The following is an 84,312-nucleotide window of genomic DNA, read 5'->3' on the forward strand; positions in this document are numbered from 1 at the left end:
GGGTAATAGGCCATAATATAGACTTGTGTATTCGGCAGCTTGTTAGCAATTAGCGTCATTATCTGATCATAATTATGCATCATGGTTTCTTCTGGTAGGTTAAAGCTCATGTCATTGGCACCGATTTGTAGGAACAAGATACTAGGTTGGAGCTCAAAAATCAGGGTATCCATATGTGCAAGTTCGTCGGCAGTGGTCATTGCGCGAATGCCACGATTATAGATTTTATGTTTGAGCTGTAATTTTGTTTGTAGCGCTTCAATTGGAAAAATTTCAACGGTCGATGAGCCAGTGATGACAATCTGCCCTTTGAGTGCGGTTTGATTGGCGGTAGCATATTTGTTTAGAATGGTTTGTTGAAACTTAACGATGCGTGGATCGAGATTGGTTAACTGGATTGATTCATTAGTCATGATAAAACCTCATTTCTAAATAATGTTAGTTAAACTAACTGTTTGCAATACTAACTCTAAATAGTTAGTTAGTCAAACAGTTTTGATGACTAATTTTATTTGGTATACTTGAACCATGGAGTGTGAGAATATGGTAGATACTGAAGCAACAATGGCATTATTTCACCAAGTCGTCCGTGGTGAAGAGGTACTAGTACGCGAAAGAATGGCCAAACCTATCCCAACACAGCAATTGATGGTCTTAGCTTTCATTGTTGCCCATCCAGGCGTTATTCAACGAAACATTGTTGACCTGATTGGACGAAAAGCCGCAACCGTATCGGTGATGTTAAAAAATATGGAAAAGCAGGGGTTGATTACACGGCAAATACCGAGTGATAACTCGCGAAACAAGAAGATTTTCGTCACTGATGAAGGCCGTAAGCTAACTGAGAGGTTTAAAGAAACCCGCCAGCAAGTCCACGAAGAAATGTTAGCCAACTTATCGACGGATGAACGACAAGAATTGCGACAACTAGTGGCCAAAATCAAAATACCAGATTAGCGGGTTGGTGTACTAGTTGTCCTCGATGTGCGGGAACAGTCGGATTGATATCATTGGATAATAATGGTGAAAAGTATTGCGGATTCGCTCGATTGGATTGTATCAGGTCTAAGCGGGTGAATTTTTTTGTGTTGCCGGTACTCGCTGAAAAGTGGCTTTAGTGGGGCAAATAGTTGATGCAATGGCCGAAATGAATTTTTATATTATTTAACTTTAAATGAGGGGGTCTGTATAATAAAGCACAAACCTTTAAAAAATGGAGTAGGATCAATGGATAACACTTTATATAATATTTTATACAAGCTAAGTAATGAATTAGATACTAAAGACCCAGAAAGTACGAACTTTATATTATCAGCTTATTTATTGAAAAATTTTGCGACAATTTCGGAAGTTAGCATCTATGATATCGCAGCTGAATGCAATGTTTCACGGTCGACAATTCGCCGTTTTGCAAAGCAAATTGGATTTGAAAACTTTGCTGTCTTAAAAAAATTAATTAAGCAGTACCATCATCCTGTCGAGCAGGTCTCAGATAAGAAGTATCGTGAAATGCTTACGAATAGTTTAATTAATATTGCTAACGAATTAGATGAACGAATGGATACCCATGAGGTAGATGTAATTTGTGAACGGATTAGGCGAGCAGAAAATGTTTATATTTTCACTTCAGAACCTAGTATTTCTTCTGCTCGCGACTTTCAGGTTAATTTAGCAAGCAAAGGTTATATCTCATATGTCATTACAGATTTTTCAGAACAAAACACAATTCTTAATCAAATTAGTCATGAAGATTACGTACTCACGTTATCGGTATCTGGCATGTTTGCTCGAACGATTAATTCAGTAATAACGCGTCTTACTTGTATACTGGATTTAATTACGGCTAACCGTATATTTGATTATGAGAAGTGTTATTCACATGTTTACTATATGAGCCATCTGGACTATTCCAAAAATCCAGAAATATATCGATCGTATGGCTTGCATTATTTCTTAGATATTATTCAGAATCATCTATAGGGGGCAACAAATGAACCCTATAGGCCGATTGGGTGCAAAAGCTGTTGCGCTAAAATGTAAGCGCTTTGCTATCCTGTACTTGTAAGCAAATAAGTCATGGAAGGTAAGGTGCTAATAATGCATTACAATCATAATCCAAAATTTCCAGATAATTTCTTGTGGGGTGGTTCTAGTTCATCTTGGCAAGTTGAAGGAGCTGTTGAAGAAGATGGCAAAACACTCTCTTTGATGGATCTGAACACACGGACAAAGAAGCCATATGCGGATGACACATTTGCATCCGACCATTATCATCATTACAAGGAAGATGTGAAGCTGATGGCTGACGCAGGGCTAACATCCTATCGTTTTTCAATCGCATGGTCACGTATTTATCCGGATAACAGTGGCAAAGTGAACCAAAAAGGAATTGATTTCTACAACAATCTAATTAATGAGCTTATTCAGCATGGTATTACGCCCATTGTGACTGTCTATCATTATGACATGCCCGTCTGGATTGATAAACAATATGATGGATGGTACGGCCGAGGCATCATTGATGAATTTGACAAGTACGTTCGAACAATCTATAAAGCATTTGGTGATCGTGTTAAGTACTGGCTATCTATCAATGAACAAAACATGCAAATATGTTACGGCGATTGGTTAGGGATTGATAAACATCCAGACACTTGGTTCGAAGATAAGTGGAAGGTTAACCATATCATTAATCTTTGTCATGCAAAGGCTGTTATTGCTTGTCATGAATTGGTACCTGGTGGAAAAATTGGACCTGTTCCTGGCTATGTACCAATCTATCCTGATTCTAGTGATCCTAAAGATCAAATTGCGGCGATGAATGCAGAAGAAATGACTGAAAAAGTCTGGGATGATTTGTACGCCCATCGAGAATATAACGGCTTTATTAAGAGTTATTGGAAAGAAAATAACATTGATCCTGATATTCGACCTGGAGATATGGAATTAATTGCAAAAGCAAAAATCGACTTCTTCGGTTTGAATTGCTACCGTTCAAACACTGCCAAGTATTGTGCACCTGAAGAAGAGGAACAGGCGTATGAGCTAAATAAATCTGGTAAAAAAGGAAATTTAAAGTTTCCAAAAGTACCAGGTATGTATCAATTAGTTGCCAATCCACATGTAAAAACGACCGACTGGGATTGGGAAATTGATCCAGTGGCTATGAGATATATGCTGCGGTATGTGTGGGATCATTATCAACTCCCAATGGTTATTACCGAAAATGGATTTGGCGAACATGAACAAGTTAGTGAAGATGGAAAAGTTCATGACCCACAACGAATTGATTTTATGCGGGATCAAATTTACCAGATTGGCTTAGCAATTCAAGATGGTTGCCAAGTGTTTGGGTATAATCCTTGGTCATTCACGGATTTGTTGAGTACTGGTAATGGTATGTCAAAACGCTATGGTGTTGTTTACATCAATACAACGGATGATGAAAAGCTTGATTTTAAGCGTATTCCAAAAGATTCTTATTATTGGTACTCGCAGCTTGTTAAATCAAATGGGCAAAATTGGGGGTAAGTTCCAATGGCACAATATGAAGTGATTGCTGCCGACATACTCAAAAACATCGGTGGTAAAGAGAATGTTACAAATATTAACCATTGTGCGACCCGATTGAGGTTGCAAGTAGCGGATGATAATAAAATTAATGACGAAGCGATATCTAAGCTTAGTGGTGTGGCTGGAACTGTGATGCATGGAAATCAGTATCAAATTGTAATTGGAACTGATGTTGCTAATGTTTACAATGAATTTATTAAACTGTCTGGTGATGTCCAAACGGATAGTACGGCTACTACTCATAAAAAAGATGTATCTTTGAAGTCTGTGGGACAAACGATTGTAGACTTTATTAGTGGAACCTTTGTGCCGATTTTAGGTGTATTAGTTGCTGCTGGATTGGTCTCGGCTGTTTTGAATATTGGCGTTAGTTTCTTTGGGTTGAGCACTAAGAGTGGTACTTATACGGTCTTGTATGCAATTTATCAGGCTGGATATTACTTTTTACCTGTATATCTTGGCTACAGTGCAGCTAAAAAATTAAATGTTAGTGCGATGATGGGGGCTTTTCTAGGAGCAACCCTATTGTATAAAACGATTGATAGCGCAAAAGGCCTCGATTTTTTAGGACTAATGATTCCTCAAATTCAATACAATACTAGCGTTATTCCGATTTTGCTCGGTGTACTATTTATGAAGTTGATTGATACTGGATTGGATAGGGTCACACCTAAAAGTATTAAATTTTTCACGAAACCGTTATTGACAATGATTATTGTCGTTCCTGTAACTTTACTGTGGTTAGGACCATTAGGGTACGAAATAGGTACCGTAATCGCCACTGGGTTGAATTTTGTAAACTTAAAGTTAGGCTGGCTTTCCGTTGGTTTGATTGGGGCACTAACGCCACTGCTAGTTATGACTGGGACTAATCAAGCTTTATTCCCATTGTGTATTGCCGCAATTGCATCGGTTGGTTATGATGCTTTTATTCTACCGGGAATGTTAGCTGCCAATATTGCTGTAGGAGCTGCGACACTAGCAGTTGCATTCTATACAAAGAACGAGCACGAAAAGCAAGTTGCTTTATCAGCTGGTATTACAGGTGTAATGGGAATCACGGAACCATCAATCTTTGGTGTGTTGATTAAAAATCGAATTGCATTATTAAGCACAATGTTTGCAGCAGGTATTAGTGGCGCCTTAGCTGGATTAGTATCGTTGAAGCAATATGCGATTGTTTCACCAGGAATTGCGGCTTTACCAACCTTTGTCCATTCAAGTGGTGCTGGACTTGATAATAACTTTTATTGGTCATTAGTAGTTGTGATCTTGTCTGCTGGTTTGTCGTTTGGTCTCACGTATGTGTTTGGAAGAAAAGCACAATTACAGAAAAAAGATGAATTGGCCACTGATGATATGCATGTGTATCAACCGGTTAGTGGGCAAGTGATTCCATTGCAAGAAGTTAACGACGATGTCTTTTCAAAAGGATTGTTAGGGGATGGCTTTGCTGTAAAACCAGATAATCGTGGCGTGTATAGTCCTGTAACCGGGACCGTGACTATGGTGGCAGAGACAAAACATGCAATTGGTTTTCTTTCAGATTCTGGAATTGAAGTCCTAATTCATCTGGGTATTGATACGGTAGAGTTAAACGGGTTACCTTTCGATATTAAAATTAAGAATGGCAATCATGTCGTGAAGGGGCAATTAATTGGCGAAATGAATCTCGACATGATTCGCAAAGAACAGAAGGATACAACAGTAATTGTTGCTTTAACGCAGCCTAACAAGCAACTAGAAGATAAAAGATATACTGATACACAAATTGGCGATGTTATTGGAAATGTGTCAGTTGTACAGTAAGTAATTGACTTGATTGATAAGATACCGATAATAGTCATGAGTATTTGAACATACGTAGAAGAGGTAGTTGCATGGAATTTAGCAACTATCTTTTTTGTACTTAGATTGAAAAGGTATCAGCTTTTAAGTTCGAAAACAGTTCCCAAAATACTCAGATTAGATTAGTAGAGCTTGGATATCATGTGAATGGTAGTCCTATCATTAACTCTGAGACTGGCCTTCTATGAATATATCAATCATCTTCAAATCATCTCATCAATACATGAATGTTATAAATCATCAATGATACAGATTCAACAAGTTCACATGAAGATCCGTTCATGAAATATTCAGTGGCCAATTGTACCAAGATAGGTGGCCGTTCATCTGCCATTCGAATGGCTTCCCGACTGGAGGGGGTGGCTGACAATGCTCAAGGGCGATGTCCGCCCTGTTCCAGCGTTGTCAGCCGGCCCCGGAAGTCGGACTAGGACGATCATCGGCGGACGAACAGGAATCTAACCTTACCAACATTCAATCTCAGTAAATAATCCGAGTCGAATTTAGTTAGCATAACTTCCAATCAAATGTATAATTAAACTGAGAGTAATCGTTAAGACGAATGGAGTGGGAAGCTATGAGTGTGTCATTACGCATCGCAACAATGTCGGATTTACCAATTATTGTGGATATTTATAACCAAACGATTCCAAGTCATCAGGTGACTGCTGACCTTAAGCCAGTCACGGTGGAGCAGCGGCGGCCGTGGTTTTTGAGCCATACGCCAGAACACTATCCAATGTGGGTCGTGATCAACGATGACTTAGTGATTGGCTGGGTCAGTTTATCGCCATTCTATGGGCGCGCGGCCTACGCGAAGACTAGTGAAATTTCAGTCTATTTGGATCGTAGCGTTCAAGGTAAGGGCCTGGGTAGTCAAGTGCTGGCATTGATTCCAGAAAAGCTACCAGCACTGGGGTTAACGGCGATTGTCGCGTACATTTTTTCAAGTAATATGGCCAGCATTAAGCTCTTCAAAAAATTTGGTTATGAACAGTGGGGGTTCCTGCCAGCAGTGGCTGAGTTAGGTGGTCGTCCTAACGATTTGGTGATTTTGGGACAACATTTTAAGTGAAAAATAGTTAAGGAACCGCTTACATACGTTGAAAAACTTAACAAGGTGTAGGATTGCTATAAAAAACATGTTAAAATTAAGTTCGAGTGTCTAAGTAGTTTGACGCTCAACATTGTTGCTAGAATTCTTTACTGGTATGGTACTGGAGGCATTCTTGGTGAAAAAGAACGAGCCAAATTGGTTAGTGGTATTGCGGACTGTGATGCCACTTGGGCTTAGCTATATTCCCATCGGGTTAGCGTGTGGGGTGCTCTTGCATGCGGCCGGGTTCAACCATCTACTGACGGCGTTAATTTCGGTAATGGTCTTTTCCGGTGGCGCCCAATTTTTAATTGCATCGATGCTGACAATCAATGCACCGATGACAACCATTATTTTGATGATGTTTTTCTTGGAGTTACGGTACGCCTTGTTAGGTTCCAGCCTATCGCGTTACTTAAAAGGGCAATCGCTACCGTTTATTTTTACGTTTGCGTTTTCGATGAATGATGAAAACTATGCGGTCAACTACTTAAAGTTCGCAACCGATAAGCATTGGAAACCATCACAAGCACTGCTGGTTGAACACTATTCGTTGCTATTCTGGACCGTCAGTAACATTGTCGGGAGTCTGATTGGCAGTGCCCTGACGATTAATCTCCAAGTGGTCGATTTTGCGTTAACGGCGCTATTCATTTATATGGCAATTATGCAAACTAAGAGTCGTTTGATCATCTTAGTCGCAATTTTGTCTGGCGTTTTAACGATCGGGTTCCTAGTCTTGATGAAGAGTACGTTGGGCTTAGTCGTTTCAACGTTACTGGCATCATTGACCGGTTACTTTATTGAACGTTACTTGTTAGCACATAAGCCAGAAAGTCATTTACTCTATAAGGTTCACGATCCCACTGGCCCAGCAGCCATGGAAGAATCTGACAAGTAGGGCACAGAGGGGTTTTTCTTATGCAATCAGTCAGCTCAATGAGTAGTATGGACCACTTTTGGTTGGTCATTTTTTGTGCGTGTGTGGCCTTTATCCCACGCTTCTTTCCATTACTGTTCTTTACGAAGCGGAAGATTCCAGAATGGTTCAACGAGTGGATGCGGTTCGTACCCGTCTCACTGTTTACAGCGCTCGTTGTCAAAAGCGTCTTCATTGATAGTAAGTACGCGGTGATTACTTCGGGTAATCTGGGCATGATCATTTCAGCGATTCTCGTTGGATTTGTGGCCTACCGGACGCGTTCAATGACGTTGTCGGTGGTGATCGGCTTAGTATCAGTGATGATTTTCGTGTTGTTAATTCATATATGATGTTAGTTGGAACTGGATGATCCGGTTCTTTTTTATTATGGTTAAAATAATTGTGAGGAGGCCTGTAAATGACGTGGTTATTGGTATTCTTACCGGGACTGTTGGCAGGACTAGTCCAAGGCTTGACCGGCTTTGGGGCAGCAATCGTCATGATGATTTTTCTACCGCAACTTTTTTCAATTGCGCAAAGTGCTGCGGTTGCTGGGGTGATTATGGCGGCAAGCGTGCTGACTTTGGTTTGGCGGAATCGGCACCATATTCATTTACGCCAAATCGTGATTCCGTTTATCATCTACGCGAGTGTAGCGGCCTATTCAGTGCATCTCGGTCAAGAATTGGATGTGCAACTATTACGCCGGCTACTCGGGGCCTTGTTAGTAGCGTTGGCGATTTACTTTAGTTTGAGCAAACGCGCGGCCACCCAAGTTTACCCGTGGTGGCTAGCCGGGATTTTTATGATTATTTCAGGCTTTTTCAATGGCCTGTTTGGCATTGGCGGTCCCTTAATGGCGCTGTATTTCCTTTCGCTAGCGGATACAACGGCCGATTATTTGGGCAACTTACAAACCTTCTTTTTAATTGATGTCATCTATATCTCAACGGTGCGGGTGCTCAACGGCATTTTGACACCAGTTCTGATTCCAAATATTCTAATTGGGATGGTCGGGGCGGTCATTGGAACTGCGATTGCGGCACGCATCTTACCGCATTTACCGATGACAACGGTGCGCCACCTGATTTACCTGTTTATTGGATTGAGCGGGAGCTATTATCTTTTTATTTAAGCGCTTCGTCAAGTGAAGTTGATAGACTGTAAATCTTATTTAGCGGTATCCCGGCAGCGACATAAAAAACGACTGATTCAAAGCGACCTTCATAACAGACCGTGAATTGAATCAGTCGTTTTGTATTAATCAGTGAATTTGAGTGCCCGCCCCAGTCCGTGCTAATCAGCTGCGGTAATTGTCCCTAATCCGTATTGGTAGAGAAGCTCGTCAGTACGGTCTAAATCATAGCGCTGGCTGAGTGCAAAGATAATCAGTGCATCCCATTCATCTTTGGCATACAAGACGGCATAGCCGGTTCGTTTGAGCATCGTATTGAGCTCAGTCAGTGAAAGCTTGAACCCAAAGCCTAACGCAATCATGCGTGCCCGGTTGGGGCGGCGTTTGCCATCAAAATACTGGTAGCCAATCGATGGCGTCAGATTGGCTTGTCGGATGACCTGACTTTTAGTGACCTGCTTAACCTGAATCAGCTCGGCAAGGTATTCAGCTGGGTTGGTGCGGATAAAACTGCTGGCCATATTTGTCATAAATTGATCGGCCTCACTTGCTTGTTCGATTTCGTTGAAAAGTTCACTCGTTTTACGTTCTGTCACGACTGGCCCTCCCTAATACGTGTGGTTTGATTAGTATTAGTTTACCAGAGATTATTGTAATTTAAAGGTCAAATGACGGTCACTGAAGTAGCTTGGGTTATAAATCAATTCAACGGTCCCGTTCGCTTTGGATTGGCCAGTCATGGTTCCACTGACGGTTCCACCAGCGCTCAAATCACCACTATCCAGTTGATCGTTCGCATCAATGTTGATTTCATCCAGACTGGTTTGGTTGCCAGCGGCTTTGATTTCGAAGTCGTAAGGGTTGTAGGAGACCTTTTCCTTACCGATATTTTTGAGCTTGACCGTTACAGTGTAATACTGATTGCCAGTTTTCGGCTGATCATCATCCAGCGTCGTGGCCGTTTTGACATCGGTCACCGTGACCTGAACGTGATCGATGGTAGCCGTTTCGCCAACTTTGTAAACGCGCTTGGTTGTGGCCTTTTTTGAGCTAGATTTCTGACTCGTAGCCTGTTTGGCAGATGCGGCCTTAGAATTAGTCGCGTCATCGGGCGAGCTGACGATGCCGATGACGATAAAGGCGCCGAGGGCAATGAGCACCCAGACCCACCAACGTTGATACCATGATTTGCTTGTCTTCATATGCTTGACCTACTTTCTCAGTGCTAAGCCGCCTGCGATGACGATCAGTAGGCCACTTAAAATCCCAAAGGCGCTAACGAACACGAAATTCAGAATTCCGCATAAGATAATTAACCAGCCCATCAAGACGTGGTTGCGGTTAATAAAGGCGCTCAAAATGATAGCTAATGCGGAGACGACGATACAACCGACGCCGAGATTACTAACACCGGCGCTACCGCTGGCTTCAAGAGCACTACCGATACCGCCGATCGTCATGGCGAGTAGTCCGGCAATGATACCAAAGATACCGCCAATGATACCGAGAACTAATTCGGCCGTCCGAGAGCGGGGTGCGGATGTAGTGAGATCAGTTTGACTATTTTTTGACATTGTAATTCCTCCAAAAGTATGGTTATGATAAGTGTTGATAATTTAAGTAAAAAGGGGGCCGCCGGTTGTTACCAATTGTGCAGGCGATGCAATTATTGAGCGAAGCGGGCTACGAACCACTGGGGCCGCTGTTGCCAACACGCGAATTTCCATTATTAGTTAAAAAGCAACAAGTGGTGTCCGTCGCAAAAATCGTGCGTGATGACAATCTACCCGTCTTGCAACGGCTCAAGCAGCAACCGGTTCCCCGAATGCCCCAAATTGAGGCGTTATTAACGCGGCCGGATTGTGTCGTCAGTATCGAAACGCTGATCAACGGTCAGACTCTGGCCGACCAACTGCGAACCCAGGGGCCTTTTTCCCCTGAAATGACGGCCCGGGTCGCAACGGAACTGTTACAAACTTTACAAGCATTAGCTGACCGTGAAATCGTGCACCGCGACTTAAAACTCAGCAACGTGATGTGTTATCGCGACCACTATTACTTGATTGACGTGAATGCGGCCCGACAGCACCATGTCGCCCAAAACGCAGATACCCGCTTACTCGGAACGAGTGGTTTTGCGGCCCCCGAGAACTATGGGTTTGCTCAGACCGACCAACGAAGTGATATTTACTCGCTAGGGGTGGTCTTGAACTGCTTACTAACGGGGCAGGAACCCCGCGGCCCATTGGATACAGCGACCCGCACTGCGGATGAGGTCTGGGGTCCAATTATTGCCCAAGCCACGGCACTGGATCCAGACCAACGCTATCAAAGCGCCACGGCGATGCTCGCTGCCATCCCTGGCAAGTCGGCGCCGGTAAGCCCGCAACCCAAACCAGATACGCCTAAACGGCAAGCGTTTAAAGTCCAGTTAACTGCCAAGTGGCAACACCGGCTACAACGTGGACTCGTAATCACGTTGTGGGTTTTGTATGGGCTCTTAATTCTCGGCTTAATGGGTGCTGGTTGGGACCAGGCGACCGTTGCCGCCAAAATTAACTTTTGGTCGAGCGGATTTTTGATGTTCGTTGCCCCGGTAATCGCTCATTATTTCAATCGTTGGCTCAAGCAACAGTGGTCGTCCAAGCAATGGTCCCGTTACCGTTGGTGGCTGCGCATCGCCGAAACGGTCGTCATTTTGGCGGGAATCATTTACATTGGATAATGTACATTGGCTGGTTAACCATTCGCTAGTACGTTAATTATCATAATCGTTACGATGATAAAAGGCTTATGCAAAATGCATAACTGTTGGGTCATTTCAATTTGGGGTGTTGTGGGCCACACCAATATAAGTGCGAGCGGACCTGTAAGTTTAGACTATGACTAAGCGCTGCTATATGAGCCGCGACTGATAGGAAGTCGCTGGTTGATTCTCATCATCAATAATCCGTTTATATAGAAATAATCGGCCATTCTAGTGTTTTAGATTGCCGGTTAATCATGAAAAATTCAAAGTCCGACTAGTTATGCACAACTAGCCGGACTTTTTTTAACGTTTTGGTGATATTTTGAGATGGCAATAATGGTGAAAAAACTAATTTTCTGAAAATTTGAAGTTAATAACCACTTTATGTTACAATACCAATCGTTACGTTAATAATTAAAATATATGTAAATTGATATAAGAAAGGAATATTAAACGGATGGATTTAGAACATAAGACGAGTTGGCGTTACCTGTTAGGGTGGACATTTATCTTACTAATGGTGGCGAGCGCCACATATTTGCATGACGTGGAAGTTATTTTGCCGGAGATTGGCGCCCTGACGGCGGGGACTTGGATTTATCGCAAGGCGGACTGGACACGGCAACCCAGAAAATTATTTTTAGCGCCATCCGGAACGGCGGTCATCGGCTTCTTGGTCAACCGCCTGCCAACGGATTATCCAATCAAAGTTTTGATTGGCGTGCTATTGATGTTGCTACTATTGAAAGGGTTGAGATCCAACCTGGCGCCAGCCTTTGCAACTGGACTATTACCCATCATCATTAACGCCACCCACTGGTCATTCATTGTCGCAATTTTCTTTTGGACGCTGAGTCTGATGGTTGGGGTTCGATTGCAGCAGCGACAACCAGCAATTCATTCGGCACCGGCCACCGCTAATTGGTGGCAAATGCTGGGCTTTAGTTGTCTCGTGCTCCTCTGGGTCAGTATCGTGTGGTTCGTAGGCCAGCCGCAGATGGCTGCGATTCCGCCGGTCATTGTGGTTTTCTTCGAGGCAACCCAGCAACCAGATTATTCGGTGAAACTCGCCGTTAAACAATGGGCCGCATTGACTGCCGCAGCGACGATTGGCGTTGGCGTGCACTTGCTGGTCGCTTCGTGGCTACTGACGACGGTATTGACCATGCCGTTAGTGTACTTGTTATTGTTAGGCTTACGGCTTAAATTGCCAGCTGCCTACGCGTTTCCGCTGTTAGCGCTAGTGTTGCCAGCAGAGATGTTCGACAAGTTGCCGTTGTCGGCGGCACTGGCTGCGGCCTTCTTCTTAGGCGCGCTCCTAGCGTACCAGCGCGTGTTGGGCTGGGTACGCGCGGTAGTTACTGAAAATTAGTAGAGAAGTCTCTGAAAACGGGTTATCAGAAGCTTGGCGGTTTCATGAAAAATCGGGTCGCTGTGAACTTTATCGGTTGATTACGCGTACAACGGGTCAGGGGTTTAGGGTCGGCTTAGTCCTGCCTCAAACCGACTCTAGACGCGGTTAGTTCGTCTGATGAATGAATTAAGCGAGTAATCAAGTAAAACGAGTACAGTGATGGTGCGCCATGAACAACGAGCTTTCCGGCATAAAAAGATTAATTTGCCATTAAACCCCTGAATCATAAGTAATAACAAAAAAACAAGCGTTCAGAATCCATAAAATTCTGAACGCTTGTTTTAAGCTGCATTAAGCATTTTTATTGATACGATTGTCCGCATACATGTACTTCCGCGTCATTGGTAAGTTCCGTGATGAAGCACCCTTAGTAACGAGATACTGCATAACGTCGATGTTACCAGATTGGAAGGAAGCGGCGCAGGCTTGGAGATAGAGATCCCACATCCGCGTGAAGCGCACGCCCATCTTTTCTTCGATTGCGGCGCGTTTGGCATTAAAGTTTTCGTCCCAGATTTCAGTGGTCCGTTGGTAATGCCGCCGTAACGTTTCAACATCAGCGACTTGTAGGCCGGCTTCAACGATGTGTTGGAGGTTTTCAGTCATCCCGGGAACGTAGCCACCTGGGAAGATGTACTTGTCTAACCAACCGTTAGTCGCACCACCTTGTTGCCGGGTAATCCCGTGCAGTAAAGCGACACCGTTGTCTTTAAGGTAGTGGTTGACGCGTTCGAAGTACATTGCTAAGTTGTCCTTACCAACGTGTTCAAACATGCCGACACTAGTAATGTAATCAAAGGTCTCATCGCCTAGTTCACGGTAATCTTGTAATCGCACTTCGGCAACATCGCTCAAGCCTTCATCTTGGATGCGCTTGGCAACTAAGTTATATTGTTCTTGGGAAAGGGTGACACCAACGACTTTCAGGCCATATTCCTTCGCAGCCGTTAACATCAAGGTTCCCCAACCACAACCGATATCAAGTAGCGTCTTGCCAGGTTGTGGGTTGAGCTTTTGGATGATGTGGTGCACTTTATGAATCTGTGCTTCTTCCAACGTATCCGTATCGTGCTTGAAGTAAGCACAGGAATAGGTCATGGTTGGGTCAAGCCACATCTTATAGAAGTCGTTACCAACGTCATAATGGCTCTGAATATCTTGTTGGCTCTTCTTTTCAGAGTGCGATTGTTTAGGCATGAACCGCTTGAATTTGGAATTGTTGAAAAAGCTTTCTGCCGATTCGTAGGCGGATTCAATTAATTTCTGAATACTGCCGTCAATTTCAATTTTGCCATCCATGTAGGCTTCACCGAGTGCGATGGACGCATTCTTAGTGATGTCGCGCATTGGAATGGCTTCTTTAAATGTCACCGTTACTTCTGGTGTGCCTTCACCATAAGTTTCACTGCTACCATCCCAGTAGTTTACTGTGACGGGGATATTGAATGAGTGACTCAAAAGGGTGTGGTAAAAAGTTTTCTCTAGCATTGCAATAAGGATCCTTTCTTCGTAAAATACATTAATTATTATACGCCTATGAAAATGGTTTTGTAAGCACAACGAATCGCGAGGTTGTTTGCAAACATGGTATAATAAATTAATTGGAAAATCAGCTAATGGGGGTGTCGTGATGAAGAGATGGATGTGGATCGTGTTTGCGGTAATTATCGCCGTGGGGGTCGGTAGTTACTCTTACACACGTTATCGGTTGCAAGAAGAATCCTATGCTGATGAGATGCGGACGGGGGAACGGGCGCTGAAAGATCACGATTATTCGTTGGCTGAGACGAGTTTTACGCACGCTTCGCGGACACGGGCTAGCAATGCGACGGCTCAGCGCTATTTGACGCAGACCCAGACTTACGTGGATGGCACGCAAGCGATGAACAATCGGAAGTTTAGTGCGGCCAAACAAGACTTCACGACCGTTAAGACGACTAAGCACGGGTCAACGACGCTGATTCAGCAAGCTCGCGAACAGTTGACTTTATTGCAGAAGATTCAGGATAAACGCAAGACGTATCAACAACAGTATCAGCAGGCCTTAACGCTGAACAAGGCGAATGAGTTTACTGACTCGAACGTTGTAATTGCGACCTTATTAAAAGACAAAACTTTCAAGCAGCGGTATTATCAGGATATTCGCAAGAACGTGCTGACGCTCCGCAAACAAAACAACGCTTCACTTAAGACGTTGACGGGATCAGTGCCAGCTTTGCCAAACACAGCCCAATCGATTGCTGGGACGAGCGGCGCACAATCATCACCGTCTCAAAATGGGCAGACTAAGCAGAACTCGCAGGCTAGCTCCAGTTCGTCGTCAACCACGGCATCTGTGACTAATGGGGCTTCGGGTACGACTAGTCCGAGTGCCAGTTCTAGTAGCAATCAGATTCAAGCGACCCGGGCGGAATTGAATGAACAGGGTGTGGATGCTAGTCAGTATAGTGATGCTGAGATTCAGGCCATTATTCAACGAGCGGCGGCACAACACTTGTCCTTAGCTCAGGCGGTCAAAACGATGAATCAGTCGTCGGACCAGATCCAGGCAACGCGTGATGAATTATCACAAGCTGGTTTTGATGCCAGTCAGTACACGGATGCCCAGATTGAAGCGATTCTTCAACAGGCGAGTTCGCAGCATATGTCGATCGCACAAGCGGCAAAGTCGTTGCAGTGATATAAGCAAAATAATAGCGGTATGGAAGTTCAATTAACAATCATCGATAAAACACCTACTTTTAGGTGTGAATCGGTGATTTTTTTATAAAAACTGTTATAGAATGTAGGAGTAAGGACGGAGTGTTTCCGTTCATTACGGTTTGTTTTACGGGGGCGGTCATTTTATATCGGTATTGACCTTTTTTTAACGCATATATGTCAAAATAGGTATAAAAATGACTATTTTGTGTACTATTTTTGTTTGATGCTATAGAATATTAACAGATTAGGGGGTTAAGGTGCCCGTTGACCAGTGGATTAATGGCAGGCCCAATCAGCGTGATTTGGCAAAGTAATCCGGATGTCAACGGTGGACATCGAGATTCAGTATGATTATTAATAAACATGTGATGCGCAGTACGAATGAGAAGCAAGTTCTGCAGCAGGTTATTAACGAAGGACCAATCAGCCGGAGCCAAATTTCACGGAACCTGAGTTTGAATAAGGTAACGGTATCAGACATTTATAACCAATTACTTCGCACCCAGTTCATTAAGGAGATTGGTTGCGGGGTCAGCACGAAGAACGGTGGCCGTAAGCCGGTAATGGCCGAGTTGAACGTCAACTACGGCTTTGTGGCAAGTATTGATATGTCGGCCGACGCCATCAAATTGATGTATTCCCGTTTAAACGGGAAAATCCTGCACTTCCAAAGCTTCAAGACCAGCGATATGACGTTAACGGATGTCATCGACCTGATTGAAGATCAATTACGGAATGTTGACGACTATGGCACGATTCATGGCTTAATGGGGGTTGCAATCGCGCTGGATGTCATTATCTATGAAAATAAGATTTTAAAGACGCCAATCAAGGGCCTGACCCACTTTGATTTAGCGAAGTACTTGCGGGATAAATTACGGATCCCAGTGGTACTGGAAAAGAAAGCTAACTTAACGGCCGTATTTGAACGGGACTTCCACGATAATGAAATCTTTGACAACGTGGTCTCCGTCGTCGTTCGCGACCAAATTCATGCTGGTATCGTGGCTGACTCACGGCTTTACTCTGGACATGAGGGTGAAGCTGGTGAAGTTGGGACCGCGCTATTAGAGGACCGGCGTGTCGAGAATCATATGGCTTCCTACAATGACTATGCGTCCGAAAAAGCTTTATGGGCACGGCTCAAGGAAATCAAACAGGTGGACCGGCTCGATTTGACGACGGTCAAGCATGATTATATCAATCATAATAAAGAAGTGACGGCAGTCTTCGATGACTTCGTTTACTACCTGTCCAAGGTGATTGCCAACGTTTCCACTGCCTTTGCGCCGGACGTGGTCGTCCTAAACACGACGGTCTTGGAGATCTTGCCACAACTATTGACGGATATTCGTGATAACACGGCGAAGTTGACGTCACCAAGTCGGCAGGTGCCAATCATTGCGACGAAGAATGTGCAATCCGCAGCGCTATTGGGTGGCGCGTCGGTCATCATTCATCAAGCGTTAGGTTTGGAAAGCTTAAAAATGCAGTTCTCATGAGTAATCAAGTGTCCATTTAAACGAACGCGTGAAGTTTATCAAGTGATTAGTGATAAACTTTACGCGTTTTTTATCGGAACGTTACAGCCTTTTGATGTTTATTAGGGCCGCTTTCCGTTAAAATGGACGTATGGGATAGCAGAGGGGTGGATTTTGTGGAATTTTGGTCGCAACTAATTCGAAATGTGCGTTGGCGGCGCGCATTCGTATTAGCGCTGATTGTGTTAACACTGTACTTAGCTTCAAGTATGATGAGTATCATACTATTAACGTTTATCTTTACTTTTTTGGTGACGCGACTCGTTCGGGCCATTCGGCGATGGGTCAAACTACCGCCGACGCTGATCGTGATCGTCATCTATGCGCTCGTGATATTGGAAATTTATTTTGCGGTATCGATCTATTTGCCGCAATTGATCAAGCAGACTTTTTTGACCTTTGAATCGGTCTACCGCTTCTATCAGAATCCGTCACATGACACGAACCAATTGTTGACGTGGGTGACGTCGTATTTCCAAGAATCTGACTTACTTAAACAACTGAAGGGTGGGATCTCAGTTGTTTTCCAGTACATTACCAATATCGGTAACATGGGATTGACGTTCTTCCTGTCCTTTATTCTGAGCTTCTTCTTTACAATTGAAGATCACCAGATGCGGGTCTTTACAAAGCGTTTTTTGACGAGCACGTTTGGCTGGTTCTTCCAGGATGTTTATTTCTTCGCCAAAAAGTTCGTGAACAGCTTTGGCGTCGTCTTGGAAGCACAGTTCCTGATTGCCATCGTGAATACGGTGATTACCGTGGCGTTCATGGCAATCTTGAAAATGCCGCAACTGATTAGTTTAGGTTTGATGATTTTTATTCTCAGCCTGATTCCGGTCGCCGGTGTGATCATCTCAGTCGTCCCACTGAGCTTGATTGCCTATTCAGTCGGCGGTTTACGCTACGTTGTCTACATGTTACTGATGATTCTCGTGGTGCACGCGCTGGAAGCTTACGTGTTGAATCCAAAGTTCATGTCGAGTCGGACGGAATTACCGATTTTTTACACGTTCGTCGTTCTACTGGTGAGTGAACGCTTATTCGGGGTCTGGGGACTGATCGTCGGTGTGCCGATTTTTAACTTTATTTTAGATATTATTGGTGTGAAACCGGTTCACCGGCCGCGCCCCAATATTAATCTGAAAAAAACGATTACTTTCCACCCGGATTCTGAAAATAAGCACTGATATTGTTTTGATTTTTCGCTTTTTCAGTGTAAAATAGGGTGAGTAAATAACTTAAGAAAGAGGTCATTAACTGCTATGGCAAAATTAGTATTGATTCGTCACGGTCAAAGTGAATGGAACTTATCTAACCAATTTACTGGTTGGGTTGACGTTGATTTAAGCGAAAAGGGTGTTGAAGAAGCTAAGGCTGCTGGTCAAAAAGTTAAAGAAGCAGGCTTACAATTCGATTACGCCTTCACTTCAGTTTTGACTCGTGCCATCAAGACTTTGCACTATGTTCTTGAAGAATCCGACCAACTTTGGATTCCTGAAACCAAGACTTGGCGTTTAAACGAACGTCATTATGGTGCATTACAAGGATTGAACAAGAAGGAAACCGCTGAAAAATACGGTGATGACCAAGTTCATATCTGGCGTCGTTCATACGATGTTTTACCTCCATTATTGAGTGCCGATGATGAAGGTTCAGCTGTTAACGATCGTCGTTACGCTGACTTAGACCCTAACATCGTCCCTGGTGGTGAAAACTTGAAGGTTACCTTGGAACGCGTTATGCCTTTCTGGGAAGACCAAATCGCACCTAAGTTATTAGACGGCAAGAATGTAATCATTGCTGCCCACGGTAACTCATTACGTGCTTTGAGCAAGTATATCGAACAAATCAGTGATGATGATATCATGAACCTTGAAATGGCTACTGGTGAACCAGTTGTCTATGACTTTGATGAAAAGTTAAAGGTTCTTGGTAAGGAAAAGTTAGGCAAATAATTTAATAGTTATTTACTAGTTTTTTTGGAGCACTCCGCTGTCTCAGGGGAGTGCTTTTTTGGGCGCTGAGGTCGGATAACGTGTGATGGGGTTGGCAGTTGGTGGCAAATGGACGCTGAGTGCTGAATTGAAAACTAAACTTTTTGTTTCAGAAAGTAACCGGCCTTATATATTTAGATAAAATCAATTATGATCAATGATGGTGGCGTATTGCTTGAAGGTTTGGGGATTTAAAGGGGGACAAAGCTGGATGAATATTAAAAGGTACGGGGTCGATGCGCCGTTTGCACTACTGATCTATACCGTTTTTGGTGTGGGACTACTGTTGCATGCCTACGTAAATCGGTTGAACTATCCGATTGGCATTGAAATGACGCTAGGAATTATATTATTTTTGGGTGCGTTGATTTTTTTGCATACCACGGCACAGGGGAAGTACCAGTTGTTTGATGAGGCGATGCACCGCTTAAATTTAAAACCGGACAGTCAGGTCTTAGATTTAGGCTGTGGTCGGGGCGCACTGTTGACTCGGATTGCACAGCAGTTAGGCCTAGCCGGGAAAGTAACGGGCTTGGATTTGTGGTTGTCGCGGGACCAATCACATAATAAGATGGCCGTGACGCAAAAGAACGTGGAGGACCTTGGCCTAGCCAATCGAGTTGATTTGGTGACTGGGGACATGGCTAAACTAGATTTCCCAAACGCGAGCTTTGATGTGGTAACGTCCAGCTTTGCCATCCATAATATTAAGAATGAACAAGCTCGGATCAATGCTGTCAAGGAAGCCATTCGGGTTCTAAAACCGGGTGGTCATCTGATGATCATTGATACGGGTCGCAATATCAACGAGTACGGTCAGGTCTTTCAAGACGCTGGCTTGCAAATCACCCAGTCAATGAGTTTGGGATTTAACGGTTGGTGGGCTACCCCGCTAACTGATAGTTACGTGGTCGCTGGCAATAAGCCAACAAGTAACACGGCAAAATAGAGATTAAAAAGAGAATAAGAATAATTGTTAATAACACCGCCTATTTGTGGGTAAGTTAAGCATTATCTGGGGATAAGCGGTGAAAAAGATGAAAATTGTGGTTAATTAAATTATCCACAGTGCATAACTTTTACGGCATAGAAGTTATCAACAAGTTTGTTAGTAAAGAAGAGAAATTGATTGCGGGGTTAAGTGGAAAAATGAGTGAAGCAACAAGTGAAGTAACACAACGTGAAATGGTTCGGATTATCAGTCAGTTCCGGAAGCAAGGTTTCAAAGGAAACTATCTGAGTTTTCAACATGTCGCTGACGAAGGCGCATCGTACTTCGTTGTGATGGGCGATGAAAATAACGGTAATCAAGGATTGTTTAAAATCGACTTGTTGACTGGTGAAATTGCGTTTCAGTACATGCTGGATGAAGACCATGTCGTAAGTAAATAGTGATTCATTGAGGGACGGAGCAGCTCCACGGGAGACGCCGTCCCTTTTTTTGTACGCGGGTTTTGAGGATGAAAATTGTAAAGATTGAAATGGTACTAAATGTCATAAAACTAGCCATGTCTGGTGTCATTTCAAAAAGTTGATAGCTTAATTAAATAGGACGAGAACCAAAAACAGGGTTCTCGTCCTATTACTTATTCAATATAAAATTAATTTTGAGCGGCTTGTTGTCCAGCTAAACGCCCAAATGTTTGTGCGTGACTAGCAGCAAGACCAGGCACACGATCTGGATAACTACCAAAGAAGAAGCCACCACTATCGTTACCAGCAGCGTAGAGATGGGGGATAGCATGGTATTGATTATCCATGACTTCCATTTGTTTGTTGATTCTTAGACCGTCGAATGTGCAGAGAATTCGGCCTCCAAGAATACAGCCATAGTAAGGCTTCTTGTTAACGGAGGTTAAGCGATAAGCTTCTTTACCGAAGTCCTTGTCAATATTATCATTAACTAGTTCATTGTTACGTTTAACAGATGCTTCAACATTGGCAACGGGGAGTTGAAGATGTTGTGCAAGTTCTTCAATTGTATCGGCTTTAACAACGAGCCCTTTATCAACGTATTGTTGAGTATCTTCACGTAGCTTTTCGGCACTTGCCATGTATCCAGGAAAACCAACTCTTGCACACCCCACCATGTGGAATTGCTTAGCATATTCGTCGAAGTTGTCATCCCAAATCATGGCGTATAGGTAGCCTGGTTGTTTACTAGCAGCATTGACAATAAATTGATAAGGAACAGATTCGTTAGCAAAGCGTTGTCCCCGCATATTTAGTTTTAGCAAAGGATGGCTGCCTAACCATAACCAGTCTTTATAGGTCGCTGTTTGGACGTACATGTCATCCGTTTTAGTACCAATTGGAACTAAGCCCCGGTCAAAAATACATTCGGCAGGCTCCTCGTCTTTGATTGCCCCGATATTTAGTGCTGAGGTAATTCCGGCACCATTACTACGCGGGCTGTCGTTATAAACGTTTTTCTTTAGGGCGAGGGGATTCCATTCTTTTAGTAATTGTTTATTAGCAGAGTACCCTCCAGTACATAAAATGACCCCCTTCGAAGCATTAATCTGAATGTATTCTCCGTTAGATAAATCCTTGACGATTGCACCAGAGACTTGACCATTAATTGTTAACAGTTTAATCAATGCAGTTTTAAAACGTAAATTTACACCCATTGATTCAACTTTTTCTTGGAACCATTGTCCGTATGACGCAAACGTTTTATCGTCGATAGTTGGATCGTTTTCAGTTGGAAATCCAGTGTATGCGGAGCTGGTGACCATTGCATCGGGCTCTGAACGTAAATGAGCACCGTGTGGCTTTAAGATATTATCTTCGACCCAGTTAACGGCCTCAGCGCTATGATTGGCCCAGTGGTAAATTAATCCTTCATCAACATTGTGTTGTGCAAAGGATGCCAGGTATTCAACGAGGTCATATTTGTTGATTGTTAAACCCGCACGTTTTTGTGCGTTAGTTCCGACACCACCTAAGCCAAGACGTAGTAGGTTAATGCTGTCTTCTTTTTCAATAACGGTTACTTGGGCTTGCTTTTCGGCTGCAGCAGCTGCGGCCATCATACCAGCATTTCCCGCACCAATGACTAAAACTTCTGTATTTAAAGTTCGCTTAACATCAATGTCATTAACTTCATAATGATCAACATTTTGTAAATTAAGCATTTTAAAGCCTCCAAATTGTGAATGATTTATTTATTTTTATACATTAGAAAAACTTTTAATTTGAGGAACTTATAAGAGGTACCGCTTACATAGTTAAAAAATATCACAAAATTATTTAGTTGTGAAACACAAAAATGTTATCATTAATAAGTAAAACTGATTATTAAAGGGAGACAGAGAAAATGAATATTTCACATTTGAAGGTTTTCATTAACTTAGCAGAGACGTTGAATTTTTCATTGACTGCAAAGACAATGAATTTAACACAATCTGCGGTTTCACAGGCAATCAAATCAATTGAAATCGAACTTGGATTTTCCCTATTTAAGCGTACTAAACGTCAGGTGAGTTTAACAAAGAGCGGAGCACTGTTTTATCGTCGGGTTACAACCGTCTTGAGTAATTTTGATAAAGCTGTTATTGATAGTCGTGAAATGTACCAACGTGAGAAAAGTACATTAACGATTGGAACAACAGGCACGAGTTTTGAGTCTCATGCGCTACCTCTAATGATTAAAAATTATCGTAAGGCATATCCTGATGTGAAGATTTACCTGGAATATTTTAATCATAATCGGCTAAAACAACATTTATTAAATAAAGAGTGTGATTTGATTTTTACAACGCAAGATGATCTTTATGATACACCTAAAATTGCTTTTACTAAGCTTGTTGGTGGGTACTTTTGTGCTTTGGTTCCGGTTGGGAATGAATTGAGTCAGCGTTCCGAATTACCATTAGATTCGTTTGAACAACAAAATTTGATTCTTTTAAATGATAATTGGTGTCCGCCTGAACAGTTAAAATTACAACGATTATTGCAAAATAGTTATCCAGATCTTGAAACAACATTTGTGGATAACGTTGCAGTGGCGAACACCATGGTCGAAGCAGGGCTAGGAATCACGGTCATGCCAAATTTCATTAGTTGTACCGATCGGCAACTTTTCAAGATGATCCCGCTGGATTATTCGGTGGATTTAGCATATGGTACAGGAACACTAGTACAGCTACCTTCAGATGCAGCAAGTGATTTTACCAGATGGTTGGTCAAATATGATACTTTTGCGTAACATGGGAGATTAGAGGATGAACAGAGGTAGCTTATAGTGAAAAAATCAGGTCTACCGATTGTAGATATCTGTTGCTCTCATGAGACTGTTACAGTGAATGAATTGTGACACAGTTAAAATATGATTTTAAAGGAGTCGAAGAATAACCATGCTAAGAGGACTATCCCCTTTAACTTGCACTAATTTGATTAGATTGGTGCTCTTTTTGTTGACAAATCCTGTTATATCAGTGATTTGAGACAAAACGGACGAAGAAAAATACTTTAAAAAGTTGAGAAAAATCTTCTACCACAGAATGCAAAACGTTTCCGAGTGAAAAACTGGCGCTACGGGAAAAGCGTACTTAGAATTTCGATAAAATGTTTTATGGGATGTTGTAATATGTAAAAGTAACAATTATGATAACCGGTTGACATACTAGTCTAAATAATATATGATGTAATCGTTTTCAAAATAATGTCAACCGGTTGACACAAACGATTAGGGGTAGTTAATATGTCTAAAGGTAAACTCAGTATGTTCAAAAATACGTCGTATCTGCAGAGCTCCGTAACGATTCTTTTGTTTTTTACATCATGGGGCGTTTGGTGGTCATTCTTCCAGTTATGGCTGACATCTACTAAAAATGGTCTGGGATTGTCAGGTAGTGCGGTTGGTACGATTTATTCGGCAAATTCAGTAGTGACTTTAATTTTGATGTTTGTCTATGGTGCACTACAAGATAAATTACAATTAAAGCGGACGTTATTAGTCGGATGTGCGATACTTGAAACTTTGATTGGTCCTTTCTTTACTTGGATTTATGCGCCACTACTGAAGCACAGTTTTGTAATCGGTATCATTATTGGCGCTATCTTTTTATCTGCAGGGTTTTTAGCTGCATCTCCAGTTTTTGAAGCCTTTATTGAAAAAATTAGTCGGAAGTTTGATTTTGAATATGGTCAGGCACGGGCATGGGGATCATTTGGTTATGCACTCTCAGCGCTATTAGCAGGCTTTTTGTTTGTAATCAATCCCAAACTCAATTTTTGGTTTGGATCCCTATTTGGATTATTTTTATTATTAAATTTACTGTTTTGGAAACCAAAGCAATCTTCCAAGAAACATACAGCAAGTGTTGTGAATAACGAAAAATCGGCACCGACTTTGAAGGAAATGGCTGGTGTACTTAAGGTACCACAATTATGGCTGATAATTATTATCGTAATGTTTACTTGGACTTTTTATACTGTGTTTGATCAACAGATGTTTCCCGAATTTTATACACAACTATTCGCAACACCAGCACTGGGACAAAAGATGTATGGGACATTAAACTCGATTCAAGTTTTCTTTGAAGCAATCATGATGGGTGTTGTGCCAATTATTATGCGGAAGATAGGTGTTCGGAATACGCTGTTATTAGGAATGCTAGTAATGTGCATTCGAATTGGTGGTTGTGGTTTGGTTGTTGATCCGGTAGGTGTTTCATTGATTAAAATGTTACATTCGCTTGAGGTGCCATTATTCTGCTTGCCAATTTTTCGCTATTTTACATTACATTTCAATACGAAGCTTTCTGCAACGCTCTATATGGTTGGATTTCAAGTTGCAGCTCAAGTCGGTCAAGTTATTTTGTCCACGCCACTCGGTGCATTGCGTGACCAAATTGGTTATAGCGCGACTTTCCGAGTTATCGCAGGAATCGTTTTCTTAGCAGCCGTCTTTGCCTTTTTCGTTTTGAAAAAGGATGATCAAGACGTTGAAGGCCAACCATTGGAACGTGAAGAAGTTATTGGCTGAGTATATTACAAGTCAGGATAAATTGGAAATGAGGACAAAAATGGAAAATACAAAAGTAATGACTGTTAACAATAATCGTTATCGATTAGGTTATCATATTATGGGACCGGCCGGATGGATTAACGATCCCAATGGATTTTGTTATTTCAAAGGATATTATCATATTTTTTATCAATTCTATCCATATAGTGCTGAGTGGGGGCCAATGCATTGGGGACACGCACGAAGTAAAGATTTAGTTAATTGGGAAAGCCTTCCAATTGCATTAACTCCCGGCGACCCGGAAGACCGTAATGGGTGCTTTTCTGGTAGTGCCATTGTCAAGGATGATACGCTATATTTAATTTATACGGGCCATCATTATTATGATGGCGATGATAACCCTGACCATTTTTGGCAGAATCAAAATCTTGCATTCTCTACAGATGGTATCCACTTTGAAAAGTATGCGCACAATCCGATTATTGCGACAGCACCAGACGACAATACGCAGCATTTTAGAGATCCTAAGGTTTGGCAACGAAATGGACAATACTATTTGGTTCTTGGTAGTCAGGGCTCAGATAAGCTAGGCCGCACTTTATTATATCGGTCTAAAGACCTGAAAAAGTGGAATTACCTGGGTCCCATTGCTAGTGCTCGCCCGGAAGCTAACGAAGGCTATATGTGGGAATGCCCAGATTTATTCACATTGGCAGAGCAACAGGTGCTATTGACCTCACCACAAGGTATTAAAGCAGACGGGCATCGATTCCTAAACTTGCATGAAACGGGTTACTTTGTTGGTAGGCTTGATTATGGTCGACCAAGTTTGGCAGATCGAAGCAATTTTACAGAATTAGATCATGGGCATGACTTTTACGCGTCCCAAACCACACTTGCACCGGATGGCCGCCGAATCGTTATGGGTTGGATGGCAATGTGGGAATCCAACATGCCAGAACAGGCCGATGGTTGGGCTGGTGCCCTGACAGTCCCCAGAGAACTAACGTTAAAATCTGGACATTTGTGGATGCGGCCAGCCAGAGAATTAAAAGCACTGCGGACAGCAACCATGCTTGATCAAGTCATGCATCTAGAACAGCCAGTCACACTACGACCAAAGCATCGGCAGGCTGAAATCAATATGACTGCAGATTTGACAACGACAAGTGCAGCGGTAATTCAGTTACAACTAAAAACAAATCAGGAGCTAGTTACTTTAACGTATGATCAAGCCAATAACCAACTCGTTTTAAAACGTGGTGACCGACCTGACAAACGTTATGCGCACCTCACACAATCGTCAGCAGAATTACAGTTAAATGTTTTTATGGATACAAGCTCATTAGAGATCTTTGTAAATGATGGGGATGCTGTGTTTACTGAGCGTTTTTATTCAGAAACACAACCACATTTTGAAATTACTAGTAATCAGGTTATTCAAGGACACGTGACACTTTATGATTTGAAAAACCATACGGTAGCGTTTTAGGGGGATAAGAATTTATGTTAATTGGTAGTATTGAAGCTGGTGGAACGAAATTTGTCTGCGCTGTGGGTAATGAGGATTATCAAATTAAAGATCGCGCAGTTTTTCCCACGACTACACCAGCAGAAACATTAGCAAAGGTGATTGATTATTTTAAACAGTTTGATTTGAGTGCATTAGGAATTGCTTCTTTTGGTCCAATTGAGATTCGAAAAAACTCGTCAAAATATGGCTATATTACCAATACACCAAAGCCACATTGGAAGAATACGAACTTTGTTGGCCCACTTCAACAAGCTTTAAACGTACCAATGACGTGGACGACTGATGTGAATGGTTCAGCCTATGGTGAATACATTATGGCATCCTTGGCAAATGAGCACACTGACTCGCTAGTTTATTATACGATTGGAACGGGAGTTGGTGCTGGGACCGTTATTGCTGGTCAGTTATTGGGGAGCTTAGGACATCCAGAGATGGGACATGTATTTGTGAAGCGGCATCCTGATGATTTGAATTTTAGCGGTATTTGTCCCTTTCATAGTGATTGCTTGGAAGGACTCGTGTCAGGGCCGACCTTTGAAGCGCGGACAGGCCGACCTGGCAAGGATGTTTCTTTGAATGATCCTGTATGGGATATCATGGCTAACTATGTTGCTCAGGCCGCATTACAAACCACACTGACGATTCGTCCAGACAAAATTGTGTTTGGTGGTGGCGTCATTAGTGAACCATTCTTAATCAAAATTCGAACGGCTTTTGAACAATTATTGAACGGGTATCTGGAATTACCACCATTAGATCAGTACTTGGTCATGCCAGCAATTGTTAATAATGGTTCAGCAACGATTGGTAATTTAGCATTGGCACTAAAATCATTAAATGCGTAATGGCTAGTACATTTAACCTAGAAACCTATAGTATAATGAAAGTTATACTGGGGAGTGGGTTATAATGGCGAAACTAGAAGACGTTGCAAAATTGGCTAATGTTTCAAAAACAACGGTCTCGCGAGTGCTTAATCATCGCGGTTACTTGAGTGAGCAGACGATTAATAAGGTCCATCAGGCAATGGCGACCCTTAATTATCGACCTAACGTTATTGCCCGGCAATTGTATAAAAACCAAACGAATCTAATTGGTATTTTGTTGCCAACTGTAGCTAATCCGTTTTTTGGTGAACTTAGTGTTGCCTTAGAGCGTCGTTTGTATCAACAACATTATAAAGTGTTGATTGGTAATTCGATGAATGATTCCGATAAAGAACAGGATTATCTAGAGCAATTGTTGAATAAACAAATTGATGGCCTTATTGTTGGTACACATAATCGTGGTATTCGGGAATATCAGGAGATGAATCTGCCAGTGGTAGCCATTGATCGAATGGTGAATACGGATATTCCAATTGTTGCTGCCGATAATTATGCTGGCGGTAAATTGGCAACAGAGCTATTACTTAAGGGTGGTGCGACAAAGATCATTCATGTCAACGGTCCCAAAAAGTTGGCAGTAGCTGCACACCGGCGTCGTGAAGCGTATGAAGATGTCATGCGGCTACACGGATTGACACCGATAACGTATGAAATTGACTTTAATATTGCTGAAAGTGATAAGAAAGCGCAATTGCAGCAGATTTTTAGTGATTACCCAGATGTTGAGGGCATCTTTTCATCAAATGATACTGATGCGGCGTTATTGTTACAAATTGCAGCTGAAATGGGTCGGCGTGTTCCTGATGATTTTCGGCTAATTGGCTTTGATGGTACTCAAATCGTTCGCGAATTGTTGCCGCAATTAACGACCATTATTCAACCAATTGACGAGATTGCCACCCAAGCGGTTAGTACTTTACAACGTCGAATCAAAGGAGAACAGACTGATCATGAGATTATTTTACCGGTGAAGCTGTGGCCAGGAGCGACGATTTAAGGCTTGTGGAGAAACACTCTATTTACATTTGCTACGTCGCAAAAGCGTTGCTGAAGGTTTCGCCAGCGTTTGAAATTTTAGATGCCACCCAGCGTGCCTTTTTTATTGAAATGGGGAGCCACATCGGTGGCTTGATGATTACGAATGCAATTCAGCATAAATACGGGTTAGTCATGAATGAGGCTGCTTATAAGTTGCAAGCGGGATTCAATTATCAGTTAAGCCCGCAACCACCGATGACGGAGTCCGGCTTCCTAACAGTCTTACCGCAAAATGGGCGCTTGGTGAAGTTTAATGTTGCGCCATTACGCCCAGAAGTCCAGCATCTCGAGACTAACTTTGAGATTGGTCGGGAATACGACGAGATGGATGAATCCACTGATTACATCGCGATGGTTCAATTTGATGCACCGAATGATGATGCGATGCAACATAAAATCGAAAAGATAAATCGGATCATCAAGCACAATTTAGTTTGGGAGTAACCGAGCGTTAACTGGTGTCGTTCGGTTGGTAGCCCAAATAGAGTGAACTCACTAGTATCACCGAGTGACTGGAACAGACATGATATTTAGAAGCCTTACCGTGCCGTTCAGGTACAACTTGGTAAGGCTTTTAATATGCAGCAAGGGGTAAAATTTCTACTTTTGACGCATCGTAAACTTTTTGCTCTTGTGTTGATTTAATTAATAGTATCCTATTATTATGCAGAAATATGGCGTAATCAATAAAATGGAAGGAGACGGTCATGTGCAACGAACGCAGCAACTTTTAACTACTTTAGTAACTAGTTACACCCAGCTATTAGGCCCCAATTTAGTCGGAATCTATTTACACGGTTCATACGTACTTGGTTCCTATAATGAGGATGTCAGTGATTTAGATTACGTTGTCGTGGTGCGTCACGCGTTGACTGCCACGAACAAACGGGAGTTGATGAGCGTTACTTTGCACAAACTATGGCCATTAGCACCCAAAAAAGGGTTAGAATTTCACGTTATGGTCCAATCGGCGTTGCGGCCGTTTCAAACGCCAATTCCCTTCGATTTTCATTTTTCAAAATATCATTATCAAGATTACGTTCAATCACCAAATCAGTATATACAAACGATGCATGGGACTGATCCCGACCTAGCAGCCCACTTAACAATTATGAATCACTATGGTCAAGTCTTAACCGGGCCGGTCATTGCGGAAGTGTTTAGTCCAATTCCACCCGCTGTTTACTGGCAGGCTTTAGTTTTTGATATTGCGGATGCTCAGACCGAGATAACAGTTGATCCGGTGTACGTGACATTAAATTTATGTCGGGTTTTAGCTTACCAACGGTCGGGACTGATTCTGTCAAAAAGTGGGGGTGGTCAATGGGGATTAGCGCACCTAGATTTGCGGTGGCGACCATTAATCAACACTGCCCTTCAAACGTACAGTGGCAACCTGCCGACAATTCGATTTGATTCGAGTGACTTAACAGATTTTGCCACCATGGCTTTAACCGCGATTTTATAAAAAAACTGGTGAAACATGTTGTAAAGCGAACCCCCTTAGTTGGAGTAACTCCAAACTCAGGGGGTTCACTTCACTGTTTTTCTGGCTACGGTCTACGCTGCTTCGATTTGTATCTTGCTTAAGTAGTTTTCAGACGAATCCTAGTGTCACCTATCACCGAGTCACTGGAACAGACATGATATTTCAAAGCCTTACTGAGTCGTTTAAAGACAGACTCGGTAAGGCTTTTAATGTGGCTGAAAATCAGCAACAATCTCGTCGTCAGGTCTATCAACGATGATTCTAACTTTCTAGCATAGGAGTGTGCGGCCACTTTCATGATTGATAAGTAAAACTTATGAAAAGGCGACGTTTTTGGAATTGGTCGATTATCATTTTGCTTGTAAGATATCACTTGTAAATTAAATCAAAAACAAGTGAAGTTAGAAAAGGAGATTTAAAACGATGTATGAAGATTTAAAAGGTAAAACAGCTGTCATTACTGGTGGTTCTAAAGGAATTGGTCATGCCATCGCTGAAAGGTTTGGCCAAGAGGGCATGAACGTTGTGATTAACTATAACAGTGATCCAGCTGGTGCTGAATCAGCGGTAGCAAGCGTTGAAAATAAAGGCGGTCATGCTGTTGCAGTTCAAGCTGATATTAGTACTGAGCTAGGGGTGCAGTCTTTATTAGATGCTGCGGTTGAGAATTTTGGTGATTTGGATGTCTGGATCAATAATGCGGGGATGGAGATTAAATCACCGACCCATGAGTTAAGCTTAGATGCTTGGAATAAAGTGACAGCAATTGATCAAACCGGTGTGTTCTTGGGTTCACGAATTGCTTTGGCCTATTTTAAGAAGCACGGTAAGGCGGGCAATATTATTAATATGTCTTCTGTTCATGAACGGATTCCTTGGCCAACTTTTGCGAGCTATGCGGCAGCTAAGGGCAGCGTTAAACTTTTTACCCAAACTATCGCTATGGAATATGCAAAGGATAATATTCGGGTCAATGCGATTGGACCCGGTGCAATCAATACACCAATTAACGCGCAAAAATTTGCCGACAAGGCGCAATATGATCAGACCGTAAAAATGGTTCCGATGGATCGAATTGGTGATCCGGAAGAAGTTGCTGCTGGTGCTGCTTGGTTGGCCTCTAACGAATCGAGTTATGTTACGGGGATTACCCTCTTTATTGATGGTGGGATGACCCTATACCCCGCTTTCAAAGATGGTCAAGGTTAAATCTGATTTTTAGAAGTTGGCAGACATGGCTGTGTGCTTCAGCGTATCACGAGTGTCTTATGAGTGATTCAACGTTAACTGGAGATTGAGAAAATAATTTAGGTGTGAAGGGTGTGAAAAGTTATGGGAATTTTATTAGCGTTGGTCCCCGCAATTGGCTGGAGAATTCAACCTTTAATTGCACGGAAAGTTGGCGGTACGCCCGCTAACCAGATTGTTGGGACGGGATTGGGCGCCTTATTGATTGGTCTAATTATTTGGTTAATCAAAGGGAGCGTCTCTGGGACTGCTTTTTGGCTCAGTTTTGGCGCCGGCTTCTTATGGTCATTGGGTCAAGTTGGTCAGTATATTTCATTTACACATCTTGGTGTGACCCGGACAATGCCAATTTCGACTGGGCTACAAATTATCGGAACGTCATTGATTGGCGTTTTGGCTTTCGGCGAATGGCCAGGAAACACCGCCAAACTCATTGGCGCAGTTGCAATTTTGCTGGTGATTATTGGTGTGGCGCTTACCGCAATTACTGATCACAAAGGTCAAGGCGCGACGTCAATTGGATATGGGCTGTCGATCTTAGTTCCGACTACCATTGGCTATTGGGCCTATGGTGCACTACCGAAGATGATTCATGCAGCTGGAATTCAGTTGTTTTTCCCAGAAATGTTAGGAATCTTCGTCGGTTCACTAATATATGCGCTAGTTAGAACTAAGGGCGCCGCTTTAGGTCAAAAAGAGACCTGGCAAAATGGGTTCATCGGAATCGTCTTTGGTATTTCATCATTGGCTTATATTTTTGCTGCACAATCAGCAGGTGTCGCGACTGCTTTTGTGATTACGCAGTTAAACGTCGTCGTTTCGACGCTGGGTGCAATGTTGCTTTTACATGAAGGAAAAAGTCATCGCGAACTGAGATATACGCTGGTTGGCCTTGGGCTGATTGTGATTGGCAGCATGATGACAGCGACTTTATAAGCTGAGTAATTGGAGATTATAAACTATGAGTATTTTTGATGATTTAAGAGCTGGTCAAATGATTAATATTGGTAATTCGCAATACCAAAAAGAAGTTCATGGCGAAATTGACCGCTGTAATGATCTTTGTCATGAAATCAATGCGACGATGCCTAGTGATCGAGAGCGGCTTGTGGAATTAGAAAATAAATTATTACATGGCCAGATACACGACGGGACGTTTTTTACACCACCAATGTTTATTGACTGTGGCAATCAGGTCCATCTTGGGCAGAATGTTTACGCCAATCATAATTTGACGATGATGTCGTTGGGCACCATTACCATTGATGATGCTGTCATGATGGGGCCCGGAGTGGGTTTGTTTACGGTCAATCATGATCCGGCTGATATTCGGAACGTTATGACCAAAGAAATTCATATTAAAAAGAACGCGTGGCTTGGCGCTCGCGTCAACGTTGCCCCCGGTGTAACGATTGGTGAAAATGCCATCATCGGCACGGGCGCCGTTGTTACAAAGGATATTCCTGACAATGCGGTTGCAGTGGGTGTCCCAGCTAAGGTGATCAAGTATAACAAAGTACAACACTAACCAATCATTTTTAGGAGGTTGTGAGAGATGGATGAAACTGAATTTAATATCGCAAACATTTATGGTCGTGGAGAAGCCAACACTGCTTTTGCGCAATACTTTTCTGGGCGGTCCTTTTTAAACCCAATCACTGAGCCCGGAAAGTCGACGCTTTTCATTGCTAACGTCACTTTTGAACCGGGATGTCGCAATAATTGGCATATTCATCATGCCACTGAGGGTGGTGGACAGATTCTGCTGTGTGTTGCCGGTGAAGGCTGGTATCAGGAAGCAGGGCAACCCGCACAAAGTCTCAAAGCTGGGGACAAAGTGATTATCCCTGCTAATGTGAAGCATTGGCATGGCGCTAAGGCGAATAGCTGGTTTAGCCACATTGCAATTGAAGTCCCTGGTAAAAATACGAGTAATGAGTGGCTGGAAGCCGTCAGTGATGAAGCTTACAATCAACTCGCAAAGTAAGCCACAGCCATGCGGATGATTTTTAGGTGAAGGGGCAGGTTGGATTGAAAAATAAGAAAAGTGTCATTGCCGGTTTGATTGTTTTAGCAGCGTTAATTTTTATCGGGGTCCGCGTTTATCAACTTCAAAATGATCACAATCAAACGGATCGTGTGAACAAAGTAGCGCAGCATCCTCGGAAACAGACAAGTCAAGCAAACCGAACAATTGTTGTGTTCTTTTCCCGTGCGGGTCAAAATTATCCGAATCGCGATTTAAAGGTTGGCGATACGAACCAAATTGCCAATCTTATCACGCAGCAAACTGGTGCGAAACAATATCGGATTGTTCCAAAACAAGCCTATCCGTATAATTACCAAGCAACCGTGAAGCGGGCGACTAGGGAACAGAATGAAAATGCACGTCCGAAAATTAAAAATAAGTTACCTAATTTTAAAAAATATGACACCATTTTTCTAGGTTATCCAATTTGGGATGCCCATTTACCAATGATTTTGCATACCTTTATGGCCTCCGCACAATTGAACGGTAAAATAATCATCCCATTCTCAACTAACGCGGGTTCAGGCTGGTCGGATTCACTAACGATGCTGCGAAAACAGTATCCACAAGCGACGTTTAAAAAGGGTCTTTCAATTCAGGGTAGTGACGTTAAGTATTCCCATGCAAAAATTGAAAAATGGTTGAATCGTCTCGGATATTAAGCACATGGAAGGAAGGTCAAATAATGAAAAAAGTTTTAATTTTAGGCGCAAATGGGCAAATTGCCAAAATCGTAGAAAAGCGTGTTTTAAATGAATAGTCAGATGTTCAGCTGACTTTATTTTTACGAAATAGTCAGCGATTGAACGACTTAGCTACTAATCCCCGTGTGACGCTAGTTGATGGCGATATCACAGATTTTGATGCGGTTAAGCGCGCGATGGCAGGGCAAGACATCGTGTACATTGCCATGGTGGATCATACGGCAAATAACCGTATTACGAATAATGTCATTAAAGCCGCCAAAAATCAGGGTGTTAATCGTATTATTGAGTCAAGTTTACTCGGCTTATACAATGAAGTTCTTGGTGAATTTGGCCGTTGGAATTACCAAATGGTCAAGGATGGCCTTGCAGCTGCAATTAATGCGGATAAATTATTAGCACAGTCTGGCATCACGTATACAACGTTACGATTTCCATGGTTAAATGACCGTCATGAGATCAAATATCAGCTGACACACCGCAACGAGACCTACATTGGTGTATCTGGTTCACGGCAAAGCATGGCGGACGTCATTGTGAAAATCATTTCTGATCCAGCTTATCTCAGTAATGATAGTGTTGGTATCGCAGACGCTGACACTCAGGGAGAAACTCGACCAGTCTACTAGGCTGCGACAAGCTGGCCCTAAAGCAAGTAAAATACCGCGTACTGAATTGAAATCAAACTTATCGCCATTTTAATCATGTGAATTTGATTGACAGTATGCACACTCAGATCAAAGTTCGCTTGAACAATTAGATTAGGTGGTTAGAGTTATGTCAATGTTTATCGCGTTGTTTGTTGTGTTAGTCGCAGTTGCAGTTAGTGAATTGATTGCGCGACTATTACCACGAATTTCTAGTACGTATTTTAATTTACTGTTTGGTATCATACTGGCTGCTTGGCCCATGACTAGCCGGTATATCCCTGAATTTGATAATGAGTTTTTTATGATCGTTATCTTGGCACCACTACTTTTCTTTGAAGGACAACGCACCCAAATTCTTCAAGTACAGCAACGGTTGAAGCAAATTATCGGGACCGCGGGTATCCTGGCGATTATTTCAGCGGTCGTCATCACAATGATTTTACCAAACTTGTTCAACATGACATTCCCCTTAGCGTTGATCATGGTCGCAATCAGTACGCCTACCGACGCAACTGCACTAGAATCAGTTATTGGCGGACGAGCATTTCCACGAAGCAGCCATGAACAGTTAACACTAGAATCGCTGTTTAATGATGCGACTGGGTTAGTTTTATTACAGGCGGGCATCATCTGGTGGCAAACTGGACACTTTAATTTTCTGCAAAATGCGGGCACCCTATTATACGCTGCAGGTGGCGGGGCGTTAATTGGCTTTATGATTGCGTTACTGTTTATGGTGATTCGCCAATGGCTATTACGGACGAGCATCAACGCAATTTACGCACAAAATTTAGTCTATTTGCTCACCCCCATCATCATTTATATTTTGGCGGAAGCAATTGGTGTTTCAGGGATTATTGCGGTCGTCATTGCGGGATTAGTCAATAATAGTGAGGCTAATCGCAGTCGGTTCTCGTCACCGCGTCAAATGCACTTGGGATTGAATTTGGTCAACTTTTTGACCAGCATTTTAAATGGCATGGTCTTTGTCATTCTGGGCCTAAATCTTGAACTCATTTTTACGAGCCAATATTTTATTCATAACAATAATTGGCAGTGGTTGATGATTGGCGTAACCGTGTACCTTGGATTATTAGTTTGTCGACTGCTTTACGCAAAATACAAAGTTGGTGACCATTCTTGGCGATCAGCTGGCCTATTTTCTTTAGGTGGTGTTCACGCCACGGTGACTCTAGCCATGACTTTTTCATTACGTGGGACGCTAGCAACTAATCTGTATAATCAGGTTATTTTAGTTGAAGTCGTTGTCATTATTTTAAGCATGGTCACCGCCACAGTCGTGTTCAATCTGAAGTTACCGGTAGATTTTGACGCGCGCAACCGACCAAGTAGACAACGTGAGATTCGGGATGAAATGGTCAAGTCCGGAATTGAGCGCGTAAAGAAGATGGACTTGGATCCGGCTGTACGGGCGCTGGTGATGTACGACTTACAAGATCAGATTCGAAGTAACACGTTACGGTCGTTTTTTAAACAGTGGCACGGTGTGAGTCAGCATCAAGAAAAAATCAACGTTTTACAAAGTGTGGACCAACGACGAGCCCTCATGCATGCTTTCAATGAAGAGCGCCGTTATTTACACTCATTAGCATTGACGCACCAAATTCCGAGTGATGAAATTTATGATTTATACAGTGAAGTACTCTTGGCAGAGTCTTTGGTATTAGATCCAAAAAGTCGGCTAATCTAATAATCAGTCGCGCTAAATCTCTAGATTAGAATTGAATTTTTTCTAAAAGAAAGGATATTAAATATGACACAACCAGTTAAAGCATTACAAGCCAGAACAAAGGGAGACTTTTCGGCTTTTGAGCAGACTATCATTCAGCGACGTGATCTTCGTCAAGATGATGTCGCAATTGAGATTAAATATTGTGGCATCTGTCACAGTGATGTGAGCATGGTTCAATGGCAGGGCGCCCATTTTCCAATGGTACCTGGCCATGAGATTTCAGGTATCGTGACTGCTGTAGGTAGTGACGTTAAGGACTTCAAGCCAGGTGATCGCGTTGGCGTGGGTTGCTTTGTAAATTCCTGTGGTAAGTGTGCGGCATGTCGAGCCGGCCGTGAACAGTTCTGTGAAAAAGGGACGGTCATTGTATTTGATTCAGAAGACGATGATGGGACCATTACGCAAGGCGGTTATTCACAAGCAATCGTTGTAAAGGATCACTTTGTCTTGCATATTCCTGACGAACTGTCATTGGCCGACGCTGCGCCATTATTGTGTGCGGGTATCACGACTTATAATCCGATGAAACAGTACCAAATTGGGGCTGGTAGCAAAGTTGCCGTTATTGGCTTAGGCGGATTAGGACATATTGCCGTTCAATTTGCAGCCAAAATGGGTGCCGATGTTACCGTACTTGGGCATTCTGAAAGTAAAAGAGAAGAAGCACAACAATTCGGTGCGACAAGTTACGAAATTTTACGTGATCCGGCGGACTTTGCGCCGTTGGCAGGACAGTATGATTTTATTTTGAATACGGTCGCCGTTGATCTGAATATTGGTGACTATTTACCATTATTGAAATTTAATGGGACGCTTTGTTACGTCGGCATTCCAAGTGATGAGATCCATTTCAATTTGTTCTCGATGTTTGGTAACCAGGCCAATATTACGGCATCCAACGTTGGTGGAATTGCGTTAACCCAAGAAATGCTTGATTTTGCAGCTAAAAATCATATTAAACCCCAAATTGAAATGATTGGGATTGATGATGTCGCTGACGCGTATCAGAACATTCTTGATAGTAAGGTCCATTACCGGTATGTCATTGATATGGCAACTTTGAAATAAGGGTATTGTTCTGGTCGTACAGGAGCTTTTGCAGCAGAAATAGGACTGTTGGCACATTGCGCTAGTTAATTTTGCATGATTTAATCAGCTTTAATGCTAAAGAATAGCTAGCCTAGCACAACGCGTATCATTCACTAGTATCACCGAGTGACTGGAATAGACATGATAGGTAAAAGCCTTACTGAGCCGTTTAAAGACGACTCGGTAAGGCTTTTAATATGCCTGAAAATCAGCAACAATCGCGTCGCCAGGTCTACCAACGATGAGCTTAACCTGCTGGCCACACACATGCCATATGATTGATAAGTAAAACTTATCGATGAGATGTGTTATCGGAATTGGTCGATTGTCATTTTGTTTGTAAGATAGTACTTGTAAATGAGTTAGCAGCAACATGATAAAGGAAGGTATCCAGTAATGGCAATTAGTAAAACTGCGCAAGCAAATCACAAAGAATTGTTTCCAGATCTGAAGTCGACGTTAAAAGTCACGGACCCGGAATTCATTGAAGTTTTCGACAATTTTAACTTTGACGAAGTCCTGCAACATCAAAACTTGGACTTGAAGTTGCGGATGAAAATTACTTTGGCGGCGTTGATTGCGATGCAATCCGTTAATGAATATCAGGCGATGCTCAATGGTGCGCTGAACGTTGGTGTGGCACCGGTCGAAGTTAAAGAAATCGTTTATCAAGCCACCGCATATGTTGGCCTCGGAAAGGTCTTTGACTTCTTACATGCCACCAACGCTGTCTTTACAGAACGGCATATTTCACTCCCGATTGAAGGGCAATCAACGACCACACCAGCAACTCGGTATGAAAAGGGATTGGAAACCGTTCGGCAGCTCGCCGGTGACGCCGTTGATAAGATGCAGGAGAATTTACCGGAAAACGAAAAGCACTTTGCAACGTTCTTGGCTGACAATTGTTTCGGCGACTATTATACCCGCAAAGGTCTGGATGCCAAGACGCGGGAACTGATTACTTTTGCAATGCTGATTTCGCTGGGCGGTACGGACCCACAAGTTAAGGGACACATTCGCAATAACGTTACGGTGGGTAATGATAAGGACACACTATTGTCCACCATTACGGTATTATTGCCATTCATTGGCTACCCAAGAACGTTAACGGCGTTGAATTTATTAAACGAAATTATTCCAGAAAATAACTAAGGACAAGGAGAAATATAATTATGACGAAAAAAACATGGTTGATTACGGGTGTTAGCAGCGGTTTTGGTCGGGCAATGACGGCGCAGTTATTGGCAGCGGGCAATACCGTGATTGGGACGGTTCGAAATACGGCTAAAGTTCAAGATTTAATTGATCAGTATCCGGATACTTTTATTTGTGAAATCCTAGATGTCATGGATGTCCCGGCGATTCATGAATTGGTCAACCGAGTTGCGACTGAACATTCAATCGATGTTTTAGTTAATAACGCGGGTTACGGGCTCTTCGGTGCGGCTGAAGAGTTGAGTGACGCAGATATTGATAAAATTTTGGCGACCGACTTAACGGGTTCGATTCAAATGATTCGCTCAGTCTTGCCATTTATGCGCAAGCAACAACATGGCCAAATCATCCAGATTTCATCCTATGGTGGTCAGGTTGCCTTTGCGGGTAATTCGATGTATCACGCCGCAAAGTTTGGTATTGAAGGCTTCTGTGAATCCGTGGCGCAAGAGGTCGCACCATTTAACATTGGCATGACGATCGTTGAACCCGGTGGCGCTCGGACTGAATTCCGGTACGGTAGTGCGCATGTTGCCAATTTGATGAAGGAATATGATGAAAATCCAGCACACGCTTTCATGAAGATGCTTGACCCAGCAAATGGCTTGGCACCCGGCGATCCAGCTCGAATGGCTGCTCGCATTATCGAAAGTGTTGATCAGCCTGACACGCCGTTGCACATGGTCTTAGGATCACAAGCGTTGGCAAGCACGATTGACACTATTGAAAAGCGGTTGGCGGAATATCAAACTGAGAAGGAACTGGCAGCGTCAACTGATTTTCCAGCTGGCGAATAAGTTAAAGCAGTAGAAATGAGGAGAAAAATCATGAAAAAAGTTTTAATTATTGGTGCAACCGGTACGATTGGCAGTGCAGTGCGAGAAACGCTGTTAAACGAAACTGATAATCAGTTAACGTTATTTGCAAGAAGTGCTAGTCGGTTAAAGGCCGGTGAACGTGAAACGGTGATTGCTGGCGATGTGACCAACGATCGCGATTTGGACCAGGCCATTGCCGGACAAGACGTTGTTTTTGTTGCCTTAAGCGGCGCCTTAGGTCGATTTGCAAACAAAATCGTGGCCGCAATGGACCGAAACGATGTTGCGCGGTTATTATTTATTACTTCCATGGGCATTTATGATGAAATCCCGGCTTCGATTGGTGCGAGTGGCAATCTGAGTCATAATTCAATGCTGAAGTCTTACCGGGAGGCGGCCGATATCGTTGAAGGTTCCGACTTGAATTATACGGTGATTCGTCCAGGTTGGTTCACCGGTGGCCCAGTTGATTATGAAATCACGAAGAAGGGTGAACCCTTTGGCGGCCATGACGTCTCTATCAGTTCAATCGCTGATTTTGTGAAGAATGCCGTTGCGGATGACAACTACTATTCACATGATAGCGTTGGTTTAAATTCAAAATAAGCATGATAAGGTCATTAGTTCAGCTAGTGGCCTTTTTCTGTGGCATAATAAATTTAATAGTAAACGTCATAAAAGTTGAGGTGTCGTCAATGTTTCAACAAATGCAGTATTTCATCGCAATCGTCAAGAATCATAGTTTTACACAAGCGGCGGTGGACTGCCATATTTCACAATCAGCCATTTCGCAACAGATGAAGGAACTTGAAAATCGCTTGGGCATCACCCTCATCAAGCGGAAGGGGCGCAGCTTTGAAGTCACTGAAGCGGGGCAATATTTTTATATCCACAGTCAGGATATTTTAGCCGATGTCGATCAACTCGTTGAGAACACGATTAAAATCGAAAAGAATGATGAAGCTGAATTACGAGTGGGTTATCTCAGAAGTTTTGGGACTACCGAATTCTTGCAGACGGTGTCTGAGTTCACACAGGAATTCCCTAAGGTTAAGATCAAAATTAGTAGTGGTACCCATGAAGATCTCTATGAATTATTACGAACAGGCCAGATTGATTTGGATTTGTCGGATCAGCGACGCGCGTTATCTAATGAGTACCAGAATGAATTCTTGACGGCGAGTGACTTTATGGTTGCTGTTAATCATTCGTTACCAGTAGATACTGACAAAATTGAAATTGCTGATTTAGTTGATCTTCCTTGTATACTGATTATTGATGGCACCCAACAAGCGGCGGAAGAAGCATACTATCGAGATGTTTTGGGCGTTAGAAGCGAGTTTGTCCGTGCTCAGAATTATGATGAAGCCCAGATGCTGATTGCGTCTAATCAAGGGTATTTGATTATTAATCAGCGGATGCAGTCACAATTAGACCAAGAGATTGTCAAGATGCTGCCCTTGTTCAAGGGTAATCGTAACCTGGTTCAAAACTACTATGCTTATTGGCAAGCGGATAATTCAGGATATTATATCGAGACATTCGCGGAATTATTGAAACAGAATTTTGCATAAGCTAAACTTATCGAACGCCCGTCAAAGTGAAATAGCTTTAAGCTGGAAATTTCGTTATCATTTTCCCTGTAAATAAGACAAGGGATGTGGAAGATATGACAGACGAAGAAGCAATCGTACAATTGTATCGAGATGAAAATAAAGCGATGGTCAATAAAAATCTCAATAAATTAAATGAAATTTTGGCAGATGACATGCATTTGACCCACATGACCGGCTACGTTCAGCCTAAGTTTGAATGGATCGACCAAATTCAGAATGACGAGATGCAGTACCTTTCTTCTAAAGAAGATGCGATCAAGGCTATCCAAATTAACGGTAATCAGGCTAGTTTAATCGGCCAGAACCGGGTTCAAGCTAAAATCTGGGGTGGCGGTGCCAATACGTGGTCGTTGCAAATGCAGGTCTTCTATAAAAAACAAGCCGGCAAGTGGCTGATTACGGACCAGGTTGCTAGTACGTATTAGGTTTAAGCGCGGCTGGTTGGTGAAAAATAGGACGAGCAATCAATTTTGGGTTGCTCGTCTTATTTTTGGCAGTTTGCACGCCGACTAGGTAAAGTTTTTGTAGCGATCGCAAAAAATACAGTGGCCGCGGAAATGGCTTTTTGGCATCGGCCAATGGCAGTAATCGCCACCGGGTCAAAATTCTCATCACCGCCGAATGCCACCAGTCAAAAATAAACCAGTAACTGCCCGTCACTGAATTTTCAGAACAGGCAGTTGCTGGTTTTTGTCTAATACAAGTTTAGTTAGGCCACGTATTGCGCGTAGTCGATACCTAGTCGTTTGGCGATGCCAACGACTTCTGCGAGTGTCTTATCGTCAATTTCGATACCGTTAGCTGAGCGGTCTTGGTACGCAGCGGCTTCCTTGTCGCCGGCGACGATGACTGGTTTACCAGGAACGGATGGCAGGTCGCGGATGGCTTGTAAGTAAGCTGAGAACTTGTCGATGATGGCGTCCTTATCACCGAAGATTGACGGGTCGATGGCGATAAAGCTCTGACAAGGACCCACGGAAAGGTCGTCTGGTGTAATTTCGTTGGAAGTGTTGCCTAGGGAAAGAATCGCGGTGAACACTTCGACGATGACACCGAGGCCAAAGCCCTTGTGGCTACCAGTATCTTCGGTGACACCACCTAATGGCGCCAAACCAACATTGGAATCTAAATCACGCAGGGCGTCCAAGTCTTCGGTGTCGTCATGCCGATTGACGGGCGTTTCGCCATCCTTTGCGACCCATAAGGCCGGTAAATCTTTGCCTAATTTACGGTAAACTTCAATTTTACCTTGTGGCACGGTGGTCGTCGCCGCGTCGAAGATAAACGTGTTTGGCTGGGCCGGCATCGCAAAGGCGATTGGATTGGTGCCGACTAAAGCCTTCGTGGCGTGAGTGGGTAACATCGCTGAACGTGAATTACACGATGACAGGCCAATCAAGCCTTCTTCGGCCGCCATGTTGGCGTAATACCCGGCAATGCCGTAATGACCGGAGTTACGAGTCGTGACCATGCCAATGCCGTGTTGTTTTGCTTTTTCGATGGCAAGGCGCATGCTATAAATCCCGTTTAACTGCCCCAAGCCAAAGTGAGCGTCAACGACCGCACTCACATCGGTTTCTTTGACCACTTCTGGACGATTATGTACACGAATTTTACCATTGCGAATGAAGCCGTCGTACATGATCATTCGTTGGACCCCATGGGATTCAATGCCAATTAAGTCCGTGTAAATCAACATGTGGGCTACTTCTTGACTTTCTTCCTCAGAAAAGCCGTAACCTTTGTAAATATTGTAAATCAGTTGTTCAATTTTCTTGCTATCGTATCGTTTTACCATTATCGTCACCACGTTATTTGAATTAGATTTAAGGATTAACTCAGTTATTAAAATATACAGATAACAACAGTTTAATTTTAATAATTCGTTAATCATATACTAATTAAAAACGTTATCACGTCACAAGTCAAGCTTGGGTTGTAGAAAGGCATATCCTAGTGCTATCCGGGTTCATACAGATAAACCTAATCTAGATGGGGTAGCGGTGAATATTGCGAAAGAGCCGTTTTAAGCGAAGTTGTCGCGAGGATAATGTCTAAATAAGCCAGTCAGACGCAGTGACCCGTTTGGGGTGCTCGTCTGACTGGCTTAAATTTTAATCTTTTAGAAAAATTAGGGCACGCGATTGTCGGTGGTTAGTCTAAGTATGTTTTGAGTGCTTCAGGATTTAACACCGTGATGCCGGCACCTGAGACTTGGACGATGCTGGCTTCCTTGAGCTTCTTAATATTCCGCGACATATTGGTAGGGTTCAACGCAATCAGCCGGGCAAGATTCTTCTGACGGATTGGAATCAAATTATCACTTGGGTGGTGTTCATCCAGATAGTAATTCAGAAAAGTGACGAGACGTTGCATGCCTGATGAAGTAATCAATTGGCTAATATCATTTAGATAATAGTTCATGTGTTTGAGGTAACTCTGGTTGAGTTGCTTGGCGAAAGTGCGATGCTGCTCGGCGTAGTTAGCGAGTAGTGTGTTGTCATAACACCATAGGGTACTGGGTTGGACGAAGCGGAAAATCAACTCATCTTTTGTCGGCATTGATGCCGAAAATAGTGGTGGAAATAATGTTTGCGGGCCATAGGCGACCAATGCGTGGGCTTCGCCATCCGGCAACAATAGGATTTCAACGACTCGTCCGGAAACGATGAAGTAAGTTTGATTGGTCAGCGAGATTTCCTCATTTGCAGCAATCAATTTCTGGGTGTGCGGTAATTTTAGTAAGTCGTCTTTAAAATCTTGGTAATCCTGTTGAATAAAAAATTCCATATTAAATAATTCCCCCAACAATTGTCTTAAGATAATTTTTAATACCTGCCACCGGGTTAAACTAAGTCTTGTAATTTGATAGGAGGAACTTAATTATGACAGAAAAATTCACACAAAACATCCCTGCTAACGCGGCAACGTTGCCGTACTATAAGTATTATTTACAAGACATGGCGAAAGTCGATCCAACTGCACGAAAGAAGATGGTGCAAGCCCCAATCGATCCAAAAGATGCGACCCCGGTGCAAGACCGTAATGATTTATTGAAGCCAGGTTACTTGAAGACTGAGGTCGGTTATTGCCAAATGCCGGATGGGACCGCGTTCATGGCAAACCACTTGAAAATGCCGAACGTGACAGCAGAAATGTTACATTGGTGGTTTGCTTGGCATGGCCTAGAATCAATGCGCTACGTCATTTGGAATAAGGATGATCATTACGATGTCGTCGTCAAAAATGGGACTGAGGCGCAACTGAAGGACCAATCAATTCCGATGGCCGAACGAATTTACGGTGTTTCTCATACAGTTACCGAAGATACTGGTTTTGGCCCTGAAAAAATCGATATTAATTTCAAAAACCCAGTCGATTTGGGCTATGATCCACAACTGCTGGCGCAAAGTGATTCAGATATTGTGGCGGCCGCCAATGGTGAGACGGCCCTGATGTTACATGTGGTTCGCCCTGTCGATGATGGGATTGAATTACGCAGTCGCTTCTGGCTAGGCTGGAATGTTGACCTGCAAACGCACGAGCCTGTTCGTGTAATTCCTGACGATGCCAAAATCGACGGTGAAGTTGCCAAACGGCTCGGGTTGCATAACATCAAGGAAATGACCAACCTAGCTCAAATTTTACCAAGTCTTTACGCTGAAAACAAAGATAAGTTCTAAATCGGCGGGTGGTGAATGACAATCAAAACTAGCAGTCAACACGTGATTCAAACGGTGACGACAGCCATCTTCATTGCCGTTATCCCGCCATTGTGGGCGGTGCTGAGCCCCAAATTTGGGGTCGAGACTGGCGCTGTGGCGCTAATTTCTGCCGGCCTGTTCACTGCAAAAGGAAATGACCCTAAGAAAGCCTTGCCGATTATTTTAGGCTTGTTGATTGGGATTCCTTGGGGGATGGTGGCACTGAAGCTGACGGCGTTGCCGGGTAGTCCATCCATGAATCAATTTTTAAGCCTCTGTATTTTGGGCGCAGTCAGTGTTTTAGTCTGTGGCTTGACGGTTGTGGGCCGGTTCGTGGATGCGACGGCTTGGCTATCCGGCTGGGCGATTACAATTCTGGTCTTAGGTCATGAAACGATGACCAGCTGGCATTGGCTGCCACTGCAGCTAGCCTTATCCATGCTTGTCGGCGTTTACTTAATTGGCGTCGGTGGTGTCGTCTTCAATAATTGGTTCATGAAACATGATAATAAGTAAAATTGATGTGCTGGCTTCAGCGGATGACTTAGTTCATCCGCTGAGGCTTTTTGCTTGTGATGTAGTACTGCCACTGATTAGTCATCGTTGCAAGCAACCGGCCGTCATCGCGTACTGATTTGCACACTAACCAACGTTTGGCCCGTACACACCACAATGTATAGAATAAAAGTCTACGATGGTACAAACATTGGACAGAATGGGGGAAAACGTCAAATGAAAGCTTATCGACGCGTCCAAATAATCACAGGAGGCTATTTAGCGGTCTATCTCGCTGCACTTTATTTATCAACCGGTGTACATACCGGATTTAAGTTGGATAGTGATCAATTGATTGGGTATGTGACTTGTGGTATTTTGGCCGGTTTACTGGGGGTATCGGCAGTGGTGAAGACAGGGTTACAGCGAAAAATCTGCGCGCTATTACTATTATTGTGTTGCGGGACGCTGTTGCTTTTCGCACGCTATAGCGTGATTAGCTTCAATGAAGCATTTTGGTATTTTATTGGGGTGGTTTATTTGTTACCGGTGGTTATATTGGTTGATGTGGTTGAATTTATGTTTGCGGGTGCTCGGGAAAGTACGGATGAGCAAGGCTGATTGATTGAAGTTGGTTAAGAATAAGACTACTTGATCCACTACCGGACTGAATTACGTTATGACATTTCAAAAATCCGTTCCAACAATAGGATGAAGCACCTATTCAAGATAAAAACGAATTGAGGTTAATGATTTGGAAATCAAAGAAGTTGCACAACGCTCAGCAAAGATTCGTGAACAATATCATCAATTGGAAATGAAGCAAGACGGCCATCCGTGGACCACTGAGCAAGATGCACTGGCCTTCTTGACGGATGCAGCATTAGTTGGTCGGCAAGTCATGGCCCATCAAGGTAGCTGGCCAGATGGTCACGACCAGCAGTTACTTGCGGACAAAATTGGTGAATCAATCTGGTGGTTAAGCGTCTTGGCTGATGCAAATGAAGTTGATTTGGACCAGGCAGTGACGAAATTTTTGAACGATAAAGCGTCACAACTTACGGCGTAAAGCGACAGCTGTTGGGACGGATAGGTTGGTCGGGGACGCAAGGCGCTATCGGTGATTTATTTGGCGGCTAATTAATCGTCACGACATGGGCTAACCGTTATAGCAGCAGATACAGTGTTCCATAAAGGGCTTAGTGATTTCATTGAAATTGCTAGGCTTTTTAGTGACTCGATATACCGAAGTATCAGATGTGAATTACCGCATCACTTCAGCTATAAAACAACAAATATGTATGTAGTTCGTAATGGCTAAATTCAGACATAGGCGTGCTGATATTGCATGGCTTATCAAATTAATTGCTGAAAATTAGGATATAGAAAGGGGTGTTATGGAAATGGTGGGATGAATACTTAATTTTAAAATGAAAATGAAAAAAGCTTGACAATCAAGGGTGAAAAGGCTTACATTAAGACTTGTACATAATATCAATAGACATGTAACTGGTAATGCAGGCAGGATCTAAAAAGTGACGGGCAAAGTCCGACAACTTTTGGATCCTGTTTTTTTGTCATAAGGAGTGATTAATATGGATTTTCAAGCTAGTGCAAAAGCAATTGTTGAAGGTGTTGGTGGTGTTGAAAACATCAATTCACTAATTCATTGTTCAACAAGGTTGCGGTTTACTTTGAATGATTTTGATCGTGCGGACCTAGAACAGCTCAAAACAGTTGATGGTGTTTTAGGCGCAGTTATCGCAGGTGGACAATGCCAAGTGATTATTGGTAATGATGTTGTTGAAATGTTTGATGCCGTTCAAGTATTATTAGGAAATACTGACAATAGTACCGCGAAAGGCCCTAAGCAATCGCGGGGAAAAGTGATTCTTGATTTTATCATTGGCGTTTTTCAGCCACTAGTACCAGCGATTGCTGGGGGTGGTATTTTAAAGGCCGTGCTGATGCTGATTGCGATGTTTGGCTGGATTAGTGAAAAAAGCCCTACATATCAAATTTTAAGCTTGGTCGGCAGGGCACCATTATACTTATTGCCGATTTTAGTTGCCATAACAACAGCCCAGAAGCTAAAAGTGAATCCGTTGGTTGCAGTGTCCACAGTTGGCGTGTTGATTTTACCTGATTTGGTCACTATGCTAACGAAAGGGACCACACTATTTGGCTTACATGTTACGAATGTGACGTATAGTTCACAAGTTTTTCCCGCTATTTTGTGCGTGTTATTTTACGCCTTGATGGAAAAACTATTTACTAAGTATTCACCTAAACCTATTCGAATCTTCTTTGTCCCAATGATGGCAATGCTGATTACAGCACCAATTACGCTACTATTTCTTGGACCATTGGGGTATGTTGTCGGTGAAGCATTTGTGAGTGTTATCCTTTTCTTGAATTCTCATCTGGGCTGGGTTGCGACAGCGCTACTTGCTGGTGCATTGCCGTTTATGGTTGCAACCGGGATGCATAAACCGATGATTCCATACGTTGTTTCGACTTTCAGCACGGTTGGTAAGGAATCACTGTACTTACCTGCTTCACTGGCACATAATATTTCAGAAAGCGGGACCTGTTTTGCAATTGCGCTTCGTACCAAGGATGCAAAATTACGTGCAGTCGCTATTTCAGCAGGAATTTCAGCTTTATTTGGCATTACTGAACCCGCACTCTATGGGGTCACTTTACAGCACAAACGAGCCATGATTAGTGTTGTTACCGGTGGTGTGATTGGTGGCGCGTATGTCGGTATTGTTGGTTTGTCAGGATTTACGATTGTAGGTCCCGGATTAGCTAGTTTACCGATGTTCGTAGATAAGAATAATCCGGCTAATTTAATCCATGCCTTAATCGGATTTGGACTTTCGTTTGTCGTGTCGTTTGTGGTTAGCCTACTTGTTTGGAAAAATGAGACGCAAGCTAGTTCTAGCGAGACTGACATTGATACGACGACAGTAGCTGCCGAGGATTTGAGAGCACCAGTAGCTGGTAAGGTTATGCCATTATCGGCCGTACCCGATGACGTTTTCTCACAAGGTTTGCTTGGGCAAGGAATTGCCGTTGATCCTAGTGAAGGTCGATTGATTGCACCAACTAATGGAACGATTGAGATGGTTTATGAAACCAAACATGCATTAGGGATGAAAACGGATAATGGCGCTGAAATTCTCTTTCACATTGGACTTGATACCGTTCAATTAAACGGACAATATTTTGAATCTCATGTAAAGGTCGGGCAACGAGTACACACGGGTGACCTACTTGAAACGTTTGATGTTGAAAAGATTAAAGCTGCCGGGTATAACCCGATTACGATGATGGTTGTGACTAACCAGGAGAGTTATACCATTGCGGTCGATGAAAATAGTTCCACAGTGGCTGATCAGTCTGTCATGAATATTGCTAAGTTAGGAGTTTAAACAATGGGTTTACGAAAAGATTTTTTGTGGGGTGGCGCAATTGCTGCCAATCAAGTAGAGGGTGCATGGAACGTTGATGGGAAGGGGTTGTCGGTTGCAGATGTTGCCAGCTATAAACCCAATATTGATGTTAAAGATTATCGCAAACAAGTTGGTGTAACACAAGCTGACATTAATGAAGCAATTGAGAGTACCGATGTTGAGAAGTATCCTAAACGTCGTGGAATTGATTTCTATCATCGTTATCCAGAGGACCTGGCATTATTTCATGAAATGGGCTTCAAAACATTGCGGCTATCAATTGCGTGGACTCGAATCTTTCCGACCGGAGAAGAGACAGAACCGAACCAAGCAGGGTTGGCTTACTATAAGTCACTCTTCGCTAAAATGCATGAGTTAAATATTGAACCGATTGTGACACTATCCCATTATGAGATGCCGCTAGCGTTAGCTATTAAGTATAATGGATGGGCAGATCGGCGGGTAATTAGCTTATTTGAGCGGTTCTGTAAAGCTTGCTTTAATGCTTTCAAAACGGATGTTAAATATTGGCTGACTTTTAACGAGATTGATAGTGTGACACGCCATCCGTTTACGTCGGCTGGAATTATCCCAGATCAGACTGAAAATTTGCTTCAGACGGAGTACCAGGCATTCCATCATCAATTTGTTGCTTCCGCATTAGTGACGAAGGCTTGTCATGAAATTATTCCAGGGAGCCAAGTGGGATGTATGTTAACTAAACTGACAGATTATCCTAATTCTTCAGACCCACGTGACGTACTGGCTTCTCTCAATAAAAACACGATGAACTATTTTCCAGCAGATGTTCAGGTGTTCGGTGAATATCCACCTTTAGTCCTGAAGTACTTTAAAGAACAACATATTAATATTGAAATGACGCCAGCTGATTTGACGATTCTGAAAGAGAATCCGGTTGATTTTGTTACCTTCAGTTATTATATGTCGATGGTCTCATCTTATGATGAAAACAATTTGACATTGACCACTGGAAACACCATAGTAGGTGGTAAAAATCCGCATTTGCCCGTTACTGAATGGGGGTGGACGGTTGACCCAGTGGGGTTGCGTATCTCACTATTGCAATTATATGATCGGTATCGTAAGCCACTGATGATTGTTGAAAATGGGATGGGAGCCAAAGATGTGTTAACACCCGAACATCAGGTACATGACGATTACCGAATTAAATATTTCCGCGCACACTTCGAAGAAATGATCAAAGCAGTTGACGCGGGAGTTGATCTACTAGGATATACCAGTTGGGCCCCAATTGACCTGGTTAGTGCCTCGACTTCTCAGATGTCAAAACGCTATGGCTTTATTTATGTTGATGAGGATGACTTGGGCCATGGGTCATTAAATCGGTACCGCAAAGATTCTTTTAAGTGGTATCAAAAAGTTATTCGAACGAATGGTGCAGACTTAAATTAACCAAGATGGGGGTGATTAGATGCTGCGAATTAAGAAAGTGCTTAACTCTAGTGTTGTGTTAGCTACCGATGAACATTCTCAAGAATTTATTCTACTGGGTAAGGGAATTGGTTATGGTAAGAAGGCCGGAACCGTGATAGGAGATTCTGATTTCAATCAAGTCTTTGTGACATCACCCAATCCCAGTGTTGAACAATTACTCACAACAGTAGCGTCAACATCACCCCAATTAATTGAACTGACTCAGACGATTGTGAATCGCGCAGCTGAGCAATTGCAAACCAAGTTGAGTGACTCGTTGTATGTTGCATTGCTAGACCATTTGAAGTTTGCGTTGGAACGTGATGCCAAAGGAATCGAAATTACCAATCGAGTTTATTGGGAAATTAAAACGTATTACAGCCATGAATTTGAGATTGGCAATGTTGCAGTAAGGCTAGTCAATCAAACATTTAATACTGATTTTTCTGAACAGGAAGCCGCTAATATTGCGTCGCACATTATTAACGCAGAAAATGGGAATGATGAACGCAAGGACGCTTTAAAGGCTGGTCAACTAATTAGTCGGATTATTAGTATTATTAAATACCAAGCAGACGTGACAATTAATGAGCATCAGATGAATTATCAGCGGTGCGTCGTTCACGTGAAGTTTCTAGTAGAGCGCGCGATTGCAGGTGAATTACTAGATGATGCTGATCCTGCGATGGTTGCGTTGGTGGCAAACCAGAATCCGCGTGCATTTACAATTGCACAGAAGGTGGCTGCTTACTTGAATATGAAGTTTAAAGCACCTTTGCCTGATGAAGAGATTATGTTGATGGCGATGCAAATTCAACGTGTGATAACGTAAGGCATTGCGACTATTATGATCTGACGAAAAGACATCTTACAGCTACCGGAACACTGGTAGCTGTAAGATGTCTTTCTTTATCTGGTCTTCAATAGATTACTATTTTGGGTGATCAAATTTTTCTGTCATGATATTTGCTGTGAAATTTCTTTTAGCACAAGTAACGAATTTTTTGAGCGCCGGATTATGATTTGATTTTAGAAAGGCTAATCCGTAAACATACGGGGTAGCGTTAGGATAAGTCAATGGTACAACTTGAAACTCATCTTCATTACGAACACTAGCTAAATCAACCATAATGGCAATACCAAGCCCAGCTTTGACTAAAGTATGGCTAAGGAGAACTGAATCAGAGTAGAGATAATTGGCTGTTGGACAAGCCGCTTTAATTAATTGCTGCAACTTAAATTGTCGCGGAGGACAAATATTTGCATTAAACAGGATTAATGTTTCATGGCTAAGATCGTTAATTGAGATGCTATGGCGACTGGCGAGTGGATTATTGACAGGCACGATACACGCGAATTGTCCTGTAATCAATGGCACAAATTGGATGTCCGTTGAATTAATAATACTGTCCTGCATTGGAAATATGACGTCACATTGTTGGCTCAACAAATGTTGCTTGAGCACATTGTGATCAAAATTCTCTAAATATAAGCGCGAACTTGAAGAAGACTTATTAAATTCTTTAATTAGTTGAGGGAAGTGTTTAATTTCGTAATAGGTGCTGGTATAGCCGATTAACAGTGATGAAAAATCCTTCTCTTCTAAAGTACGCGCACCTTCAATGGTCAAATCTAATTTTAGCAGGAGTGATTGAATATTATCGTGTAAAAATGTCCCACTTCTAGTCAGGACAACTTTACGTTTGGTACGGGTAAAAAGCTTAAATCCTAAACTTTGCTCAAGTTTATTGATAGTATGTGTAACCCCTGGTTGAGTCATATGAAGATTTTTGGCAGTTTGTGAAAAGCTTAATGTTTCAGAGAGGTTGATAAATAATTTAAGATCTTCAATTTTCATTCCAAAATCACCCACTTATAACTGTTCTTTATTAATGATAATACTATTTCATTTCAATTAAAACATAGAACGTGATAATCTGAACATGAGTGTAAGCGCTTAATAAACGGTGAGGAGACTGGAATTATGGATAAAAGCTTAAATGATGGCACCTATTCAGTTGTTGCTAAGGGGTATGAAGGAAATTCTACAAAACTAAAAGTTATCGTTGCTAATCATCGGATTGAACAAATTATTCCTGAAAAAGACATCACGCCGAATACTTTAGAAGATGCAGTATTTACTCAAATTCCGGAACAAATTATTAATCATCAGACATTAGATGTCGATGCATTAACTGGTGCGTCGTATTCTAGCCAGGGATTGTTAGATGCTGTTGCAGAAGTGGTAAAGCAAGCAGGTGGTTCCGTCGCTAAGTTTCGAACTGAGGAACACGACACAACCGGTAGTCAGGTGAAAACTGATTCTGAATCTTCAGAAGAGTATGGGAATTGGATTCAACGCCCCAATCACATTGACAAAAAAGTTGAAACGGATTTTTTAATTATCGGAGCAGGAATTTCGGGACTCGCTGCAGCTGTACAAGCTGGTGAAGAAGGAATTAAGACGACGGTCATCGAAAAGAATAGTTTTGTAGCAGGTAACGGAGGTGGCGTAGAAGGTATATTTGGTATTAATACGGATATGCAGAAAGCTGCCGGAATTCATGCTGAAAAGGAAGAAATTATTGCGCGTGAACAAGAATTGGGTCAATATCGTGCGGATGGCTCCTTCTGGGTTGATTTGGTGAATCACTCTGCCGAAAATATTGATTGGTTGTTAAAGGAAGGGGTGCAATTGACAAAAGTAGATGATTATCATGGAACTTGCGCATTCCCAACATTTCACTGGTTTAAAGGTGGTTTTGCTTCTGAGGGTTATGTGCCGTATATGAAAAAGCGTGCTGACGAACTTGGAATTGATTTTATTTTAAATGCTAGTGCGGATGGTATTATTTATGACGGTGACCGTGTTGCAGGAGCCTACGTAACCACACCAAAAGGAAAACTTGAAATTGACGCTAAAGCAACCCTATTGGCAACTGGCGGGGTAGGGCATAATCCAAAATTAATTGCTAAGCAAGGTTGGCAAACGAAGAATCTACACTATTGTTCGATGCCTAGTAATACGGGTGATGGCTATATGATGGCCATGGCTGTGGGTGCAAAAGATATGTTGAATGAGTCGGCAGAATTTATGATGAACTATATTCAAGCATTGCCGCATGAGGGTGTGCATCTGTATATTGATCCAATCAATGGATTTATGTCATTACCTTCCGGAGGCCCAGTGATGTTCGTCAATCAGGATGGTGTACGCTTAGTTAATGAAAATGTGAAGAAAGATAATCTGCTATATCAGCGTATGGCAATTAAATCGACTAAGGTAACTTATGAAGTCTTTAATCAGAAAGTATATGATTCAATAACCCAAGGCGTTGATAATGCAGACCAAATATTAGCTGATGCAGTTAAACGTAACGAAGGACATTCACTATATAAAGCAGATACCTTCGACCAACTTGCTAAAGCAGTTGGATTACCAGAAGCCACTTTTGTTGATACAGTTAAGCGATATAATCAGTATGCAATCAATGGTAAGGATGAAGAGTTCAATAAGGATCCAGCAATGTTGGTTGCACTTGATGAAGGCCCATATTATATTGCACGTCTTGATCCATCAAACTTGATTGGCATTGGCGGCGTTGCTTCTAACCGTCAATTTGAAGTAATCAAGGATGATTTTGAAAAAGTTCCAGGGTTGTACGTTTCTGGGATGGATAGCACAATGCAATACAGAAGTGTATATACGATTACATTGGGAGGATCTGCATGTGCCCACAATGTCAATTCTGGCAGGCATGCCGCAATGAATGCTAAAAAGTACATGGCTTCTTTGAAGAGTTAAGAAGATTGATAATGCTTTGCATAGTTTTAAGGTATCTAGATTAAGGAATGTTAGTACACCAATATTTGGTGTACTTTTTTAGTTTGCACATCAAATGTTGCGAAAAATAGCAAGTGTTTGGATGCATTCGAAAATGCGTCTACATTGTCATTTTTCTGTGATATTTGTAGTCTAAAAGCAACTTATATTCTCAAAAAAATCCAGAGAGAATGATTTCGATGTTGATGTTCTGGAAACTAAGCTGGTTTACGCTAAATGGCAATATTGCACAAGTTATGACTGAAACTATTGCACTTTTTAAAAATGATAGCGTTTGCAATAATGGGTGATGTAGGAGGGATTAAGCCATGGCTGACAAACTTACTAATCAAGAGAGACGACTTCTACAAGTATTGGCAGAAGAATCACATTATCTATCTGCCGAAAATTTAGCGATATCTTTACAAGTTTCGAAACGGTCAATCTACAATTATTTGAACAGTGTTTCTAGAAAATTAATTAATGCTGGAATTGTGCCACCACGGAATATCAATGGGGCGGGTTACTATTTAACCAGCGATAGTAAATTATCTGTTCATGATTTATTGGCTACAAAAACTGATGAGGCTGATTCGCGAGTTCACCGTGTGTCACCTTCAGAACGTCGAAATATCTTATTGGTAGCATTATTTGCAGGAGAACGGGATATTACTATCACACGATTAATGAGAATAACTGGAGTGGCACGTAACACCGTTATTTCAGATTTAGATTGGGCCCGCAAAGAACTTAATAATAACCAGATTGAATTAGTAGGTACGAAAGAGGGGCACGTGCTTAAAGGCGAAGAAATCTTGATACGCAATTATTTTCAGACCCACTTTTCAGCACTTATGGATGGGTATGAATGGCTCCGTAAGTATCGAGCTAATGATTCATTTTTTGAAGGCAAGGATACTGTTGGGCTAAACACGATGTTAAACGATTGGTTGCATCTAGTTGAACGGCAAAGTGAGCGTGCATTTTCAGATGATGCAATTAGAATGATTGAATTCTATTATGCTTTTGTTTTAATGCGTGTTTTATCGGGACATTTTATCCCTCAAAATTCTTTTCCAAGCAACTTAGAAGATCGAAGAGAGTTACGCGATAAGAAAGAATTTGGCTTGGCAAGTAACTTATTAGCTCAAGTTGGTGTTGAAGTGACGAACCATGATGCAGAGTCCTTATATCTTGAGAGCTTATTGTTGAGTGGTCAGTTGCGTTCTGTTGGATCAGATGAACAAGATGATGTTAAGACAAAAGTCTACAGCGCTGCAATTGAAGTAGTTGATAGTTTTCAGCAAATTACAGGATTTTCTTTCTGTGATCGTAGCCAATTAATAAGTGAATTATATGTCCACTTACTTTCTACCTATTATCGAGTGAAGTATCAGCGGCAATATCGAGACGGTATGGTAAAAGCGATTGAGGCTAACTATCCAGATATATATACCTATACTGAATTATCAATCCGCCCATTCGAAAAGCTAAATGCACATCCGCTGAATGAAAATGAATTGTCATTAATTGCCATCTATTTTGGTTCCCAGATGTACCAAGATGAATCACACTTAGGCTCAGCATTACTAGTTTGTTCAACTGGATTGGGAACATCGAGAATGTTAAAAGCGCAGCTAGAATCAGCGTTCAAAGGGCTGAAGATCGTGGGGCCAATTACCAAGCGCAACTATAACAGCATTCGGCAAATATCTGAGGATATTGTACTCTCCACAATTCCACTCAGTAAGAAGAATAAGTCGGTACTGGTGTTGCAACCTATTATGAACGACCAAGAAATAAGTGATTTAACAAAACAGCTTGCTGTTAAAGGAATTGTCATGCCCACATTACCAGCTAATAAAATTTCTGCTCTGTTGGATGTTATTTCTGATAACGCTGAAATTATCAATCAAACAAGTTTAATTACAGGGATTAAAGAAGTACTTAGCCTTTCAGTTAAGCCATATTCAAAAAAAGAGAGGGGGTATCAACCATTGTTGAGTGAATTGATTAATGAACATACAATCCAATTTGCAAAGGCGAATCATATGAACTGGCAACAGGCAATCGCACTGGCAGCCGAGCCACTTCTTGTTAGTGGCAGTGTTGAACAAAGTTATATTGATGCAATGATCACCAACGTCCATAACAATGGACCTTATATTAATATTGGTGATCGAATCGCGTTTGCTCACGCAAGACCTGAAGAAGGTGTAAATGAGCTAGGAATGGCACTACTGTGTTTGGACAAGCCAATTAATTTATTAGATGATAAGCATCCTATTCAATTAGTGTTTGTTTTGGCTGCATCAGATGATCGTTCACATTTAAAAGCTTTAGCAGAATTGGCTAGCATGCTTGGGGATAAACGCCGTTTACACCAGTTATTGGATGCAACGAAAATTAGTGAAGTTGAAGACGTTATTGCGGAAGGAGAAAAACAATTATGAAAACAATTGCAGCTGTATGCAGTACAGGACTTGGCTCAAGCTTTATGGTCGATATGAATATGGCAGATATTATTAAAAGCCTAGGCTTGGAGGACAGCGTTAAAACGACTCATATGGATATGGGCAGTGCTAACGAGAATTCGGCTGATCATTTCTTTGTGGGAAAGGATTTAGCGGATGCAGCTAAGGATCGGTTAGGAATAGACAAAGTAACGGTTTTAGATAGCATTATTGATAAAGAAGAATTGAAGACTAAGGTTACGACATATTTAAAAGATGCAGGTATTGAAAACAAATAGGAGGTATCGTTTACGATGCAAGCAACATTAAATGCCATTATCAGTATTGTTCGTACGCCAGCCATTTTAGTTGGATTAATTGCTATTCTGGGGCAGGCGTTACAGAAGAAGTCTTTTTCTGACACAATCAGTAGCGGGATTAAAACTTTTATTGGGTTCTTAGTATTGAGTGGGGGTGCTGGAATTGTCAGTACTTCATTAGCTCCGATGAGTAAAATGTTTATGCATGCGTTCGGGGTACAAGGTGTCGTTCCAAATAATGAAGCGGTGGTTGCAACTGTTTTGGTTGAATACGGGACAGCAACAGCTTTAATTATGTTGGTCAGTATGATTGTTAACGTTGTCTTAGCACGATTCAGTCATTTTAAATATATCTATCTTTCGGGTCACGTTATGTTGTATATGGCTGCAATGCTCGCAGTGATTATGCAAGTTGCAGGATTTGGGTTTACTGCCGAAGTATTATTCGGGGGACTCATTCTAGGAATTTGGGATACGGTTAGCCCTGCCTTGGTACAACCATTTTTACGCGAAGTTACGGGTGGTAACACAGTTGCCTTGGCCCATACTGGTGATTTTGGTTATGCCTTTGCCGGTCTAATTGCTAAGTTTACTGGTGATAAAAGTAAGTCGACTGAAGATTTAAATATTCCCAAAAGTGTTTCATTTTTACGTGATTCCACGGTTGCCATTACGATTACAATGGCCGTTATTTACATTATCTTAGCATTATTTGCTGGCCCAGAATTTGTTGGAAAAATGAGCTCAGGAATGAATTATATTGTATTCGCTCTGATTCAAGCTGGGACTTTTGCAGGAGGTGTTTACGTTATTCTTGCGGGCGTTCGATTAATTTTAAACGAAATTATTCCGGCCTTCAAAGGAATTTCAGAAAATCTTGTTCCTGACTCAGTACCCGCGCTTGACTGTCCTATTATTTTCCCATATGCACCAAACGCAACCATTGTTGGTTTCTTTGCTAGCTTTATTGGCGGCGTCGTTAGCATGTTTATTATGATTGGATTGCACACTGTTATCGTTATTCCAGGTGTTGTTGCACATTTTATGTGTGGTGCTACTTCTGGTGTTATTGGTAATGCTGTTGGAGGGCGCCGAGGAGCGATTGTTGGTGCCTTCTCGCAAGGTGTTTTAATCAGTTTTCTTCCATTAGCCTTATTACCGGTTCTTGGGAAGATTGGGTTAGGCGGTGCTACCTTCTCAGATGCTGACTTTGGTGTGATTGGTTCTTTGATTGGCTGGTCAGGTGTCAATGGCGGTGTTGTCATGATTATTGTTGCAATTGCCATTTCGTTAATCTTGTTTATTGCTGCTTCTATCATCGCAAGCAAACGCAATAAAGGAGCAAGTGATAACAAGGCTAATGCCTAGTTGAGAGTTCTTTGTGTCTAAGCATTTTTGAATGATAAGGTGGTAGGAAAATGAGTTTTGATGAATTAGATACAGCAGCGGTTAATGCAATTCGAGCACTAAGTATTGATATGATTGAACATGCTGGCTCTGGGCATCCTGGGATGCCACTTGATGCAGCACCAATGCTTTACGTCACTTATAAGAAACATTTGCGAATTGATCCGTCACATCCAGATTGGCCGAACCGTGATCGCTTTGTATTATCTGCTGGGCATAGTTCTTCAATGTTATATGCAATGTTGCATTTAGCAGATTATGGTTTAAGTATTGAAGACTTGAAAAGCTTTAGACGTCTGGGCAGTCGGACTCCTGGGCATCCGGAATTAGAAACACCTGGTGTTGATGCTGCAACTGGGCCACTTGGACAAGGATTAGGGATGGCAGTTGGTATGGCGATGGCAAGCAAACATTTGGCAACTAAATATAATGTTGCTGGATCAAAAATTCTAGATAGTCGTGTCTATGTAATTGCCAGTGACGGTGACTTAATGGAAGGAATTAGTCATGAATCTGCAAGTCTAGCGGGACATCTGAAATTGAATAACTTGATTGTCATGTATGATTCAAATGACGTGACACTGGATGCACAGGCCGATAAAGCAGTGGGCGATAATGCTGGAGAGCGATTCAAGGCGTATGGTTGGAATTACTTGCGCGTTGAAGATGGAAACAATCTGGCTGAGATTGATAATGCGCTGGATTTAGCGGAGGCTGAACGAGAAAGGCCGACGCTCATTGAAGTAAAAACCGTCCTGGGGTATGGCTCACCTCATGCAGGTCAAAATACAGTGCATGGAAATCCACTCACGGCAGCCGAATGTCGGCAGACGATGCGCGCATTAGGCTGGAATTATGGACCGTTTGAAATTCCAAATCAAATTTACCAACGATATTCAGAAATTAAACAACAAGGGCAACAACGATATAAAGACTGGCAGGCTGAAGTGGATCATCTTGAAAAGCAGAATGCGGCATTAGCGCAAAACTTTACGGATAATTTTGCTAATCAAGCTACCACGGGAAATATCAGTTTGAAATACAATGTAGGTGAGACTGAAGCTGTGCGGGTAACGGTGCACAAACTAATCCAAGAATCAGCAAATACGCCTTTGAATTTCTGGGGTGGTTCTGCAGACTTATCCAGTAGCAATAAAACTTACTTTGAGAATGATGATGGATTCGAGCCTGGACAATATCAGAATAGGAATATCTTTTATGGTGTACGTGAATTTGCACAAGCAGCCGCTGTAAATGGGATAACCTTATTTGGAGGAAGTCGAACCTTTGGCAGTACCTTCTTTGTGTTCAGTGATTACATGAAAAATGCAATTCGTATGGCAGCACTGCAAAGAATTCCATCGATCTTTGCCTTTAGCCACGATTCAATTGCACTAGGACAAGATGGGCCAACCCACCAGCCTGTTGAACAATTGGATGGATTACGTGCCATGCCAGGATTAAATGTGTTTCGACCAGCGGATGCGATTGAAACGCAGTCTGTTTGGGACTATGCATTAAATGATAATCATGGACCGGTGGTGATTGCCATGTCTCGTCAAGGCCTTCCAGTGCTTGAAGGATCATTAAAGTACGCAAAAGTTGGTGTCAAAAAAGGCGGCTATGTTGTATCTCCATCTGGCGTAAGTCAGCCGGACGGAATAATCATTGCAACGGGCTCGGAAGTAAGTCTTTCAATCGCGGCTCAGGCAGAACTAAAGAAGCAAAAAATTAATGTAGAGGTTGTATCTATGCCGTGCCCTGAGCTCTTTTTGCAGCAGTCGAGGGCTTATCAAGAGACAGTGCTTAATCCCAATATTCGAAATCGAATGTCAGTAGAGATGGGTTCAACACAATCGTGGTATCGCTTTACCGGACTCGATGGCGTCAATATTGGCTTGGATCATTTTGGTGCTAGTGGACCAGTCGATGAAATTACGCAAAGCTTTGGCTTTACTGTAGGAAATGTTGTTAAAACTTATCTACAACACTTTGGCAGATAATCATTATTTAGGTAATACGACATAGATGGTTAATACTCAGAATATGCTCCAAAAATAGCATGGATTCCGAAGTGGAGTCCATGCTATTTAACGTTCAGATGTGAGACTAGAGCAACGTATTCTGCTGTCGAAAGGCTTATTTTTTAATGTCGTTAAGACGACACAATAGAATATAGCAAATACCCAATCCGACAATTCTAGCTGAAAGACAAGTCATCGATTTTTCAGACTTCGGGATTGTAATGTTCGGGCAAGTTTGCTTTTTGCATTTCCCTATATGTCGCCATTTTCTGATGAAGAAAATCCAAGCTGGCCTGTGTTTCTGCCATCAGCGTGTCTAATCGTGTTTCTTGCTCTTGTAATAAAAGCAGACGTTCAGGAATTGTTTGATTACCTGCATAGCGCAGTTGTGCGTAGTACTGCATGTTCTGGATGGACATGCCCGTTTGTTTCAAACGCTTCAAAAAATTCACCCAGGCAATATCTTTAGTTTGATATTGGCGACGATTACCAGCAGTTCTTAAAGGTTGGAGCAACCCAACTTCTTCATAGTAGCGCAAGGTGTCGATTGTTAAGTTAGTTTGCCGTGAAAATTCACCAATTAGCATCTTTATGTGAGCCTCCTAAAATAAAGATTGATGTCGGGTACACCCGAGGTTGTAAGCTGAGATCAATTACATGAAGGAGCTGATTGATTATGATGGAAAATGAGCAACGGTTAATTAACGGTAAAGCGATGTTACAACGGGTTGATGCGGAAGCTGCTGATAGTGTTATGACTAATCTACAAAATGTCGCACCGGATGTTGCCAAAATGATTCTTGAGTTTGCGTTTAATGATATTTATACTCGCCCGGGACTATCGTTGCAACAACGTGAGCTTGTAACCATTACTAGCTTACTAACTCAGGGTGATACAGCAGCGCAATTACGAGTTCATCTTAATGGTTGCCTAAACGTTGGTCTTAGTCGCACTGAGATTGTTGAGACTTGTATTCACTGTATCCCGTATGTGGGATTTCCAAAAGTTTTGAATGCTTTGACGGTGGTTACAGCAATTTTTGCGGATAGGGAAGATTAGGATACTGATTGGAGATTAATACGCCTGGCTAGAAGTATTAATATGAGTAAAGGTTGAGCTGGCATAACGATAATTTCATCAAAACGATAAAAAATCCCCCGAGTCGAATTTTCAACTCAGGGGATTTTTTCGCTTTCAGTACCAACACAACGCCAGCAAATTACAACTCACATCGCAATCCGCAACGCATCTAGGTACTAAAAATTAATTCAAATTAAGTGTCGCATCGTAGGTCTTAAAGTCGTTGTCATCATCGTAATCATCCGTATCGTAGCTGGCGTCCCATTTGAGGCGGATGCTGGTAATGTCTTTGACACTGGATAATTTTGATAATTCAAAGTATAAATTACCGTCAGTATCCGTACCGCTGTTTAAGTCGCCATCGAAGTCGTCACTATCCATGTCAGCGTCGACCTGTTGGCCATCGTTGGTGCTGAGCTTGGCCTGGGTGGGGTAGGCTGAAATGTCGCGACCAGCGTGGATACTCATGTGAACTTTCACAACACCGTTAAAGTCACGTTTGTCGCTGCCGCTACCGATAGTGTAAGCCCCGTCAGTTTTGTAAACCGTGACTTTATCGATTTTGAAGGTAGACCCCGTCCAACTACTATCGCTGTATGAAGTGTTATAAGTTTTTTGATCAGAAATATCAATGTCGTCATCGCCAACGGTAATACTGTCAGTGTCAGAACTTGAGTCTGATTCCGAATCAGTGTCTGAATCGGTGTCTGTACTATCACTATCGTCGTAACTGTCACTATCCGCATAGCTGTCGTCAGAATCACTCGTCGAATCAGAGTTGGACGTCGTTGTCAGCGCAGAATCCATGGCATTGTCACGTGCGACCATATTTACTGAACCGGCGTACAGGAGTGTGAATAAGACGAGCAGACACCAAGTCCACCATTTGTGCGTCCATGGCTTGGGCTGACTAGCAATATGATCGAAGCGTTCGCCAGCTGGTTTTGACCGTTGGCACATGAAAACGATGATCAAGATTGGTCCGACGATTGGAATCAGTGAGAACCATAAGTAATGTGCTGAGCGATTGGAGTCGTGCAGCCGCCGAGCACCTGCAGTGAACTGCATCACTGAAATCCAGGACATGAGCGCTGAATAGATGAGTAGCAGCACCGCTTGAAGCACATTCACGTGCGCCGCAAATGCCGGAAAACTATAGACTTTGAGGCCAAGCGCGAACGTCAAAATCAAGGCGATGAGCATTAAATCCAAGTAGAGCCACCAATATTGTGGCCGGGTGATGCGCTGCGACCAGGTAAAGGTTTGCTTCATTCCCAGCTTGAGTGCTGTCCACATGTTGGTGTGTTCCGGTGGGGTTGGCTGTTTGCCGGTTGTCGTGTTCCCATCAGTTTGCGTTTCAGCGGTTGCGGCCGTTTTTTGATCCGCACCACAGAATGAGCAGAACGTTGCGTTTGCGGGAATTTCCTTCCCACAATTAATACAGAACTTTGTTTCGTTCATCGGTGTTCCTCCTAGAATTGACACATCGGGCGAAATAATATGAATAAAATTGATACTCGAAAATTATTAAAATTATGAAAGATTTACCGAGCAAAACCAATCATAGCATAACTGACTATAATTTTTAACAAAAAATTCATATTTTCTTCTTATTTTTGTCAAACAGTCATATACGAAACGATGACTGGGTTAAAACAATGTAGTGAAGCTGCGGATTTAGTGGCAAGCAAGCCCCAATTGCCGTCATTACAACTTGATTTAAATAAACTTGCGAGTTGACCTCGCGTTAGTTAGGCATCATAAGAAAGACACTAGGTGCTGATGGCAGCGAATTATTATCGTCAAAAGTGAAGTTAAGGCCCTAGTTGTCGGCGCTGATGGTATAATTGAAGTAACAAATAAAAGTTGACACTCAAGTCATACGATAAATTAAAATAATTATGAAAATGATGCGGACTGTCGACGAGGGGGAAACCATAATGAAGACCAGTATGCTGTTACAACTGCTGTTCAGTTTGCTTTTCATTGGTTTGGGCTGTTATCAATTAATTGCGTCTCGGCGCTATTTTCGGCAGGTGAAGTTACATGGTAATGCCGAAACATCACCGTTCGCAGCGATGGGCGTTTGGACAAGTTTCGTGATGGGAATTATTTTTATTATCGTGGGGATCGTGGCTGGCTTTGGACTAGCCATTAATTGAATTTAATATTAAGTACGACAAAAAAGGATCGGTAATTTGCAAATTATCGATCCTTTTTAAATTGTGGTGTCGTGCGACTGATCTGACAGACCGCGAGTCTGAATACACTTGAGCGCCGTTTTCAGATGAAAAGCGGAACAATCAAGCGAGTCGATACTGGAGAGCTACTGGCAATGACGGATTACCAGCCACCATTTTGGGGTTGCAGGTCATCCGTGAGCAGGCTGGAAAGCCTTAGCAGACTGGCATCATCAGGCTTTGTTTTCTTAGCATTCAACTCGTGGTCACGAATGGTCTTGCTTAGAATTTTGGCAACGTTGCGATTCATGTTTTGGATGACGACAAACGGCTTAGCTTTTGCCCGATACTGATCGAAGAGCTGCTTATCCAGAGACCGTTTAAGCCATAACTGTTCCAACATCGCCCAAAAATCGGCTTCTACTTGCGCCTGATCAGTGGAACTTTTGATGACGATGCGTAACGAACAGCCATCATTAGCAAAGACAGTAAATTTATTTTTTTTGAATCGTTGATACATGCCACGAAAATAGGGGATTAACGACCGCGGTCTGGGCCGCCGTTTCGGGATCGGATACTTTTGGGAAATTTTTAAATAGTGATTTGGCTTTGGTTGCGATATCTAAATACAATTCGAATTCCTCCTGATAGATGGAATGTTTAGTACCATCACAGCATTTTAAGGACGCTGTTAGGAAAATTAGCTGAATCAACAATTAAGTCCGGGCTAAATAAACAACGTGCACCGCGAATCATATCGCAGTGCACGTTGTCAGTCTTAGCTAAAATTTTGAACGAGTAGGTCTATTCGTCGATTTTTGGTGCTGACCCAAGCTCAGCCTGAATCATCCAAATCTTCTTTTCAATCGCGGTTTTGAGACCAATGAAAATATCTTGGGTACTGAAGTCCTTTTCAACGTCCGACACTTCAATGCCGTGCTGGTAAAGGTCTTCCAAGTAACGATAGCCATCAACTAAGTGTGCCAGCCGTTCTGGCGTCGTCTTATCCCAAGTGCCAGGCCAATCTTTGATCTTAGTGTTATCGGCCATTTCTTTAAGGGTGGAGTAAGGATTGCCGTCCAATGCAATCAGACGTTCAGAAATGACATCGAGCTGACTGTCGATTTCTTCCATAAATTCATCCATCAGTGGGTGCAACTTCAAAAAGTTAGGCCCGCGCATGTACCAGTGCGTTTGGTGAATAATCATCGACATCTGACTTAAATCGGCGACAAGTTGATTCAATACTTCTTTGGTTTTCGCATATTTCATTATTTTGATCTCCTTTCGTATAGGTTTATTATAGCTGAACTAATTGTTAATCGAAAACATTATACACTGGCAAAATGGTTTATTTGTGGTTTAGATCAGCGTGTGATTGAAGGGGGAAAATGAGTTTGAATCAGTAATCTCGGACCCATCGCACAACGGGGGTAACCGAATGAGTGTTGGCGCGATGTCACCCTAGCAAACCTGATTGGATGAGTCCGATATTCCAATTGCAACTAAAAACGGCCACTACATTAAGTGGTCGTTTTGATTTCTAATCAGTAATAAACTTATTCCCGCTTCTTGAACTTAGCAGCGAGTCCTAACCAACCTAAACCGGTGAACAACGCGGCCAGTAAGCCAGCAAGCGTTGCGGTGTGTTCGGTCTGCTCACTAGTTTGTGGCAACTGGCCAGCTTTCTGAGCAGCAGCTGTCACAGGGGATTCGGCTGCTCCTGGCTGCGCGAGTGCGTTGGCTGGTACGATTGGCGCTGACGCTGAGTGGGTCGTGGTTGCTGATTGCGGCGCGCTAGTCCCTTGTGCAACAGGGGCGCTTGACGACGAACTGCCTGGCTGTGGTGTCAAATTAGGAAGTGGCATCGGTACTGGTAATGGCGCTGGCCCTGGTTGCGGTGTCGGTCCTGGTTGTGGCACCGGTCCTGGCAGCGGGGCCGGACTCGGTTGAGGTGCTGGCTCTGGCTGTGGCGTTGGATTTGGCTGCGGTTCCGGTTCTGGTTGCGGCGTCGGTTCCGGCTGTGGCCCTGGTTCTGGACTTGGCGCGGGTGTTTCTGGGACACTTGGCTCCGGCGTGTAAACGTAGATCACGTGCTGGGCGGTCGTTCCAAAGGTACCAGTCGTGGAACCCATAACTTTGCTGAAGATGTAACCCGGAATCGTTAGTTGTTCCGTTTGATAGTTTTGACCGAATAATCCAGACAAAACGACATCGGCGTGGAGCGACTTGCCATCAGCGTCTCGATAGCTAACCGTGACAGGATGAACGGCCAATTCCTTGTAAACGTAAACGACAGTCTGTGGTTCCTTAGTGAAGACGCCGGATGCATTATGGGGAGCCTTGACGAGTTCATACCCTGGAATCTCAAGCACTTCAGTCTGATAAGCCGCACCAATTTCACCAGTATGGGTGACGTCCGGTTTCAGCGCCTTGCCATTTTCATCCTGGTAACTAGCGGTGACCGGCTGTGGAATCTGCTTGGTATAAACGTAAACAACAGTCTGCGGTTCCTTAGTGAAGACGCCGGAAGCATTGCCGTTAGTTTTGACCAGCTCATAGCCCGGAATCTCGAGTGCTTCGATCTGATAAGCCGCGCCAATTTCGCCAGTATGGGTGACGTCCGGTTTCAACGTCTGCCCATTTTCATCTTGGTAACTAGCAGTAACTGGTTGCGGAATCTGCTTGGCATAAACGTAAACGACGGTCTGCGGTTCCTTAGTGAAGACACCAGACGCATTGCCGTTAGTCTTAACTAAGTCATAGCCCGGAATCTCGAGTGCTTCGGTCTGATAAGCCGCGCCAATTTCGCCAGTATGGGTGACGTCCGGTTTCAACGTCTGCCCATTTTCATCCTGGTAACTAGCGGTGACTGGCTGTGGAATCTGCTTAGTATAAATGTAAACGACGGTCTGCGGTTCCTTAGTGAAGACACCAGACGCATTGCCGGTAGTTTTAACTAAGTCATACCCCGGAATCTCGAGTGCTTCGGTCTGATAAGCCGCACCAATTTCGCCAGTATGGGTGACGTCGGGTTTCAGCGTCTGCCCATTTTCATCTTGATAACTAGCAGTAACGGGTTGTGGAATCTGCTTGGTATAAACGTAGACCACGTGTTGCGGTTCGCTGCTAAAGGTCCCGGTCGCATTGGTCGGCGTTTTGGTGAGGTCGTAGCCAGCAATTTCTAGTGGCTGCGTCGCGTATGGATCGCCCGCAAAGCCGTTACAAGTTGTATCGGGCTTCAACGTTTGGCCTTGTTCGTCTTGGTAACTGACGGTGACCGGGGCACCAGCCGTCTTTTCATAGACATAAGTGACTGCTTGTGGTTCAGCGCTGAATGTCCCTTGAGGTGCGCCCTGGGTATCCACGTGCGTGTAGTTGGTGATTTCAGCTGGCGTACTTTGATAATCTTCGCCGACCAGGCCCGTCAATTGCTCTGCGTCTCGTAAGCTGGCACCGCTACGATCCACATGCTGGATGGTGACGGGTGCTGCTTTGGCTGCGAGAACGTACGGTTGAAAGACGTGGAACACAGGCGTGCTGCCCTCCATCCCTTGCGCGACGAGGTAGAAATTTTTCTCATTTGGGACCACGTTGAGCGTGACGCCATTTGTCGCGAATTGGCCGTTGGCGTCGCCGGTAAAACCAGGAATCTGTGGGACCAGCTGATTAAACGTCAGGCCACCTTGTTCAGCGGGCACCACGTTGCTGAGATCACCACTGACGGCCTTATCCGCACCGTTGAAGTAAAAGCGGTAATAGAAGCCGCCATCATTCGGCGCAAACCGTACGGGACTCAGAATTGCCGCTTGTGATTTCAGTGCCGCCTGTTGCCCATTCGGCAAGTAAAAATGGTTTTGCAAGGTTGCGCTGGCAGTGTTTTGGTCGACGTAGCGTAGTGGTTCCAAAATCGTTTGGCCGCCATAGGTCGTTCGCGTTAGATTTGGAAGATCCTTGAAAACGGACAGATCCGCAATGTTGTTATAGGCAACTTCCAATTCCTTAAGGTTAGTCAGATGAGCAATCGGCGATAAGTCGCTGACGCGGTTATGTTGAATGTTCAGCGATGTTAATTTGGTCAACCCGCTCAACGGCGAAAGGTCGGTGACGTCGCCGTTATAGTAACCACCAGGTGCATTAAGGCCACTGTTTAGCCAAATTGACGTCAAATTGGTAGCGTACTGCAAGCCTTCCAACGAGTAGGCCGTGTGCCCATCAATATACGTATCTTTGCCATGAAACGTGGTTAATAATTGCATATCAGCCTGAGTAATATCATTAACGGAATTAAACTGATGGTCGGGGAGCTTGAGTGCTTGTAATTCACTTAAAACGGCTAATTGAAGGCGTTTGTTAGGCATCCATGTGTCGATACTTTCAGTTGGTGCGGCCGTAGAAGTCGGGTTCGTGCTGGCGGCACTGGTTGCGGCAGTTTCGGAGCTGGCCGCCGCTGAAGCAGCTTCAGCAATCGCTTCCGACGCATCTTCAGAATAGGTACTAGCCGCGATACTGTTAACGGCACTAGTGATTTGAAATGCGCTGGTCACTGCCGGCGCTGCCGATGATCCGGGAACGCTAGTTGAGCCAGTCGCACTAGTCGCGCCCGTTGAACTAGGTGTGCTAGTTGAGTCGGCTCCTCCGGTCGAACCAGCAGCGCTAGTCGTTCCAGTTGAACCAGTAACAGCCGAACCGGCAGCTGAGCTAGGTGCACCAGCACTTTCGGCACTTGCTGCACTAGCTACTTCGGAAACGGCGCTAGTGATTAAGTTAGGCGCAGCGGTACTACCGGTACTTGGTGTTGCAGCCGCGGATAGCGCAAGGGCTGAGCTAGCGGCGTTACTTTCAGCGGCAGACGTACCATTACTTTTGAGTGTTATACTTGTGCTGCTTGCCGGACTACTGGTCGTACTAAGTGGTGCCAGGCTAGTTGGTGCTTCAGCGCTCGTGCCGGTCTTATCACTGGTTCCAGAACTGGTGGCAGCGGATGCAATCGAGCCAGCTGGTACACCGCTACTAGTCGGCGTGCCGACATTGTTAGACGTCGGCGCTGTGGAATTAGTCGCCATCGAAGTGACCGGACTTGCGGCTGACTGAGGTGTTTCCGTGCTATTTGCCGCGCCGGAAGAAGCACTTGTCGGCGTTTTTGAACTAGCATTTAGCTGGCTTGTACTTGTTGCAAGACTGGTAGGCACAACTGATACCGGTAATGCCGGTGATACCGTTGGCTGCGTTTCGGTCGTTGCTTTTGTGCCACTAGTTGCCGGGTTAGTCGGCGTCAGAACGGCTTGCCTATCCGCTAGTGGACTAGCACTACCGACTTGCTGGGTTGCCGGGGCCGTCGATGCTGGGGCGTCAGTGGCAGCGAATGCTTGTTGGTTCGTTAAAATAAGGCTTGCCAGTAGCGTGGCGGCAATGCCCGTGACGAGATGCCATTTTGGCGGGTTCGCCATAATAATCTTTTGCTTATTCAAAATAATGACACTCCTTTTTGATGATAAGAATTCAATTCGGCTAAATTGTAGCACCGCTCAGAACAATGGTCTATCTGTTGATAAACATGAGAAAACTAGGCTTAAGCTTAAGTGGTCATGCAAAATTGACGGGCAATATATGGATAAAACAAGGATTTTGTAGGCGGTTTCATCAGTTGGCACATTACGTTAGTTGTCATGCACCTTAAGAAGTGTTAGTCAGTGCGATGAAAGTAATTGGTTTTTAAAGGTCATAATGATTGTAATGACTTGGTTTGTAAACCTGACTAAGTGGAAAATAAATGCGGTTAGCACCAGTCTTCCAGTTACATGAGAAGACAAATAAAGACGTGCTTTTGAATAGCACGTCTTGTGATGGCACGGTTTAAATTTATTAGTCAGTTACAGCCACATCGTTGTTCAGATAAGTGACGGCATTACGACCCGAGTTTCGACCGGAGTAAAAGGCATAGCCGACACAGGTTCCTGGCATGTTCGGGCCATAAGTATCACCCGTGAGACCCGCAGCATCGTTTCCGGCGGCGTATAGCCCTGGAATCGGCGTTCCTTCAGTGTCGAGCACTTCGTTGGCCGTTGTTACTTTTAGGCCACCCATCGTGCAAAGTGCACCGACGTTCAATTCGAAACCGTAAAACGGCCCTTGGTCGACCTTGACTAGGTAAGCGGGATCCTTCCCAAATTCGTCGTCTTGGCCGTTATCGCAATATTGATTGTAAGTTTGAATGGATCGAGTGACTTGGTCAACCGGTAAGTGCATTTTGGCAGCTAATTCTTCGATGGTCTTCGCTTTGAAAATGAAGGGCTTATTTGCCGCAACGGCAGCATCGATTTCAGCTTGTAACTTGGTCATCTTTTCGCCCCGACGAACGTAGACGCCCAGCCCCATGAAGTTCCCATCGCGGGCCATCCGGTCAATAACACCTTGGTCAAGAATGCTAAAGACCTGGTTTTGTGTATACAGGGCATTCCCAGCGTATGAAAAATTATAAACGACGGCTTCATCGACGAAGCGTTCACCATGTTCGTTTAGCCATAGTAGGGGCTGTTGACCAGCGGCAGTTTCCATTTGCGAAGCCATGTACTTAAATGAAGGTTCGCTCGGGTCTTTTAAATAGCCGCCGAATAACATGGCCATGCCGGTACCGTATTGTTGTGCACCAGCCTGCCAAGCAAGTCGTAAGCCATCACCAGTCCCTTTGCCAGAACTAACTGGAATTAAGCGACTCGTGTCATAGTGAGTTAAGTTTTGCATCATTTCGGGGTTGTTCAAATAACCACCGGTCGCCAGAATGACGGCATGTGTATCCACAAGTTGAGTTTCATTGGTGGCCGCGTTTTGAATCGTGACACCGGTGATCGTCCCGTTATCAGCTTGGTGCAAGTCGATGGCGGTGGTTGAGGTCAATAATTCGACACCTAGTGCCAAGGCTTTGGGTTGCAGGGCGTCATGTAAAACAGCCTGGCCCATCCCTTTATAGATATGCCAAGTTGCTTCACCAGCGCCCATCGCTTGAACGCCTTCGTATTCGACACCTTGGTCCTTCAGCCATTGCACCGTATCAGCACTATCGTCTAGATATTGGCGCCAAATGCGTGAATCAGCGCGATATTTGGAATAGTCGACTTCTTCCTTCAAGACCTCGGTGGCTGAAACGTGAATGTGTTGCGCTTGCTGTAAATATGAGTCAACCGCAAATAATCCCTCAGTGTAGTTACTACTACCGCCAGTATGCCGACCTTTTTCAAGTAGTAGGACGGTCGCGCCATGTTGTGCCGCTTCCAGAGCAGCAGCGGTTCCGGCAGCACCAGTACCCACAACGACAATGTCATATGAAGTCCGTTTTGTTAACGTCATATCAATTCCTCCAGACAGATTTTATATTGATTAGCCATTTGACGGTCGAATTCACCATTACTATAATGAAGTAACCGCTAACACACCCTCATCATAACGGGTGCTTAGCTGTAAACAAACGGACAATTTAGTTCGTCAGGCGAACAAAGTGTTCGGATGGAGTTGACAATATGGATTTTGACCGCTTACAGACTTTTTTACGCGTCGTACAATATGGTAGCTTTCAGCAAGTCGCCGCCCGTGAATATCGGTCTCAACGTGCGGTGTCTAAGCAGATGACGCAACTTGAACATGAATTACAGGTCACCTTATTTCAAAGAGGTCATAATCGCATTAGCTTGACCCCTCAAGGGCGGTTGTTTTGGGCTTCAGCACAGGATATTGTGAATAACTATACGGCGGCGTTGACGGAGCTACGCGAGTTTGATGCGCCTACCAAACGACTCCTGCGAGTTGGCTACTTTTCAGCTTTTGAACAACCACTGTTACTGCGGGCGTTATACGCACTAAAAAAGCGGTGGTCCGACAGCCAATTTGTTGTGCGACAGGGGAGTAATGAACACCTAACGCAGCAAGTATTGGATGGCTCGCTCGATTTGACGTTGTCGATTAGCTATGGTCGACCAGCTGTCGCAGCGGCAACCAAACTACAGGCCACATCGATATATCATAATCAAATGGTGATGGGCGTCAGCCGCTTGAATCCCTTAAGCAAGTTGGCACAGATCCCGCAACAGGCATTAACGACGCTGCCCATTTTGTATTACAGTCCAGAAAGTTCGACGTTTTTGTTAGAAAGCTTCTTGGCCAGCGCACCTTTTATCCAAGATTACGAGCAAATTCGCCGGGTCACGAGCGCTGAACAAATGCATCTGTTGGTGTCGCTCAATCAGGCGGTGGCATTTTATCCCGCGGGACTCATCTCGGCTAAACATGATGAACAAGTCGCCTATCTGCCGATTGAAGGGGACAACCTGCAGGATTACGATATTGTTGCCTTGACTCAACCGGGACAGCAGCCACCACTGCTGAAGGCATTGATGCAGCAGTTCTCTCAGACGAAGCTTTAAGAACGTTTACAAGGACGAATTCCTGTAAAACCCCACCGATTTCGTTATAATAAAACCATTGTTTTAAAATTAATGATTTTATATAGGAAAGTGGGCCCAACATGTTTCAAGATATTCAACCGCACGTTTTAAAAAATCAAAATGAGCAGCAACGTTCGCCGCGTCCTGGCGATTACATCTTAATTGGCCGCCAGCAGCAAGTCTTACTACAAGATGGCACGCTACCTAAGTATGAAGCAGTAGCGCAGGATTGGCAGTTTGATGCGGACCAGTATCAGTACTTGCTGGCAGTCGACGAAGCCGCTTTTTTCTGGGTGGATGTGACCGCAACGGCAACCGATCAGTATACCGTGGGTTCGACGAAACAGTTCCGCGATTTAAAACCAGCTTGGTTGGCATTTAGTAGTGCGACTGCCGCTCACTTGGCTTGGTGGTATGATACGAATCGGTTTTGCGGGCACTGTGGGCAACCGCTGCATCCTGGGAGCGCGGAACGGTCACTAGTTTGCGCTGCGTGTGGTCAGACGATCTATCCCACGATTATGCCAGCGATTATCGTCGGTGTCACGAACGGGGACAAAATACTGATGACGAAGTTCCTGTCCGGCTACAATCATTACTCGTTGATTTCTGGCTATAACGAGATTGGTGAGACTTTTGAAGACACGGTTCGGCGTGAAGTCTTTGAGGAAGTCGGGTTGGAAGTTCACAACTTGCGTTACTTTGGGAGTCAACCGTGGGCGCCATCGCATTCCTTATTAGCGGGGTACTTTGCGGACTTGAACGAAAACGTGGCGATTGACTTGGAAACTGACGAATTGGCTAAGGCCCAGTGGTTCCAACGGGATCAGATTCCGCACAACGACCAAAATACGAGTTTGACGTGGACGATGATTGAGGCGTTCCGGCATCATCAGGAAAAGTAAGCCTGTGATTGGATAAAAGCATAACATAATTAGAAATTTGATATTAGCGCGTTAAGTCATGGGCGGCTTGACGCGCTAATTTTTTGGATTTAGTTTGGCGGGTATTTGTTCCAACAATAATAATCGGCTGGTGGCTGTCGAATTAATGTAAGCCGTGTGAGTTGTAGGGGTTGCTTTTACTTTACATGCCAAATTAAAGCGGCAATAATCAATGTTAGTTATTTTAATAAAAAAGGGGTGAGGACAAAAATGACGCTACTTATTTCAACTAGCATATTGGTGGTTGCGGCGATGGTCAGTATTGTGATCAACCGTCGCTGGTTACCACGACTTTCGGTGAATTATGTCAGTATGCTGGTTGGTGCCGTGATTGCCGTGATTCCGCTATTAAACGGTCTGGTAGAACGGTTCAATTCGGAGATTTTTATTGGATTGATCGTCGCGCCACTACTGTATTTTGAAGGTCAAAATACGCGGCTCAACTTAGTGGGACGGCATGCTCGGGAAATTCTAAGTTTGACCGTCGGAATGGTTGTGCTCTGTGCAGTTGTGGCCGGAATTGGGACTCAACTTTTCGCTGGCGTCGGATTGCCATTAGCTTTTATTCTGGCTGCAATCAGTACACCAACCGATGCAACGGCGACCGAATCGGTAACGATGGGCCGAGAATTGCCGCGTCCACAACAGACGAGCCTAAAGTTGGAATCATTATTCAACGATGCGTCAGGCATTATTTTGCTTAACATGGCAACGTTGTGGTATATCAATGGTTATATTAATTATTATCAGACGTTATGGGATTTTATTTATTCTGCGGGAGGCGGGTTGCTTTTCGGCGGAATAGTTAGCAGTTTGATTGTCTATATTCGGCAGTCAATGCTACGTTCCAAGTTGAACTTTATTAATAATACGTATAATAACGGAACGCCGCTTAAAATCATCTTTTTAATGACACCGTTTGTTTTATATTTTGGGGCGGAGGCTTTGGGCGTTTCTGGCATTATCGCGGTTGTGTCCGCCGGGCTGGTTCACAATGCTGAGGGCGAGCGAAGTTCACTGGCTAATCCGCAGCTTGCTAGTGATCTGCACCAATTGATTGGATTATTAAACGATATTTTAAATAGCGTTGTCTTTATTGTGCTGGGAATTATGTTGCTCAGAACGTTGTTAGACCGCTCAGTTACTTATAATGGTTCACTGATTTGGGTAGGCATTGGGGTTGCCTTATACGTCGCCAATTTATTGGCCCGCTACGCTTATGTTCGATTGGTTCAACGGGTTGGTAATCGTGAAGCTTGGATATTTGCGCTAGGTGGTATTCACGGTGCGGTGACGTTTGCATTAGCCTTTACTGTTGCCGAAACTCAGGTCAGGACGGCTGACTTTAATTTGGTATTAATGTCTGAAAGCTTATTGATCATTCTTAGTTTAATCGTTCCGACGATCATCTTTCGCTGGTTGTTGCCTAAAGTACGGATTGATATGGATGATGCGGCTCGAATGGCGGTAATTCGAGAACAAATGATTGAGGCAGGTATTCATGAATTATGGCAAATGCCAATTTCGAAAGAATTCAAAGAGGCCATCACATTTGATTTACGTTCGCAAAACGGTCATACGACGCTCCGACAGTTTCTTTCAGAATGGCGGCGGATGGTTCAGCATCCTGATTATACAGCTGATCAGATGCGTGAACTAATGGCTATTTATCGCCATGTCTTTCAGGCGGAACGGAATTATGTGGAACAACAATATAACGCGACAGCCGGGCTCAGTGAGGATTCATTCAACCAACTGTACCGTGAAATCACGATGGCCGAGATGGTTGTCTTAGAATACGGGGCATAGGCAACCTGGTTTATGATAAATTTTGTGCAAGAAGCTCAAGTCATTCATGGGACGCACTGGATAATAAGATAAGACGTTAAAAATTATCCGCTATTTCAAAAGTGCGTTCGAACCTATCAACCGGAAATTATTGCAGCGTGGGGTAAGAATGACCCTAGCTTTGTTTATCAGGGTGCGCAGGCTTTTGCGAAGGATGATCCGAATACCGACGTTCATTTGTTAGATGGTGGCCATTTTGTCTTAGAAACCCACTGGCAAACGATTGGCCAACTGATTCTCGACAAGTGGGCCAAGTAATGCCTTGAAGAATGCTAAAAAATAAATTAGTGGTCGCTATCCATTGTGATGGCGGCCTTTTTTAGGGGTTGCGTGTCAAAAATCGAGGATGAAGCCTGAAATAAAGCTTGCCAAAAAGAACATACGTTCGTATAATGATTCATAAAAGGACTGGTGATAGTTATGGAACGAGTCGTCCCCCGAGAAAAGTGGCTCTATGATGACCGTGGCATGATGAAGTGGATGGGCTGGATCTTAGCCGGCCACAGCGCGTATCTGGAAAATGAACAGCAGCAACAACGCCCGACGCCGGCCCGGCCAGAAATGGCGTTGTCTCAAATTGATTCTATTCTACAGACTAGTTGGCAAGCAGGCGCGGCCGTGACGTTACAGTTGAACGTACTTGAGGATAATCGGCACGTCGCAGAATTTAGTGGCCAGGTGATTGGGTTTAATGCGGACCAAGTCTATGTCCAGCTCAACACGCAGCATTTGAAGACGGTGTACCTCGAAGACATTCGATGGGCGGCGTTGGCCACGAGCGAAAAGTGGTGGGACCATGACGACACCCTTAGATGATCCGAGCCGGTTACCCGTGCGCGATATCATGTGTATTGATTGTAAGAGCTTTTTCGCGAGTACCGAAGCAATTCGGCGTGGTGAGTATCCATTGGCGGCCAAGATTGCCGTATTGTCGCGTGAAGAATCGCAGGGTGGCCTGGTGTTAGCAGCGTCGCCGGATACCAAACGCGATTATGGTGTAAAGCTCGGCACGCGTAAGTATGATTTAAAACCGCAGATGGATATTGAACTGGCCGCACCGCACATGGCAGACTATGTGCGGTTGAATTATCGCATCAGTCAGATTATTCAGCAGTTCACTGATGAGCAGCATACGTTTATTTATAGTATCGATGAGTTGTTTGCGGACGTGACCCATAGTCACAAGTTGTTTGGGACGAATCGTGAAATCGCCCGTCAGATTCAGGCAAAAATCTTTCAGGAGACTGGGATCGTTACAACGGTTGGGATGGGGCCAAATCCGTTAATGGCAAAGCTAGCTCTGGATAATGCGGCTAAGCAGGAAGCGCCGTGGTTTGCTTACTGGGGTTATGCGGATGTCCCGAATACGGTGTGGCAGATTCCTAAGTTGACGGACTTTTGGTCGATTGGACATAAGACGGCGGCCAAGTTAGAACGACTGGGTATTTATTCCGTGGCTGATTTAGCCCACGCAGACCGGCAACAACTCAAACGTAAATTTGGCGTGCTGGGCGATGCACTGTATTTTCACAGTTGGGGCATCGACTATTCCGACCTAACGAAGCGGTACGTGCCGCGTTCCGATAACCGAGGGTATGGGAATAGTCAGGTGCTGATGCGCGATTATACGACACGGGAGGATATCGAAACGGTCTTGTTCGAAATTGCCGACCAAGTGGCCACTAGGTTGCGCAAACACGATGTTTTAGGCGAAGTTATTGGTATCTCGGTTGGCTTTGCGACGCCTGATGAACACAATCGGCATGGCTGGAGTGCCCAGACTAAGGTCGACCCAACCAATGCGACCAATGATTTGATTCGTGCAGTCCAGTATTTGTTTGAGTCGCGGTGGCAAGGCAACGCCCTGCGTAATTTAGGGGTACGGGTCAATCGCATCAGCAAGCCAAGCACGTTTCAATTGTCGTTGTTTGAGGATAACGACCGGCATACAGCTAACCTGCGTTTGGAACATGCCATCGACCAGATTCGGGCCCGGTACGGTTACTGCGCAATCATTCGGGGGTATAGCAAGAAGTCGGCCGGAACGGCCGTTGAGCGCTCAGGTTTATTGGGCGGGCACCAAGCTTGATTGGAAGGTGAACCACGATGTTAGCAGAATCTAAACAATTGATTGCGAATTTTGATCGTTATTTTTTGCGACGCTATCAGTGGCGTTACCACCTGTTGATTGTCGATAATCACCTGTTTGACTGTTACACGTTTTTCTTGCAGGCACAGCGGGCCCGGGAACGGCTGATCCATAGCTATGATCTACTCGAGATTCCACACCGACCGTCGTTATATCAACAAGTCCTAGCAGATTTAAAGCAGCATACTGAGCTGCGAATCGAGTATCGTGACACCCACCATTTAGTCCACCCGGGGACGGATATTGTGCATGATTTGGAGCATGGGCATTAGTGGACGTGAATTTGGGATATTTGAACATCATGGAGAGTAAGTTATTTGTGTGATTAGTTCTGGATATGACTAGTGGCAAATACCGTTTTTCTAAGTAAAATAAAAAAGTCGAAATTAACTTTCGACTTTTAACAAAGTTACAATGATTTCGCAGCGTCTTCACCGGCAATTCGACCTGAATTCCAAGCGAAAGCACAGCTTATCCCTTCCAAGGTAGGATAAGAAGTATCATACATACCACTAGCGTTATTGCCTGTAGCGTAAAGATTTGGAATAATTTGTCCATTCTTATCGAGAACATGTAGTGCCTCGTCAACGGCGATACCACCAATTGTTCCCAGTGTTGTTGACTGGGCTTGCACTGCATAGAATGGCCCTTGAGAGACTGGAAACTGTAAAAATTCTTCGGATTTGTTGAAATCAGAATCAAATCCAGAATTGATGATTTGATTATATTCGAGCACTGTTTGTTGTATCGTATTGTAATCAAAGTTTAACGTGTTGGCGATTTGTGCCAGTGTTTGTTCTTTGACGGCGGCACCTTCATTAATTGCATCTTGAAGGTCTTTTTCAATAGTGGGGAAAGGACCTACTGTGTGTGTCATGTCTTGGTGCGACAATGTTTTGAAAGTGCGCTCAAAAGAATCAGTCCAATCTAACCGATGCGTCTTTAGGTAGTCAATAGTCGGCTGATCGAGAATGAAATAGTAATAGCCGCCATTAGTGTAGGTGATGTTTCCCCAGAGTGCAAAATCATATACGATATCTTCATTAACAAACCTTTGACCACGACGATTAAGCCAGAGAAACGGAAGATTGGTTAGGGTGAAAATCGTGTCATTGTGCCATTTTGGATCCGTCTTAGAGACAACAGATGCAGCATGGTTTTCAAAAACGCCCAATCCACTGGTATCCGCATTTAACTGTGCCAGAATTTGGATTCCATCTCCGGTTGCTTTTCTTTCTCCCATACTATAGAGATAATCGCGGTCTATAGTTAGATACGAATCGACCATTTTATGATTGCCGACAAATCCGCCATCAGCGAAAATAACTTTAGAACAATCAATTTGTTGTTTAGCATCATTATGGGTGATTGTGACGTGCATGATATTCCCATCGACATAGTCAATAGAATTAATCGAAGCGTCGGTTAGTAATTGTCCACCTAAGCTAGCAAAATGATTCATCAGGCGCTGAAAGCCATTGAATTTGTCAATATATTGATGATAGACGCGTGGATGGTTTTGATGTACTTCTTGCGTATTGTTGACTAATTCTGTTTGTAGACCGTTTTTAGCTAGCCAATCAATGGTATCTGCAGATTTGTCAATAATGGCCTTTGTGAGGCGTGTGTTAGAACGATAATGCGTATAATTGACCATTTCGACATATGCGTCTTTAGGTGAATAGTTGATATGACTTGCTTTTTGCAATCGACTACCAGCGGCGAACAATCCTTGCGCGCCGAACATTCCAGCCCCACCAAATTTATTACCTTTTTCCAATAAAATAACACGAGCATTGTTTTCGGCAGCGCTCAATGCCGCACCGATTCCAGATGCACCGGCACCAACAACGACAATATCAGTTTTTAACTGTTTCATAGTTTGTACCTCGCTTTATGCATCGACAGAATGACGGGCACCAATTTGATATTTTGCTGAATCTTCAAACATGGTTCTGACGGTACGTGCTTTTTGACCAGTTAGTTTGTAGTAATCATCAGAAAATGTTTCCATTTTACCTTCACGAATAGCTTTCCCAAAAGTTACCATGCCGTCTGATGAGAATGGTGCGGAACTGTCTTTTTTGAAGTCTCCATCGGTAGTACGAGGAACTCCCATTTTGTCAAAAATAGCGTAGTCTTGCTCATCACTGACTACTTGGTACTTAACATCGTGACCGGAGACTTCATTGCCGATTTGTACAAAATCACTAATAGTCAGTAATTCGGGACCGTTAATATTCAAAATCGAGTGTTTTAACTTTGAAGCCATTGCATAGGCGGCAGCAATAGCACAGTCCTGGCGAGAAATGTAGGCCATCTTACCGTCCGCTTGATTATTGGCAAGAATACCATTTTCAACCATTGCGAAATAGTTGGAGATCATCGCTTCAGCGTACTGAGAATTACGCAGAAAAATATAATCGAGATCGGTGTTTTCAATGTACGATTCGGTCCAAGCATGGTCTAATTTTTCGATACTTGGATTAGTAGGGTCAGATGCATTAACTAGAGATGTATAAACAATTTGTTCTACTCCGCTAGCTAAGCAAGCATCAATGACATTCTTATGAGCCTGACGACGCTTTTCTCCGACGAATGGCATTGAAATTAATAAGACTTTTTTAGCGCCGCTGAAGGCTTTAACTAAGCTATCTGGATTGTTAAAGTCAGTCACTTTAGTTGTGATTCCTTGTTGTTGATACTCAACCAGACCCTTCTCAGTTGGGGCAGTAAAAACCAATTGTGCTTTATCGAGCAATTGAAGTGCGGTTTCAGCTGATTTACGTCCGAAGTTGCCATCTACACCAGTGAATACATATTTTTCCATAAAACAAAGCCACCTTTTTATTTGATAGTTCCATTTTATGTGAATGTATTAACAAAATCCAACATTGAAATACAGTATGCTATAAGCAAATGCTTCTATCTTTGAAATGCTTGAATAACACTTTTTAATTTCAGATTTGAATCGTTTTTGCGCCAGGCCAAGCAGATTTTATATTGATGTTGGCTATTGAGAATCTTAACGCGATGTAAGGTATGAAAGTCGCTATTTATTTTTTTGTAGTCTGGAATGAATGTGATCCCTTTATTGAGTTGGACTAGCAGTAGTGCTGTATCAATATCCGAGACTGTGGCAGTTATTTTTAATGGGACATGATCTGCTTTAGAGTGGTCTTTCATTTTTAGATAAGAATTTGTGTTTGGCCGACTTGCAACATAAATAATTGATTGATTCAGTAGCTGCTGGGGATTGATTGATCTTAGCTGATACCAAGGGTGGTCGGGACCCACAACGACTTCATAATTACCTTGAGCTAGTGTTAGTGTGCTTAATTGCTCGTTGGCCGTAATCTCTGAATCAAAACAAACCGCCATATCAACCGTTTTATTGAGTAATTTTTCTTGAATATCGTTTAAATCACTCTTTACTAGAAATAATTCTAAATCGTCCATCGTTTTGATTGTAGGTAAAACTAGTTTCTCGACAGATTCAGTAGCGCCATTAGGATAAGCAATCGTTAATAAGTTGGATGTTTGACGCAGCTGAGCAATTTCTCCCTTGAGAATATGATATTGTTCGAGCATGATTGATGCGCGCTTGTAAACAGCTTTACCAATGCGTGTCAGCTCGATTGGAAGCTTTGTCCGGTCAATTAAAGTCGCATCCAATTCTCTTTCTAATTTTGCGACTTGCTGACTGATAGCAGTTTGAGAAATGAAATTTTGTTCTGCGGCTTGCGAGAAACTATGTAGCTTTGCAACATCACAGAAGTATTGAAGCCTTGTGAAATTCATATTTATCCTCCTTGTGTTTGAAATTCATTACAACCATAAAGTAAGAAATGGCAACATCATCGGCCATTCAGGCTCATATTAATGTTATCAGGGATAATTAATTTTTGAATTAATATTTGATTTAGCAACATATCGTTAATTGTATTATTTTCAAGCGTTGGCATATCGGATTTCAACGCATACTAAGTTTATAGCATATATGAATAGGATTGGTAACTATCAGGTTTTGATAGGTGGCATGATTCGCTTGATTACAGCGATAAGAATTGCACTTAGGAAGGCAGCTAAGTGAATTCAGAATTTATAATTGCGTAGACAAATATTTTTATAAAATAGGACGAAAAATGTAACCGTTGCAAAATAATAATGTTATAATTACATCGTGAATGGGGGAAACGATAACACGTGTTACCTATCTCTCAATAACGGACACTGAAGCCCAGATTTAGCTCGAATTGTTTTTGTTAAACTGCGAACAAAAGGTTAATTGTTTGGCGGCTCAACCTTGAGGGGGCGATGAAGATGGCACGACGGCTGGGATTACTGCTGGGCGTTGCGCTTACCGCAATTTTTATTAGTCTACCGATCATGGTCGTTCGTGCTGAAGATACGAGTACGGCCGAGGTGACGTTTCGACAAGCGTCATCCGTGTCTAAGCCGGCAAAGGGTTCATCAAGTACAACGATTGGAAGCGACCAGGTTAAGGCCGGTCAGTCTCACAGTCGTCAGGCAGTACAACGCGCTTCAACCAGTAGTGGCCGGTATTATAGTGAACCGGCGACGGCACAAGCTGTCAATCAGCCGTGGTGGGGGCGTTTACCACAGACCGATGAGCAGACGTGCCAGTGGTTACTCACGATTATGGGCGGCTGGCTATTAATTTTAGTCGTGATAGCGGGTTACTATCATGTGAAATATAAGCGCTACCAACAGCGAAGCATGCATCAGAATTAAGGAAAGTTAATGTGCGTCAGGTATTTAAGGGGGTGGTTGTATGCAGCACCGCATCATGCAGTTACTAACATTAGTTGTCGTTGCAATTTTGGCATTAGTACCACTAAATAGCGGCGCCATGCTGGGGCAAGCTGCAACGACCCAAACGAGTACGGCAACAAGTAGCAGTAGTGCCGATATTAGTCAGGTCACGAATACCAATTTGATGGCAGTTAGTGCGGATGTCTCAAGCAGTTCCTCGGATAGTAGTTCTTCCAGCTCATCGTCGACGACTAGCTCGAGTGCCACAACTAGTTCAAGTACGACTTCGACGGCTAGCTCAAGTACCGCTTCGTCCGGTACGGATTCATCAACGACCGATACTTCCAGTAGTGATGGGACGATTCCCGCTTCTGGAACGATTGGTACGGTCAAATGGACCATTGACAGTGATGGTGTGTTAACGCTGAGTGGCGGGACTTTCGATTATTTGAAGACGAACGAATCACCATGGGCAGCGTATAGTACATCGATTACCAGCATCAAAATCACGAATACGATTACGGTAACGACTGCACCGAATTATGCTTATTTGTTTGCTAATCTTACCAACTTAACGTCGATTACAGGCTTAAGCAATCTATCAATGAGCGATGTAACGAGTATGCGTCGGATGTTTTACAATGATACCAGCCTAACCAGCGTTGACTTTGGTCAAACGGATTTTTCAAAGGTCACGAGTACTGAGCAGATGTTCAACAATGATGCTAGTCTAACTAGTGTTAGCTTCGGACAAGCGAATCTTTCAAAGGTCACGACCATGGCTGGCATGTTTGACGGCTGTACTGTGCTGACTTCGATCGGTGATTCTGACAGTTGGCAAGTTGGCAGTGTGACTGATATGTCAAGAATGTTTGCGGAATGTACTGCCCTCACCACAGTTGGAACGAAAAATTGGGATGTCAGTGCAGTAACAACGATGGATCAGATGTTTATAAACTGTTCGAATTTGACTACTGTGGCAGTTGGCGCTTGGAAAACGACTGCGTTAACGAACTCCAGGTATCAATTTAGTGGTTGTAAAGCGCTGACGACGCTGGATGTTTCTGGCTGGGATATGTCAAAGGTGACGAATTTATCCAACATGTTTGCGCAATGTGCCAAGTTAGCAACGATTGATGTCAGTTCATGGGACACGAGTAATGTAACCAATATGCAGTATTTATTTGCTGGTTGTACGGCAGTAACTGCACTTGATGTGAGCGGCTGGAAGACTGGGAACGTGACGAGCATGGTTAGCCTGTTCCAGAATTGTACAAAGGTCACGACCTTAGCCGTCGACGGCTGGAATACCACCAAAGTCACGAGTTTAGCGAATACGTTCCAAGGCTGTAGCAGTCTCACCAAGCTACCGGTATCCAGTTGGGATATTAGTAACGTCACTAGCTTGGCTTATACATTTTCGGGATGTTCTAAAGCGGTGACGATTGCTGTTGACAGCTGGGATACCAGTAACGTTACGACGTTGGACCACACCTTTTTCAACTGTGTGGCGTTGACAGCGGTTCCCGTCACGGATTGGAATACTGGGAACGTGGCGAGCTTGGCTTATGCTTTTTCGGGATGCACTAAGGCAACGACGCTGGACCTATCGAATTGGGATACCAGCAAGGTGAAAACGATGAGCAATGTATTCTATAACATGAGCGCGTTGACCACCTTGAATCTATCCAGTTGGAATACTGCAGCGGCGACAAGTTATGCGGACGTCTTTAAGGGTGATTCCAAGTTGCAACATCTGACCTTGGGAACTGATTTTACCTTCCATGATAGTACGTCCATGAACCTGAACACGCCTAGTACCACGGCACCGTATAACGGCACGTGGCAAAAAGGCAGCAGTGGTGATACTTACTCTGCGGCGACGCTGATGACGACCTATGACGGCAGTACCATGGCTGGCACTTATAACTGGGCTAAAAGGATTTACACCGTGACCGTTGACTATGTCAATGGTGACGGCGAAACAATTGCACCGTCAGAGACAATTAGTGGTACGGCCGATGAGACTTACGAAACAACCGCTAAATCAATTGATGGCTATACGCTTAGCTCAACACCGGACAACGCGACTGGAACGTACACTGAAGATGCAATTACGGTCACTTATGTTTATTCGGGTAACTTGTTCTTCAACTCAACGCCGGCAACGTTGGACTTCGGTAGCCATCCACTATCGGCGACAACTGAGATATACAGTGCAGCAGTTCCTAGCGACGAGCCGCTACAAGTCCAGAACAATGGTAACTTGAACTCCACATGGACCTTGACCGCAGAGCTGGGTACGGTTGGTTTTGTCGGTGAGAATACTGGCAAAAAGCTGAACGCAACGCTGTACTATCAAAATGGATCGACGCAAACGACACTCGCACCGGGTGTCGCGGCCACGGTTCATTCGCAAACGACGACTAGTCATGCGGGAGTCAATATTTCAGGAACCTGGTCGAGCGATTCCGGCTTGTTGTTAAAGGTTCCAAGTGGTGCGGCAGAATTAGATACGTACAAGGGGACCATCTCCTGGCAACTAAATAATACGGTCGCCAATAATTAACTAAGGGATTTACAATTTTAAAAACTAGCTTACTTGAAAGGAAGCGGATTGTAATGAAAAAAATGGTTTTGGGATTAATGGTTGTTGCTGGACTTTTAGGGACAAGTACGGTGGTTGCAAACGCCGCGGATACGGATTCGACAGGTGATGTGGCCTTCTCAAG

At 43.4% G+C, this 84,312-nt stretch carries 76 protein-coding genes and 1 pseudogene (1 of these 77 cut by a window edge); 58 read left to right on the forward strand and 19 right to left on the reverse strand.

What is annotated here, in order from left to right; translation table 11 throughout:
• On the reverse strand, positions 1-413 hold the 5' portion of the coding sequence (locus MZO40_RS10005; RefSeq protein WP_105960755.1) for a GDSL-type esterase/lipase family protein. The gene continues 262 nt to the left of window position 1, outside the view; the window shows 413 of its 675 coding nt (coding positions 1-413); its start codon is at positions 411-413; its stop codon lies off the left edge, out of view.
• A 130-nt stretch (positions 414-543) separates the two neighbouring features.
• Here MZO40_RS10005 and MZO40_RS10010 point away from each other — a divergent pair, with 130 nt between their 5' ends.
• The 8 genes from MZO40_RS10010 (at position 544) to MZO40_RS10045 (ending at position 8,574) form a co-directional block, all read left to right on the forward strand.
• Positions 544-957: a MarR family winged helix-turn-helix transcriptional regulator gene (locus MZO40_RS10010; RefSeq protein ID WP_165861015.1), complete on the forward strand. Its 414-nt coding sequence runs from the start codon at positions 544-546 to the stop codon at positions 955-957.
• A 270-nt stretch (positions 958-1,227) separates the two neighbouring features.
• Positions 1,228-1,980, forward strand: coding sequence for a MurR/RpiR family transcriptional regulator (locus MZO40_RS10015; protein WP_105960757.1), 753 nt, complete (start codon positions 1,228-1,230; stop codon positions 1,978-1,980).
• Positions 1,981-2,097: 117 nt separating this feature from the next.
• On the forward strand, positions 2,098-3,531 hold the full coding sequence (locus MZO40_RS10020; protein ID WP_050339847.1) for a glycoside hydrolase family 1 protein: 1,434 nt from the start codon (positions 2,098-2,100) through the stop codon (positions 3,529-3,531).
• Positions 3,532-3,537: 6 nt separating this feature from the next.
• Positions 3,538-5,382, forward strand: a complete 1,845-nt coding sequence (locus tag MZO40_RS10025) for a glucose PTS transporter subunit IIA (protein ID WP_050339846.1) — start codon at positions 3,538-3,540, stop codon at positions 5,380-5,382.
• Positions 5,383-5,998: 616 nt separating this feature from the next.
• A complete protein-coding gene (locus MZO40_RS10030) occupies positions 5,999-6,496 on the forward strand; it encodes a GNAT family N-acetyltransferase (protein ID WP_050339844.1) in 498 nt (165 codons plus the stop codon).
• Positions 6,497-6,632: 136 nt separating this feature from the next.
• Positions 6,633-7,418 (forward strand): AzlC family ABC transporter permease, encoded by a 786-nt coding sequence (locus MZO40_RS10035; RefSeq protein WP_021337274.1) that lies wholly within the window; start codon positions 6,633-6,635, stop codon positions 7,416-7,418.
• Positions 7,419-7,438: 20 nt separating this feature from the next.
• The gene (locus MZO40_RS10040; protein WP_003642419.1) at positions 7,439-7,789 is read left to right on the forward strand and encodes an AzlD domain-containing protein; all 351 of its coding nucleotides are present in this window, start codon (positions 7,439-7,441) and stop codon (positions 7,787-7,789) included.
• 68 nt (positions 7,790-7,857) lie between these two features.
• Entirely contained in the window at positions 7,858-8,574 is a 717-nt protein-coding gene (locus MZO40_RS10045; protein ID WP_105960758.1) for a sulfite exporter TauE/SafE family protein, read from the forward strand.
• 161 nt (positions 8,575-8,735) lie between these two features.
• Here MZO40_RS10045 and MZO40_RS10050 read toward each other — a convergent pair whose 3' ends face one another.
• From MZO40_RS10050 to MZO40_RS10060, 3 genes are read right to left on the reverse strand one after another with little or no spacing between them, the layout of a single operon-like run.
• The gene (locus MZO40_RS10050; RefSeq protein WP_050339842.1) at positions 8,736-9,170 is read right to left on the reverse strand and encodes a hypothetical protein; all 435 of its coding nucleotides are present in this window, start codon (positions 9,168-9,170) and stop codon (positions 8,736-8,738) included.
• A gap of 51 nt (positions 9,171-9,221) precedes the next feature.
• Positions 9,222-9,776 (reverse strand): DUF4352 domain-containing protein, encoded by a 555-nt coding sequence (locus MZO40_RS10055; protein WP_050339841.1) that lies wholly within the window; start codon positions 9,774-9,776, stop codon positions 9,222-9,224.
• A 9-nt stretch (positions 9,777-9,785) separates the two neighbouring features.
• Positions 9,786-10,148: a DUF4064 domain-containing protein gene (locus MZO40_RS10060; protein WP_050339840.1), complete on the reverse strand. Its 363-nt coding sequence runs from the start codon at positions 10,146-10,148 to the stop codon at positions 9,786-9,788.
• 65 nt (positions 10,149-10,213) lie between these two features.
• On the opposite strand from MZO40_RS10060, the gene MZO40_RS10065 reads away from it, so the two are divergent.
• A complete protein-coding gene (locus tag MZO40_RS10065; protein ID WP_105960759.1) occupies positions 10,214-11,299 on the forward strand; it encodes a protein kinase domain-containing protein in 1,086 nt (361 codons plus the stop codon).
• A 481-nt stretch (positions 11,300-11,780) separates the two neighbouring features.
• Positions 11,781-12,695 (forward strand): hypothetical protein, encoded by a 915-nt coding sequence (locus MZO40_RS10070; protein ID WP_105960760.1) that lies wholly within the window; start codon positions 11,781-11,783, stop codon positions 12,693-12,695.
• 333 nt (positions 12,696-13,028) lie between these two features.
• Here MZO40_RS10070 and MZO40_RS10075 read toward each other — a convergent pair whose 3' ends face one another.
• Positions 13,029-14,225: a cyclopropane-fatty-acyl-phospholipid synthase family protein gene (locus tag MZO40_RS10075; protein ID WP_050339837.1), complete on the reverse strand. Its 1,197-nt coding sequence runs from the start codon at positions 14,223-14,225 to the stop codon at positions 13,029-13,031.
• 142 nt (positions 14,226-14,367) lie between these two features.
• Here MZO40_RS10075 and MZO40_RS10080 point away from each other — a divergent pair, with 142 nt between their 5' ends.
• From MZO40_RS10080 to MZO40_RS10105, 6 genes are all read left to right on the forward strand, one after another.
• The gene (locus MZO40_RS10080; protein WP_105960761.1) at positions 14,368-15,417 is read left to right on the forward strand and encodes a cell surface protein; all 1,050 of its coding nucleotides are present in this window, start codon (positions 14,368-14,370) and stop codon (positions 15,415-15,417) included.
• 370 nt (positions 15,418-15,787) lie between these two features.
• The gene (locus tag MZO40_RS10085; protein WP_105960762.1) at positions 15,788-16,942 is read left to right on the forward strand and encodes an ROK family protein; all 1,155 of its coding nucleotides are present in this window, start codon (positions 15,788-15,790) and stop codon (positions 16,940-16,942) included.
• A 155-nt stretch (positions 16,943-17,097) separates the two neighbouring features.
• Positions 17,098-18,171 (forward strand): AI-2E family transporter, encoded by a 1,074-nt coding sequence (locus tag MZO40_RS10090; RefSeq protein WP_252133256.1) that lies wholly within the window; start codon positions 17,098-17,100, stop codon positions 18,169-18,171.
• A gap of 75 nt (positions 18,172-18,246) precedes the next feature.
• The gene (locus MZO40_RS10095; protein ID WP_003639808.1) at positions 18,247-18,939 is read left to right on the forward strand and encodes a 2,3-diphosphoglycerate-dependent phosphoglycerate mutase; all 693 of its coding nucleotides are present in this window, start codon (positions 18,247-18,249) and stop codon (positions 18,937-18,939) included.
• Between the two features lie 250 nt (positions 18,940-19,189).
• Entirely contained in the window at positions 19,190-19,927 is a 738-nt protein-coding gene (locus MZO40_RS10100) for a class I SAM-dependent methyltransferase (RefSeq protein ID WP_165861014.1), read from the forward strand.
• A gap of 200 nt (positions 19,928-20,127) precedes the next feature.
• The gene (locus tag MZO40_RS10105) at positions 20,128-20,370 is read left to right on the forward strand and encodes a hypothetical protein (RefSeq protein ID WP_033619767.1); all 243 of its coding nucleotides are present in this window, start codon (positions 20,128-20,130) and stop codon (positions 20,368-20,370) included.
• Positions 20,371-20,579: 209 nt separating this feature from the next.
• On the opposite strand, the gene MZO40_RS10110 is transcribed toward MZO40_RS10105, so the two are convergent.
• Complete coding sequence (locus MZO40_RS10110) at positions 20,580-22,115, reverse strand: FAD-dependent oxidoreductase (protein ID WP_088770633.1); 1,536 nt, start codon at positions 22,113-22,115, stop codon at positions 20,580-20,582.
• A gap of 182 nt (positions 22,116-22,297) precedes the next feature.
• Here MZO40_RS10110 and MZO40_RS10115 point away from each other — a divergent pair, with 182 nt between their 5' ends.
• From MZO40_RS10115 to MZO40_RS10210, 20 genes and pseudogenes are all read left to right on the forward strand, one after another.
• Positions 22,298-23,188: a LysR family transcriptional regulator gene (locus MZO40_RS10115; protein WP_105960765.1), complete on the forward strand. Its 891-nt coding sequence runs from the start codon at positions 22,298-22,300 to the stop codon at positions 23,186-23,188.
• Positions 23,189-23,683: 495 nt separating this feature from the next.
• Positions 23,684-24,970, forward strand: coding sequence for an MFS transporter (locus MZO40_RS10120; RefSeq protein WP_088770635.1), 1,287 nt, complete (start codon positions 23,684-23,686; stop codon positions 24,968-24,970).
• A gap of 40 nt (positions 24,971-25,010) precedes the next feature.
• Complete coding sequence (locus MZO40_RS10125) at positions 25,011-26,444, forward strand: sucrose-6-phosphate hydrolase (protein ID WP_105921658.1); 1,434 nt, start codon at positions 25,011-25,013, stop codon at positions 26,442-26,444.
• Between the two features lie 14 nt (positions 26,445-26,458).
• Entirely contained in the window at positions 26,459-27,331 is an 873-nt protein-coding gene (gene scrK, locus MZO40_RS10130; RefSeq protein WP_105960767.1) for a fructokinase ScrK, read from the forward strand.
• 61 nt (positions 27,332-27,392) lie between these two features.
• A complete protein-coding gene (locus tag MZO40_RS10135; protein WP_105960768.1) occupies positions 27,393-28,370 on the forward strand; it encodes a LacI family DNA-binding transcriptional regulator in 978 nt (325 codons plus the stop codon).
• Positions 28,371-28,375: 5 nt separating this feature from the next.
• Entirely contained in the window at positions 28,376-28,855 is a 480-nt protein-coding gene (locus MZO40_RS10140) for a hypothetical protein (RefSeq protein ID WP_252133257.1), read from the forward strand.
• A gap of 265 nt (positions 28,856-29,120) precedes the next feature.
• Entirely contained in the window at positions 29,121-29,879 is a 759-nt protein-coding gene (locus MZO40_RS10145; RefSeq protein ID WP_225367152.1) for an aminoglycoside adenylyltransferase domain-containing protein, read from the forward strand.
• A 444-nt stretch (positions 29,880-30,323) separates the two neighbouring features.
• Positions 30,324-31,109: a glucose-1-dehydrogenase gene (locus MZO40_RS10150; RefSeq protein WP_050339825.1), complete on the forward strand. Its 786-nt coding sequence runs from the start codon at positions 30,324-30,326 to the stop codon at positions 31,107-31,109.
• Positions 31,110-31,232: 123 nt separating this feature from the next.
• Complete coding sequence (locus tag MZO40_RS10155) at positions 31,233-32,084, forward strand: GRP family sugar transporter (protein ID WP_252133258.1); 852 nt, start codon at positions 31,233-31,235, stop codon at positions 32,082-32,084.
• 25 nt (positions 32,085-32,109) lie between these two features.
• Complete coding sequence (locus MZO40_RS10160) at positions 32,110-32,676, forward strand: sugar O-acetyltransferase (protein ID WP_105960771.1); 567 nt, start codon at positions 32,110-32,112, stop codon at positions 32,674-32,676.
• Between the two features lie 27 nt (positions 32,677-32,703).
• Positions 32,704-33,135: a cupin domain-containing protein gene (locus tag MZO40_RS10165; RefSeq protein ID WP_105921653.1), complete on the forward strand. Its 432-nt coding sequence runs from the start codon at positions 32,704-32,706 to the stop codon at positions 33,133-33,135.
• A gap of 44 nt (positions 33,136-33,179) precedes the next feature.
• Complete coding sequence (locus MZO40_RS10170; protein ID WP_162255278.1) at positions 33,180-33,839, forward strand: flavodoxin; 660 nt, start codon at positions 33,180-33,182, stop codon at positions 33,837-33,839.
• A gap of 23 nt (positions 33,840-33,862) precedes the next feature.
• Positions 33,863-34,510 (forward strand): annotated as a pseudogene (locus MZO40_RS10175) (NAD(P)H-binding protein).
• Between the two features lie 148 nt (positions 34,511-34,658).
• The gene (locus tag MZO40_RS10180) at positions 34,659-36,242 is read left to right on the forward strand and encodes a sodium:proton antiporter (RefSeq protein ID WP_122217779.1); all 1,584 of its coding nucleotides are present in this window, start codon (positions 34,659-34,661) and stop codon (positions 36,240-36,242) included.
• A gap of 63 nt (positions 36,243-36,305) precedes the next feature.
• Complete coding sequence (locus tag MZO40_RS10185; RefSeq protein WP_050339819.1) at positions 36,306-37,352, forward strand: NAD(P)-dependent alcohol dehydrogenase; 1,047 nt, start codon at positions 36,306-36,308, stop codon at positions 37,350-37,352.
• A gap of 417 nt (positions 37,353-37,769) precedes the next feature.
• Positions 37,770-38,528 carry a carboxymuconolactone decarboxylase family protein gene (locus tag MZO40_RS10190; RefSeq protein ID WP_252133259.1) on the forward strand — a complete coding sequence of 253 codons (759 nt, stop codon included), beginning with the start codon at positions 37,770-37,772 and terminating at the stop codon, positions 38,526-38,528.
• A 20-nt stretch (positions 38,529-38,548) separates the two neighbouring features.
• On the forward strand, positions 38,549-39,388 hold the full coding sequence (locus MZO40_RS10195) for an SDR family oxidoreductase (RefSeq protein WP_105960774.1): 840 nt from the start codon (positions 38,549-38,551) through the stop codon (positions 39,386-39,388).
• A gap of 30 nt (positions 39,389-39,418) precedes the next feature.
• Positions 39,419-40,015, forward strand: coding sequence for an NAD(P)H-binding protein (locus MZO40_RS10200; protein ID WP_088770651.1), 597 nt, complete (start codon positions 39,419-39,421; stop codon positions 40,013-40,015).
• Between the two features lie 89 nt (positions 40,016-40,104).
• The gene (locus MZO40_RS10205) at positions 40,105-40,983 is read left to right on the forward strand and encodes a LysR family transcriptional regulator (RefSeq protein ID WP_050339815.1); all 879 of its coding nucleotides are present in this window, start codon (positions 40,105-40,107) and stop codon (positions 40,981-40,983) included.
• Positions 40,984-41,078: 95 nt separating this feature from the next.
• On the forward strand, positions 41,079-41,450 hold the full coding sequence (locus tag MZO40_RS10210) for a nuclear transport factor 2 family protein (protein ID WP_050339814.1): 372 nt from the start codon (positions 41,079-41,081) through the stop codon (positions 41,448-41,450).
• A gap of 284 nt (positions 41,451-41,734) precedes the next feature.
• Here the strand turns inward: MZO40_RS10210 and MZO40_RS10215 are convergent, their stop codons facing one another.
• Together MZO40_RS10215 and MZO40_RS10220 are read right to left on the reverse strand one after the other, a co-directional pair.
• Positions 41,735-42,823 (reverse strand): Ldh family oxidoreductase, encoded by a 1,089-nt coding sequence (locus tag MZO40_RS10215; RefSeq protein ID WP_003639789.1) that lies wholly within the window; start codon positions 42,821-42,823, stop codon positions 41,735-41,737.
• Positions 42,824-43,179: 356 nt separating this feature from the next.
• Entirely contained in the window at positions 43,180-43,815 is a 636-nt protein-coding gene (locus MZO40_RS10220; RefSeq protein WP_252133260.1) for a Crp/Fnr family transcriptional regulator, read from the reverse strand.
• A gap of 95 nt (positions 43,816-43,910) precedes the next feature.
• On the opposite strand from MZO40_RS10220, the gene MZO40_RS10225 reads away from it, so the two are divergent.
• From MZO40_RS10225 to MZO40_RS10255, 7 genes are all read left to right on the forward strand, one after another.
• A complete protein-coding gene (locus MZO40_RS10225; protein WP_105921060.1) occupies positions 43,911-44,708 on the forward strand; it encodes a DAPG hydrolase family protein in 798 nt (265 codons plus the stop codon).
• Between the two features lie 15 nt (positions 44,709-44,723).
• Positions 44,724-45,245 (forward strand): DUF1097 domain-containing protein, encoded by a 522-nt coding sequence (locus MZO40_RS10230; RefSeq protein WP_101872807.1) that lies wholly within the window; start codon positions 44,724-44,726, stop codon positions 45,243-45,245.
• A gap of 216 nt (positions 45,246-45,461) precedes the next feature.
• A complete protein-coding gene (locus MZO40_RS10235) occupies positions 45,462-45,845 on the forward strand; it encodes a hypothetical protein (RefSeq protein WP_105960778.1) in 384 nt (127 codons plus the stop codon).
• A gap of 133 nt (positions 45,846-45,978) precedes the next feature.
• Positions 45,979-46,293, forward strand: a complete 315-nt coding sequence (locus tag MZO40_RS10240; RefSeq protein WP_105960779.1) for a MazG-like protein — start codon at positions 45,979-45,981, stop codon at positions 46,291-46,293.
• 526 nt (positions 46,294-46,819) lie between these two features.
• Complete coding sequence (locus MZO40_RS10245) at positions 46,820-48,661, forward strand: PTS beta-glucoside transporter subunit IIBCA (RefSeq protein WP_252133261.1); 1,842 nt, start codon at positions 46,820-46,822, stop codon at positions 48,659-48,661.
• A 3-nt stretch (positions 48,662-48,664) separates the two neighbouring features.
• The gene (locus MZO40_RS10250; RefSeq protein WP_088770671.1) at positions 48,665-50,116 is read left to right on the forward strand and encodes a glycoside hydrolase family 1 protein; all 1,452 of its coding nucleotides are present in this window, start codon (positions 48,665-48,667) and stop codon (positions 50,114-50,116) included.
• Between the two features lie 19 nt (positions 50,117-50,135).
• Positions 50,136-50,969, forward strand: a complete 834-nt coding sequence (locus MZO40_RS10255; protein WP_120769257.1) for a PRD domain-containing protein — start codon at positions 50,136-50,138, stop codon at positions 50,967-50,969.
• A 99-nt stretch (positions 50,970-51,068) separates the two neighbouring features.
• On the opposite strand, the gene MZO40_RS10260 is transcribed toward MZO40_RS10255, so the two are convergent.
• The gene (locus MZO40_RS10260; RefSeq protein WP_088770673.1) at positions 51,069-51,995 is read right to left on the reverse strand and encodes a LysR family transcriptional regulator; all 927 of its coding nucleotides are present in this window, start codon (positions 51,993-51,995) and stop codon (positions 51,069-51,071) included.
• Positions 51,996-52,121: 126 nt separating this feature from the next.
• On the opposite strand from MZO40_RS10260, the gene MZO40_RS10265 reads away from it, so the two are divergent.
• From MZO40_RS10265 to tkt, 5 genes are all read left to right on the forward strand, one after another.
• The gene (locus MZO40_RS10265; protein WP_105960782.1) at positions 52,122-53,942 is read left to right on the forward strand and encodes an FAD-dependent oxidoreductase; all 1,821 of its coding nucleotides are present in this window, start codon (positions 52,122-52,124) and stop codon (positions 53,940-53,942) included.
• Positions 53,943-54,289: 347 nt separating this feature from the next.
• Positions 54,290-56,413 carry a PTS sugar transporter subunit IIA gene (locus MZO40_RS10270; protein ID WP_252133262.1) on the forward strand — a complete coding sequence of 708 codons (2,124 nt, stop codon included), beginning with the start codon at positions 54,290-54,292 and terminating at the stop codon, positions 56,411-56,413.
• Positions 56,410-56,712 (forward strand): PTS sugar transporter subunit IIB, encoded by a 303-nt coding sequence (locus MZO40_RS10275; RefSeq protein WP_252133263.1) that lies wholly within the window; start codon positions 56,410-56,412, stop codon positions 56,710-56,712. Before MZO40_RS10270 ends, MZO40_RS10275 begins: the two co-directional genes overlap by 4 nt.
• A 15-nt stretch (positions 56,713-56,727) precedes the next feature.
• Positions 56,728-58,101, forward strand: a complete 1,374-nt coding sequence (locus MZO40_RS10280) for a PTS ascorbate transporter subunit IIC (RefSeq protein ID WP_088770677.1) — start codon at positions 56,728-56,730, stop codon at positions 58,099-58,101.
• Positions 58,102-58,151: 50 nt separating this feature from the next.
• A complete protein-coding gene (gene tkt / locus MZO40_RS10285) occupies positions 58,152-60,143 on the forward strand; it encodes a transketolase (RefSeq protein ID WP_122217776.1) in 1,992 nt (663 codons plus the stop codon).
• A 224-nt stretch (positions 60,144-60,367) separates the two neighbouring features.
• Here tkt and MZO40_RS10290 read toward each other — a convergent pair whose 3' ends face one another.
• A complete protein-coding gene (locus tag MZO40_RS10290) occupies positions 60,368-60,751 on the reverse strand; it encodes a MerR family transcriptional regulator (protein WP_105960784.1) in 384 nt (127 codons plus the stop codon).
• Between the two features lie 92 nt (positions 60,752-60,843).
• On the opposite strand from MZO40_RS10290, the gene MZO40_RS10295 reads away from it, so the two are divergent.
• Entirely contained in the window at positions 60,844-61,224 is a 381-nt protein-coding gene (locus MZO40_RS10295; RefSeq protein WP_105960796.1) for a carboxymuconolactone decarboxylase family protein, read from the forward strand.
• A gap of 204 nt (positions 61,225-61,428) precedes the next feature.
• Here the strand turns inward: MZO40_RS10295 and MZO40_RS10300 are convergent, their stop codons facing one another.
• On the reverse strand, positions 61,429-62,706 hold the full coding sequence (locus MZO40_RS10300; protein ID WP_105960785.1) for a DUF805 domain-containing protein: 1,278 nt from the start codon (positions 62,704-62,706) through the stop codon (positions 61,429-61,431).
• 479 nt (positions 62,707-63,185) lie between these two features.
• On the opposite strand from MZO40_RS10300, the gene MZO40_RS10305 reads away from it, so the two are divergent.
• Positions 63,186-63,407, forward strand: a complete 222-nt coding sequence (locus tag MZO40_RS10305) for a hypothetical protein (protein WP_225083036.1) — start codon at positions 63,186-63,188, stop codon at positions 63,405-63,407.
• A gap of 181 nt (positions 63,408-63,588) precedes the next feature.
• Here MZO40_RS10305 and MZO40_RS10310 read toward each other — a convergent pair whose 3' ends face one another.
• The 5 genes from MZO40_RS10310 to MZO40_RS10330 form a co-directional block, all read right to left on the reverse strand.
• Entirely contained in the window at positions 63,589-63,945 is a 357-nt protein-coding gene (locus MZO40_RS10310) for a hypothetical protein (protein ID WP_105960786.1), read from the reverse strand.
• Complete coding sequence (locus MZO40_RS10315) at positions 63,920-64,057, reverse strand: hypothetical protein (RefSeq protein ID WP_165860590.1); 138 nt, start codon at positions 64,055-64,057, stop codon at positions 63,920-63,922. Before MZO40_RS10315 ends, MZO40_RS10310 begins: the two co-directional genes overlap by 26 nt.
• Before the next feature lie 172 nt (positions 64,058-64,229).
• Complete coding sequence (locus MZO40_RS10320; RefSeq protein ID WP_050339800.1) at positions 64,230-64,697, reverse strand: DNA starvation/stationary phase protection protein; 468 nt, start codon at positions 64,695-64,697, stop codon at positions 64,230-64,232.
• A gap of 287 nt (positions 64,698-64,984) precedes the next feature.
• The gene (locus MZO40_RS10325) at positions 64,985-68,896 is read right to left on the reverse strand and encodes a MucBP domain-containing protein (protein WP_165861013.1); all 3,912 of its coding nucleotides are present in this window, start codon (positions 68,894-68,896) and stop codon (positions 64,985-64,987) included.
• Positions 68,897-69,290: 394 nt separating this feature from the next.
• Positions 69,291-70,772 carry an FAD-dependent oxidoreductase gene (locus MZO40_RS10330; protein WP_105960787.1) on the reverse strand — a complete coding sequence of 494 codons (1,482 nt, stop codon included), beginning with the start codon at positions 70,770-70,772 and terminating at the stop codon, positions 69,291-69,293.
• Positions 70,773-70,942: 170 nt separating this feature from the next.
• On the opposite strand from MZO40_RS10330, the gene MZO40_RS10335 reads away from it, so the two are divergent.
• The 6 genes from MZO40_RS10335 (at position 70,943) to MZO40_RS10360 (ending at position 77,076) form a co-directional block, all read left to right on the forward strand.
• Complete coding sequence (locus MZO40_RS10335; RefSeq protein ID WP_105960788.1) at positions 70,943-71,842, forward strand: LysR family transcriptional regulator; 900 nt, start codon at positions 70,943-70,945, stop codon at positions 71,840-71,842.
• A 101-nt stretch (positions 71,843-71,943) separates the two neighbouring features.
• Positions 71,944-72,768, forward strand: a complete 825-nt coding sequence (gene nudC, locus MZO40_RS10340; RefSeq protein ID WP_105960789.1) for an NAD(+) diphosphatase — start codon at positions 71,944-71,946, stop codon at positions 72,766-72,768.
• 249 nt (positions 72,769-73,017) lie between these two features.
• Complete coding sequence (locus MZO40_RS10345; RefSeq protein WP_105960790.1) at positions 73,018-74,616, forward strand: sodium:proton antiporter; 1,599 nt, start codon at positions 73,018-73,020, stop codon at positions 74,614-74,616.
• Positions 74,617-75,075: 459 nt separating this feature from the next.
• Positions 75,076-75,471 (forward strand): DNA-directed RNA polymerase subunit beta, encoded by a 396-nt coding sequence (locus MZO40_RS10350; RefSeq protein WP_122217774.1) that lies wholly within the window; start codon positions 75,076-75,078, stop codon positions 75,469-75,471.
• On the forward strand, positions 75,452-76,744 hold the full coding sequence (locus MZO40_RS10355) for a Y-family DNA polymerase (RefSeq protein WP_105960792.1): 1,293 nt from the start codon (positions 75,452-75,454) through the stop codon (positions 76,742-76,744). The genes MZO40_RS10350 and MZO40_RS10355 overlap by 20 nt, the downstream gene beginning before the upstream one ends.
• 17 nt (positions 76,745-76,761) lie before the next feature.
• Positions 76,762-77,076 carry a hypothetical protein gene (locus MZO40_RS10360; RefSeq protein ID WP_003639762.1) on the forward strand — a complete coding sequence of 105 codons (315 nt, stop codon included), beginning with the start codon at positions 76,762-76,764 and terminating at the stop codon, positions 77,074-77,076.
• A 137-nt stretch (positions 77,077-77,213) separates the two neighbouring features.
• Here the strand turns inward: MZO40_RS10360 and MZO40_RS10365 are convergent, their stop codons facing one another.
• From MZO40_RS10365 to MZO40_RS10375, 3 genes are all read right to left on the reverse strand, one after another.
• Positions 77,214-78,683: an FAD-dependent oxidoreductase gene (locus MZO40_RS10365; protein WP_105960793.1), complete on the reverse strand. Its 1,470-nt coding sequence runs from the start codon at positions 78,681-78,683 to the stop codon at positions 77,214-77,216.
• Positions 78,684-78,698: 15 nt separating this feature from the next.
• Complete coding sequence (locus MZO40_RS10370) at positions 78,699-79,634, reverse strand: NAD(P)H-binding protein (RefSeq protein WP_105960794.1); 936 nt, start codon at positions 79,632-79,634, stop codon at positions 78,699-78,701.
• A gap of 95 nt (positions 79,635-79,729) precedes the next feature.
• Positions 79,730-80,605 carry a LysR family transcriptional regulator gene (locus MZO40_RS10375; protein ID WP_101872828.1) on the reverse strand — a complete coding sequence of 292 codons (876 nt, stop codon included), beginning with the start codon at positions 80,603-80,605 and terminating at the stop codon, positions 79,730-79,732.
• A 522-nt stretch (positions 80,606-81,127) separates the two neighbouring features.
• Here MZO40_RS10375 and MZO40_RS10380 point away from each other — a divergent pair.
• Both MZO40_RS10380 and MZO40_RS10385 read left to right on the forward strand, forming a co-directional pair.
• The gene (locus MZO40_RS10380; RefSeq protein WP_191987430.1) at positions 81,128-81,559 is read left to right on the forward strand and encodes a hypothetical protein; all 432 of its coding nucleotides are present in this window, start codon (positions 81,128-81,130) and stop codon (positions 81,557-81,559) included.
• Positions 81,560-81,599: 40 nt separating this feature from the next.
• Positions 81,600-84,149, forward strand: a complete 2,550-nt coding sequence (locus MZO40_RS10385; RefSeq protein ID WP_105961359.1) for a BspA family leucine-rich repeat surface protein — start codon at positions 81,600-81,602, stop codon at positions 84,147-84,149.
• Positions 84,150-84,312: the final 163 nt, after the last annotated feature.

Origin of the sequence: Lactiplantibacillus sp. B652 (assembly GCF_023806745.1) — a bacterium.
In the GTDB taxonomy this organism is placed as follows: domain Bacteria; phylum Bacillota; class Bacilli; order Lactobacillales; family Lactobacillaceae; genus Lactiplantibacillus; species Lactiplantibacillus pentosus.

Coding starts and splice junctions, on each gene's coding strand:
- MZO40_RS10350 (WP_122217774.1), top strand. CDS start 75,076: ATGGAACGAGTCGTCCCCCGAGAAAAGTGGCTCTATGATGACCGTGGC.
- MZO40_RS10265 (WP_105960782.1), top strand. CDS start 52,122: ATGGATAAAAGCTTAAATGATGGCACCTATTCAGTTGTTGCTAAGGGG.
- MZO40_RS10045 (WP_105960758.1), top strand. CDS start 7,858: ATGACGTGGTTATTGGTATTCTTACCGGGACTGTTGGCAGGACTAGTC.
- nudC (WP_105960789.1), top strand. CDS start 71,944: ATGTTTCAAGATATTCAACCGCACGTTTTAAAAAATCAAAATGAGCAG.
- MZO40_RS10360 (WP_003639762.1), top strand. CDS start 76,762: ATGTTAGCAGAATCTAAACAATTGATTGCGAATTTTGATCGTTATTTT.
- MZO40_RS10210 (WP_050339814.1), top strand. CDS start 41,079: ATGACAGACGAAGAAGCAATCGTACAATTGTATCGAGATGAAAATAAA.
- MZO40_RS10290 (WP_105960784.1), bottom strand. CDS start 60,751: ATGCTAATTGGTGAATTTTCACGGCAAACTAACTTAACAATCGACACC.
- MZO40_RS10085 (WP_105960762.1), top strand. CDS start 15,788: ATGATTATTAATAAACATGTGATGCGCAGTACGAATGAGAAGCAAGTT.
- MZO40_RS10270 (WP_252133262.1), top strand. CDS start 54,290: ATGGCTGACAAACTTACTAATCAAGAGAGACGACTTCTACAAGTATTG.
- MZO40_RS10275 (WP_252133263.1), top strand. CDS start 56,410: ATGAAAACAATTGCAGCTGTATGCAGTACAGGACTTGGCTCAAGCTTT.
- MZO40_RS10375 (WP_101872828.1), bottom strand. CDS start 80,605: ATGAATTTCACAAGGCTTCAATACTTCTGTGATGTTGCAAAGCTACAT.
- MZO40_RS10040 (WP_003642419.1), top strand. CDS start 7,439: ATGCAATCAGTCAGCTCAATGAGTAGTATGGACCACTTTTGGTTGGTC.
- MZO40_RS10165 (WP_105921653.1), top strand. CDS start 32,704: ATGGATGAAACTGAATTTAATATCGCAAACATTTATGGTCGTGGAGAA.
- MZO40_RS10235 (WP_105960778.1), top strand. CDS start 45,462: ATGAAAGCTTATCGACGCGTCCAAATAATCACAGGAGGCTATTTAGCG.
- MZO40_RS10115 (WP_105960765.1), top strand. CDS start 22,298: ATGAATATTTCACATTTGAAGGTTTTCATTAACTTAGCAGAGACGTTG.
- MZO40_RS10385 (WP_105961359.1), top strand. CDS start 81,600: ATGCAGCACCGCATCATGCAGTTACTAACATTAGTTGTCGTTGCAATT.
- MZO40_RS10260 (WP_088770673.1), bottom strand. CDS start 51,995: ATGAAAATTGAAGATCTTAAATTATTTATCAACCTCTCTGAAACATTA.
- MZO40_RS10060 (WP_050339840.1), bottom strand. CDS start 10,148: ATGTCAAAAAATAGTCAAACTGATCTCACTACATCCGCACCCCGCTCT.
- MZO40_RS10080 (WP_105960761.1), top strand. CDS start 14,368: ATGAAGAGATGGATGTGGATCGTGTTTGCGGTAATTATCGCCGTGGGG.
- MZO40_RS10160 (WP_105960771.1), top strand. CDS start 32,110: ATGAGTATTTTTGATGATTTAAGAGCTGGTCAAATGATTAATATTGGT.
- MZO40_RS10215 (WP_003639789.1), bottom strand. CDS start 42,823: ATGGTAAAACGATACGATAGCAAGAAAATTGAACAACTGATTTACAAT.
- MZO40_RS10150 (WP_050339825.1), top strand. CDS start 30,324: ATGTATGAAGATTTAAAAGGTAAAACAGCTGTCATTACTGGTGGTTCT.
- MZO40_RS10030 (WP_050339844.1), top strand. CDS start 5,999: ATGAGTGTGTCATTACGCATCGCAACAATGTCGGATTTACCAATTATT.
- MZO40_RS10305 (WP_225083036.1), top strand. CDS start 63,186: ATGAAGACCAGTATGCTGTTACAACTGCTGTTCAGTTTGCTTTTCATT.
- MZO40_RS10370 (WP_105960794.1), bottom strand. CDS start 79,634: ATGGAAAAATATGTATTCACTGGTGTAGATGGCAACTTCGGACGTAAA.
- MZO40_RS10055 (WP_050339841.1), bottom strand. CDS start 9,776: ATGAAGACAAGCAAATCATGGTATCAACGTTGGTGGGTCTGGGTGCTC.
- MZO40_RS10335 (WP_105960788.1), top strand. CDS start 70,943: ATGGATTTTGACCGCTTACAGACTTTTTTACGCGTCGTACAATATGGT.
- MZO40_RS10310 (WP_105960786.1), bottom strand. CDS start 63,945: ATGTATCAACGATTCAAAAAAAATAAATTTACTGTCTTTGCTAATGAT.
- MZO40_RS10075 (WP_050339837.1), bottom strand. CDS start 14,225: ATGCTAGAGAAAACTTTTTACCACACCCTTTTGAGTCACTCATTCAAT.
- MZO40_RS10035 (WP_021337274.1), top strand. CDS start 6,633: ATGGTACTGGAGGCATTCTTGGTGAAAAAGAACGAGCCAAATTGGTTA.
- MZO40_RS10015 (WP_105960757.1), top strand. CDS start 1,228: ATGGATAACACTTTATATAATATTTTATACAAGCTAAGTAATGAATTA.
- MZO40_RS10225 (WP_105921060.1), top strand. CDS start 43,911: ATGACAGAAAAATTCACACAAAACATCCCTGCTAACGCGGCAACGTTG.
- MZO40_RS10295 (WP_105960796.1), top strand. CDS start 60,844: ATGGAAAATGAGCAACGGTTAATTAACGGTAAAGCGATGTTACAACGG.
- MZO40_RS10120 (WP_088770635.1), top strand. CDS start 23,684: ATGTCTAAAGGTAAACTCAGTATGTTCAAAAATACGTCGTATCTGCAG.
- MZO40_RS10095 (WP_003639808.1), top strand. CDS start 18,247: ATGGCAAAATTAGTATTGATTCGTCACGGTCAAAGTGAATGGAACTTA.
- MZO40_RS10205 (WP_050339815.1), top strand. CDS start 40,105: ATGTTTCAACAAATGCAGTATTTCATCGCAATCGTCAAGAATCATAGT.
- MZO40_RS10245 (WP_252133261.1), top strand. CDS start 46,820: ATGGATTTTCAAGCTAGTGCAAAAGCAATTGTTGAAGGTGTTGGTGGT.
- MZO40_RS10380 (WP_191987430.1), top strand. CDS start 81,128: ATGGCACGACGGCTGGGATTACTGCTGGGCGTTGCGCTTACCGCAATT.
- MZO40_RS10100 (WP_165861014.1), top strand. CDS start 19,190: ATGAATATTAAAAGGTACGGGGTCGATGCGCCGTTTGCACTACTGATC.
- MZO40_RS10190 (WP_252133259.1), top strand. CDS start 37,770: ATGGCAATTAGTAAAACTGCGCAAGCAAATCACAAAGAATTGTTTCCA.
- MZO40_RS10105 (WP_033619767.1), top strand. CDS start 20,128: ATGAGTGAAGCAACAAGTGAAGTAACACAACGTGAAATGGTTCGGATT.
- MZO40_RS10220 (WP_252133260.1), bottom strand. CDS start 43,815: ATGGAATTTTTTATTCAACAGGATTACCAAGATTTTAAAGACGACTTA.
- MZO40_RS10320 (WP_050339800.1), bottom strand. CDS start 64,697: ATGAAATATGCGAAAACCAAAGAAGTATTGAATCAACTTGTCGCCGAT.
- MZO40_RS10125 (WP_105921658.1), top strand. CDS start 25,011: ATGGAAAATACAAAAGTAATGACTGTTAACAATAATCGTTATCGATTA.
- MZO40_RS10300 (WP_105960785.1), bottom strand. CDS start 62,706: ATGAACGAAACAAAGTTCTGTATTAATTGTGGGAAGGAAATTCCCGCA.
- MZO40_RS10345 (WP_105960790.1), top strand. CDS start 73,018: ATGACGCTACTTATTTCAACTAGCATATTGGTGGTTGCGGCGATGGTC.
- MZO40_RS10230 (WP_101872807.1), top strand. CDS start 44,724: ATGACAATCAAAACTAGCAGTCAACACGTGATTCAAACGGTGACGACA.
- MZO40_RS10155 (WP_252133258.1), top strand. CDS start 31,233: ATGGGAATTTTATTAGCGTTGGTCCCCGCAATTGGCTGGAGAATTCAA.
- MZO40_RS10250 (WP_088770671.1), top strand. CDS start 48,665: ATGGGTTTACGAAAAGATTTTTTGTGGGGTGGCGCAATTGCTGCCAAT.
- MZO40_RS10020 (WP_050339847.1), top strand. CDS start 2,098: ATGCATTACAATCATAATCCAAAATTTCCAGATAATTTCTTGTGGGGT.
- MZO40_RS10195 (WP_105960774.1), top strand. CDS start 38,549: ATGACGAAAAAAACATGGTTGATTACGGGTGTTAGCAGCGGTTTTGGT.
- MZO40_RS10025 (WP_050339846.1), top strand. CDS start 3,538: ATGGCACAATATGAAGTGATTGCTGCCGACATACTCAAAAACATCGGT.
- scrK (WP_105960767.1), top strand. CDS start 26,459: ATGTTAATTGGTAGTATTGAAGCTGGTGGAACGAAATTTGTCTGCGCT.
- tkt (WP_122217776.1), top strand. CDS start 58,152: ATGAGTTTTGATGAATTAGATACAGCAGCGGTTAATGCAATTCGAGCA.
- MZO40_RS10330 (WP_105960787.1), bottom strand. CDS start 70,772: ATGACGTTAACAAAACGGACTTCATATGACATTGTCGTTGTGGGTACT.
- MZO40_RS10200 (WP_088770651.1), top strand. CDS start 39,419: ATGAAAAAAGTTTTAATTATTGGTGCAACCGGTACGATTGGCAGTGCA.
- MZO40_RS10180 (WP_122217779.1), top strand. CDS start 34,659: ATGTCAATGTTTATCGCGTTGTTTGTTGTGTTAGTCGCAGTTGCAGTT.
- MZO40_RS10185 (WP_050339819.1), top strand. CDS start 36,306: ATGACACAACCAGTTAAAGCATTACAAGCCAGAACAAAGGGAGACTTT.
- MZO40_RS10355 (WP_105960792.1), top strand. CDS start 75,452: ATGACGACACCCTTAGATGATCCGAGCCGGTTACCCGTGCGCGATATC.
- MZO40_RS10070 (WP_105960760.1), top strand. CDS start 11,781: ATGGATTTAGAACATAAGACGAGTTGGCGTTACCTGTTAGGGTGGACA.
- MZO40_RS10010 (WP_165861015.1), top strand. CDS start 544: ATGGTAGATACTGAAGCAACAATGGCATTATTTCACCAAGTCGTCCGT.
- MZO40_RS10110 (WP_088770633.1), bottom strand. CDS start 22,115: ATGCTTAATTTACAAAATGTTGATCATTATGAAGTTAATGACATTGAT.
- MZO40_RS10255 (WP_120769257.1), top strand. CDS start 50,136: ATGCTGCGAATTAAGAAAGTGCTTAACTCTAGTGTTGTGTTAGCTACC.
- MZO40_RS10365 (WP_105960793.1), bottom strand. CDS start 78,683: ATGAAACAGTTAAAAACTGATATTGTCGTTGTTGGTGCCGGTGCATCT.
- MZO40_RS10280 (WP_088770677.1), top strand. CDS start 56,728: ATGCAAGCAACATTAAATGCCATTATCAGTATTGTTCGTACGCCAGCC.